Here is a 115,343-nt window from a genome sequence, read left to right as displayed (position 1 = left end):
TTCGCCGACGCGCGCGAGCCCCCGCGCGGCGCGGAGGTCCGGGTGTTCGTGGAGGGGCGGCACCTCGAGACCGTGGAGCTCGATCCCGCCGCCGTCCCCTTGCCCGTCGAGATCGCGCTCGCGTGGAAGGGGCGCGTGCGGCCGCGGTTCGCGTACGACGGGGTCGAGCGCGACGCGCGCTTCTGGCGCGCCGTCCGCCACGCGCTGAGGGTCGCGCTCGCCGCGGCCGACCGCGAGGCGAGGCGGCTCTTCGGCCCGGGCGACGCTCTGCGAGGCGCGCGCTCGACGACATCCGCGCCCGCGCCCGAGAGCGAGCTCGCGCGCGTGAGGCCCGCGCTGCGCGCCGCGATCGGGGCGGTGTTCTGCGCGCCTCCGCGCCTCGGCGCCGCGGCCGGCGGCCCCGGAGGCGGCGCGGCGCTGTCCCCGGACGACGGCCTCGCCCCCGAGCGCTTCGGAGGCCTCCTGGACGCGCGGATCTGGCCCACGCTCACGCCGGGGCGGTTCGTGAGCGTGAGCGGCCTCTCCACGCTCCCCCGGGCGGCGCGCGACCTCTGCACGGCGCCGCCCGGGGCGCGGGGGCGCGCGGCCGACCGGAGGACGGTGCTCGCCGTCTCGCAGCGCGAGCTCGACTGGCTCGCCGCCGCGCTGCCGGAGCGCGAGCTCGTCCCCTACGGCCCGGGGCTCTTCACCGAGGACGAGCTCGCGGCGCGAGGACCGGCGCGGCGGCGCGCGCTCGCGGCGTCGCTGGAGAGGGTCACGGCGCTCCCCGGCGGCGCGCCGGTCCTCGAGGTCAGCGGCCCCGGCTTCCTCGCGCTCGCCACGCCGAGCGACGCGATGGTGGAGGTGTGGCACCACGCGTCGCGGCCCCTCGCCACCCTGGAGGCCGCGCCGCTGTTCGGCCCCGCCGCCATCGCGATCGACGACGACGCGGCGGCGCCGAACAGCGGCTGGGACGGCCTCCTGTCGCCGCGCAACACGGCCGCCGTCCACGCGGTCGAGCGCGCGCTCTGCGAGGCGCTCGTGGCGGCGCTGGAGGGCGACGCCGCGGCGCGCGCGCGGCTCGGCCTGCGGGGCGATCCGCTCCGCGAGCGCGGCAGGCCGGACGCCCGCGTGAGCGCCTACCTCCTCGACAGCGCGCACGCGCTCGAGGCGCGCGCGCGGGCGCCCGGAAGCGCGCCCCGCAAGGCGGCCGAGAGCGAGCTCGCCGCCCGCATCCGGCGCCTGCCGCTGCTCGGGATGCTCGACGCGCGCGGCCAGGAGGTCGGGTGCTCGCTCGAGACCCTCGACGAGACGCACCCGGCGCCCGCGCCGATCCCGGTGCTCGACGCGGCGCCCGGCTTCGAGACGCTCTCCTGGCACCCCCTCGTCGTCCGCGGCCCGCGGGAGCGCGCGGCCCTGATGCGATGGGCCGGCGGGCGCGCCCTCCTGGCGCAGAGCGGCGTGCCGGCGCGGCGGCAGCGCGCCGCGGCCGAGCAGGAGCGCCGCGCTCTCGCCGGCAAGGCGCAGCAGGAGCAGGGCCCGCGCGGGGCCGCTTCCCGGCCGCGCGCGCCGCTCGCGCTGCCGGGCGCGCCCTCGCACCCGCTGCTGCGGGTGAGCGCCGCCGCGCTCGGGGTGCAGGGGCTCGAGGGCGAGATCGAGATCGTCGAGGGGCCGGTGTCGGACGCCCGCTTCGTCGGCCCCGACGGCGCGGAGCGGCGCGTGGAGGTGGAGCTGCCGATCCCGCTCCGCCTCCTCGTGCGCGCCGGGGCGGCGGACCCGTCGAGGGACGCCTCGCGCGCGATCCTGACGCGCCTCGCGAAGGCCGCCGGCCGGCACCTGATCGCGCTGGCGCCGCGCTTCGACGAGCTGCCGCCGTTCGCGCGGGGCCACGCGCGCCGCGCGGTCCTGAAGACGCTGGGCCAGGGCAAGCGCGTCGCCGCGGAGGCGGCGCGCGCGCGGCTCTTCCACGACATCGAGGGGAACCTCTTCTCGCTCGACGACCTCCGGCGCGACCCGCGCGCCGAGTGGCTGTGCACCTCGACGCCGCCGCCCTACCCGAAGCAGCGCTACGAGCGGCCGGTCCTCGCGCTGAGCAGGCCCGAGCGGCTGCAGCTCGCGACCGCCGTGGTCGTCAAGGACATCACCGACGCGGTCGCGCGCGATCGCGCGGCCGAGGAGCGCCTCACGGCGCCGCCGCTCGCCGCCGTCGGCCTCGACGCGGCCGCGCGCGCGGCGTGCTTCGCGATCCTGCCGTTCGAGCGGCCGGCCGGCGCGCAGGAGGGCGCGCCGCCCGCGCACGGCGAGATCGGCCTGCTCGCCCCGGAGCACGCCGGGGCGGCGGGCATCGCGGTGCACGTGGGGCGCCGCCCGCTCTGCGCGCTCGACGCCGGCGACGGGTGGCCCCTGTGCGCGGCCGTCAACGACGACGCGCTCGAGCCGAACCGCGCCTTCGACGGGCTGATGGCCCGCGGGGACGCGTCGACGCTCCGGCAGGCGGTGCGCGACGCCGCCGCGCGGTGGCTGCGCGCCCGGCTCGCGCCGCCCGCCGACGCGCTCGCGACGCGGTGGATCGACGTCGCCACCACCTGGCCCCGGCCGCTGTTCGTGACCGGCGCGCTGTGGCTGCCCGCGCGGTGGCCGCGCGCGCCCGAGGTGCTCGTCGCCGCGCCCTCCGCGGCGATCCTCGGCGAGGAGCGCGGGGGCGGCGAGGAGCGCGACGGCGGCGGCTTCACCCCGCTCGCGCTGCGCTGCGGGACGGGCGTGGGCTCCGGGACGACCGGCGTGGCCCCGCTCCCGCCGGTCGAGGGGAGGCTCCTCGTGTGGCCGCTGCGCGAGGCGCGCTGGGACGCCATCGCGGAGCTCGCCATGGAGGCCGCGGCCTCCATGGCGGCCGAGCTCTCGGATCAGGCGGCCGCGGCGCCGTACCTGTGGAACTTGCACCTGCTCGGCCGCCTCTCCGGCGGCAAGCTCGCGGCGCGGACGGCCTCCGGGGAGAGCGTCGGCCCGGCGGCGGTCCGCGCCGAGCTCGCGGCGAGCGGCTGCCTGTGGATCACCGATCGCCGGGGGAGCGCGGACGGCGATTTCCCGGACGGCGCGCCGCCGTTCGTGCTGCTCGACGACGGCTCGCCGCTGGTCGAGGTGCTGCGCCACCGCGCCGCCCCCGGCGCGCTGCGCGAGCTCGGCGCCCTCGCGGCGACGCCCGCCCCGGCCGCGGCGCTCGCGGCCGAGATCGGGCCCGCCTCCGGGACGGGCCTCCCCGCCGCGAGCGCGGCCCCTCCCGCCGCGGGCGCCCGCGGCGCGGAGGCGATCGCGGCCACGGGCGGCGCGGAGGCGCCCGCCGCGGACGCGCCGCCCGACTCGAGCGGCGCGCGGGCCTGGGCGATCGCGCTGTGGCGCAGCGTGCTCGGCCTGCTCGGCGGCGAGGCGACGCCGGCGCCCGGCGCCACGCCCGAGGGGCGGGAGGCGGCGGCCGGGAGCCCGCTCGCGGCCGCGCTCCACGAGGCCATCGTCCGGATGAACCTCGAGGGGTCCCCGGTGCGCGCCGTCGTGGAGGGCCGCTCAGGGCGGCCGATCCGTTACGACGCGAGCCGGAGCCACATCGTCGTCAACACCGAGCACGAAGCGCTCGCGTGGCTGCGCGCGCGCGGGGCGCCCGACCCGGCGGCCGTCGCGCTGCTGGCGGCGGCCGCCGTCGGCGAGGTGAACCGGGCGCTGAAGTCGGTCACCGACGCGGAGGAGCGCCGGGCGCTCGATCATCTGCTGCGCTCGATCGGGTAGCGCGCGGGCGCCCCGCTCCCGGCGTTGCCCGCGCGCCGCCGGGGCGCAAAGCTCTACCCCGTGGACACCGTCTTCACCGTCGGCCACGGCACCCGCAGCGTGGAGGAGCTCGTCGAGCTGCTCGGCGAGGGGCCGGCCGACACGCTGGTCGACGTCCGGAGGTTCCCGGGGTCGAGCCGCTCCCCTCACCTCGGCCGCGCCGCGCTCGCCGAGGCGCTGCCCCGGCTCGGGGTGACCTACGTCTTCCGCGGCGACTCGCTCGGCGGACGGCGGACCGGGCGGGCCGGCTCGCCGCACGTCGCCTGGGAGAACGCGAGCTTCCGGGCCTACGCCGATCACATGGAGACCGCCGCGTTCCAGCGCGCGCTCTCCGAGCTCGAGGCGGAAGCGCGCGCCGGACGGCGAATGGCGCTCCTGTGCGCCGAGACGCTCTGGTGGCGGTGTCACCGCCGCCTCATCGCCGACGCTCTCGTCGCGCGCGGGCTGGCGGTCGTCCACCTGCTCGGCCCCGGCGCGCGAGCCCCGCACGCGCTGAACCCCGCCGCCCGGCCCGACGGCGCCGGCCACCTGATCTACGACGTCGGCGCGCAGCGCGCGCTGCCGCTCGGCGGCGCCGGCGCGGAGCGCGCGCCTGTGCGCCCGCGCCGCGCGCGGTGATCCCGGCCGGCCAGGTGGCCGCGGGCCGCAGGCCGGTCGCACCGCCCCGCCAGGCGCACCCGGCCCGGCGCCTGTGCTCCACTGCGCGCATGACCCCGGGCGGCGCGGCCGGACCTCGAGGTGACCCTCGTCGAGCCGCTGCAGAAGCGCGTCGCATTCCTGCGGACGGCGCGTGGCGCGGGAGCCCGCCATCGACCTCCGGTATCGCTGGCCGCTCACCGGCGCCGCCCCGAGGGCCGTACGGTACGTGTCAAAAATCACGAAGTCCGCGTAGCGGTCCAGTCGGGTATCACCTGAAAAATAGACCATCAGTCGTCGCACTGACGTCCTGATCCCGGCCCACCTGAAGCGCCATCCGCGCCCACGGGGGCTCTCCGCGGAGCGCGGCATCGAGCGCGCCCCCGCCCGTCCGGTATGGCGGAGCCGCACCGATTCCGTTACCGTCCCGAGATCACATGAAGGCGCGCCCGATGTGGGCAGGGCCTCCTGGCTCGGGAGACAGTAATGAAAGTGCAACGCATTTCGGCGATCCTGCTCACCTCGGTCGCCTTCTCTGCAGGCTTCATCGGTTGCGGCGACGACGATTCGGACGGGGGCGCAGGCGGCGGCTCTTCCTCTTCGACCACGAGCTCGTCATCGGGAGGCCCCGCGAGCACGGGCGCGGGCGGGAGCAGGGCCGAGTTCCTCGGCACCCGCTGCACGGCCGACGCCGACTGCGGGCCGGGCGGCGTGTGCGCCCTGGAGTCGGACGGGGAGGCCGGTCCTGCGGGCGGGTACTGCACGATGGAGTGCGTCGACGACGGCGACTGCGAAGGCGAGGGCAGCGCCTGCGTCAATGACATCTGTTACCTGGGCTGCGTCCTCGGAGAGCCCGAGATCATGGCCCTCGACGAGGAGCTCGATCCGTTCAAGTGCCACGGCCGCGACGAGCTGCGCTGTGAGGAGGTGGATGACGGCGTGTCGGTCTGCATGCCGAACTGCGGATCCGACTCCCAGTGCTCCGACTCCGGCCGCAGCTGCGATCCCAGGCAGAACGCGTGCGTCGACACGCCACACGAGGGTCTTCCGATGGGGGCCGCGTGCGACCGCGACGCCGACGAGGATCCGTGCGCCGGACACTGCGTGGGCTTCCCCGGCGACGTCGGCGCATGCACCGAGTTCTGCGGCTTCGGCGGCGATGTGTTCGAGTCCGACTGCGGCGGGTTCGAGAACGGTCTCTGCCTCTACCAGTTCGCGGAGGTCGTCGGCGCCGGCGACTTCGGCGCCTGCACCAGGGCGTGCAAGGCGCACGACGATTGCCTGTTGCCGAACGCCCGTTGCGAGGACTTCGGCCTCCCGGACAACGGCTTCTGCATCTTCGGCAAGATGCCGTGCGAGGACGACGGCGATTGCGAGGAACCGGACGAGTGCGCCGAGACGCCTGATGGCTTCTTCTGCCTCGACCCGCTGTACCCGCTGAGCAACGAGGGCGCGGGCGGCGCGGGCGGCGCGGGCGGCAGCGGGGGCGGCGACGGCGGCGCGGGCGGCAGCGGCGGCGCGGGCGGCAGCGGCGGCGCGGGCGGCAGCGGCGGCGCGGGCGGCAGCGGTGGCGCGGGCGGCAGCGGTGGCGCGGGCGGCAGCGGTGGCGCGGGCGGCGCGGGCGGCAGCGGCGGCGCGGGCGGCAGCGGCGGCGCGGGCGGCGCGGGCGGCGCGGGCGGCAGCGGCGGCGCGGGCGGCAGCGGCGGCGCCTGATCGCTGCGTCTCACGACAGGCACTCATCTCATCTCCTCTCGACTCCAGGAGGTGAGATGAGCGCCTCGCGCTCCACTCCCCTTCCTTTCCTCGAAGCAGCCGAGACACCGCGGCGGCGGTCGCGACGACGCGTCTCCCAGGGCTCCCACGCGCCCAGGAGGCGGCGCGCGCCGCCGTCGCCATCACGGGTTCCGTCGCGAGCGCGAGGTCTGTCTATCGGCCCGCGGACGGCGCGTTCGCCCGCGGCGACAGGCCGCGGACGAGGGTCGCGAGCGTGCGCAGCACCGGGGTGTCGACCCCGGCCCGGCGCGCGCGCTCGACCACCGCGCCCTGGAGGATATCGACCTCCGTCGCGCGGCCGGCCCGCACGTCCTGCAGCATCGAGGGCTCGGTGAGCGGGAACTCGGAGCGCGTGAGGGCGAGCATCGCGTCCGCGGTCGCCTCGGAGATCTCCGCCCCTTCCGCCCGCGCGACCGCGATCACCTCGAGCATCGCCGCCCGGGTGAGGTCCTCCATCCGCTCCGCGACCACGCCGGCGCGCTGGCCGGTCAGCGCGCAGATCGCATTGAAGGGGGCGTTCCAGACCATCTTCTCCCAGAGCATGGCGCGGTGGTCCGCCCCGCGGCGGACCGGGATGCCCGCGCGCTCGAGCAGCGCGGCGGTCGCCTCGACCCGCGCCTCCTGCCCGGGCCGGTAGGGCGCGAGCCCGGCGCGCGTCGGCGCGAGCGTCTCGATCTCGCCAGGCCCGGCGACGCCCGAGGACATGTACGCGATCGCGGCGATCACGCGCGGCGCGCCGACGTCGCGCGCGACCACGTCCTCGGAGTCGAGCCCGTTCAGGAGGGGCGCGGCGAGGCCGTCCGCGGCGAGCAGCCCGGCGAGCTTCGCGCTCACCGCGGCGAGCGACGGCGATTTCACGGCGATGAGCGCGAGGTCGAACGGCCCGCGCGCCCCGTCGAGCGGGACGACACGGAGCGGGGGAGTGCGCAGCTCGCCGGACGGCGTGCGGACGATGAGCCCGCGGGACCGCATCACCTCGGCGTGCGCGCCCCGCGCGACGAAGGTGACGTCTTCCCCGGCGAGCGTGAGCCGCGCCCCGAAATAGCCGCCCACCGCGCCCGCGCCGACAACGAGGATCCGCATCGGCGGCGACCATAGCACGCTCGAGCCGGACCGCAGCGAACCGACGGGTGGCGACCCGCGAGGATTGCGGATATGCCTACGCCGAGATGCGCAGGCCGGAAGCCCCCGCCGCGGCGCACGAGAGCGGCCTCATGAGCGCAGGCGAGCCGAGCGTTACGGTGGAAGCCGAGGAGCTCCAGCGCTTGCTGGACGCCCTGCCGGCGCTCATCTCGTATATCGACAGCGACGAGCGCTACGGCGTCGTCAACCGGGCCTACGAGCGCTGGTTCGGCGAAGACAGCGGCTCGGTCGTCGGCCGGCATGTGCGCGAGGTGATCGGCGACGCCGCCTATGCCGCCGTGAAGGCGCACATCACCGCGGTGCTCGCCGGACGGCCGCAGGACTTCGAGTCGCCGCTCATCTACCGGAACGGCCGCCGGCGCCACGTGCGCATCCAGTACATCCCCCACCTCGGCGCGCGCGGCGACGTGCGCGGCTTCTTCGCGCTCGTCGCGGACGTCAGCGAGCAGAAGCGCGCCGAGGACGCGCGGCGCTTCCTGGCCGACGCGTCGGCCGCGCTCGATCCGGTGCAGGGCCGCGACGCGGGCTTCCGGCGCGTCGCGGCCCTCGCGGTCGCCTCGGTGGCCGATCTGTGCGCCGTCCACACGCTCGAACCGGACGGCTCCGCCCACGCGCGGGTCGTCGCGCACGCCGATCCGGCCAAGGCGGAGCTCGCCGCCCGTCTGGCCCGGCGCAGCTGCCCCCCGCCGGCGCCCGGGACGCCGCCATCGCCGTTGGACGAGGTGCTCCACGGCGGCCACGGCCGGCTCCTCCCCGACCTCGCCGGCCACGCGCTGGCCGGCGCGGACCACCTCGCCGCCCTGCGCGAGCTCGGCTGCCGCTCCGCGGTGATCGTGCCCATCCGCGGCGACGGGTGCGTCCTCGCGGCGCTCACGCTCGCGTCCGCAGAGGCGGATCGCACCTGCGACGCCGCCGATCTCGCCTTCGCCGAGGAGCTCTCGCGGCGCATCGAGGTGGCCTTGCAGCGCGTGCGCCTCTACGACATGGCCCGCGAGGCCGAGTCCGAGGCGCGGCGGCGCTTCCTGGCCGAGCACGAGGCGCGCCGGGCCGCCGAGCGCGCGGCGCAGCGCATGGCCGGCCTCCAGCGGATCACCGCGGCGCTCGCCGACGCGCTCACCAGCGAGGCCGTGGCGCGGGTCGTCGTCGACATCGGCGTCGCCGCCGCGGGCGCGCACGCCGGGGCCATCGTCGTGACGGCGGGCGACGAGCTCGAGTGCCTCAAGGAGGTCGGCCACGAGCGCAACGCCGTCGAGCGCTTCCGGCAGATGCCCCTCGACGCCGCCCTCCCGCTCGCCGACGCGCTGCGGACCGGCGCGCCCGTCTGGCTGCGCTCGCGCGAGGAGTGCTCCGCCCGCTACCCGCGCATCGCGAGCACCGTGCTGTCCGGCGCGACCGTGTCGCTCTGCTGTCTCCCGTTGGTCGTCCAGGAGCGGCCCATCGGCGTGCTCAGGCTGAGCTTCGCGGAGCCGCGCCCGTTCGACGAGGAAGAGCAGGAGTTCCTGGTCGCGGTGTCGCGCCAGTGCGCGCAGGCCATGGAGCGCGCCCGCCTGCACGAGGAGCGCGCCGCCTTCGTCGAGCGCGAGCGGCGCGTCGCCCTCGAGAACGCCCGCCTCTACCGCGAGGCCCACGAGGCGGACCGGCGCAAGGACGAGTTCATCGCGATGCTGTCGCACGAGCTCCGCAACCCGCTGGCGCCCCTCACCACCGGCCTCGAGCTCCTGCAGATGAGCGCCCAGATGAGCGCCGACGAGCGCGCGGATCGCCACGACCGGCAGATCCTGGCGACCCTCGAGCGGCAGGTGAGGACGATCGTCCGGCTCGTCGATGATCTCCTCGACGTCTCCAGGATCACGCGGGGCAAGATCGAGCTGAAGCGGGAGCGGCTCGACGTCGCCTCGGTCGTCGAGGCCGCGATCGAGTCGGTCCGCCCGCTGCTCGTCCAGCGCGGGCACGATCTCGTCCTGTCGGTCGATCCGGGCGTCTTCGTGCACGGCGACCGCGTCCGGCTCGAGCAGGTCATCGTGAACCTCCTCAACAACGCCATCAAGTACACGAACCCCGGCGGCCGCGTCTCGCTCGCCTGCGCCGCGATCGCCGGCGACGCGCGGATCCGGGTGACCGACACCGGCGTCGGCATCTCCGCCGAGCTGCTCCCGCACGTCTTCGAGCCGTTCATGCAGGCCCGGCGCACGCTGGACCGCTCCCAGGGCGGCCTCGGGATCGGGCTCACGCTGGTCAAGCGGCTCACCGAGCTGCACGGCGGCCGCGTCGAAGCGCTGAGCGGGGGCCCCGGCGAGGGAACGGCCATCAGCGTCTGGATCCCGCTCGCCGGCGCGCCGAGCGCGCCCGCCGAAGCCCCCGCGCCGCCGGCGCTTCCGCCAGCGCTCGAGGCCGCCCCTCCGCGCGCCACCACGCGCGCCCTCCACGTCCTCCTCGTCGACGACAACGTCGACGCCGCCGAGGGCCTCCAGCGCGTCCTCCAGCTCCACGGCCACGCCGTCTCGATGGCCCACGACGGACCGGCGGCGCTCGAGGCCGCGCGCGCGTCGAAGCCCGATCTCGTCCTGCTCGACATCGGCCTGCCCGGGATGGACGGCTACGAGGTCGTCCGGCGCCTGCGCGCCGAGCCCGAGCTCGCGCGCACCTACATCGCCGCCCTGTCCGGTTACGGGCAAGACCAGGACCGCCGCCGCTCGCGCGAAGCCGGCTTCGACGCGCACCTCACCAAGCCGGTCGCGACGGAGCAGCTCCTGTCCCTGCTCGCCGAAGCCGCCCCGCGCCACTGATCGGCCCGCGCTCCATTTCAGAAGTGCAATGCAGCCGCGCCTCCCGCCAGGCGCGCGATACATCGCCGAAACAGGCTCTTCCAGTTCTGAACGTTGCGCCCATTTCCTTTCATCGGCGCTGTCGCGTCCAGGCTCGCTCGGGGCCTTGTTGCGCCCGCTGATGACCGCGAAACATGCATGAAACAGAGGTGGTAGAGGCCATTGCCAAAGGCCTGGCGCGCCGTCGGGCCGACAATTTATTCCTGCGAAACAGTTGCGAAACAGAGCCCACAGTACACAGTTTTTGGTCCGGGACTGTGGCTGACGCCTGGTTCGGACGGCAGCGCGGCAGTGACGGTGAGAAGGACTCACCGGGTCCAAAGGTGGGTTTCATGAGCAAGAAGAAGGACCTCCTCGTCATCGGCAACGGCATGGTCGGGCACAAGCTCATCGAGAACATGGTTCTCGGCGGCTTCCTGCGCGAGTGGAACATCACGACCTTCTGCGAGGAGCCCCGGCTCGCCTACGACCGGGTGAACCTGTCCGCCTTCTTCAACGGCAAATCGGCCGAGGATCTGTCGATGGTCAAGCCCGGCCTCTACGAGGAGGCGGGCATTCAGGTCCATCTCAACGACAAGGCCGTCTCGATCGATCGGCGGAAGAAGGCGGTGACGTCGGCGAAGGGGAAGACGGTCTATTACGACAAGCTCATCCTCGCCACCGGCTCGTATCCGTTCGTCCCGCCGATCAAGGGCAAAGACGCGAAGGGCTGCTTCGTCTACCGCACGATCGACGACCTCGAGGCCATGGACGCCTACGCCAAGGTCGCGAAGGTCGGCACGGTCATCGGCGGCGGCCTGCTCGGGCTGGAGGCGGCCAACGCGCTCAAGAACATGGGCCTCGAGGTCAACGTCGTGGAGTTCGCGCCGCGCCTGATGGCCCTCCAGGTCGACGACGCCGGCGGCGCGATCCTCCGGGCGAAGATCGAGTCGCTCGGCGTGAACGTGCACACGAGCAAGTCGACGACGGAGATCGTCGCGGAGCACGGCCGCGTGGCGAGGATGATCTTCGCCGACCAGAGCGAGCTCTCGACCGACATGATCGTCTTCTCGGCCGGCATCCGCCCGAGGGACGAGCTCGCGAGGGCGTGTGATCTCGCGCTCGGGAACCGCGGCGGCGTCGCCATCAACGAGCGCTGTCAGACGTCGGATCCGGACATCTATGCCATCGGCGAGTGCGCCAGCTACAACAGCCAGCTCTACGGCCTGGTGGCGCCCGGCTACCACATGGCCAAGGTCGCGGTCGACGCCATCACCGGCGGGAAGGAGACCTTCAGCGGCTTCGACATGAGCACGAAGCTCAAGCTGATGGGCGTGGACGTCGCGAGCTTCGGCGACGCGTTCGCGACCCAGCAGGGCGCGCGCGTGCTCAGCTTCATGAACGCGACGTCGAACGTCTACAAGAAGCTCGTCGTCAGCGCGGACGGCAAGCTCCTCCTCGGCGGCATCCTGGTCGGCGACGCCGCGAACTACGGCCAGCTGCTCCAGCTCGTGCAGAACAAGATCGCCCTCCCGCCGCACCCGGAGGATCTCATCGTCACGGCGCGGGACGGCGCGAAGCCGGCGGGCCTCGGCGTCGACGCGCTGCCCGACACCGCCATGATCTGCTCGTGCCTGAACGTCACGAAGAAGGCCATCTGCTCGGCCATCTGCGACGACAAGCACGTCACGGTCGCCGGCATCAAGGGGCACACCAAGGCCGGCACGGGCTGCGGATCGTGCACGACGCTGATCTCCGACATCCTGAAGAAGGAGCTCAAGAAGGCCGGCGTCGCGGTCAACAACTACATCTGCGAGCACTTCAACCACTCGCGTCAGGAGCTCTATCACCTCGTCCGGGTCCACCAGATCAAGACGTTCGACGACCTGCTCGCCCGCCACGGCCAGGGCAAGGGCTGCGAGATCTGCAAGCCCGCGGTGGCGTCGATCCTCGCGTCGACGTGGAACGAGCACATCCTGAGCAAGAAGCACCTCCCGCTGCAGGACACGAACGATCGCTACCTGGCCAACGTCCAGCGGGACGGCACCTACTCGGTGGTCCCGCGCGTGGCGGGCGGCGAGATCACGCCGGATCAGCTCATCGCCCTCGGGGTGGTCGCGAAGAAGTACAACCTGTACTCGAAGATCACCGGCGGCCAGCGCGTGGACCTGTTCGGCGCGCGGCTGGAGCAGCTGCCCGACATCTGGCGCGAGCTCATCGCCGCCGGCTTCGAGTCGGGGCACGCGTACGGCAAGGCGCTGCGCACCGTGAAGTCGTGCGTGGGCAGCACCTGGTGCCGCTACGGCGTGCAGGACTCGGTGGGCTTCGCGGTCGCGGTCGAGAACCGCTACAAGGGGCTGCGCAGCCCCCACAAGCTGAAGTCCGCGGTGTCCGGCTGCGCGCGCGAGTGCGCCGAGGCGCAGGGCAAGGACTTCGGCATCATCGCGACGGAGAAGGGCTACAACCTCTACCTCTGCGGCAACGGCGGGATGAAGCCGCAGCACGCCCAGCTCTTCGCCTCGGATCTCGACGAGGCGACGCTCATCAAGTACCTCGACCGGTTCCTGATGTTCTACATCCGCACGGCGGACCGGCTCCAGCGCACGTCGGTGTGGTTCAACAACCTCGAGGGCGGCATGGATTACCTCCGCCAGGTCATCATCGAGGACTCGCTCGGGATCTGCGATGAGCTGGAGAAGGAGATGGCCCACCTCATCGCCACCTACGAGTGCGAGTGGAAGGCCGCGGTCAACGACCCCGAGAAGCTCAAGCAGTTCCGCCAGTTCGTGAACGCCGGCGAGCCCGACCGGAGCATCGTGTTCGTCAGCGAGCGCGCGCAGCACCGCCCCGCGGCGTGGCAGGAGAAGTCGAACCTCGTCGAGGAGATGATCTGACAGCGGGGCCGAGGGGCCTTGTCAGAGGGAAACCGTCATGAGCGAGCTGCACACTTCGGAAGCGCCTCGGAGCGATACCATGACCCAGGGTTGGATCGACGTCTGCGGGGTCGAGGACATCATCCCGAACACGGGGGTCTGCGCGCTCGTCGGGAAGCGCCAGATCGCGCTGGTCCGCGTCGGCGAGGGCGAGGAGGTCTACGCCATCAGCAACTTCGACCCGTTCAGCAAGGCGTTCGTCCTCTCCCGCGGCATCGTCGGGGACAAGGGGGGCGTCCCCAAGATCGCCTCGCCGATCTACAAGCAGAGCTTCGATCTGCGGTCGGGTCAGTGCCTGGACGACCCGGGCGTGAGCATCCCCGTGGTTCCCCTCCGGGTCCGGGACGGGCGTGTCGAGATCCAGGCCGCGGCGGAGCCGCTCGCGGCGGCGAGCTGACGGGATGACCTGGCGAGCCAGCGCCAGGCGCTCCCGCGCGGCGGACGCGCCGCCGTTCGCTGTGTCTCTCTTGGAGTTCTCGGGGCTGGGCTTCCGCGCCGGGTAGACAGGGAATTTCGATGAGCGTTGCAAAGGTCTCGGACACTCACTTTCGCTTACCCATCGTCAACTCGGCGCCGAAGATCCACGACAGCAACAAGAGCCTGCTGGACTCGCTCCTCGCCGACCAGCAGAAGCTCACGGCGGTCGAGAAGTTCTCCAGGATGCACGAGGAGCACGCGCTCCCGGCGCAGTCCAAGTACTACCGCGACCTCATCCCGCTCGAGAAGCCGAAGCCCGGCCAGCAGTACGGCTTCGAGGTCGACCTCGACGCCTGCACGGCCTGCAAGGCGTGCGTCACCGCCTGCCACAGCCTGAACGGCCTCGACGACAACGAGGTGTGGCGCTCGGTCGGGCTCCTCCACGGCGGCACGCCCCAGGCGCCGGCGCAGCAGAGCGTGACGACGGCGTGCCACCACTGCCTGGACCCGGCGTGCATGTCGGGGTGCCCGGTCAAGGCCTACGAGAAGGACCCGATCACCGGCATCGTCAAGCACCTCGATGACCAGTGCATCGGCTGCCAGTACTGCATCCTGATGTGCCCCTACGACGCTCCGAAGTTCAACGCGGAGCGGGGGATCGTGCGCAAGTGCGACATGTGCAGCGATCGGCTGGCCAACGACGAGGCCCCGGCGTGCGTGCAGTCGTGCCCGAACGGCGCCATCCGGATCACGATGGTCGACCAGCAGCAGGCCGTGCAAGAGAGCCAGACGAGCCTCTTCTTGCCGGGGGCGGCGGCGCCGGAGATCACGATCCCGACGACGACCTACAAGACGCAGCGGTCGCTCCCGCGCAACATGCTCCCCGCCGACTTCTACCAGGTGAGCCGGGAGCACTCCCACCCTCCGCTCGTCGCGATGCTGGTGCTGACGCAGCTCTCGGTGGGCGCGTTCTGCGTGAGCCTGGCCCTCAACGAGCTGCTCGGCGCGCAGGCGACGCGGGATTTCGGCGGCCACAGCGCCACGTTCGCGCTCGTCTTCGGGATCGCCGCGCTGAACGCGAGCCTCTTTCACCTTGGCCGGCCGCAGTTCGCGTTCCGGGCCTTCCTGGGGCTCAAGACGTCGTGGCTCAGCCGGGAGATCCTCGGGTTCTCGCTCTTCGCGGGGGCCGCGACGCTGTACGCGGCGTCCTTCTGGCTGCCTTCCCTGCCGGCGCTCCCGGTGCTCTCGGCGCCGCCGGTCGAGCACCTGCGGGCGCCGCTCTCGTACGCGGTCGCGCTGAGCGGGCTCCTCGGGGTCTTCTGCTCCGTGATGGTGTACGCCGCGACGCAGCGGGAGCACTGGCGCGGGGCCCTGACGGGCTTCAAGTTCGCGACAACGGCGGCCATCCTCGGGAGCTCGACGGTCCTGATGATCGGGCTGCTCCTGAGCGCCGAGCACGCGGCGCTGCTCCTGACCCGGGGCTTCCGCGCGCTGAGCGCGTTCCTGTGCATGACGACGGCGCTCAAGCTGCTCGTGGAGCTCTCGATGTTCCGGCACCTCCGGAAGCGGAGCCACTCGACGCTCAAGCGGAGCGCTATCTTGATGACAGGAGAGCTGAAGGGCGCGACGGGCTGGCGCTTCGCCTGCGGGGCGCTCGGCGGGATCGTCCTGCCGGCGCTCAGCCTCTTCTCGGCGCCGAACAGCGGCGTGAGCTCTGAAGTTCTGATGGCGATGGCGGTCGTGGCGTTCCTGTTCTGCCTCGCGGGCGAGTTCCTCGAGCGGTACCTGTTCTTCGCAGCGGCGCCCGCCTCCAAGATGCCCGGAGGGCTCTCCTGATGACGACCACCGATGCCAAGAAGACGTCTCCGGCGCCCACGCAGGCGGACAACCTCCTCTTGCGGCGCAACGGGCCGCTGACGCGCGAGCTGCTCCTCACGCCGGGCGAGTTCGGCCTCGGGAGGGTGCCTGCGCGGCTCAAGCCCGACCAGACGACGACGGTCGTGTGCGGGTTCTGCTCGACCGGGTGCGGGCTGAACGTGCACCTCAAGGACGGAGAGGCGATCAACCTCTCGCCCAACACGGACTATCCCGTGAACCTCGGGATGGCGTGCCCGAAGGGCTGGGAGGCGCTCACGCCGCTCCGCGCGACCGATCGCGCGACCGCGCCGCTCCTCAGGAACGCCCGCGGAAAGCTGGAGCGCGTGGAGTGGGACGTCGCGCTCCGCACGTTCGTCGATCGGTTCAAGGCGATCCAGGAGGCGCACGGCAAGGAGTCGGTCGCCTTCATCAGCACCGGGCAGATCGTCACCGAGGAGATGGCCTTCCTCGGGGCGCTCGCGAAGTTCGGGATGGGCATGGTGCACGGGGACGGCAACACCCGGCAATGCATGGCGACGGCGGTGGTCGCGTACAAGGAGGCGTTCGGGTTCGACGCGCCGCCCTACACGTACCGCGATTTCGAGGAGTCCGACGTCGTGGTGCTCGTCGGCTCGAACCTCTGCATCGCCCACCCGATCATGTGGGAGCGGCTCTGCAAGAACAAGAACCGCCCCGAGATCCTCGTCGTGGATCCGCGCAAGACCGAGACGGCGATGGCGGCGACGGCGCACTATGCGCTCAATCCGAAGTCGGATCTGACGCTGTTCTACGGAATCGCCCACATCCTCATCCAGCGCGGGTGGATCGACCCGGGCTACATCGAGGCGCACACGGTCGATTTCGAGGCGTTCAAGGCCCACGTCGAGGATTTCACGCCGGCGCGGGTCTCCGAGGCGACGGGGCTCAGCGAGGCGCAGCTCGCGTCGTTCGCGGAGAAGATCCATGGCGGGAAGCGGGTGTCGTTCTGGTGGACGATGGGCGTCAACCAGAGCCACGAGGGCGTTCGGGTCGCGCAGTCGCTCATCAACCTGGCGCTGATGACGGGCAACATCGGCCGCCCCGGCACCGGGGCGAACTCCATCACGGGCCAGTGCAACGCGATGGGCTCGCGGATGTTCAGCAACACGACGGGCCTGTTCGCCGGCCACGACTTCACGAAGGAGGAGCACCGGAAGAAGATCGCCGGGATCCTCGGCATTCCGGAGGAGGTCATCCCGACCCGGAACAGCCTGGCCTACGACCAGATCATCGAAGGCATCTTGAAGGGGAAGATCAAGGGCCTCTGGATCATCGCGACGAACCCGGCCCACTCCTGGATCAACCAGGAGGATCTGCACGAGCTCCTCGGCCGCCTGGAGTTCCTCGTGGTGCAGGACATGTACACCACGACGGAGACGGCGGAGCGCGCCCACCTCGTCCTCCCGGCGGCCTCGTGGGCCGAGAAGGAGGGCACGTTCATCAACTCGGAGCGGCGCATCGGCCTCGTCAAGAAGGTCGCGCGGGCCCCGGGCCAGGCGCTGGCGGACTTTCACATCTTCCAGCTGGTCGCCCAGTACTGGGGCTGCGGCGAGCTGTTCAAGGAGTGGAAGGGCCCGGAGGCGGTCTTCCAGATCATGAAGCGGCTCTCGAAGGGGCAACCGTGCGACATCACGGGCATCGACGGCTACGCGATGCTCGACGAGCGCGGCGGCATCCAGTGGCCCTACCCCGAGGGGGCTGCCTTCGAGACGAACGAGCGGCGGCTGTTCGAGGACGGCCAGTACTACCGCCCGGATCAGAAGGCGAAGTTCGCCTTCCAGGCGCCCCGCCAGCTGCCGGAGCCGACCGACGAGCAGTATCCGTTCACGCTGCTCACGGGGCGAGGGAGCTCCAGCCAGTGGCACACGCAGACGCGGACGAAGAAGTCGGCGGTGCTGCAGCGGCTCTATCCGAAGGAGATCTACGTCGAGCTGAGCCCGGTCGACGCGAAGAGGATCGGTATCGAGATGAACGAGTGGGTGGTCATCGCGTCCCGCCGCGCGGAGATCAAGGCGCGGGCGTTCGTCACGAACGCGGTGAAGCCCGGGGAGATCTTCGTGCCGATGCACTACGAGATCACGAACAAGCTGACGTTCCCTGCCTTCGACCAGTACTCCCGGCAGCCGTCGTACAAGGCCTGCGCGGTGAAGGTGCGGCGGGAAGAGGATCGCGGGTAGCGCCGCGCGGCCTCCGCGAGGCAGCCTTTGATCATCCTGCTTACGAAGTCGGTCACGTTGGCGGCGCCCGTCTGGCTGTGGCCCAGGATGGACCCGGGGCGGAAGACGGTGACGGGCACCCCGCGCGAGCGCGCGATCCACACGAGCTTCTCGGCGACCCACTTGCTCTGGGAATACCCATGTCCGTGCGGAGGTGGTCCACCCAGCGATCGAGATCGTCGCCCTCCCGCACGGTCCGGGCGCCGGTGAAATAGCCGATCTGGCCGATGACCCCGATCGTCGAGACGTGGTGCACGGGCTTCGTCCGGCGCCGGCACGCGAGCCGCAAGATCTCCTGTGTCCCCAGCACGTTCGCCGCCTTGTGGGACGCGTACGGCTTGATGTAATTGACCTCGGCGCCGGCGTGGTAGATCGCGTCGACGCGCTGCGCGAGCGCCTCGAAGCAAGCCGGGGTGAGCCCGAGCAGCGGCTCCCTCAGGTCGCCGGGCACGGCGACGACCCTCGCGCTCGCCGCGGGATCCCAGAGCGAATAGGCCGAAAGGCTCCGCCGGAGCCTCGCCCGGCCTGCGGCGGCGTCGGGAGCCCGGACCAGGCAATGGACCGTGCATCAATCTCCGCACGAGGAGCGTCACAGTCGGGACAGCAGGGCCCGCTGCTCGATACCGTCACAGCGAGGACGTTTGCTGCGTACCCGTCCAGCCAAGGACGTCTTGTTCCTCCGTTGCTGGCGGACGCATGGTGCGACCGCACCATGCGTTGCGGATCAAGAGCAAACGGCAGCGAGAGCGACGGATCGCCGACCGAATCGGCGAGCGGCGACCGGCGGCGACTGGCGCGAAGCAGCTGGAGCGAGGCCACCTGCGCTCGGCGCGGTGCGCGCGCAGCGCGGTGGGTAGGACCACCTCAGCAACCGCCCCGACGGGCAGCGCCGCGACGCGAGGCGCGCCGCAGCCCCGCGAGCGACGAGCGTCGCGAGTACCAGCTGCCGCGCGGTGAGCGCGGCCCCACAGCCGCGGGGACGGGCGCGCTCGGTGTCAGCTGCGGCTTGCCCTGCGGCCCGTTAGCTGGGCGCTGGCGTGGCTTGGGGTTGCCACTGATCAGGCAGGAGTTCGTCGATGCGACTCAGCGGGTGGTCGCCGAGCCGGTTGAGGACATCGGTCACGTACGCGACCGGGTTCTTGCCGTATGCTTCACATGTCGAGACCAGCGAGTAGAGACCAGCGATGTTCTCGCCGGCGTCCTCGTGGCCGACGAACAAGAAGTTCTTACGGCCAAGGGCGACCACCCTGAGCGCGGCCTCAGAGCGGTTGTTGTCAGGGGGAATACACGCGTCCATGAGGAAGCGCGTCAGCTCCCTATGATTGTTCAGCATGTAGTTGACGGCGCGCCCCATCTTGCTCTTCGGTGGATGTTGGCCGCGTTGCTACCTTGTCGAGCAGAGCAACTTGGCCATGAGGGCTCGGCTCCGAGTGCGGCGCAGCTCCAGGTGTCTTTCCGTTCCGACGATCCCCTGCTCCTTGGCGTCGTGCTCGACGACGTAGATTGCCCGGATGATGTCGAGCGCGACCTGCGCCTCCGGAGCTCCCGGGAGCGCCTCAAAAAACTTGCGCCTCGCATGCGCCAGGCAGCCGGCACGGGTGCGACCGTTCGCCTTGGTGACGCGGTTGTAGCCGGTGAAAGCGTCGACGACGAGCGTGCCCGTGGTGCCTCCGAGCACGTCCTTGGGAGTGTCGCCGCTCCGCCCTGTGCTGAACACGTACGCGATGTCGTTGCCCGCGATGAAGGTCCACATATAGGCCTTCTTCTTCGTGCCGAGCATTCGCATGCTCGTCTCGTCGGCGAGGACGAGCTCCGACGCGGCGATGCGCGCGAGCAGCCGTTGCGCGAGCGGCATGAGGAGCTCGGCACACCGGTGGAACAGCTCTGTCATCGTGCTTCGCGCGATCGGGATCCCGATGGTCTGATACTGCTTCTCAAGGCGGTAGATCGGAAGGGACAGCGAGCACTTGGAATAAACGATGTGGGCGAGGAAACCAGGCGCGTATCGGGTCCTGTCCGTCGTCTTGTCCGGGTTAGGCGCCGTTACGATGTACTCGCCGCACGTGCACGCGAGCGTTTCACGTACCGTCACGCGACGCCTGAAGTATCCAGGCACGTAGTCGTAGACCGTCGAGGCCTTCCCCCCGCCGACGGGGCGGAGGTCGCATCGCTTGCAGTGAGGACAGGAGCGTTCGGGCTCGGGTACGGGGACCCGCAGCTGCTCGCCGACGAGCTTCTCTTTCGCGAGCGCGTTCTCGCGCCGCTTGCGGAGGGCCACCGACGGGTCCTTCTTCTGGCCGCGGCGGACCTCACGCTCCATGGCCGGCATCTTCTCGCTCTTGCGCCCGTAAACACGGCGCTTGATCTCGGCGAGCTCGGCCTTGATCTGCTCCAGGTCGGTCTTCAGGTGGAGCGCGTAGCCGCGCCAGCCACACTCGTGGTCGCTGTCGTCCGGGGGAGCCAACGACCAGGTTTGATCAGAATTCTGATCGCTTGTCGATCCCCTTCTTTGACTTTTTCACGCGGCAGGCCGCAGTCGAGGGCGCCACGGCTCGGGGCGTCGGACACGGGCGACGTCGATCCCGTAGAGCAGCATCGCCAAGCCGGTCGAATCCATCTCGACCGCCGTACCGTCCTTGCTGACCGGCGGCATTCGAAAGCGGCCTCGCTCGAGGCGCTTGTAGTAGAGGACGAACCCTCCACGGTCCCAGAACAAGATCTTGCATCGGTCGAGGCGTCGCCCAACGAACACGAACAGGTGTCCTTCGTACAGGGCATCGCCCCATTGTCGCCGGACCAGCGCCGCGAGCCCATCGTGGCCGCGCCGTAGATCGACCGCCTCGGCCGACAGGTAGACCCGAACGCTCGACGGCAACATCAGCATGACCGCAGCGCACGCGCTACCGCCGCGACGTAGGCCGGGTCGGTGCCCTCCTCGAATTCGAGCCGAACGCCATCGACCATGAGCCCGCAGGGCCGTCGTGATGCCCCTGTGGTCACCCGCACCGGCAACAAGTGAGCGCGGGGCCCTTCCTCCTTGAGCCGCCGCCCCCACCGCGCCAAACTGGACACGCTGACCCCGTAGCGCCGCGCGATGTCGGTCTGCGTCGCGCCGCCATCCACCTCCGCCACCAACTGCTCCCAGAATTGCTGCTCTCGGTGCTGACCCATGCTCGCCTCCGGCCAGCCAGGCTCCCCGGGATCACGGCGACACTCAAGACGTCGGCAACTGGACGGTTACGACGCGACGCAGGCCGGTCCCCTGCCGGAGGCTAGCCCTCACAGCCGATCGAGCCGGCCGCCTTCGAGCAGCACCCAGGGAGCCGAAGCCGAGTACGCCTCGGTCCCGGCTATGGGCAGGCTTGGCGCATCTGTGAGTCGATTATTGGCCCTCCTTCATCCGCGGCTCGATGGGCGGATCGAGCGCATCGCCATGGACCCCGCGCAACACGATCGCGGCGTGCTGAGCTCCGTTTTCAACCGCATCGAGAGGGTCTACCCCGTATGTAGTAGATGGGCGCCCATCGATGTCAACAGTGACAGCCCAAGGCCATTTTTTTTCCGGAGGGTTTCGCGTCGGCTCGTGGATGCGAACCACGATGTCGCGCGGCTCGCCCTCTTCTGGGGTCAGCTTAAAGGTCAGCTCGAGCATCACTTACATCTCCTGTCGCAGTCTTTGAGGCATTGACTATATTCATCAGTACACCGTTTTAGGCAGGTCGTGTCGCCCCTTGGGCAGTTGTCACGGCAGAGTTCCCATATCTTGTCACACTTTTCCTTGCACGCCTCTAGGCAGTCGGGGGTGCACCCTGCCATCGCCTCCGAGGATCCGCTTCCCACCGGTGCGTTTTGCGGCCTTGCCGGCACATACCCGAAGGCCCCATCCCCTCCTGTCGGGGTGATGATGCTACCGCCGGCGCCTTCGTTCCCCTCACCGCGGACATAGCACTCTCCCATATCGTAGTTGCATGCCGTGAGACCGAAGCAGAGAAAAATATATAGCTTGTTCATTTTGACTTCGCCCTGAATCTCCAAACAGGTCCAGCGGTCACCATCACAACCAGACTTCCGGGGAGAACGCGACTACTGCCGCCAGCCCAGTCCACATGGACGCTGGAGGACACGCCCAAGGGCCCGGCGAAGTACCACTCGGACTGGGCGCGGCCACCTGGAGCAACCCCCACCACACGGTCACAAATCACGGCACCACACACCGGCATTGAGTAAATCGCAAGGGACGGCCCGAGGCTGACGGTCGTTGTCTTCGTGACATACCCAAGAGTGACGGCCGTTCGGTCGTAGAGCCCGACACCAGCGCCTGGAACGATGCTGAGCATGTTGTGGGCTTCGAGCCTGAAGTCTCCCTCGCTGCGCCAGAGCCACCCGGCGAAGGGGCTCACGGCCAGCCTGGGCTCGATCCCGATCTGGATCCCGCCCACGCTGACGCCGCCGCTGAACTCGAGTGCGTGTGCCGGCACCGGAGCACTACTGGCGAGCGCGCAGGCACAGCCGCACAGCACGAGCACGCGCGCCTTTGCCTTCAGCCCATGCCCCATGCCCTCCCCCGATCCCGGATGCTTCTCCTAACGGAAGGCGGCGTCAACAGGCGACCTGGGCCACATTACGTCCAAGCGGTCCTTGCACACGAGGGCCAGAGCGCGACCGGCAACGTGGATGGTCAAGGTGTGCGTCAGCGAGCTCGGCACCGTCCCGTTCACCCGCTCGTTCACTACGTACGAGGCGGATCGCTCGACGGCTCTCCGTCACGTTACTGGCGTCGGCTGGGCTTGTTTGTCGCCGTGTGACCTCCGTGTGCCCCGACTCCAGGGCACGGGGCTCCACGAGAGGGCACTCGGGTATACGATAGGATCGAGCCCTTGATGGCCTCTGACACCGCTCCGACGCGTCCGACGCGGCGTCTGCCGTGTCTCTCGCGCATGCGGTCCATCAGTTCATCTCCGGGTTCGATTCCCGGCGCCTCCGCCACGGAGAAACGGCGAGAGCCGTGTCCTTTTTGCTTTTGTGACCAGCGTGTGACCTGAGAAATTTTGGCGTCGCTGAACGGCTTGACGAGAGAACCACCTACTGCGGCCTGTCCGAGCTTATTTCACACTCCTCACGCGACCAGGTACCGCCCTCACCTCGCCTCAAACCCCGCGCGGGAAGTCGCCCAGCGGCGGGAAGCGCGGGTCCTCCGTCGGATCGGGCGACGGCGGCTCCGGCTGCTCCGGCCCCGGATCCCCCGGGTTCGGCGGCAGCGGGGCATCCTCGTCGTCGCCGGGAACGTCCGTCTTTGCGAGCTCATGCGTGCCGTGGTTCATGACGGCCTTCCGCTGCAATTTTCAAACCGCATCACACGCACGACCGCTCGACCCACCGCTTGACGCCCCCGCCCGGCCCCCCTGATCTGCAGCGGGCGTGCTCTCGATCCGCCACGACCCCTTCCCGCTGGAGGCCGCCCGCGACCTGCTCGGCATCGTGCGCGCGCTCTACGCCGAGGCGCGCTCCCGCGGGGCCAGCGTGGCAGATCTCCACGCCATCGCCGCGGTCGGCGACGACCTCCGGCAAGCGATCGCCCTCGCCGAGGCCCACCCGCCCGGCACGCTCGGCTTCTCGTCGGCGTGGGCCCGCGCCGAGCGCGCAGCCGGCCGCGTCGGCGAGCTCGCGGACGCCGTCGCGCCCGCTGCGCCCATCGTCCGCGCCGCCCTGGCGCGCGTCGGCGGGGGCAACCTCACCCCCGGCGGCTGAGCGCCCCCGCGATGGGATGGTCCGCCGCGACGGGCCAGGCGAGCGCACGCGACGCGGCCGCGCAGTACGCGGCGAGACGCTCGCGCGGCACCGGGGGGCGCGCGCCCAGGCGGCCGAGGTTGTCGACGAGCAGCTCGAGGCAGGTGTTGCCCGTCCGCTCCCCGACGCCGAGCGCGGTGGCGTGGACCCGCTCGACGCCGCTCGCCACCGCCCAGAGCGCGGCCGCGAGGCCGAGCCCGCGATCGTTGTGGCCGTGCCAGTCGAGCTCGATCCCGGTCGCCCCCAGCGCGCCCAGCTCGCGCCGGGCGAACGCGACCAGCGCCTCGACTCCCGGCGGCGTGACGTGGCCGGTCGTGTCGCACAGGCAGAGGCGCGCCGCGCCGGCATCGACGGCGGCGCGGAAGAGCGTGCGGAGCATGTCGGGCGGCGAGCGGGTCGCGTCCTCCGCGACGAGGCAGAAGGGCAGGCCAGCCGCCGCGGCCGCCCGCCCGGCCTCGTCGACGCTGCGGGCCAGGAAGTCAGGCCCCCACCCCTCGACGAAGTGCCGGATCGGCGAGCTGCCGATGAACGCGTAGACCATGATCGGCGCCCCGGTGCGCTCGGCCACCCGGGCGACCTCCTCGACGTCCGCGGCGAGGGTGCGCGCGGCCGCGGTCAGGCCGAGCGGCAGGCGGGACGCGACGATCTCCCGGGCGAGCAGGCACGCGTCGTCGAACTGCCGCGGCCCGGTCGCCGGCATGCCGAGGTTCACGACGTCGACGCCGACGCTCGCCATCGCGTGGAGGAGCTCGATCTTGCGCGCGCGCGGCGGGTTCACGATGGAGACGCCCTGGATGCCGTCGCGCAGCGTCTCGTCGAGCACCTCGACGGGCCGGGCTCCCCGGTCGAAGGGCAGCCACGCCTCGCCCTCGGCGCGCACGGCGCCCCACGCGTCGGCCACCAGGCCGCCAGGGGGCGGCTGCACGCCGGGAGGCGGCCGCAGGCCACCGGGGGGCGGCTGAAGGCCACCGCGGGGCAGCCGCAGGCCACCGCGGGGCAGCCGCAGGCCACCGGAGCCGGGGGGCGACAGCTGCCCGTCAGGGCGCGGCGGGCGCTCCCCGGGCGCCGGCTCGGCGCGGTTCCAGTCGAAGGGGGCCGCGGCGCCGGGATCCCGGCCGTCGGCGCTCATGCGCTGCATCTCATCTCGAAGGGGGCTCTCGGCGTGGCGCAGGCGCGGCGCACCGCGTCGATCCGCGCTGGGAGAGAGGTTACTTCATGTCGGCCGCCGGAGCAGGTCCCAGCAGCGCACGGCGAGCGCCGCGCCCCGCGCCGCGAGCGCATCGAGCCGGCGCCAGGCCTCCACGCCCGCAGGACCGGACCACCGCGCCCACCGGCGGGCGCGGCTTTCCGCGCGGAGAGCGGCAGCGTAAAAAGCTGACGGCGTGGCGCAGCTCGCCGGGGGCTACCAGCACACGTGCGCGCTGAAGGCGACCGGCGAGATCCTCTGCTGGGGCGAGAACGCCGAGGGGCAGCTCGGCGTGGGCCAGGGGGTCGGAGACCAGCCGTCGCCGGTCGCGGTCAAGTTCGAGCCCTGAGCGAGGGCGGAGCTCGTGAAACGCGCCGTCGCATCGCACTCCCTCGTCGTGCTCGCGGCGATCATCGCAGCGATTCAGCCGGGTTGTCATCGAGAACGGAAGTGCCAGGGCGACGCATCGCCGGGCGAGCTGGGCTCGTCGACCACCACCACCACGAGCGCGCCCGCGGCGTCGGCCTCGTCCGCCGGAAGCGCCTCCGCTGCCGGGGCCGGCCCGGTCGATCTCGATCTCGACGCCGCACGCCCGGGCATCACCGGGTCGTCGAGCCCGGGAGCGCCGCCGCCGTCGACCGCTGGTGCGGGGGCAGCATCGCCGGCTCCCGGGCTGAACACCAACCCGAGCGCGCCGGGTAACAAGCCGTTCGACCAGGATGCCTGGCTGGCCGCCCGCGGCGCCGTGTGGCGCCCCGATGCCTCGTGCTGGTCGACCCTCGACACCACGATACCGCCTCAGCGCCTCAACATGTGCTCGTGCCACGGGGCGCTCAGCCTGCCCGAGGTCGAGTTGATCGAGTGCTCGCGCGCACGCGAGCAGGATTCCACGGCGGTGCCTTTCGTGACGCACACGGTGCTCTACGCAGCGCGCGGCGGCGCGATCCGGGCGGTGGAAAATCAGGCAGCCTTGCCTCCACAGGGGGGCGTAGGAGCGCCGCAGAAGACAGGTCTGTATATCGCGCTACATAGGGTGCCTCCTCTCGCAGGCAATTCCGTGTGATGAACTACTATCAAGTCGATTCCAGCAGGCAGCCCTGTATACTGCATTACTCCCGGATCGGTTCTCGCAGGCAGATCTGCATGATGCCTTACATCCGAAGGCGCTCTCGCGGTCGGGCGCGACCAGCGCTGCATGAGACATCGGCCTGGGTGACATGGGGCGCCGGCTCAAGGGCGAGGGATTGGTCGCCCAGCACCTGGCCCCGTCGAGATGTCTTCGCGCAGCGCTCCTGTCCGGCAGCGCCTGCGGCGCTCATCGATACGGTGAGTCGCCTGGGCTCCGCATGCCGCCAAGGCGGAGCTTGTACTCGAGCGCGTCGATCTCGACCTCCAGCTCGAAGCGCGCGCGCTCGAGCGCGCGCCTGCGGCGGGCGGCAGCGATGAAGGGGCCGACGAGCAGCAAAGCGAGCGTCACGAGGCCGGCGTCCAGCAGCACGCTCGCCCAGCGGGTGAGGCGGTAGGGCGCAAGATCCTTGTCTTCACGATCGGTAATGTCGTTCCACGTGAGGCGGTCGATGTCGACAGCGCGGTTGTGACAGATCTCTGCCGAAACATCCGCCTATTTCATGTGCGGATGACGATGCGGTGTTGGTGAGCATCTCGCTCGTTCGACGCCACCGCTCCGGGTTCGATGGCCCCCGGAGCGAGACGCTGTCCTGGTTCCCCGTGAACGTGACAGCGCTGGGATCACGTTAACGTGGAAGGCGTGCTGGGCCAACGTCCATGGATGCCGGGACTCGTCGCGCGGACGAGGGTGCCCCACGAGCTCAGACTCGGGATCCGCGTCCATCGGCGTCGCCTCCTCGCTCGGCCAGGGTACCACCACGCGACGGTGTCGTGCGGTGACATCCACGACCTTGCACGTCGGGCGTCCTTCTGTGTAGGGTTCGCGGTCGCGACATCGTCCGCGCGCGGCCGCTGCGTTCAAGGGGGGCCTCGGGTGGACCACAACCTGGTGGGGAGCTCATGAGCGTGGACGTTCTTGCCATGCACTGCGCAGCGCTACCGGCCGCCCGTGCCGTCGGCTTCAAGGGCACCGAGGCGCTGTGCCGACCGTTCGAGTTCGACGTCCTGTTCACGGTGCCGGCGGGCACGGACGTCCGCGCCGCGATCAACGCTCCGGCGACGCTCACGCTCCAGCGCGGCGCCGACTCGCCGCCGATGTGCTGGCACGGCGTGTTCGTGCGCCTCCGGCTGCTGCGCGAGTCGGCCGACCGCGCGCTCTACCATGGGTCGCTCGTGCCCAGGCTGTGGCTCCAGCGCCACTCGGTGCGCAGCTTCGTCCATACGAAGAGCAAGATCGACGCCTTCCTGACGAAGACGCTCACGCACGGCGGCCTCACGACGAGCGACTTCCGGTTCAGCGTCGACACGGACCGCTATCCGGAAGAGGAGTTCGTCTGTCAATACCGGGAGAGCCACCTCGACTTCACCCATCGGTGGCTCGAGCGCGAGGGGCTCTACTACCACTTCGAGCACCCGGTCGACGACGGCGGCGCCGAGGTCATGGTCATCGTCGACAGCAAGGATCAGCACGAGCCGCTGAGCGGCAACGGGCGGGTTCGTTACCATCCGACCTCGAGCTACGACGTGTCGGCGGGCGAGTGCTTCCGGGAGGTGCACGTCGATCTCAGCGCGCTGCCGGCCGCGGTGCGGATCAACGATTACAACTACGCGAACCCGGCCGCCTCGGTGTCCGGAGAGCACGCCGTGTCGAAGAGCGGCCACGGTGAGGTGCGCGAGTACGGCTACCGCGTCTTCACGCAGGACGAGGCGACGCGGCTGGCCCAGGTCAAGGCGGAGTCGATCGCGTGCCGCGAGCTCACCTTGCACGCGACCGGCAACGCGACAGGGCTGCGGGCCGGCTACGTCTTCGAGCTGGAGGACGGGCCTTCGGACGTGCCGACCCGCTACCTGGCCGTCGAGGTGCGGCACGCGGCCGCGATCACGGGCGGCTCGTTCGACATCACGCGCTTCACGGGGATGGCCGTGAACGAGACGTACCGCGTCGAGGTGGTGGCGATCCCGGCCGACGTGCAGTTCAGGGCGGCCCAGGCGACGCCGTGGCCGCGCATCTACGGCTTCGAGAACGGCGTCGTCGACGGGCCAGGCGACAGCCAGTATGCCCAGATCGACGACATGGGTCGTTACCTGCTCCGCCTCAAGTTCGACGCGAGCGACCTGCCCGACGGCGCCACGTCGACGTACCTGCGCATGATGCAGCCGCACGGCGGCACGGTCGAGGGCTGGCACTTCCCGCTGCGCAAGGGGACCGAGGTCATGGTGTCGTTCCAGGGCGGCGACCCGGACCGGCCGTTCATCGCCGGCGTGGTGCCGAACGCGCACCGGCCGAGCACGGTGACGAGCCGCAACCTGACGCAGAACGTGCTGCGCACGGGCGGCAGCAACCACATGGTCGTCGAGGACCTCGAGGGCAAGCAGCACATCGACATGTTCACCCCGGTGGGCGCGACCAACGTCCATATGGGCGGCCCCACCCACCAGGCGTTCGTCGTGCCCCCGAAGACGCCGGACGCGAACCCTGACATGCAGCCCGTCGACTGCATGTTCTACGTTTCCACGGAGGGCAACGCCGGCTTCAACGTGTGCGGCGAGTGGTGGCAGAACGTCGGCGGCAAGTACTACGTCGAGGTCAGCGACGACGCGACCATCCATTACGTCGGCATCCACACGATCAACGTCGACGGCGACTCGAACGAGTTCTACAACAGCCACCAGAACATCAAGGTGCGCTCGGGCCGGACCGACAAGGTCGAGAGCGGCGGCATGACGCAGGACATCCACGGCGGGTTCACCCAGACCATCGAGGCCGGCGGCAAGCAGGATGTGCTGGGGAGCTGGTTGCAAAAGATCAGCGGCCAGAACCACGACGACTACGGATCGTGGAAGACCGACGTCAAGCAGGGGTGGACGGCGGACATCAAGGGGGCGTGGTCGCACACCGTGAAGGGCGACATCACGATCAACAGCACGAGCGGCACCATCCACGTGGAGAGCCCGACGAAGATCACACTCAAGGCGCCGGAGGTGACGCTTGACGCGCCCAACAAGGTGCACAAGCACACGAACCTCTACATTGAGACGTTCGGCTCCAAGAACTCCTTCGGCATTCAGAAGGCGGACTTCACCGGGATCAACTTTGCCCGCAATAACCTCAAGGTTGAATTCACCGCGTACGCGGCAGCGAAGGGTGGTTACAAGGGAGAATACTGGATCAACAACCAACTGAAGTTCGGAACACTCTTCGAGACATTGGGTGCCAATATGAGAAAATCCGGAACGGAAGCCTGGAACTCGGCAGCGCGGATGTTGAACGCTGCGATCACGAAGCTAGGCTAAGAGAGCCGGAAGTCACCTGAAACAGCTCGCGACGGAGGTCTTCATGAAAGCGACGGGAACATGCCCCAAATGTCTCTGCACGGCCCTCTGGTACGTGGAGTACGTCGCGAACAACGATCCGAACCCCGGTACCCAGAATAAAGCAACCCAATTTCAGCTCGCGGTCACCGGTAAGCTAGGCCTGGACGGCACCAGCGGAAGGCTCGAAGCGTACGCCTGCCAGCAATGCGGCTACGTCGAGCTCTACCTGAAGGAGCGCCTCCCCGTCGACGGCAAGCACATCCGCGAGCTGCGGCGCCCGCAGGGCCCGCCCTATCGCAGTTGATCGATGAAACCGCTGCAACGCTCGACAGGTCATCGTGGCTCTTGGCCCCACGTTCGACGAGAGGTCCTGTGAAGATCGTCAAGCCCATGAAGGTCCCCATGCTCACCCGAGTGCTGGAGTTCCGGCGCCGGTGCTACTTCCATGTGACCGCCATGCTGGGCTTCCCGCTCACGAGCCCTCGCGCGCTCGTCGACGAGCTGTCGTTCTGGCGCACCGTCACCGGCGCGCTCGGTGAGCAGGGCGCGATCGACGAAGGCTTCGCCAAGACGCGCGGCGAGCTGCTCGTCGCGGGCAGCTTCCACGCCCCCGGCGGCGTGCCCACCCGCGCCTCGTACGTGAGGGCCCAGATCGGAGGCGTCGACAAGCGCCTCGCGGTGGTGGGCGACCGGACGTGGCGAGACGGCGTGCCGACCGAGCCCGCGCCGATGATCACCCAGCGCATCGACTGGGCGCACGCGTTCGGCGGGGCCGGCTACGACAGGAACCCTCACGGCAAAGGCGCCCAGCCGCTCGACCTCGGCGGCCGCTCCGTCCACCCGCTGCCCAACGTCGAGCTCTACGGCGCGATGATCCGCACGCCGTCGGAGCGCCCGGAGCCCGCCGGCTTCCTGCCGATGGACATCACGTTCGCGCAGCGCAGGAGGCGCGCCGGCACCTACGACAAACGCTGGCTCGACGAGCACTTTCCGGGCATCCCCGCGGACACGGATCCGACCTTCTTCAACGTGGCACCCGAGGATCAGTGGCTCGATGGTCTCTTTCGCGGGGATGAAGAGATCCTCATAGAGAACATGCACCCCGAGAAGCCTCGCCTCGTGGGGCGGCTGCCCGACCTCGTGACGCGATCGTTCGTCACCCACCACACCCCGGAAGGCGATCGCTTCCTCGAGATCCCGATGCGCCCCGACACGGTCTGGGTGTTCCCCGCCGAGGAGCTCGGCGTCGTCATCTTCCACGGCGTGCTCGCGATCGCCGAGGACGACGCGGCCGACATCGTACAGCTGCTCTGCGCGTGCGAAGAGCCCGGCTCGCCGCGCCCGATCGAGCACTACCAGGCAGCGCTCGCGCGCCGCCTCGACAAGGACAAAGGCGCGGTCGCAGAGATCTCCGACGGCGACCTCATGCCGCCGCGCGCGTCGGGCGTCGCGCCCAACATCGATCTTGGCGACATGGGACGCTGGGTCAAGAGCGAGAACCTGGCCGCCCAGAACCTGCGTCGGGGTCAGGAGCGGAGCTTCGCCGAGGCGCGGGCACGCATCGAGGCCGAAGGGCTCGACCCAAAGGACCACGGCCTCGACGAGCTGCCTCCCCTTCCCGAGCCGCCGCCAGACGACCTCGACGGCCTCGCCGCGTATGTCGAGGCCGCGTCCCTGAGGACCGAGGAGCTGATGGAGCGAGCCCGAGCGTCGGAGACGCAGGCCCGCGAGGAGGCGAGACGAGCCTGGGCCGAGAGGGGCGAGGACTTCGATGCTGCCATGGAGAAGGCGGCCGAGGAGGGCGCAGGGCCGCCCAAGTTCTCGGCAAAGGCGCACCTGACAGCGCTGCGCTCGATGGCGGCGGAGGCGCGCGAGGCCGGCGTCGTGCTGGACGACGTGGAGCAGATGCTGGCCGACCCGGGGTATCACGCGACGATCGAGGAGCAGGAGCGGGGCCTGTTCGAGATGTACCGGCGGATGGGGCACCTGCAGCCCGCGGCCGCGGCGATGGAACCCGAGGCATCGGAGCGCGCGCGCGTGATCGTCAGGCTCGCCATGGAGGTCGGCGAGCCCCTGGCGAACCGCGATTTCACGGGTGCGAACCTGGCGGGAATGTCCCTGTCCGGCGTGGACCTCTCCGGCGCGTTCCTCGAGTCGGCCGATCTCTCGGGGTGCGACCTCTCCCGGGCCGTTCTCGACGGCGCGGTGCTCGCCAGGGCGAACCTGGAGGGCGCGAACCTCACCGAGGCGCGGCTCCGCGGCGCGAACCTGGGAGGAGCAACGCTGCGCAACGCCGTGCTCGAGCGTGCCCATCTGCACGACGCCGTGCTGAGCCGCGCCGAGCTCGCCGGGGCGCGCTTCTCCGGCGCGGATCTGACGGGCGCCGACTGGCTCGAGACGAGGCCCGGCGGCGCAGACTTCACGGGCGCCACGCTGGGCCAGTGCAACCTGCTGAAGGTCGACCTCTCTGATACCCGCTTCACGGGCGCCGACCTGTCGGACGCAAACCTCGTGGAGAGCACGCTCAACAACGCCGATTTCTCGGGCGCCACGCTCCGCAAAACGACGTTCGTCGCATGTCGTGGAAAACGCATCTCGTTCCGAGAGGCGCACTTCCAGCAAGGCGTCGTCGTCCACGGATCGTCCTTTCCCGAGGCCGACTTCAGCGACGCCGACATGGAAAGGGCCAACCTGCGCGGCACCGTCCTCGCAGGCGCGCGGCTCGACCGCGCCAACCTGCGCGGCGCCGACCTCTCCGGATGCGACGCCTCCGAGGCCAGCCTGGAGCGCGCCGTCCTCAAGGGCGGCCTGCTCATCCGCACCAACCTCGGAGACGCATCGCTGCAGGGGGCCAATCTGATGGACGCGCTCGCCTCCAAGGCCCGGCTGACAGGCGCAGACTTCACCGGAGCGAACCTGTTCCGCGCCGACCTGTCGCGGGTCGCCGGCGACGAGCAGACCACGTTCGCGGAGGCCGAGGTCGGCCACGTGCGCTTCCTCCCGAGCGCGGACGCCCAGCGAGGTGGCTCATGAACCGCGATGAGCTCCTCGACAAGCTCCGGCACGGCGAGCCGGTGCGCCACGTCGACCTGTCGCACCTCGCGCTCGACGGGGCGGACCTGTCAGGGGCGAGCTTCGAAGAGGTGCGCTTCCCGGCGGCGATGCGCGCCGCGCTCCTGAAGGAGTCGAGCTTCATCGCGTGCGATCTCACCCGGTGCGATCTGCGCGACGCGGACCTGCGCCACGCGAGCTTCTATCGATCGCGGCTCGAAGGGGCGCGCTTCGACGGCGGCAAGCACATCGCGGCTGCCTTCGTCGAGTGCGCCGCCGATGGCGCGTCGTTCGCGCTCGTCGAGGCGCCCATCGCGAGCTGGGTGAAGACCTCGCTCCGTGGGTCGTCGTTCGCGGGCTCGAACCTCGACCGAGCGAACCTCGTCGACATCGACGCAGACCGGGCGAGCTTCGCCCGGGCGAACCTCGAGAAGGCGACCCTCTACCGCGCCGATCTGCGCACGGCCGACCTCGCCGCCGCGAACCTCGCGCTGACCACGCTCGTCGAGGCCAAGCTCGGGCCGAAGGGTTTCGCCGATACAAGGCTGTTCCGCACGCAGTTCATGAAGAGCGATCTCGCCGGCGCGAGCTTCGCCGGGGCAGACTGCGCGCAGTGCAACTTCATGGGAGCCGACCTGCGCGAAGCCCGACTGGAAGGCGCGAGGGGGCCGCAGTGCTTCTTCGGCGAGGCGAAGCTGCACGGGGCGCGCCTCTCGAACGGCCAGTTCCCCCAGGCGGTGTTCGAGAAGGCCGAGCTGCTGAAAGCGGACCTCTCCGGCGCGTTCCTCGAGGAAGCTTACTTTGGTCGCGCGCTGGCAGCTGGAGCGCGGTTCGTCGATGCCAGGCTCCGGGAGGCGGACTTCTCGCACGCCGACGTGTCGGCCGCCGATTTCTCTGGAGCCGGCCTGTATCGAACCCGGTTCCATCTCGCAAAGCGCGACGGCGCGGTGTTGCCGCTGCTCTCGGGGTGGCTCGGCGATGACGAGGAGCTGGCCAGGGTGGAACGATGGCAGCCGAGGCATGGCGCGGCGCCCCCTGTGAAGACGTGAAGCAGGTTGCAGTCGAGGCGAGGAGCAGGTCGTTCAGGAGACGCTCCGCAAGGGACAGCACAGACGACGTGGAGAAAGGGTTGATACCGTGACAGCCGTAAAGAAGCTTGCGAGGCCGGAGGCCTATCTCGAGACGGGGAGCGTTGAGCGGGTCGGCGCGACGCTCGTGGTACGCCTCGGCGCGTCGAGCTGCGAGGCGCGACGCGCGAAGAGCTGCCTCGTCGCGCCCGACGTCGGGGACAAGGTGCTTTGCGCCATCGAGCCGGAGGGGGTCTATGTGCTGGCCGTGCTCGATGGCCGCGAGGGCGCGCCGACGAAGCTCGCGACCGACGGCGATCTGGTGGTGCAGGCACGAGGCGGGCGGATCGCGGTCTGCGCGTCGGAACGCGTCGACATCGTGGGCGCCCGCGAGGTGGCCATGACGGGCGCCGAGGTGCACGTGCGCGCCAAGAAGGGAGCCATCGCGATCGATGAGCTTGGCTTCTTCGGGCGGCTCGTGCAGGCCGAGGTGACGAAGATCGCGCTCGTGGCGCAGGAGGCCGACACAATCCTCACCCGCTTGACCCAGCGCGCCAAGCGCGTGTTCCGCTTCGTGGAGGAGATCGATCAGACACGCGCGGGGACCGTCGATCTACGCGCCCAGAACCTGATCGGCATTCGCGGAGAGAACGCGATCATCTCGGCCCGTGTCCTCGCCAAGGTCGATGGCGAGCAGATCCACCTCGGCTGACCGCTACGCAAAAGAGAGGAGATCCCGATATGTTGGCAAAGACGAGCGCTGGCGGCATGTGCCTGGCGTTTCCCGACGTGTGCCTCACCCCGGCCCCACCTGCGCCGGCTCCGGTCCCTGTGCCTTATCCGAACATCGCGATGGATCCCACCGACGTGGGGTTCGTGCCGAACGTCCTTATGACGTGCACGCCTGCGCACAACATGGCGACGATGCCCATGCTCACGAACGGTGATAACGCCGGCCTGGCGACCGGCGTCGCGTCTGGCACCGTGATGGGCCCTGCACGCACGGTGACAGGGGCGTTCACCGTGGTGGTCGGGGGGATGCCGCTCGCGCGGCTCACCAGCATGACGATCCAGAACAACACCAATGCGCCTGGCGCCAAGATCGTGCCCAGCGTGACCAACGTGATCGTCCTGGCGCCCTGAGGGCGTTGGCCAAGGGAGGTGTCGGCGCGCCTCGAGCCGTCACGCGGCCCGGCCCCGCCGCAGTCACCGGTACGGCGTGCCGGTCGCCTCCCCGATCGTACCCTGCCCCTCGATCGCTCACGAGCCTTCGGGATCTTCCGGGCTCACCGGCGCCGTCTCGTCGATCTCCTTCATGCTGGCGCCCGCGATCTTCGCCCGCCTCCGCGAGGCCCCATGCAGATTGGCACGCTCCAGGTTGGCGCCGCGGAGATCGGTCAGATCGAGCTTCGCGTGCGCCAGCACCGCGGCGACGAGGCGGGTCTTGCAGAACGAGGCTGCGCCGAGATCGGCGCGGTCGAACCGCGCCGACATGAAATCGGCGCGATCGGCCCTCGCGTCACGCAGGTTGGCGCCGGCGAACGACGCGCCCACGAAGCGCGCATCCTCCAGGTCGGCGCCTGCCAGGTTCGCCGCGGAGAGGATCGCGCCGTCGCCGCGGGCACGCGCGAGCCGCGCTCGCTCCAGGTTCGCCCCGCGCAGCGAGGCGCCTCGGAGGTCCGCCTCCTCGAGCGAAGCCTCGACGAGCTCCGCGCGGTCGGCGCGCGCGTTCGTGAGATCGGCGCGAGACAGATCCGCGCCGCGGAGGTCGGCCTCGTCGAGCGTCGCCTCGACGAGGCTGGTCCCTGCGAGACGGGCACCACGGAGCCTCGCGCCGCGGAGCGCGCACCGCGCGAGCGAACGCCCGCTGAAGTCGAGCCCCGACAGATCGCCGCCCGACAGGTCGTCTCCGTTGAAATCGCCTCCTTCAGCGAGCCTCGCCTCGGCGCGCTTTCGCGCCTCCAGCCCAACGAGCGGCTCGCTCGTCACAGGCGGCGATACGGCTTCCGGCGACACCACCTCGGGCGGCCGACTCCCCCTCGCCGGCAGCGCCACCTCGGCCAGCGCCGGCGGCGCCACCTCGAACTGCGGACTCACCCTCTCCGGCGGTGCCACCTCCACCGCCGGATAGACCGCCTCCTGCCTCGATGGCTCTCGCGCCACGAGCGTCGACCCGGATGACTCCGCCCGAGGAGCCGCCACGGGATGCGGCTCCAGCGGCGGCGCCGATTCCACGACACCGCTCTCAGGATCTCCTCGGTCGACCAGCGTGCGCCCGGCCTGCGAGCCCCCGGCGCCAGCGGGGCTGACGAGCCGAGGCGCGGCCATCGGGCTCCACGGCGCGCCCGGGATGGGGTCCTCCCCGCGCGACGCGCTCGTCCCCGGCGCTGCCACCGGGAACTGCGCCCGCTCTGCCCCGACCTCCGCGAGCCTGTCCTCGGGGATCGGCATCCTCTGGCCGAGCGGTCCTGTGATGCCTCCGCTCACGGCGAGATCGGCAGGAGCCTGCGGCGCGGCAGGCGCATCGCGGAAGGGGAGCACTGGCCTTTCCCTCTTCTCGAGGGGGCCGGTCTCCGCCAGCGCGGCCGGCGCCGCTATCGGCCTGGGGAGAGAAACGGCAGGCGCCGAGCTCCGGCGCGTCGCCGCAGGGCCCCCGGGGAGCGACGCGCCGCGCTCCGGCCACGGAATGGTCCCTTTGAGCGTCTCGACACCCGCGAACAGGCGGATGCCCTGGAGCGCCTCCTCGCTCTCCGTCGCGAAGTTGCCCCGCCACACCAGCGAGGCGATCTGTCGATCTCCGTCGATGACGAGCGTGTCGGCCACCAGCGGGATCTCCTGCGATCCGCCCGCCTGCGCGGCGTCGATGCGGAAGCGGCGCACACGAGCGCGCGCCGAGGGGAGGCGCGTACAGATAAATGCTCTCCCCGCGCTCAGGTTCTCCAGGAGGATGCGCTCATCGCCTTGCAGAAAGGGGATCTGCTGATCGAACGGCGCCGGGTTGAAGGCGCGAAAGTCGAAGTCCTCCGGAATGTGGAGCACCTCCGCGCGCCCCGCGGCGGCGGGGTCCGCGCCGGGCGAGCCGAGCTGCGCCGAACGCCGCGTGGCGCCTGGCTCGAAGCCGTTGAAGAGCCGCTTCCGCAAGGCCCAGTGAGGCGCGATGGGCGCGAAGCACGCGGGCCGGTGGGGGCTCGCAGGATTGACCAGGTTCGGGCGCGCTCGCCTTGCGCCCATCGCTGGATCCAGCGCGTCGGCTCGCGCGCCCTCGCCGGCCTCGGAGACGCCGACCGGGTTCCAAGGATGGCTGGGCCCGCCCGCCGCGCGCTCGTACACGAGCGGCATCCTCTGGAACGGCGCGGGCGCGATGCTGCCGGGCGCGGGGTCCCCGAAGACGTGGATCGTCTTGTCGAGCAGCGGCCCATCGCGGAAGAGCGCGAGCCTCACCGAGAGGCCGATCACCGGACCGGTGGCGTCCGAAGCATGCGCGTGCCCGGTGAGCACGACGCCGGCGCCGGGGAGGTACGGCGCGGTGTCGCTCGCGAAGCGCAGGCTCCGCGAGGGGTCGTCGTCGTGAAAGCGGTCCTCGCGCTCGACGGGCTCGGGCGCCACGAGCGCCGCGTCGCCGTCCGCGCCGAGCGCAAACGTCGCCTTCACGAGGATCGTGACACGCAGCACGCCGCCGATGCGCCACAGGACCGCGCCGCACGACACGGGATTCAAGGCGACGATGTCCACCGGCCAGAGCGCGCGCACGCGCGGATCCTACCCGCTCGTGGTCCGGCGCGGACAGGGAGACTTCGCGGCTATGACGCGCGTGTCCATCGCCGCCAGCCGTCGCGCCGCCGCGCCGCCTCGCGCCTCGCCCGGCCGGGCGCGAGGGGCTGGAGGCGCCGGCGGACATGGTCTATCGTCACGAGTCCGCCGATCGGACGCCGCGAGGCGCCGAGAGCCGCTCCAACGTCTCGATGGCTGCTGAAGGGGGGTCTTGCCATGCGGATCGCGCTGATATCCGACATCCACGGCAATGAAGTGGCGCTCAGGGCCGTGCTGGCCAGCATCCGGGCGACGGGCGTCGATCAGGTGATCTGCCTCGGCGACGTCGCGACGCTGGGGCCGCGGCCCTCGGCCATCCTGGACATGCTGCAGGAGCTCGGGTGCCCGTGCATCCTCGGGAACCACGACGAATTCATGCTGGATCCGGAGCTGATCCGCACCTACACCGAGGCCCCCATCGTCGTCGACGCGGTGGACTGGTGCCGCGACCAGCTGTCGGCGGACGAGCTCGGCTTCCTGCGCACGTTCCAGGCGCGCCTCGAGATCCCGCTCGACGCGCACTCGACGCTCCTCGTGTTCCACGGCTCGCCCCGGTCTCACATGGAAGATCTGCTCGCGAACACCCCGCCGGAGGAGCTCGATCGCCGCCTCGCGGGCCACGCTGCGACGGTGATGGCCGGGGGGCACACGCACCTCCAGATGCTCCGCCAGCACCGCGGCACGCTCCTCGTGAACCCGGGGAGCGTCGGGCTCCCCTTCAAGGAGTACGCGAACGGCGGGCCGCCGACGCTGCTGCACCACGCCGAGTACGCGACCGTGGAGGCGCAAGGCGGCGCGGTCAACGTCAGCCTGCACAGGGTGCCGGTCGACAGGGACGCGCTCCGCGCGGCGGTGAAGGCCTGCGACAACCCCATGCGCGGCGCGCTGCTGCAACAATACGCCTGAGCGAGCCCGGCCGGCTCCGTCAGCCGCGGCGCGCGGAGACCAGGGAGCGCGAGCACCGCGAGGCCGCCCGCAGCGCGCTGCGCGCTGCGCGCTGCGCCGAAGAGTCCCGCGACGTCGGCGAGGCCGAGGGGCCCGATCCGCGTGCGGCGAGGCGCGGCGATCTGGTAGCGTCGAGGGCGCGCCGGAGAGCGATGGAGCCCCGATGACGAAATACGAGCAGATCAAGCTGTCCTATGAGGCCTCCAAGGCGGCGATCGGCCAGGTCGCCGAGGAGCTCTTGCAATGGATAACCGAGCTCCGTGACCACATGGCCTGGCCGAGGGACAAGTGGGCGCTCAACCGGATCGCCGGAGACGCCCACGCCAACGGGCTCCTGCAGCGGTTCGTCGTCGAGAATCAGCCCGGCGTCGGCGAGGTCTTGAAATGCCAGCTGTCCCTCACCGTCGAGGACGAGCTGCCGTTCACCGTCGACTTCTTCGCGGTGGGCAGGACCGACAGGGGCCTCCTCGTCGTCCTCATCGGCGGAGAGCAGATCACCGTCAGCAAGGCCTCCCCCGAGGCCTTCTTCGAGAAGGCCGTGGAGCACATCCGGCAGCAGGCGAGGCGCGTGGCGAAGACGCGCCGCGTCGGAGCCATTGCCGGCACGCCCTACCGCCCTGCCTAGCCGCAGCGCTCGCCTGGCCAGGCGCCCTGCCGAGCGCCACCGTGCAACGCCCGGGAACGCGAAGACGGCGCCCCTGCGCTTCAGGAACGAAAGCCGCCACACCAGAAACGAAAGCCTCGCCCGTACGGTGCCTGTGTAAATTCACGGACTCGCGTCAGGAGACTCCTGGCCCAGCTCCTGCATAGCCCTACCACCGGAGCGCCTGAGGGACGGTTTCCCCCCCCACACCGTCGGACGGGCGCTCCTCTTTTTCTTTTGTCCGCGCCTCCGCCCCGGCACCCGCGCGGGTGCCGGGCGGGTCACCGCGAGGCGCAGGGCATGTCGGTCCTGGCACTGGCGTCGTACCACGATCGGCCGGCGACCGAGCCGCGGCGTGCCCGCGCTCGCGTCGCGCGAGGCCAGGGCTATCGCGCGCGGCGTGCTTCGCCGGAGAGGAGGCGCTTCGCTGCGCCAGCGATGGCGGAAGCGTCCAGCCCCGCCGCACGCAGGAGCTCGGCCGGGGTGCCCGAGCCGGGCATCTCCCGCACGGCCAGGTGGACGACGCGCGCGACGACGGGCTCTTCGCCGGCCAAGGCCTCGAGCACGGCGTCGCCCAGGCCGCCCTCGGCCCAGTGATCCTCCACGACGACGACGTTTCCAGCCGTGGCCTGCACCGCCGCGCGGATGCCGGCGGCGTCGATCGGCTTGATGCCATACGCGTCGAGGACTCGAGCGAAGAGCCCGCTCGCCTCGAGCTCTGCGTGGGCCTTCAACGCCTCGTGGACGGTGATGCCGGCGGCGATGATCGTCACGCGATCGTGGGGTGTCTCGCGCAGCACCTTGCTCCCGCCGATGGGGAACGCTTCGGTCGCATCGTACAGGATGGGCGTCTTCTCGCGCGTCGTTCGGAGATAGACGATACCCTTCTGGTCGGCCATGGCAGCCACCAGCCGAGCGGCCTGATTGGCGCAGCACGGGTAGAGCACGGTGCTCCCGTGGATGGCGCGCATCATGGCCAGATCCTCGAGCCCCATCTGCGACGGGCCGTCCTCGCCGATGGATACGCCCGCGTGCGAGCCGCACACGCGGATATTGGCCCTCGACACCGCGGCCATCCGGAGGAAATCGTGGGCGCGCGTGAGGAAAGCCGCGAACGTCGACGCGAAGGGCGACCAGCCCCGGACGCTCAGCCCCACGGCCGCGGCCACCATCTGCTGCTCGCTGATGAACATCTCGAAATAGCGATCTGGATGAGCCTTCGCGAACTCCTCGGCAAAGGTCGAGTTGTTGACCTCGGCGTCCACGGCGACGATCTCCGCGCGCGCAGCGCCGAGCGCCTCGAGCGCGTCGCCGTAGGCCCTCCGCGTCGCGACGGCCGTGGAGCGCTCGTAGGTGGGGAGCCTCAGCGGCCCGGCGGTGGGCCGCGGAGCAGGCTCACCCGGCGCAGGCGCCTCTGGCGCGACGACGATGTCGCGCATGCCGCCCAGCTCTTCGATCGCCGTCGCGCACTGCGCTTTGTCGAGCGCCTTTCCGTGCCAGCCGTCCTTGTCCTCGACGAGGGACACGCCCTTTCCCTTCACCGTGCGCGCGACGATCAGCGCGGGCGCGTCCGAGGCGCGGAGCGCTTCGGCGTAGGCGCCGGAGATGGCGGCTGGATCGTGGCCGTCGATCTCCAGGGCACGCCAGCCGAACGCGCGGGCGCGCGCCGCATAGGCCGCGGAGTCCCAGCCGAGGGGCGTCTGTCCGCGTTGCCCGAGGCGGTTCATGTCGAGGATGGCAATGAGGTTGCCGAGCTTCGTGTGGCGCGCGTGGTCGAACGCCTCCCAGATGGATCCCTCGGACATCTCGCTGTCGCCGAGCAACACCCAGACACGGTAGGGAGCCTTCTCGAGGTACTTCCCGGAGAGCGCGATCCCGACGCCCATGGGGAGACCCTGACCCAGGGAGCCGGTCGCCACGTCGACCCAGGGGAGCGTCGGCACCGGGTGCCCTTGCAGCGGGCTCCCGAAGCGCCTGTACGACAGGAGCTCCGCGTCGGAGATGACGCCCGCCGCCTTGAGCATCGCGTAGAGCAGCGGGGAGGCATGGCCCTTCGAGAAGATCAGGTGATCGCTGTTCGGGTTCTCCGGATGGCTCAGGTCCCAGCGGAGGTGGTCGCGGAGGAGCACCGCCATGAGATCGGCCGCCGACAGGCTGGAGGTCGGGTGTCCGGAGCCGGCCATCGTCGAGCAGCGGAGGCTATCGACGCGAAGCTGCTGAGCGAGCTCACGATCACCATGCGCCTGCTCGGCGCTGCTCCGGCGTTGCCGCTCGCTCCGGTCGTGCCCGCCGCGCGGTTCGTGCCCACGCGAAGGCATTCCGTGGGGCGCCTGGGTCGATCGCTCGCCAGGTGACGCGGGCGAGCGATCCTTCTCGGCCTTCGGCGCTTGCTCTCGATCCTCCTGCGCGGGCAGTCCCCTGGGGCGGCTCGGCGCGACGTCTTTCAGGGGGCTACGTACATGCTTTGGCCGTCTCTTCTCGGCCGGCTTGGGGGCTTCTTGCGCCATGGCTGCACCTGCGCCGCCGTCTTGATGCAAGCCCGGCGCCACCGCGCACGAAGCTTTGGGTCTGGCCACGACGAGGACAGCCAAGCCTGCCCGCATGGCGCGATCACCGAGCGGCCTGAGGCGCGCGCGGACCCGCCGATTTCACTCACGCGCGGATTGGCAACGACCGCTCCGCAGGGAAATCATGCGGCGGCGCGCCCTGGGACGGTCACGGCGAGACGCAGGGCACGCTCGGCGCGGCGTCCGGCGAGAGCAGCGGCGGCAGCCAGCGCCGCAGCACCAGCGGCACCATGGCGTCGTGGGGCATCGGCTCCGTCGGGACGAGCGGCTCGAGCTCGCGGAGGACGCCGGGCGCCGCAGGGTGCGCCTCGACGCCGCGCTGGAAGGCGCGGCGGAAGTCGGCGATGGGGCGCTTGGCCCAGGTCATGGTCTGCCACGACACGACGACGTGCGTGGTCGGGCGCGCGCGCGCGAGGGGGAGCGCGATGTCGGCGTCCATGCACGTGTCGATCACGAGCGCCGCGTGCACGGGGGTGGACGCGCGGAGCGCGGTCGCGATGCCGCCCGCCTTGTTGCAGCCGCCGCCGGAGTGGCCCGCGACGACGACGCGCGCTCGGTCGAGGGTCGCGACGCCGCGCAGCCGCGCGGCCGTGGCGTCGAGGAACGCGTCCAGATCGAAGGCAGGCCAGCTCGTCCGCGCGACGGCGACCGCCGCCGGGAGCACGGCGCTCGGCGCGGCGACCAGCATCGGCGGGATCCGGCCCGCCTCCATGAGCTGCGCCGCGATCCGGCGCACGTCGCCCTCCTGGCCGCCCCCCATCCAGCGGTGCTCGATCCGCGCCTCGTTGGTGCCGTGCAGGAACACGAGGATCGGCAGCGGCCGCGCGGGATCGGCGGCCGCGAGGCGGTGCACGAAGGCGCGACCCCGCCAGCGCCGCTCCGGCGGCACCGGGGGCGCGGCAGCCCCGGCCTGCGCCGCGCCCTGCTCGGCGGCGCCGGTCGCCGGCGCAGACGGGTGCTCGTAGTCGTACGTCGCGCCGTCGAGCTGCGCGGGTGCCGACGCCGCCGACGCCGACGGCGCTGGGGCCGACGGCGCTGGGGCCGCCGGCGCAGGCTTCGGCTGCGCCCCCACGGCGCCCGGGGAGGACACGGCCGCGAGCCCCGCCGCGAGCGCGAAGGCGCGCGTCGCGGGCGCTGGACCACGCGCCGCCGCGCGCGGGGCGCGGCGCCCGGCGGCCGTCACTGCGGCTCCTCGGCCGGCGCCGCGCGACCAGCGCCGGGCGGCGAGGCGCCCGCGTCCCGCGGGATCGTGCGCTTCCGCTCGAAGGCGCGGGTCGGGTCGACCACCTTGACGTCCCCGAGGCGGCTCAGCATCGGGCCGATCGCCTGGGCGTCGCCCACCACGACGATCGCGGCGTGCGCCGGTCGCACGTCGTCGTGCGCGACCTTGCCGGCGAAGGCCGGCGTGATGTCCCGGAGCTCCTTGCGGTAGCTCTCCTGGTGGTCGTCCGGCAGATCGAGCGCCTGCATGACGGCGATCTCGTCCGCGAGCCCGGCGGCCGTCCCGAGGCCGAGGCCGAGGCCGGCCGCGAGCCGCCGCGCCGCGGCGTCGACCTCCTCCTGCGAGGGCGCCGCGGCCGCGAGCTGCTCCGCGTGCTCGAGCATCGCCTGCGCGGCGAGGCCCGTGCGCGCCGCAGGGACGCGGACGTGGGCGAGGAGCGGGACGGGCCCGTGCGCGACGTCGAGCGGCGCCGCGGACACCTCGCGCGCCGGCCCGCGCGGCTCGAGCAGCTCCTGCGAGAGGCGCCCGGAGGGGCCGCCGAGGACCTCGCCCGCGACCGCGAGCGCGGGCCACTCCGAGGCGCTGCGCTCGGGGCCGAGCACGCCGAGGAAGAGCTCGCTCTCCGCGCTCTTCGGGCGATCGACGATCGTGACCTTGAGCGACGCCGGAGGCACCGGATCGGTGAACGAGAGCGCCGGTGGCTCCGCGCCGCGGCGGTCGGTGAAGGCCTTCTCCACGGCCGCGCGCGCGGCCTCGGGCGTCGTGTCGCCCGCCACCACCACCACGGTGTTCTTCGGGACGTACCACGCCGCGTGGAACGCGCGGCAGTCGGCCGCGGAGATCTGCGGGAGCTCCGCCGCTGTCGCGCCGAACGAGGCGTAGGGGTGCAGCTCGGTCGGGAGCGCGTAGAGGTCGCGGAAGAGGACCATCAGCGCTCCCCAGCGGCCGTCCGAGCGCGCGCGCTCCCGCGCCGCCTCGGCGGCCTGGGCCTTCAGCTTGGCGAGCTCCGCGGCGTCGAGGCGCGGCCGCTGCACGACGTGCCCGAGCAGCAGGGCCGCCTCCGCGAGGCGATCGCTGGGCGCGCGCAGCCCGATCACGGTCGCGTCGAGGCCGGTGTCCACCCGCAGGGAGGCGCCGAGCGACTCGACGCGCGCGAGCAGCTCGCGGCCGGGGAGGCCGCCCGCGCCCCCGCGCAGGAGGAGCTCGCCCGTGAGCGCGGCGAGCCCCGTGCGCTCGCCGTCGGCCGCGGCGCCGCCGCGGATGACCACCCGGACCTCCACGAGCGGCAGCGCGCGGCTCACCGCCGTGGCGACGCGGAGGCCGCTCGGGAGCTCGGCCCAGGTGATCGCGGGCATGCGCGCGGGCTTCGCGGGGCCGGACGGCGGCGGCTGCTCCCCGCGAGCGGCCTCGGCCGGCGGCGCCGCCGGCGCGGACGTCGCCGGCGCGGGCCTCGCCGGCGCGCCCGCCTGCGCGGGCGGCAGCGGCGCCCGCCCAGCAGCGCAGCCGCACGCCACGGCGGCCGCGAGCGCCGCGGTCCAGGAGAGCCAGGGGCGCGCGGTCCGTCGCCCGCGCAGGTCGCGTCGCTCGCTTCGCTCGTTCATCGCGTCACGCGTTCTCCGTCGCTCGCCTCTTCGCGTCACTTCTTCGTGGGCTTCGCCGGCTTCGCCGGCGCCGGATCCGGCGCGGGCCGGCTCGCCCCGCCGTGCGCCTTCGCCGGGCGCTTGCCCGGCGCTGCCTTGCCCGCGCCCTTGCCCGACGCGGCCTTGCCCGCGCCCTTGCCCGGCGCGGCCTTGTCCGTTCCCTTGCGCGGCGCGGCCTTGCCCGCGCCCTTGCCAGGCGCCGCCTTCGCTGCGCCCTTGCCCGGCGCCGCCACCTCGGCGTCCTGCTCCGGCGCCGCGGCGCGCGCCCCGCCTCCGGCCCGCCGCGCGCGGGCCGACGTGCGCGGCGGCGAGGAGGCTGCCGGCAGCCCAGGGGGATAGGTCTCGACGATCGTCCGGCGCGTCGGGCCGAGGTGGTCGCGCGCGACGCGCTGCACGTCCTCCCGGGTCACCGCGAAGCAGCGCGCGAGCTCCCCGTTCAGGTGGGCGGCGTCCCCGAAGAGGAGCTCGTGCTCGCCGAGCGCCCGCGCCCGCGCGCTCGCGTCCGCGAGGCCCGCCACGAACGCCGACTGGAGCAGCCGGCGCGCCCTCGTCAGCTCGGCCTGCGAGGGTCCCGCCGTCGCGAGCGCCCGGATCTCGCCCTCGATCAGCTTCTCGACGTCGCCGACCCGGACGTCCTCGGCGAGCCGCACGTCGATGGAGAAGAGATCGGGCCCGCGGTGGCCGTCGATCGCGACCCGCACCGACCGCGCGACCGCCTTGCTCCCGACGAGGAGAGCCTTCAGCCGCGAGCTCTCGCCGCGCCCGAGCAGGGCGGCCGCGAGCGCGAGCGCGTGGTGATCCGGGTGCTCGCGCGGCGGCACGGCCCACCCGTAGACGATGGACGGCGCGCGGGCGGCGCTGTCCCTCACGACGCCGGTGCGCTGGCTCGTCTGCTCGGGGAACGGCACGTCCTTGAAGGGCGCGGCGGCGACGGCGGGGATGCCGTCGAAGTACTCGTGCACGAGCGCCATCGCCGCGCCCGCGTCGAAGCCGCCGGAGATCGCGAGCACCGCCCTGTTCGGGCCGTAGTGGGCCTCGTGGAAGTCGCGGGCCCACGAGAGCTCCGCGCCCGCGAGATGGTCCTCCTCGCCGAGCGCCGGGTGCTCGTGGGGCCAGTACCCCTGGAAGACGAGCTCGCGGAGCCGGATCGCGCCCTGGCCGTGGGCGGCGCCGAGGACCGCGCCGCGGCGCTCGAGCGCGTCCCTGCGCTGCGCCTCGAAGCCCTCTGCGCTCGGCGCGGGGGCCCTCATGCGATCGGCCTCGAGCCACAGCGCCAGCGCGAGCTCGTTCGCGGGCAGCGCCGCCGTGAACGTGGTGCGATCGACGTCCGCCTCGGCGTGGAGCTCGCCGCCGCGCTCGGCCACGAGGCGCCGGGGCTCGCCCGCCGGCAGGCTGCGGCTGCTCCGGGCCATCCTCTCCATCACGAGGCGCGCCACGCCGCTCCTGCCGCTCGGCTCGTCGCGCGAGCCCGCGTCGTACGTCACGGCCACCGCGACCGTGGGCGAGCTCTCGTCGGGGCTCAGCACCACGCGCAGCCCGTTCTTCAGCGTGACCCGCTCGACGGGCAACGCGAGATCGAGCGGCGCTTCCGCCGGAGCCGCCGCGGCGCGCCTCGGCGCCCCCGCCGTGTGCGCCGCCTTGCCGATCGGCGCGCCCCCGCCGCGCGCCGCCTTGCCGGCGGGCGCACGCGCCGCCTTGCCGGACGGAGGCGCTGCCGCGGCGAGGTGGGGCGCGCCTGCGCAGAGCAGGCCGAGCGCCACGAGCGCGGCCGTGAGGGAGCGGCGGGGCAGGGTTCGGCTCACGGTCGTGGACACCGCAGGGCGATAGCACGTCGCCGCCCGGGTGCGCGCGTCGAGGAGCGACGCGGCGCAGCGACCGCGCTTCACCCTGCCGGCCGACTCGCGTAGGCTCACGCCCCGAACTCACGACGTCACGAGCGCGCGCCGCGCGCCGCCCCACGCCCAGAGAGAACCGCCGATGCCCGACGTTCAAAATTTGATCAAAGCCGTCATCGGAACGCTCGTCTTCGTTGCCGTCGGGCTGCTCGTCTTCCTGCTGGCGTTCATGCTGATCACGAAGCTCACCCCCTTCTCCATCCGCAAGGAGATCGAGGAGGACCAGAACACGGCGCTCGCGATCGTGATCGGCTCGGTGATCCTGGGCCTCGCCTGGATCATCTCCGCGGCCATCCACGGCTGACGCGCGGGTCTCGGCGTTGGCCTCGGCCGGGCCCGACCTCCTTGGCGCGCTGCCGGCCGGGCCCCCCGGCGCGGCCCGCGGCGGCTTCATGTGGGGCCGCGGCGTCGACCTCGCGGTGTTCGGCGGCTCCGCGGCGGTCGCCCTCGCCCTCGCCGCGCTCTCGACGGGGGGCGCGCTCCCGGCCTGGGGCTTCCTGCTCTTCGTGGTCGGCGTCGACGTGGCGCACGTGCACACGACGCTCTTCCGCACGTACCTCGATCCGGAGGAGCTCCGCCGCCACCCCGCGCTCTACGCCGGCGTCCCGCTCGCCTGTTACGCCGCCGGCGTCGCGCTCCACCTCGCCTCCGAGCTCACCTTCTGGCGCGCGCTCGCCTACGTGGCCGTGATCCACTTCGTCCGCCAGCAGGTCGGGTGGGTCGCGATCTACCGCGCGCTCGCGGGCGAGCGCTCGCGCCTCGATCGCCTCCTCGACGACGCGCTCGTCTACGCGGCGACGGGGTGGCCGCTCCTTTACTGGCACGCGCACGCTCACCAACCGCGCGCGTTCCAGTGGTTCGTGGACGGCGATTTCGTGAGCGCGCCCTGGCTCGCGGCCGCGGTGGGCCCGCTCGGCGCGGTGTACGCCGCGCTCGCCGTCGCGTACGTCGCCCGCGCGATCCAGCGGGCCTGCGTCGACCGCGCGCCGCTCAACCTCGGCAAGCACGTCGTCGTCGCGACGACCGCGGCGACGTGGTACGTCGGCATCGTCGCGACCGACAGCGACTTCCAGTTCACGGTCACCAACGTGATCGTCCACGGGGTCCCGTACATGGCGCTCGTCTTCGCGTACGCCCGGGAGCGGGCCCGCGAGGCGCCGCGCTCGCTGCTCGCGCGGGTCCTCGCCGCCGGGCTGCTCGCCTTCCTCGGGGTCGCGCTGGCGCTCGCGTTCGTCGAGGAGATGCTCTGGGACCGGCTCGTCTGGCACGACCGGCCGGAGCTCTTCGGCGGCGCGCGGACAGGGGACGAGCCGCTCCTCGGGCCGCGCGCGCGGGCGCTGCTCGTGCCGCTGCTCGCGCTGCCGCAGGCGACCCATTACATGCTCGACGCCGTGGTCTGGCGCCGCCGCCACACCCGCCCTGCCCAGGCGCGCGCGCTCGGGTTCCGGCCCGGAGCGCTGGAGGGCGAGGGGGGCGAAGGCGGCCCCGGCCTCGCGGGCGGCGCGCGCCGCCGGAGCGCGGCGGCCGCGCCGATCACGCCGCCCGCGCGGTCGGCGAGCGGAGAGGCTTGACCCGCGGCGCAACTCCCGTAACCCTCGGCGCTTCGCATGGCTTCGCTCGCGGTGCCCGTGCTCCCGCCACGCCCCTCGCCCGCTGCTCGGCGCGGAGCGGCGCCGCCCCCGCGTAGCCCGGAACCATGTCCGGAGAAGATCCGACGATGCTGAGGGCATGCAATGCGTGCGCGGTGCTCGCCTGCTATCGCTCCTGCATGCTTGCGCAGTCTGGAAGAGGTAACAGCGATGAGTGAACCCTGGCCAACCGACGGGCTCGACGGGCCGCGCGTGACGCCGATTCCCCCGAACTCGCGCGCCCCCGTCCTCCTGGTCGACGACGACGCCGAGCTCCGCGAGATGCTCCGCGAGATGCTCGAGTCGTCGGGCTACGATGTCTACTGCGCCAGCAACGGCAGGGAGGCGCTCGATCTCCTGCACCAGGCGGACCCGCCGCCCGGGCTCATCCTGCTCGATCTCATGATGCCGATCATGACCGGCGAGGAGATGCTCGCCGCGCTGAAGCAGGTGCACGCGCTCGCGGCGATCCCGGTGACCATCGTCTCCGGCCACGACGGCCCGCCCGAGGGCACGGCCTACCTGAAGAAGCCCGTCGACTTCAGCGCGCTGCTCGGCTTGGTCCAGAAGACCTGCGGCTAGCCCCTCGGGTCGGGCGCGCCCACAACGTCGACCAGAGCGTCGACCAGAGCGTCGACCGGAGCGCCGACCAGGGCGCCGACCCCGACCGGCGACGGCGACCGCGGGCTCATCGCCGCGAACGCGAGGAGGGCCACGACGGTCAGCAGGAGCGCGAGAGCGAACGCCGCGGCGAGGAACAGGATGCCGAGCGACGCGCGCTCGCTCCCGGCTTCGCCCGCGCCCTGGTCCGGGTCCTCGTCGCGCCGCTCCGGCTCATCCACGCTCCGCCCTCCGCTCGCCGGCTGTGCTTACCGCCTCGCGCCGGACGGCGCAACGGACGCAGCGAAAACCTCCGTGTCCGCCGCGCTCACCGGGCGCGGCGGCGTCCTCGGCGGACGCGCCCGTCCGGACATTGTCTGTCCGGAAGGGCCATCGCCGTCCGCCTCCAACGGCTGTAGGTTCGCCTCCTCGGAGGGCGTGAGAATGGCAGAAGGCCGCACCAGCGACGCTGCGGAGGAGAGCGGACAGGCGAGCTCCGATCGCCTGTGGATCCTTGTCAACACAAGTCTTCGTGAGCCTGCGCCAGAGCGCGTAAGTGGCCGCCCTCCCCGGGAAACCATGGTGATACGTGACGGCGAAACCGTCCTCGTCAGCGTCGATGTCGGCCAGGGCCGCGGCTCGGCGCTCACGGTGCCATTCAACAGGGTAGAGCTCGGTCGCCTGGAGGCGACGCTGGTGGTGCGGCTCGCGGCCACCTCCGCCCCGTGCGCCGCCTGCATCGACGAGAGCCTCGCCAGGGCGGCTCAGGAGCCCGGGGGGCTCGACACGGAGCGCGTCTTGCGCGCGGTGCGCGCCGCGATCGCCGGCTGCGCGCAGCGCGCGCACGGCGAGGCCGCCCGCGGCGCGGCCGGCGCCGGCGGGCCTCCGCCGGGGAGCTCGGGGCCGCGGCCGCTGGGCGCGCTCCGGCTGGCGCCTGTCAACGCGCCTCACGTGCCCGCGGGGGGCGCGCCGGGAAAGGAGAGCGAGCTCGAACTCCTGCTGATCATCTGAGTCGGGACTTCGCTCTTCCCGGGAGGCGCATGTCGGCTCTCGATCCGGCATCGCAAATCCGGCTTAGCGCCCCGGCTCACCGAGCCTCCCGTACCGCCGCATCGCCTCGCGCAGCCGGTCGAGCGGGATGGCGTGGGCGACGTGGTCGTCCTATCCGAACGTCATCGTCGCCATGGTCCGGCGGTGCCCTCGATCTCCGCCCAAAGAGCCACAGGAGAGTCCTTACGCGATATGCCCCTCCTGGAAGAGCGACACACCCTCGACCTATCATCCACGCATCGAAGACGCCGCCTTCACGCGACAGCCAGCGTGCGGGAGGATCCGGCCCGGAATCGCCGCGCATCCCGCTCGCCGATGCGCTCCATCTCCCGGAGCCACCGCGCATCGCCGCCGTGTGGAGCGCCCTCGAGGAGCATCTCCAGTTCTTGAACTCGCCGCGACGCGCGCGGGCGCGCTTGCGCTCGCGGTGAGCCGCATTGTCGGTGCAGGGGGGCCTCCCTGTCGCTGATTCGGGAGAGCATCGAGCCACGTTCTGGCACGGAATGGGTCCCGCGCGTCGCTTGCCTTCGATTCGACGAGTGTTCGCGCGTCGTCTCTGCGCACGTGGAGCTCGAGGCCCCGGGCACGGCGACGACCACCCCGATACGTCAGCGTCAGCTCCTGCCTCAGGCTCCCTCGTGCTTGCTGCGTCGGCAGCGTCTACGTCGCCATCGCCCCCTCCGCACGGGGCCGACGGCATTCTACGACGCCACCATAAGCGGCGGCTGTTCGCGCTCGCGATGGGCGCGCTCCAGCTGGCGCCGAATACGGTCATTGACACCGTCACCTGGCCGGATACGCTCTGAGGTCGATGCGACATGCGCAACGGTGAACGCGGGCGGCACCAAACGAGGAGCTGCGGTGAGAACCGAGCGCGCTCGCAGCCCAGCCGCTCGAACCTGGGCTCCCCGGGAGGCACGGCGGCGAGCAGTGGCAGGAATCGGGGCCTCGCCGACATCGCGCGCGAGGGACCATCGCAAACCCGCGCTCCGAAGCGCCGGTCCACCATCGCCCAGGTTGACTCGCCGTCGTCGCTGTCCCGCCCCCGGCGCTTCTACTCCACCCCATTCGGAGCCAAGACATGGGTGCTTGTCGCGTGTGCGACCACGACCTGAGCCCGTTCATGTCTCTGGGGCGCATGCCCATCGCAAACGGGTTCCTCGATCCTGAGCGCGTTGCTTCCGAGTATTTCTACGAGATGCTCCCGAGCATTTGCGAGCATTGCGGCATGTTCCAGCTTCACGACGTGCCGGACGCGGCCGCGCAGTTCCACGATGGATATGCGTACCACACCTCCAGCTCGGAGCCGCTGCAAGCACACTTCAGCGCCGCGGCCGCGCGGATCCGCGACCGGTGGCTGGTCGACTCGGCGGACCCTCTGGTCGTCGAGCTCGGATCGAACGATGGGACCTTCCTGCGGTACATCCGTGAGACCGGGGTCAGGCACGTCGGAATCGAGCCGTCGGCGAACGTCGTTCGGGTCGCAGCAAACGCAGGTCTCCGAGTCGAGAACGCCAGCTTCGATGCTGCGACGGCATCCCGCATCGAGGCGAGCGACGGTCTCGCCGACGTCATCTACGCAGCCAACGTGCTCGGCCACGTGGCCTCCTTCAGGAGCATCGCCGAGGGAGTCTGTCAGCTGCTGAAACCCGCTGGCGTCCTCGTCTTCGAGGCCGTGTACCTGGGTGACATCTGGAGGGACTGCACATTCGACCAGCTCTATCACGCCTTTGGTTTCAGCGTGGCCTCCGTCAGCCGCGCATTCGGCGGGTACGGACTGCAGCTCATCGACGTCGAACCGCTTCGCATCGAGGGCGGATCCATGCGCTATTTCGTGGCTCGTCGGGGCACCTACCCCGACTCCCCCGCCGTAAGGAGGCACCTGGACCAGGAGGCTGCGGCAGGGCTCGCCAGGACCTCCACGTGGAGCGCATGGGCTCGGCGGTGCTCACAGAAGCGTGCGGATCTCACCGAGCTGATCGAAAGATGCCACGCGTCGGGAGGCTCGGTCGCCGGCTATGGCGCCACGGCGAAGAGCACCACGCTCCTGAATTATTGCGGACTCGGCCCCGAGCGGGTCGCATTCATCCAGGACACGACGCCGGCAAAAATCGGCAAGAGATCTCCCGGAATGCACATCCCCGTCGTGTCACGCGCCCATTTCCTGGAGAACCCGCCAGCCTACACCATCAACTTCGCCTGGAACTACAGGGAATTCATCCAACAAAAGGAAGCCGATTATGCGCGCTCCGGCGGGAGCTGGATATACCATGTTCCGACCGTGCATCATACCTGATCCCGGCGGTGCGCCGCGCCGGCACAGCGAAGCGAGGCGCTCCCGGCGCCATCCACGTCCCATCCACGAGGATGCTGGATCCGCGCGTGGGCGACGCTCGCATCCGACCGCGAGGCGAGGCCGGGTCGAATGAAAGGCATCCTGCTGGCTGGCGGCACCGCCAAGCGCATGTGGCCGGCCACGGCCGCTGTGAACAAGCATTTGCTGACGGTCTTCGACAAGCCACTCATCTTCTATTCCCTCAGCCTGCTCATGCAGGCTGGCATTCGAGACATCCTGCTCGTGACCAATCCGCCGGACGTCCCGCTGTTCCGGCGCATCCTGGGCAACGGAGAGAGGTTCGGGGCCCGGATCGACTACGCAGCGCAGGCTCGCCCGGACGGTATCGCCGCCGCGCTGCTCCTCGGCCGCGACTTCATCGGGCAAGAGGGCTGCGCGCTCGTGCTCGGAGACAATTTGCTGCTCGGCCCGACCGTCGCCGAGACTCTCGGGGAGGCTTCTCGCGTACGCGCGCACGAGGCAGCGGTGTTCGCAGCGCATGTCCCCAATCCGACCGACTATGGGGTGCTGTGTCTCGGGCCTGACGGGCGACCGCTCGACATCGTCGAGAAGCCAGCCGTCCCGCCGAGCTCGTTCGCGGTCCCTGGCATCTACTTCTACGGCACGGGCGTTCTCGACGTCGCGGCCTCGCTGACTCCGAGCGAGCGCGGAGAGCACGAGATCAGCGACGTCAACGCGAACTATGTTCGCAGAGGGAGATGCAATGTTCACCGACTGGGCCCAGAGTTCACGTGGCTAGACGTCGGCACGCCCGAACGCTTCCTGGAGGCCGCCACGTTCGTGGCGTCGCTGTACGAGCAGGCCGGCACGGTGGTGGGGTGCCCGGAGGAGATCGGCCTGCAGAACGGCTGGATCTCATCGGCCGAAATCGCACGATCGGCGGGCCCCCATGCGTCGCTGTACGCAGCGTACCTGGAGAGGATCATCAGCGGTAGGAAGCTCGGAGCGCTCGGGGAGTTGCCATGACCACAGAGTACGATACCATCGTCGTCGGTGCCGGTATCGCCGGACTCATGACCGCGCTGCGTCTGGCCCATGCAGGTGAGCGGGTCATCGTGCTGGAGCAGCACCAGATCGCGTCTGGGTCCACGGGTAAGAACCATGGCATCATCCACTCCGGATCGGTATATGCCGACCTTCACCCCGAGCTGGTGCCATTGTGCCAACAGGCGTGTGCCCTGTTCGCTCAGCACTTTCCGCACGCCACGATCAACCGGAATCCAACCATCCATATCATGCCTGCCGGACAGGCGGATGTGAGCAGCGCCAGATTCTCGGCGATGGGCATAAAATGTGTGGACAGGCTGCCGCCTGCGGCCCTGGAGCCGCTCGATGAGGCGCTGCTTCGAGGCAAGGATTTGCTGGGCATCGACAGCTTCACCGTGAGCTCGAAGCACGTCTGCGCGTCTCTGGCACAGGCGGCGATGAACGCAGGCGCGCGACTACGCCTCCACACGGCGGTGCTTCGCCTGTTCGTGGAGCGCGACGCGGTGGTGGGCGTCGTCGCGCCCTCGGGGGAACGCATCCTTGGCGGGAGGGTGATCCTCTGCTGCGGACCTGGGACCTCCCGATTGCTGGCGGCCGCCGGCCTACCTCACGAGCGATTTCTGACGCGAGCCGACATCATGGTCACTGTGCCCGGGGTGATCCACTACCCGGTCGTGGAGTATGGCTTCGGCGGCTCGTATGTCGTCCCGGCGCTGGGTGGTCGCAGCCTTGTATCCTTCTTCGGTGGGGTCCAGCCGTTCCTCGGCGACGCGAGCGCTCGTGTGGACGTGCCCATCGCTCGAGCAGACCAGGTCATCAAATCACTTTCACGATTGTTCCGTCCATCCGTCTTCCGTCTCGACGAAGCCACGGCCTACACGTGCCTGAAGACGGAGCTGCGCGGCAGCAGATCTGACGCTTGGGGAGTCGAGCCTTACCATGCGATCATCGATCACGCGGCATCCGACGGAGTTCGTGGGCTCTGGACGTTGCTGCCTGGCAAGATGACATTCGCGTTCCACGCGACGCAGGAGCTTTGCAACCGCCTCCACCAGGCGACGCGCGGCGTGGAGCTCCCCGTCAAGGCGGTGGAGGCGACGGATGACGTCCTGCACCAAACCGCGTGGGCCCCGGCAGAAGGCATGCTCGGTGCGGCTTGGTCCGAACCTTCCACCCGATGACGACACAGCAGGCTCTGGCATCATGACGACATCCTACAGGCTTCACCTCGACGCCGCCCAGATCGATCGTATCGTCGAATCCGTGCGCGACATCCTGTCCCGCGGTCATCTCCTCCTGGGACCCTACACGTCCGAGCTCGAATCAAGGTTTGCAACCCGCACCAGCAGGCGTCACTGCGTCGCCGTTTCTTCCGGCACCACCGCGCTCGAGATCATCTTACGCCACATCGGTGTCAGCGGTCGCAAGGTGCTCGTGCCCGCCAACACGAACTACGCCACGGCGTTGTCCGCGCTCAACGCCGGCGCCCAGGTGTCTCTCTACGACGGCGGGTTGTACCCTGATCTCGACAGCTTGTACGCCGTGCTGGATCGTTCGTTCGCCGCGGTGATCGTCGTTCACATCGGCGGATATATCACCCCGCACCTCACGCGGATTCGCGAAGCCTGCTCGACGCTCGGCGTCCCGCTGGTGGAGGACGCGGCGCACGCGCACGGTTCCATGCTCGATGGGGTGCCCGCAGGTTCACAATCCTACGCCGCCGCGTTCTCGCTGTTCCCGACGAAGGTGATGACCTCGGGAGAGGGTGGGTTGATCGTGACAGACGATGACGAGCTCGCGAAGGCCGCGCGCAGCCTCCGGAATCAGGGGAAAGATGACGCCGGTGAGCACGTTCTCCTCGGGAACAGCTGGCGCATCACGGAGGTCGGCGCGGCCATCGCGTGCGCACAGCTCGACCGCCTCGATGATGCATGCCGCATGAGACGCGAGGTGATCGCTCGGTACGCTGCGGCCGCCAAGAGCTCGCGGCTGCTGGGCCCCATCGAGGTGGACAGCCGTTGCTCTCCGAACGGGTACAAAGCGATCCTCACAACTCGGGATCGACGGGCCACAGAGGCCGCGCTTCGCTCAGGCGGGATAGCGTCGAGCGGCGGCGTCTACCATGTGCCGCTGCACAGGTTGCCTGTATTCCGCGGTCTCTTCGAGGGGACCTTCTCCGTCGCCGAGCGGTTCGCCGACGGGCACGTCTGCCTTCCGTGCTGGTACGGGATGGCCCCCGAAGATACCGCCCGAGTCTGCGATTTCATCGCTTCCGTTTAACTCGTTGCCAAGACCCCGATGGAGACCATCATGCACGCCATCCTCTGCGTTTCCGGGAGCAGCGGTGAGAGCACCGTGAACCATGATGCCGCCGGCGGAATTGGCTGTGAGTCCCCCGGACGTGAAATTCGAGTATTTCCTCCTCTTACGATGCTGTACATCGCCGCCGAGCTAAGGACGGCGGGCGTCCATATCGATTTTTTGGATCTCAACACGTCCAGCGTCCGCGCGGATCGCTGGTTCGCCGAGGACGGCGCTCCGGCGCGAGCCGATGCGCTCGTGCTGCTCTCGTCCCTGACCACGCTCGAGCACGATCTGCGACGTGTAGCTGTCCTCCGGGAGCGCTGTCCCCACCTGTTCATCGTGACCGTCGGGACCTTTTACGAGCACTTCGCGCAGCAGATGCTCGACGCCGGGGCGGATTCGGTGATCTATGGTACGCCGGAGCTGGCGATAGCGGACTGTATTCTCAACCGTCGCACCGGATCGATCCAGGCAGAGATGTCCCCAGCCGCGCTGGAACGGCTCAACTACCCCATGTGGGACATCCTCGACATGGACCGTTACACTTCCCATACGGTCCTCTCCAGCCGAGGTTGTTCGTTCGGGTGTGGATACTGCCCTTACCGCGTCTACCAGTCGAGCAGCGTGATTGCGCGCAGCCCGACGAACACGCTCTCCGAGATTGCATGGCTGTTCGATCGCTGGAAGCCGGACTACTTCCTGTTCCGTGACCCGCTGTTCACGTTCAATCTGCGGCGCGCGGAGGAGATCATCGGCGGAATCCAATCTTGCGCTCCCGGGATCACATGGGGATGCGAGACGCGCTTCGAGCTGCTACCCCCGAGCCTCATCAAGCTGATGGGCGAGAGCGGCTGCCATCACGTACGGCTGGGCCTGGAAGCGGCGGATCCGAGCGTGCTCGCATCGGCGGGCCGTATCGGGACGGCGAGCTCGGCGGGCCGCCACCTCGAGCGGGCGGCCGGGGCCATCGCCGCGTTGAAACGACATGGTATCCTGTCGGTCTGCTTCTTCATGTATGGCTTCCCCGGGGACACGGAGGAGACCGCGAACGCGATGATTGAGTTCGTTGAAAAGGCCGATCCGGACGTCGCGCTGTTGAACTACGTCGTGCCCTATATGGGCACCCCGCTCCATCACGAGATGCACGAGCTCGGGCTCGTGCACGTCGAGTCGCTCACCCGCTACGGGAGCAAGACGGCGGTCGGGCGCACCTTGACGCTCGACGCCGAGCGCGTGCAAGAGATCGGGGCGCGCGTGCAGGCGCTCTTCCGGGCGCGCAATCGCCAGTTCTATCCGATTCGCTGAGGTCTGCGTCCGGTGATGTCAAGCTGCTGCGGGCTGCGCGAGGTGGCCATCAGACACGGGCTGTTCGCGGCCAGGGATGCGGAAGAACGCGAGAAGACGCTGAATCGATGATTCATCCACGCACTCGAGGTGCAGCCTTCACGCCACAGCCAGCGTGCGGGAGGATCTGGCGGGGAATTGCCGCGCATCCCGCTCGCCGATGCGCTCCATTTCCCGGAGCCAGGCCGCTCGTTGCTCGGGGGTCCGCGTCTTCTGATCGAAGAAGGTGGTCTCGCGGACGGGCCCAAAGCCAACGAAGCGCAATGTCGCGTTGATGAACGAGGTATGGACGGAGCGCCAGTGCCAGAGTCGGTACCACCAGCCCGGGCTATCCATCGTGGTCACGACGCGCGCGCTGCGGCCGGCGAGCAGCCCCTCGGGCAGCGCGCTCCGCTTTCGATAGGCGAACGACCATCCTGGCAAGAACGTGCGATCGATGAAGCCCTTGACCAGCGCGGGCGGCCCTGCCCACCAGGTGGGAAAGAACCAGGCCACGTGGCTCGCGCGCTCGATGGAGGCCTGCGCCTCGCGGAGATCGGGCTCGAGCTCCTGCTGGCCGCTGAAGCCGGCGCGCAGGTGCGGATCGAAGGCGAGCGAGCGCAAAGCCAGGAGCTCGACGCGGGCGCCGCCTCTCTCGAGGCCGCTGGCGTACGCCCGCGCCAGCGCGTCGCTCAAGCTGTCGGGGGCTGGGTGACCTTGGATGACGAGGTGCATGCGTCGATCTTGGCCATGCAGCAGCGTCTGGGTAGACGGTTCTGAGCATGCGTGCCATGTGTGGATGCATGGCACGCTCTCCCGCGTCCCCGCCCGCAGGCAGGCCCCTCGCCGATCTGGATTGGGCCGATCTGCGCCTCTTCCTGGAGGTGGCGCGCGCCGGCAGCTTCTCGGCCGCCGGCCGCAAGCTCGGCATCGAGCAATCGACGGTGAGCCGGCGCATGGCGACCTTCGAGCGGACGCTCCGCGTGGCGGTCTTCGATCGGCTGCCGGGAGGCTCGACGCTCACCCCGCTCGGCGAGCAGCTCCGCCGCCACGTCGAGTCGATGGAGGCCGGCGCCGACCAGTTCGTGCGCGAGGCCAGCGGCCACGAGAGGGAGGCCGAGGGCCTGGTCCGACTGGCGCTCACCGAGTCGATCGCCGTACACGGCGTCATCCCGCGCGTGCTCCCGGCGCTCGCCGAGAGGCACCCGCGCGTCTCGCTCCACCTGCTGACCAGCTACGAGGCGGCCGATCTGGGCCACCGTGAGGCCGAGATCGCCGTGCGCTTCTTCCGGCCGAAGAGCGGCGATCTGGTGGCCGCGCGGATCGTCACCCTGCCCACGGTGCCTGTCGCCCACCGCAAGCTCTCGAAGAAGCGCCGCGACGAGCTCGACTGGGTCGGCGTCGATCTGGGCCGCGCCCCCACCGTCGAGGACGATTACCAGAAGCGGCATGTAAGAAAGGCGCCGAAGCTCATCGTGAGCAGCTACATCGCCCAGATCGAGGCCGTGCGCGCGGGGCTCGGCGCCGCTGTCTTGCCGTGCAGCGCGCTCGATCTGGACGACGACCTGGTGGAGCTCGATCTGGGCCTGCCCGCTGGCCCAGTGCTCGAGCTCTGGCTCGTCACGCCGCGCGGCCTGCGCCAGGTGCCGCGCATCGCCGCCGTGTGGGGCGCCCTCGAAGAGCATCTCCAGTTCCTGAGCTCGCCGCGGCGCGCGCGGGCGCGCGGGCGCTCGCGGTGAGCCGCATCGCCGATGCAGGGAGGCCTCCCGATCGCTGAGGAGGAAGCGCGGAGATTGCCCGCGACTCCGGTGACCCGGCTCCCCCTCGATTGGACCCGAGACTCGCCCGCGAGGTAGCCTGTCGGGAGGCGAGCTTCCGCGCCGGAAACCCATGGGAAAAGGGGCAGGGTCATGCTGGACAGGATCTGGGATCGCCATCGCGCCGCCGGGCTCGACGCAGCGGCGGCCGCCGTCGCGGCGCCGTCCCCGGAAGGCCTTTGCTACCTCGCGATGCTGGCGTTCTCCGACGAGCGCTACGCGGACGCCGCGACCTTCGCCGCCCGCGCCGCGGCGGCCTCGCCGGGAGACACGCTGTTCCATGCGGCCGCGGCGCACCTCGCGCGGGTCGCCCGGGAGGGGAAGCGCAATGTCTACGTGTCCGCGGAGGGGTTCGCCGCCTTCATCCGCGGCGGCGGCAATGTGCCGCTCTACCGGGAGACCAGCGCCGCGCTCGCCGGCCAGTACCCGGAGGCGCCGTTCGATCTGCTCGACATCGGCGCCGGCGATGGACTGGCGCTCCTGCCCGCGCTGACGCCGGCGGTGCGGCGGGTCACCGTGGCGGAGCCGGCGGCGCCGCTGCTCGAGCGTTGCGCCGCAGCGCTCTCGGCGCGAGGGGTCGACTTCGAGGCCTTCGGCGGGCGACTCCAGGATCTCGCCGCCGACCCCGGCATGGCGCCGCGGCGCTGGGTGGTGGCGCAGGCGACCTTCTGCCTGCACGCGATCGCTCCGACCGAGAGGCCAGCCCTTCTCCGCTGGGCGCGCGCGCATTGCGATCTGCTGCTCGTCGCCGAGTTCGACGCGCCGCGCATGGACGAGCCGCTCTCGCCGGACACCGCGCGGCACGTGCTCGCGCGCTACCGTGAAGGGCTGGCCGAGTACGCCGGGGCCGATCTCGACACGGTCGCGGAGGGCTTCCTGATGCCGGTGCTCTTCGGCTATGTGGACCGCGGCGCCACCCGCACCACGTTCGAGCACCCCATCGACGACTGGGCGGCGCTGCTGCACGAGGCCGGCTTCGAGCGCGTCGACCGCCGGCTGATCCATTGCACCTGGTGGGCGCCGGCCTGGATGCTGGCGGCGCGCTGAGGCGCCTCGCGGGGTTTCCGGTGCGCGAGCCAGCTCCGGCGCTGACGGGGCCTCTTGTGCCAGAACGGGCCAGCTGTTCGCCGGATGTCAGGGTTCGGGGGCGCCCCGCGCGCGGCGGCTCGGTCGCTCCGCGCATACCGCCTCGGAAACACACGAGCCCGCGATCGGGGCCGGCGCGGCACGGCCGATGCTGGGCGGGGCGGCATGCAGCGAACCCTCCGAACCTGCGCTCCGCTCTTCGCCGTATCTCTGGCCGCGATCCTCGGTTGCGAGGCGTCCACCGATCCCAACATGCACCCGACCCCCGATACCGGGGACGAGGAGTGCAGCGACGCCGACAGGGCCATCTGCGTGATCGCCTCGGACAAGCAGCGCATCTCGAGCCCGGACGTCCCTCCGGCGGACAAGACCGCGCTCGTCTCGGGCAACTCCGCGTTCGCGCTCGACCTCTACCAGCAGCTCCGCCAGGAGGCCGGCAACGTCTTCTACTCGCCCTACAGCATCTCGACGGCGCTCGCGATGACGTGGGCCGGCGCGAAGGGCGAGACCGAGACGGCCATGGCCGAGACGCTGCGCTTCGACCTCGGGCAGGACAAGCTCCACCCGGCGTTCAACTGGATCGACCACGAGCTCGAGAGCCGCGGTCAGGGCGCCCAGGGCGCCGACGGAGAGGGCTTTCGTCTCAATGTCGTGAACGCGCTCTGGGGGCAGATCGGCTACGCGTTCGAGGCGCCCTTCCTGGACACGCTCGGGCTGCACTACGGCGCTGGAATGCGCGTCGTGGACTTCCTGGGCCACCGGCAGGAATCGGTCGATCTCATCAACGGCTGGGTCAGCGACCAGACCGAGGGCAAGATCGAAAAGCTGGTGCCCGTCGACGCGATCACCCCCGAGACAGTGCTGGTCCTCACGAACGCCATCTACTTCAACGCCGCGTGGCGCACCCCGTTCGAGCCCACCGCGACGGAGGACGGCCCGTTCGAGACGGCCGATGGGACCGAGGTGACGGTGCCTCTGATGCGCGGCAACCTGGAGATGCCCTACGCCGAGGGCGACGGCTACCAGGCGGTCGCGATGCCCTACGACGGGGACGAGCTCTCGATGCTGATCATCCTGCCGGCGAAGGGCACGCTCGACGCGTTCGAGGCGTCGCTCGACGCGGCGAAGGTCGACTCCATCGCCGGCGCGATGAGCGAGCACCTGGTCGACACCACGATGCCCAGGTTCAAGTTCGACTACGAGCTGAGCCTGAAGAAGACGCTGGAGGCGATGGGGATGGAGATCGCGTTCACGCCGGGTGTCGCGGACTTCACCGGCATCAACTCCAAGGGACAGCCCTACATCCAGGACGTCATCCACAAGGCGTTCGTCGGCGTGAACGAGGCCGGCACCGAGGCGGCGGCCGCGACCGCGGTCATCGTCGGCGACGAGTCGGCGCCCCAGCCGGCGTCGCTCGCGCTCGTGAATCCCTTCCTGTTCCTCATCCGCGACAACGCGACGGGCAGCGTCCTGTTCGTCGGCCGCGTCGCCGACCCCAGCGCGAGCTGACTCAGGCCTCGCCGCGCCGAGCACAGCGTGCCACGGCCGAGGGCTCTCGCGCCGGTCGAGGGTCCGCCTTCACGCCGAACGCGGCGAGGGTGAACACCGACATGATGGCGCCGAAGACATCGAGCCTCATGAAGACCGCGATCCCGACGTGCAATCCGACCGTGGCTGCCACCCAGAGCCGCCGGGTGCGACGTGGCCAGATGAAGAACGGGTACCCGATCTCCACGAGCAGCACGAGCCACCCCGCGGCCACGGCGATCCAGGCGTGGTGGGCGAGCCACGAGAAATCGAACCGCTGGTACTCGGGCAGCATGAGCGATCGCCATATCGCATCGCCGTCCCACCACGCTGCGCCGAGCGCCTTCTCCACGCCGCTCGAGAGGTAGACGAGACAAAGGTGCAGCTGTACCACCCGCAGCGCGAGGCGCGCCGCCGCGCTCGGCTCGGGCGGCGCTCGCCCGAGGGCACGATCGAGCGACAGCGCGGCTCCAGAAGGCATGAAGACGAGGTAAAACAGGAAGATGTTCGCGAACTGATCTGCTCCGTAGTTCGTCCTCTCCGCGGTCATCATCAACGTGAAATGCACGAGCCATGTGCACGCCGCGGAGAACCTCGTCCTCCAGCCGAGCAGGAGGCCAGCCAGCGACAGGACGTAGAGCACACCCATGCCAGCGATCACCGAGCTCTCACCGACCCCGAAGCGCGAGAGCGCGTTCACGAGGTGGCCGATCCGGGGGAAGCCGATCGCGCCGGACCCATCGAGGAGCTCTCCTTGAACGATGCCCGAGCGCGAGTACAGCTCGGGAGCGATGGGCGCGATCAGCGCCGCCTGCGCCAAGAGGACCGACGCGAGCCCTATCCGGAGCACCGCCAGGGGCCGCGCCGACGCGGGCGCGAACGCGAATCGCGCCATCGAGCCCCACAGGCGCGCAGCTGTCTCTCCAGCCTTCGGCAGGAGCAGGGTGCAGGTCCGCAGCCTCATGGCGTCGTCTCTCTGTCGTTCTCGCCGGCGGCGAGCCGCGCCTTCAGGTTGAACTTGGCCTGGTATTCGACATACCACCGCGGCTGTTTGCCCGCGCGATACTCGGCCATCGAGGGCAGGTCGTAGCTTTCGAGGCGGACGACAACGCTGTCCGCCTCTGGGTGCTTGGCGAACACCTTCGCTGCCCAGGACGCAACCAGGGAGCGCCTCACGGCCTGGTCCTGCTCATCCCAGAACATGCCGACGATATTCTTGACGCGGAGGTCCGCTTCGCGGCTCGCTCCTGTCTCCAGCACCTCGGTCGTCAGCGCTCCCGCGCGATCCCTGACCTCGAAGGTGGCCCAGAGCAGGGGCCCGACGGTCGGAGCAAAGAAGGAATACGCGCTGCTGGCCCCGGAGAGCGCGCCATAATAGCCCACCGCACGTTCCGCCCAGCCCCCGTACGGCAAGCGCACATGCAGCACACCGAGCAGGATCACCAGCCCGATGTGGATCACGGCGGCCGGAAGCACGAAGAGGACGTGCTTTTCTATGTTTCCTGTTTCCTCCATGGAGCTCACCCCCATGGATCCTTAGTGCGCGCGGCGTGCCACCCGCTTTCGCCACCCCCGTTTCCAATGCGTTGCCATCGGACCGCGGAGCAGGCCGCGGTCGGGCGGCGACGCTTGACGTGCGATGTCTCAGCGCAATCTCCCGTGATGGTCGACTCCGCGCTCGGCAACGCGAACCCGGCATTCCGTGATGACCGCGCCCAGCTCCGCGCCCATCACGGTGGAGCCCACACCTGTCCTAGCGCCGATAGGGCCAATAGGGTCGATAGGGCCGATAGGGCCGATAGGGCCGATAGTAGCCAGTAGCCGGCCGGTAGTAGCCCGCTGCCGGCCGGTAGTAGCCCGCCGCCGGCCGGTAGTAGCCAACTGCCGGCCGGTAGTGGCCAACAGCCGGCCGGAAGGCGTAGCGCTCGCTGTCGAGCGACGGTGGCGTTGAGGTCTCCTCGACGAGGTTCAGGTTGTCGATCGGCACCGTATTCGCCGCAGAAGCAAGCGCAGAGATCCCGCACACTCCTGCGATGACGGCGATGAGGCCAAGAATTTTCACATGCTTCATTTGTCGGCTCCTTCCCTCGTCGGTCGCGCGCGGGGGCGCGTCGTTTCGTGACATTGCGCCCACGGGCACGAGGGTGCGCCCACGACGATGCAGGGGACGGGCCGGGTTCGACCGGCGCGGCAGGTGGCAGGCCGCTGGTCACAAACCACAGATCATCCCTGAAATGTGGGCTGGCCAGGTCCAGGCGCGCGACGCGTGAGCAGCGCGCTGCAGCGCTGAAGCATCGGCGGCATGACAGCCATTCATGGCCGTCAAGAACCTGCGCCAGCAGGGAGCATCCAGGATCCCGGGAGACCCTGTTCAGGAACCTGCGGAGGTCCTGGCGGGACGCCATGAACTTGGCGTGTGAACGGGCGCCGAGCCACCTCGCTCACCAGGGCAGCGGTCCCCCCTCGTTCGTGAAGCTGCCCGTCGGCCCGTTCGCGTCGAGCCGCGCCAGCCGCACCGGCTCGCCCCCCGCCGAGGTACCCACCTGTCCGGCATCATGGAGTGTCTGCGCCCCATGCGAAGCGCCGGCACGTCAGGGGGCGGTTCGCAGGAAAGGAGCTGGAGCTGTGCCGCCATGGGCCATTGCTGCGGCGGCAATCCCGCGTGCACCGTGGCACATGATGCGCTCACATCACCGAAATCACGCGGAAGTATCGCGAATGCGTCTGGCCCGCCGCTTGCTGATTGTGCCAGCGCGACGAGATCGCTGCGCTTTGCACAGGCCCTGCGTCCCGCGTCTTGCTGTCAAGGAGAGGTGACCATGTCCATCCCGTTCAGCGCCTGCGCCCGCTGGATCGTTTTCGCTGCGACCGCGGCATCGATCGGACTCGCCGGTTGCGAGCGTGGTGCTGGCAACTCCAACCAGATCGGCTTCATCTCCGGCAATCCGACGGGTCCCCGCGGCGGCGATCCGGCGGGGGGTGGCTCGGGCGACGCCAGCTCGGGCACGGGAGGAGGCGGCGGCCCGGACGCGGAGCCGGTGCCGCCGCGCGGCGGCGCCGTCGCGGAGCGCGCTCTCCGCGACGCCGACATCGTCCAGGAGAAGGACGGCAGGCTCTACGCGATATCGCGGTACTCGGGGCTCAGCGTGATCGACGTCTCACGACGCGACGGGCTGCGCGTCCTCGGGACCCGCCGGATGTACGGTACACCCGTCGCGATGTACCTGCGCGACGGGGTCCTCTACGCCCTGTTCTCCGGGTGGACGCACCTCGTGCCCGACGCGCAGGGGGGCGCGTCCCACCGCGAGTCCACGAGCCGCGTCGAGGCGCTGGATGTCTCCGATCCAGCGGAGATCCAGCCCGTCGGCTCGTTCGATCTGCCGGGCAAGCTCACCGAGGCGCGCCTCGCCGGCGACGTGCTCCACGCCGTGACCTACGAGCACGGCTCCTGCTTCGGGTGCGCCGCCGCGCCGAACACCACCGTCACCTCCCTCGCCGTCGGCGACCCGGCGGACATCGCGGTCATCGATCAGCGGAGGTTCATCGAGAGCGCCCCTTCGGGCTACTGGGGATGGCCCAGCGTGAGCGTCAGCGACGATCGCGTGGTTGTCGCCAGCGCCACGTGGAACGGCGGCGAGGAGGAAGGGCGCGCCACCCTCCAGGTCGTCGACATCTCCGACCCCGGCGGCGCCCTCGTCGAGGGCGCGCGCGTCGACGTGACCGGCCAGATCGAGAGCCCCTGGCAGGTGGATGAGCACGACGGCGTGCTCCGCTTCGTCAGCCTGCCCGGCCCCTGGCAGCCCGACGCGAAGCCTGGCATCCAGACCTTCTCCATCGTGTCCTCCCAGGAAATCGTGCCCCTCGGCGCGACCGAGCTCGACGTGCCCCCGGCCGCAGCGCTGCGCTCGGTCCGCTTCGACGGCGACCGCGCCTATGCGATCACGATGTCGAGCATGGCCCCCTTGCTCACCGTCGACCTCAGCGATCCGGCGAACCCCGCCCAGGTCGGCGGGCTCGAGGAGCCCGGCTCGATCTTTCACGTCGAGCCGCGCGGAGATCGCCTGTTCGCCCTCGGGTTCGCCAACGACAGCGGCGAAGGATCTCTGTCCGTCTCGCTCTTCGACGTCTCCGATCTCGCGAACCCCACGAGGCTGGAGCGCGTTGCCTTCGGCGGCAAATGGGCGCGTGTCGCCGAGGAACGCGACCGCATCGATGAAGCGTTCGCGCTCTTCGACGGCCTCGACACCCTCGCCGTGCCCTACAGCGAACGGAGCTTCGACACGTCGTCTCCCGGCTGTGATCCCGTCACGATCGGCGTCCAGCTCATCGATTTCACGCGCGACACCCTCTCGAAGCGCGGCTTCGCCGCCACGCGCGGACGGGCGCGACGCGTCCTCGCCGGCGGGGAGCGGCTCATCGCCGTCTCCGACCTGGGCGTCGAGGCCTTCGGCATCGACGATCGCGGCGCCCCGGCCAAGGTCGCCGGTATCGCGCTCGCGCCGCTCGCCAACAGCGCTGTCGCGGTCGGCGACCTCGTGGTCCGCATCGGCGCAGACGTGAATACGGGGGGCGGCGCCTGGCTCGAGACCGCGTCGGCCGCGAGCCCGGGCCTCGCCGAGCCGATCGCCAGGCTCGACGGCGCGGCGCTGTACACGGAGGCCCCCGCCTGCCGGCGCCACCTCGGCAATGCCCGCCTCTTCGCGCACGGACAGCACGTCTACGTGCTCGCGCAGACAGGGAACGCCTCGTTCACGCGCCTCGCGATCGTCGATGTCGGGGACCCGGCCTCGCCGCGTGTGGTCGCCCAGCGCGATCTGCCCTTCAGCCCCGGCGCGCTGTACGCGAATCCTTCCGGCGCTCTCGTGTCCGCGGGCGACTCCGTGGTTCAGGCCGGCAGCACCCTCGTGATCCGTGGCGTCAGCGATGACGGCTACTACACTTTCGAGGAGGACCGGCCGCCTCACGAGGCGTGGCTCGATCTGCTCGACCTCTCCGACCCGCTGAACCCGCGGCACAGCTCGGTGGCGCTCCCGGACGGCGCTGGCCACACGGGCCTTCAGATCGACGGCACCACGGTGCTCGTCTCGCGCTGGACGCCGCTGCCCGACGATCCCTCCAGGGCGCGCTTCTATCTCGATCGCATCGACGTCGCGGACCCGTCCGCGCCGGTGGTGCGGGCGCCGGTCAACGTGCCCGGCTCGCTGCTCGCGTTCGACGGCGCGTCGAGCAGGCTGCTCACGACGGATTACGAGGCCGTCGAGACCCCGGTGGCGGGGAGGGAGGCGTGTGCTCACGCCTTCGCGTCGAACGCGGCGTTCACGCCGGCGGCCGCCGGCGATGACGCCGGTCCCGGCGTGTGCAGGGGCACGCGGAGGACGCTCAAGCTCCTCGATCTCGGCGACACGAGCGCGCGACTCCTGGACGAGAGTCCCGTGGACGACACGATGGCGGTCATGAAGGCGCTCGCCGGCGAGGGCCGCGCCTTCCTGTCGGTGGAGGACGCCGCCCACGACGGAAGGTCCTCGATCCTCGTGGCCGGCGGGCTGCAGGAGGGCAGCTTGAACACCGCGACGCAAGAGGTCGCGGGCTTCGACCCTGGCGATGGCCCGCTGCTCCTCGCGGACGGAGCGCGCCTCCTCGTCGTCGACAACTACCTGTCCACGCTGTCCGTCCTCGACGCGACCGACCTCACCGCGCTTTCGTTCGAAAAGAAGAGCGAGCTCCCGGGGCACGTGTACCACGTGACGCTCTCCGGCGACCGCGCGCTCTGTTCCTGGGGCTACGGCCTCGAGGCCGTGGACGTCGGCCCTTGATCCACGTCGCGCGGCCCGCGGCCGAACCGCGCCCGCGCCCGCCACACGAGAATCCGCGTCCTCCCACCAAGCCGCGTCGACCAGCGCTGGTTTGCTTGAATGACCGTCCCAGTGGCATGTCTGGTGGGAAGCTGAAGTGCATCGCGAGGAGGCGAACGATCATGCGCAGGGAATTGGAGTGTCTCAGGCCCATGAATGGACTTGCACAGATGCGAACGTTGGCGATGGGTTGCATCGCAGCGAGCGTCCTCGGCCTCGCCGCGTGCGGCGACGAGGGGCAAACGAGCAGCAACGCTGGAGGCGCGGGCGGCCAAGGCGGTGTCGACAGCGCGGGCGGGCAAGGCGGTGTCGGAGGCGCGGGCGGCCAAGGCGGTGTCGGAGGCGCGGGCGGCCAAGGCGGTGTCGGAGGCGCGGGCAGCCAAGGCGGTGCCGGAGGCGCGGGCGGAGGGGGATCGAGCGCGTGTGAGTCCGGCGTTTCGGGGACGGCCACGCCCGTGACGATCCGCTTCCGAAACGCAGGAGCGACCGAGCTCCTGGTCGGCGACACCCAGTGCATCTCGACGTGGGTCGTGACCTCGGCGAGCGGCGCCGAGGCCCCGAGGAACCTGGCGAGGCCGCTGTGCGACGACGGGACCCCGATCTGCCCCGCAGATTGCCTCGACGCTGGCTATAAGCCGCTCCCGCCTCGAGGCGAGCTGACGTTCACCTGGAACGGCGTCATCTTCGAGAGCGTCGACGCAATGGAGGCGGGGTGCCCCGCGGCTCAGGCGGGCGAGCTGTGCCCCGCGATGTGCGCGCGGCCCGTAGACGCCGCGCCGGGCAGCTACACGCTCAAGGCATACGCGTACGACGGATCGACGCCGATTGAAGCGACGGTCACGTTCACGTACCCCGAGTTGGCCGAGGTCGAGGCGGTGTTCCCATAGATCGAACGGCTCGCCGGCGGGTAGTGGTCAAACCCGTTTGTCGCTCTAGTGGGGCATGGCGACGCCAGCCGGCAACTCGTCTTCCTCGGGCACGTCGCCAGATTCGGCGCGACGAATCTCGTCCTCGAAGGCGAGCATCAGCAGAGGCCTCAGCCGCTCGAGGTCCTTCAGGCCACTAACATATACGCGGCTCTTACCGACGTTTTCGCTCGGCGCGTCGACCTCAAATCCGGGCGCGAGCAGCGTTGCTCTGTCGGCGGGGACTTTGGTAACCACGGACTTGCGCTTGCCGTCGAAGAACAGGCGAACGAACCACTTTTTCGTGTTCCCGATGTTGATGCCGAAATAGTTAACCGCGTCTCGGTAGTGAACCTGGGCCTTGCTGGCCGCTGGAGAGTCGGCGCATATGCGACGAACGACCTCGTAGGCGTCCAACTCCTCTTGAGTCGTGACGACGCCTTTCCCCTGCTCCGGAGCTGAGTCTCTTGAAAGCGGCGCAGCCTGCGGGGGTGGTTGTGGTATGGGCGGGGGCGGGGGCGGCGCGGCCACTGCGATGTCCTGCGTCTCTTGCCTGATCGATCTGGTGGCCATGTCGAGCAGGGTTGTCTGGATAGCCTTGCGTACGATCGGTATGAATTTTTCGACGCGCTTGGCCGTGAGCTTGCCCGTCGTGATGTTCAACTCGCCGAGAATGAAGCGCGTGAACTCTTCTGTCGGGTTGCGGAGCACGTCGTTGATGTAGGCCGTCATTCGCCCGGTGAAGATGATGTCCTCCGCGCGCGTTCGCACGGTACCGGCATCGAAGTTGTCCTTGGAGAACGCATCGAGCGTCTCGACGTCTCTCTCCGCGAATTCGAGCACATTGAACTCGAAGAACGGTCGCTCGCCCATGATGTTGGGTTCTTCAAGATCGGTGAAGAACATGTATCGAACGCCATTCGTGACAACCGCCACCTTGACGGACGGAGTCGAGTTGAAATACCGTGACAGCTGGCCGCTGTGCGTGTTCGGCTCCGCATCGGCCGGCTTGCACTCGATGAACATCACCGGCACGCCATTGATGTAGATCGCGTAGTCGACCTTCTCGAACTGACCGTTGCTCTTCTTCTTGGCGAAGTCGGCCACATACTCGGGGCGAACCTCCGTCGGGTCGAACACGTCGTAGCCAAGTGCTCCAAGAAATGGCATCACGAGAGCGTTCTTGGTCGCCTCTTCGCCGATCGTGTTTGGGAGCCTCTTCCGAACTTGCTCCGCAAGACGCCGCATGTTGTCAATAAGCGCCATCGTTGCCTCCTGCTCCAGCCGAGCCATACTTGGCTAGGAAGCCTGTAAGGCTACGCGCTCGACGAGATGCCAGTCAACTGCGCGGTCTCGGGACAACAGTAGCCGTCGCGGTAGTGAAAGGTATTACCTGGGTTCCGTTTTCCGCTTGCGCTCGGGCCGAACGAGCGGTTCCACTCGGGCGTCGTCCCGCTGGACCTCGCGCTCGCCGGCGGCTGCGCCGTATGGCTCCATGGGTTCGGCCGCGTGGAGGATGGACGCCTCGGCGGTGGTGGCAGAGGGGCGGGAGCTGTGGGGCGGGCGGGTGCGGCTCAGCGCCGAACGCTGGCCAGCGTGTCTCGTCGACGAAGATGGCCGACACAATCGGATGACAATGCAGATTCAAATTGAGGCTGCCACCGAAGTTCCAGCAGAAGCAGCAGAGGCGACGCCTGGAGCCGGCATGGCCCCACGACCCAGCGCCGTGCCAGCATGCACCAGCCCCGTCGCCGCTCTTTCCTCGCGTGGACTCGAGGCGGCTGGTGGCCGCCGGCTCACGAAGGGCTTCCCTCCACGCCCTCCGGGGAGGGCGTCTCCACCGCCTCTTCCCCGCCTGCCACGCGCCCGCTCCCGCCGCCGTCGCTCTCCCGACGCCTGCCCGACTCACTCTCCTTCCTCGGTTTCCTCGGTCGGCCCGAGTTCGGCCGGCCCGCGGCGAACAGCGAGGGGAACCGCTCCTGCACGCGCGCGCTCCTCCGCCACAGCCACAGCGCCGCCGCCCGCACCTCGTCGTAGCGCCGGCAGAGCAGCGTCCAGACCCGCACGTACCGGCCGTAGGCCTCCCGCGCCTTGGGCGTCATCGCCGTCGAGCGCCGCTGGACCATCACCCCGGCCAGCTCCCGCGCGCGCGCCGCGTCGCCGGCCCGGTAGAGCTTCCGGTCGTCCTTCACTACGCCGGCGCGAAGCTCGTAGATCCGGGCGTATCCGAGCAGGTCGTTCGCGAGGTCGCGGTGCCCGGTGCCGGGCCGCAGGCGATCGAGCTCCGGCCTGATCGCCGGGTCGTCCGAGAGGTGGTACTCGCATAGCGCCTGCATGCGCCCCTCGATCTCCGTCGCCTCGCGGACGATCTCGACGGGGAGCCGCGCGTCCGTCGTCGTGAGCGCGCCGGCGGCGCGGGCCTCGGCCAGCGCATGGAGCGCGGCGAAGCACACGAGCTCCAGCTCGTCGAGGAACGTCATGTCGAACTCCTCCCGGGGCAACAGCGCGAAGCGCGCGCGAACGTCGGGCGAGGACACGAATCCGGCGACGCCGAGGGCCGCATACGTGGCCGCCTCGACGTCCAGCCTCACGGTCACGAGGTCGGCCTCGGCGAGGCGGTCGAGCGCCGGGGCGAGCGCCTCGAGCGCCTTCTTGCCGATCGCAGGAGAGTAGATGGGCGAGGGATACGTCGGCTCTCCAGCTGGCATGGCGGCCGCGGAGCGCTTCTTCGACTTGATCACGGCAGGCATATCTCTCCTCCTGAAATCTCCTCGAAAAGGGAGTCTGTCGGATGTGTTCGACCCGGGCCTTCGCCTCGCCACGCAAGCAGCGCGAGCGAACGATGGACCAGGGCCGCCGGGACCGAGCGCGCCGCGCGAAGGGGCTCCGTCGCCCGGCGTCCTTCCGTCCCGTCGAGGAGATCAATCGGGAGCTCGACCCCGATCGGGTCACGAAAATCGACCCGAGCCCGTCGTTTTCCTCGTCTCTCCGTCCGGCAGGCGGCCCTGGACGTCCGGAGATCCGCCGACATGAGAAGGAGACGCCGGCGACGCTCTCGGCAGCCGCCGGGCCGAGTTTCAGCGCCCCGACGGCCCCGGTAGGCACTGGGTGCCAGAGCTCGGCCTCCCCCCGATGCCTCTCGACAGCCTCGGGGCAGAGTTTCAACTCTCCCCGGCGGCTCCCGCCAACCTCCGGCCAGACCTCGACCTCTCCCCGGAGCCTCTCGACAGCCTCGGGGCAGAGTTTCAACTCTCCCCGGCGGCTCCCGCCAACCTCCGGCCAGACCTCGACCTCTCCCCGGAGCCTCTCGACAGCTTCCAAGCACCGTGTCCACTCACACGGCAACTCCCGGCAGGCTCCGCTCTGAAGCTCACCTCCTGCCGGTCGGCCACGACATGCCGCGCTCGCGAGCTCGTGCTGGGCCCTCTGCTCGCTCTGCTCATTCACAGCGCGACCGCGCGCGGCGGAGCGACCGGTGTACGGGGTGAAGCGGCCCTGCGCCCCGGACGCCGCCCGGCCGGGGGGCCAGAGCGCCCCTCCCGCTTCCGAAGAACGGGTGATGGCGACGACGAGGTGCGGCCACACAGCCTCGACCAGCACCTCGGAGGTACCGGATGCAATGTAGGACATGGCAGGCGCTCTTCGCTCTCCCCGCGCTCGCGGCGTGCGCGGCGGTTCCAGACGAGCTGCCCCGCGCGCTCTCGGTGGAGGAGCCGCCCGTGGCCTCCGGCGCCGACGAGGCAGCCGCCTGCAGCGCCCTCGCGCCCGCGGGGCCCTCCATGAGCCTCGCGCTGCCGGGCACCGACCTGCTCGATCCTCAGTGGGTCCTCGGGGCCAAGGACGCGCCGGTCTATCTCTATGCCTCGTCCGCGATACCGGCGGGGGGCCGGGTCGTCCAGCGCGTCACCCTGGATCCCTGGTCAGCGCAGCCGCCCGCCTTCAGCGAGCCGGCGCTGGCGCTGGACGCAAAACACCAGACCATCCCGGGCGAGGCCTTCGCGGTGGCACAGCTCTATCCGCTCGACGACGATGACAACTTCGAGTCCGTGGTCGTTTACCGAGAGCGCTACACGACCCCCTTCCCGGATCCCCTGCCGCCAGGCGGCTTTTTCAGGACCGCGCGCGCCTGGAGCGAGGGCAGCGAGCCCTTCTCTTCCTGGTCGCAGCACATCGGCACGCACTACGGCGAACGCATGGTGTCGTTTCGTTCCTCAGGGGCGGAACAGCTCGCGATCACCGAGGTCCACGAGCCCGGCCCGCGGTACTCGATGGTGGCCGGCACCGTGTCGGAAGGGGTGGGCCACGCGATGTTCGGGATGTACCTCGGGTGCGCAACAACGCCCATCGCCGTCGATGCGGCACGGTGGACGCTCGTGGATGAAGAGGATACGGGATGGGTGCTGCACTACTGGCTCATCGGCGCCGCGCTGGGCGCGCCCACTGATTGGAAGCTCGGGTGGCATCCGTGCGACGTGAAGTACCCGGGCGTCGGACCGGCGACGACCATTTACCTGGGGCGGTACTCCGCAGACAGCATCAGCATCGGCTACAACGGCCAGGCGATGGCCTCGAATGAGGCGATCCACGAGGCCGCGCCGGTCGCGCGCCTCCGCATGGCCTCCCGCCCGGACGGCGCGTGGCTCGCCTGGACCCTCGCGCCGCTCGAGGACGCGCCGAGCGCGCTGCGCGTCGCGCGCATGACCCCTTCAGGGGAGGTCGCGCTGCCGCCCATCACCGTCCCCTCGTGCTCCACGCCCGTCGCGGAATCGCTGGCCGCCGAGCAGGTGGACGGAGACCTGGTGGTCGCGGTCGTCGAGACGAACACGCGCGGCAAGGACCGGATCGTGCTCCGCCGCCTCGACGCGGACGGCACGTTGACCTGGATGACCACCCTTTTCCCGGGAGGGAAGGTGGAAGGCAGCCTGTCGATGCTCGCGCAGCGCGGTCGCGGGCTCTTGATCGCGTGGGCGGAGCGGCCGTCGCGCTCGTCCGCCTCGCAGCTGCGCGCGGTGCGCCTCGGTTGCGCCGAGGGGTTCGCCGCCGCCACGCCCGTCTGCGAGACCGAGGACGTGATCCCTCAGTAACGCGGCACGCGGCCGCCGGCCTCCGAAACTTGGCCCGCCTTCGCCCCGCGTGCGAACCCCGAGCCCGGAGACCTCTGCAAGGATGACCAGCCCTCGCTCCCACGCCGAGCTCGTCACGCTGCGCAAGCTCGCGCAGGACCTCGCCGCCCAGCGCAAGGAGCGCCTGTCGAGCGTGCACCTCCTCGCGGCCATCGCCCTCAGCGGAGGCCCCGCCGCGGATCTGCTCCGCGATCGGCGGCTCGACGACGAGGCCCTGCTCAAGGCGACCCGCTCGGTCGACGACGAGGGGCCCGACCCGATCGGCCGGGCGATGGGGGGCGCGCGCGACGTCGCGAAGCGAGCGACCGCGAAGGAGCCCGCGGCGCTCCACCTGCTGCTCGCGCTCCTGTCCGACCGCAGCTCGGCCGCGCACCGCGCGCTCACCCAGTCGGGGGTCGACCTCGGGCGGCTGCGGACCGCGGCGCTCCAGATCGCGCTCGGCGTGGTGCAGGCGCGGCGGACGCCCGCGCGGCTGCTCCAGGACGGCGGCGCGCCGGAGACGCCGCCCGCGCCGGGCGCGACGCCCACCGCGCGCCGCGCCCGCGGCGAGGCCGCCGATCCGGGGCGCCCGCGCGCGCCGCGCACGTCCCAGGAGCTGCGGCCCGCCAGGGGCGCCGGCGTCGCCGTCCCGGAGCTGCGGCCCGCCAGGGGCGCCGGCGTCGCCGTCCCGGAGCTGCGGCCCGCCAGGGGCGCCGGCGCGCCGGAGTCACGGCCCGCCAAGAACGCCGGCCCGGGCGTCACGGTGCCGCTCTTCCCGCCGACGCCGCTGTTCCCGCCGGGGCGCCTCCGCCCCGCCGCGGCCCCGGCCGACGCGCTGGCCTCCGCCGAGCCGATCGCCGTCACGCCCACCCCCTCCCCGGCGTCCTCGGCCTCCCCTGCCCCCGCTTCCGCCGCCTACCCCGCCTCGCCCGCGCCGGGGCGGCCGCTCCCGCCGCTCGCGCCGCCGACCGCCACGAGCGCCGCCGCGAGCGCCGCCCTCGCGGCGCGCTTCACCCTCGACCGCACGCGCTTCCCGGCCCTCGCCTCGCTCGGGCACAACCTCTCGCTCGCGGCGGTGCAGGGGGAGCTCGAGCCGATCGTCGGCCGCGAGCACGAGATCGAGCAGGCGCTCGACGTCCTGGCCAAGCGCCACGCGAACAACCCCTGCCTCCTCGGCCCGGCGGGCGTCGGCAAGACCTCCGTCGCGCGCGGCGTGGCGCACCGGCTCGCGTTCGACGAGCGGGAGCCGCGCGTCGTGGTCGAGCTCGTGCCCTCGGAGCTCCTCGCCGGCACCGGCGCGCGCGGCGCGCTGAGCGAGCGCCTGTCCGCGCTCCGGTCCGAGGTCCGCGAGGCGGGCGGGCGGGTGATCCTGTTCATCGACGGCCTGTCGGAGCTCTTCGGCAGCGGCGCGCTCGACGAGGCGATGGCCGAGATCAAGCTCGCGCTCGCCCGCGGCGAGCTCACGCTGATCGGCACCGCCACGCCCGAGGAGTACAGGAAGAGCATCGAGGCCGACCCGGCGCTCGCGCGGCGCTTCACGATCGTCGAGATCGACGAGCCCGAGGAGGACGAGGCGTTCCTGCTGCTCCAGAGCGTCGCGGTCGGGCTCGGCGCGCACCACGGGCTCGCGTTCACCGACGAGGCGCTGGCCTCGGCCGTCGCCTGGTCCGTGCGCTACCTCCCCGGGCGCGCGCTGCCCGACAAGGCGCTCTCGATCCTCGACCTCGCGGGCGCGCGCACGCGGCGGCGCGCGTCGTCGGCGTCGTCGGCGTCGTCGGCGTCACGCGCGTCGCGCGCGGCGCCCCGTGAGCCCGCGCAGCCCGCGCGGCAGGTGGGCCCCGCCGAGGTCGCCGAGGTGGTCTCCGAGCTCGCCGACCTGCCGGTCGAGCGGCTGCTCGAGACCGATCGCGAGCGGATGCTCTCGCTGGAGACGCTGCTCGCCGAGAAGGTCGTCGGCCACGGCGAGGCGCTGGCGCGCATCGCGCGGGTGCTCCGCCGGAACGCGGCCGGCCTGCGCGCGCGCCGCCCGATCGGGTCGTTCCTGCTGCTGGGGCCGACCGGCGTGGGCAAGACGGAGACGGCGAAGGCCATCGCCGAGGCGCTGTTCCACTCGCCCGACGCGATGACGCGGCTGGACTTCTCCGAGTACGCGGAGTCGCACGCGGTCGCGCGCCTCGTCGGCGCGCCGCCCGGCTACGTCGGCCACGAGGCGGGCGGCCAGCTCACCGAGGCGGTGCGGCGGAGGCCGTACCAGGTGGTGCTGCTCGACGAGATCGAGAAGGCGCACCGCGACGTGCTCGAGGCGTTCCTCCAGGTCTTCGACGAGGGCCGCCTGACCGACGGCCGAGGCCGGCGGGTGGACTTCACGAACACGGTCCTCGTGATGACGTCGAACCTCGGCGCGGCGGAGGCCGGCGCGCTCCGGTCCGAGCGCTCCGTGGGCTTCGCCCGCACCTCCGCGACGGTGTCGCCCGAGCGCCTCGGGGAGGCGATGCTCGCCGCGACCCGCGCCGCGCTCCCGCCCGAGCTCTACAACCGCATCGACGAGGTCCTCTGCTTCGCGCCGCTCACCCGGGCGGACGTCGCCGAGATCACGCGGCGGCTGCTCGGCGGCCTGGAGAGCGAGCTCGAGGCGCGCGGCGTGGAGCTCGAGGTCGAGCCCGAGGCGATCGACGCGCTGCTCGACGCCGGGGGGTTCGACCCGGAGCTCGGCGCTCGGCCGATGAAGCGCACGATCGCGCGCCTCGTCGAGGCGCCGCTCGCGGAGCTCATCCTGCGCGGCCAGCTCGAGGAAGGGTCGGCGGCGCTCGTGGGCGTCGAGCAGGGCGAGGTCGTCGTGGACGCGATCGCGCGGGCCGGCGAGCGGCGCTACGCCGCGTGCTCCAGCTGAAGCCCGAGGGCCCTCGGATCGAAGTACGCCTTGAACCTCCTGATGGTGCCGGCCGGGTGCTCGATGACGCTCACGCCGTCGTACGAGAACTCCCCTCCATTGACCAGCTTTCCACGGCTCGTCCACTCGAGGATCGCGGCCTCGCCCGACTCGACGATGCACCGGAACTCCGACCGCACCTCGACGAAGGTCTGCCGGTAGCTGCGCCAGAAGTTGCGGGCGCCGTCGGGGCCGTGGAGCGGCCTCGAGATCGTCGAGTTGCTGAGCTCGGCGTCGGGCGCGAACAGCCGCGCCATGGGCTCGACGTCGCCGCTCTCCTCGATCCGACGCAGGGCTTCGATGAACTCGCTCGCAAGGGACATGGTGCCTCCTGCGGTGCGGGCGCGTGCAAGGGGCGGACCTCTCTCAGCGCGCGACGGAGCGCTCGTGCCGCCGCGTGACGACCGCGAGGGCGACGGCGAGCAGCGCGGCGAACAGGAACCCCCCGCCGAACGCGAGGCCGATGATCCAGGGCTGGATCGCCCTCCCCAGGCCGTCCGCGAAGCCCGTGGCGGCGGCGCGGCTCGCGCGCTCGATCGCGGCGCTCGAGCAGCCCGGGTCGCCGGCGGGGCACCCGGCGAGCTGCTCCATGAGCTCTGCCGTCCCCTCGCGCGCCGCGGCCCTCGCCGCGGCGCCCGTGCCCTGCTCGACGAGGGTGACGAGCGCCCGGTCGTGCTGGAGGGCGCCCTCGACTACGGCGCTGCTGACCGCCTCGCTCGTCTGCGCGATGACCGGCTCCAGGCCCTCGGCCTGCCGCCCGATCTCCGCCGCGCCGGCCCGGACCGCGTCGTGGACGATGGCCCCCACGAGCGGCCGCTCGCGCTCGCGCGCGCCCTCGGCCGGTCCTCCGGCGGGCCCGGCCCGGTCCTGCGCGCTGGGCTCGAGCGCCTCGAGCGTGCCGTGGGTCGCCTCCTTCGCCGCCTCGCGGACGCACCCCGGGGCGAGCACGAGGGCGGCGATCAGCGCCGCCGCGGCCGATCGACCGGAGCGCGCCGGCTCGCCCGTGCGCAGCGCGAGCAGCGCCGTCGCTCCGGGTCCGGGAGAGAGCGGGCATTGCACAGCCGCGCCGGCCTTCATCAACCGTGCCCGCCGCGCGTCCTGCGGAGCGCGCGGCGCCGCCCTCCCCGCGCCCGCGGCCGCTACGGCGGCCCCGCCTCGATCGCCCGCCGGTACCGCTCGCGCCGGTGCGGCTCGCGCAGGATCTCGTAGGCCTCGTCGAGCACCTCGATGACGAGCCGCACGTCGTCGAGCAGGTCCACGGTCGCGGCGGTGAGCAGGGTGGACGGCTCGAAGGCCTTCCGCAGCGCGAGGTACGCGCGGCGGATCTCGTAGTTCGTCGCGTCCCGCGGGATGCCGAGGATCGAGAAATAGTCCCCGTCCTCCACCAGCGCGAGCCGCGCCCGGACGCGCTGCCGGATCGCCTCCTCGTCGAGCGGATCCTCCACCGGCGGGGGCGGCGCCTCGGTGATCGACGGCGGGATGAGGACGTCGAGCACCTCCAGGCAGACGAGCGCGTAGAGCACGCTCGCGTTCTCGGGCTCCGCCGCGCTCACGAGCTCGCCGACGCTGCGGCCGCGCGCGGTGCGCACGAGCTCCTCCTCCTCGCGCCGCAGCGCGCACTCGCCGAGCAGGTTGCGCCGGACGCCGTCGTCGAGGCGCGCCCCCGGGCCGCCGAGGCGGCGCAGGGCGACCTCGGGGGCGATCACGCGGCGGATCGTCTCGACGAAGACCTCGGCGCCGGTGGCGCCGCCGAAGACGTTCGGCTCCGCCTTGAGGCGGCCCGGCGGCTCGGGCTCGAGGTCGCACGTGCCGGCCTCGACGAGCACGACGTGGCCGATGACCCACTCGGCGTGCGCGCGCAGCACCGGCCAGAGGTCGTCCTGGCCGAGGTGGCCGTGCGCGATGAGCGCCGCGCCGGCGTGCCGGCCCGAGGCGGGGAGCTTGCCCGCGAGCCGCGCGGCGACCTCGCGCTCGAGGTCGCCGCGCCCGACCAGGAAGGCGAGCAGCGTCTCCTCGGGGATGCTCGAGCCGGCGGTGACGAGATCGCCCTCGTGCAGGACGATGCGCCGCGCGCCCTCCTCGGTCGTGATCGCGAGGGCGCCGGAGGAGCGGCTGCCCACCGCGCGGGCCAGCGCGCGCGGCGCGTCGCCCGGGCCGAGCACCGTGGCCGAGGACACCCCGTCGGAGCTCGGCGCCTCGTCGACCGGCTCGAGCGCCATGGCGCGGCCGAGCCCGGCCGCGGTGACCGTGGCGGGCGCGGGAGGCACGAGCGGCAGCGCAGGCGGCGCGGGCCCACGCAGGGCCGCGCCGGAGATGGCCATGGACGGCGGAGCTGGCAGGGGCCCGCGGCCGAACGAGGACGTGCTCGGCGCGGCAGGCGGGCTCGGCGCGAGGAGGCCGCGCCCGAGCGAGCCGGCGCCCGCGCTCGCCGGGACGGGCCCGCCAGGAGGCGCCGGGGCGCGCCCCGCCGGGGCGGAGCGGGCCGGGGACGGCACGGGCGGCGGCTCGGGCTCGGCCCTCCCGACCGGCGACAGCAGCGCGGTCCTCACCTCGACCGAGGGAGGCGACACGAACGCGACGCCCGGAGACGGCGGCGGCGGAAAGCCAGGCGCGCGGGCGTCGCGGGCCTCGCGCGACCGGGGCGGCGGCTCGGTGACGCGCTGGCGCAGGCTCGGCTCGACGCGGCCCGACGGAGCGCGCGCCCAGTCGACGTCCTCGCCGCCGCGCGCAGGGCCGGCGCGGTCCCACGCGAGCTCCTCTCGCGGCGCGGGCGATGGCGAGGGCGACCGATCCCACGCGGGCTCGGGGCGCGGCGGCGGCGACGCGAAGGCGTGGGGTCGGCCCGCGTCGCGCGGGGTCGGCGGCGCGGCGTCGCGGCCGCCGCTCCGGCGCGCGGGACCGCCGAGATCGCGCTCCTCCCTGCCGTGCGGGTGCGCCTCCCTGTCGAGCGAGAGCGCCGCGAGCTCGGGGCCGGCGCGCTTCGTCGCGTGCGCCCCGTCGAACGCGGGCTCGGAGGCGCGGTCGTCCTCGTGCTCGTCGCCCGGCTCGGCGAGCTCGACGAGGGAGTCGCCGGGCCCTGTGTGCTCGGCGCGGGTGGCCGCCGGCTGCGGAGCGAGCGCGACGCCGTACGGGCCTTCGCTCGACCTCGGCTGCGAGGGCGACCCGGCGAGCGCCTGGGCGACGGCCGCGCTCGCGCCGGTCCGCGGCTCGTCCTCGTCCGGATCCAGGGGCTCGTCGAGGGCGGAGAGCAGCTCCGGCGACAGCATCAGGTCGACCTCCTCCTCGGCCGCCGGGATGCTCGACGGGTGCGCCTTCGCCGTGACCCGCTGCTCGGCGGCGACGAGGATCTCCTCGAGCTCCGGGCTGATCCGCGCCGGCAGGAGGCGCGGACCGACCTCGTCGCCGTCCTCCTCCGGGGGCGGCAGCACCGAGCCGACGTCGAGCGGGTCGAGATCGCTCGAGAAGTCGGGGTTCGACGGGACGTCGTGGTCGAGCGGCCCCGGCAGGCCGGCCTCGAGGCGCGCCTCGACGGCGTGCTCCCCGCGGAACCGCCCGGGCTCGGCGACCGCGCTCACGTGCGCGGCGAGCTCGGCGGTGTCGACCGGGCGCTCGAACACCTGCCCGAACAGCTGGGGATCGAGCTCCGCCGAGCGGACCGGATCCCCCACGAGGAGCACGGACGCGGCGACGCCGCCCGGCCGCAGGTAGAGGCGCTCGAGCGCCTCGATCGCGCCGGGCTCGTCGATGTCGACGATCACGACGCGCGGCGCGTCGCTCTCGAGGCGCGCGTCGAGCTCGGCGATCGGCGCCGCGATCACCTCGAAGCCCCGGCCCCGCAGCGCCGCGCCGATCGCCTCGCCGTCCGCCGACGCGTCGGCCAGCAGGATGGCGCCTTCGCGCGGGCGCGCCTGCACTGCTTCGTAGTCGTCGCGGGGCTCGGACACGGCGGTCATCTCGTGGCGGCGGCCCGGCGGAGCAGCGCCCAGGGGCCCGCATCGCCTGGACTCTCGACGGTCGTCGGCGGGCTGTCAAACGCGATCGCGGCCCGCTCGCGTTCCCGCTCGTGTTCCCGCCGCGCAACGCAGCTCCCGCCACGACCGCCCCGCCGGCGCGGCGAGGTCTTTACCCCTGCCGCGCTGGGGGCGCCCGGCCGACGTCACCTCCGCGACGCGAGCGCGGGCGCGCGATCCACGCCGCCGCGCGTCGCCGCACGCGGGCGCGGCGGCGCCCCCGCTGCGGGCGCCGCGTGGTAGACGTCGACGCATGGTGCTCGGCGCTTCCCACAACGAGATCGCCCTGACGGCCTTCCTGCTCATCGTCGTGCTGCTCGCCGCGAAGATCGGCCGCATCGGCGAGGCGATCGGCGGGCTGTTCGAGCGGGACGCGCCCGCGACGGACGGCGGCGCGCCCGGGGACGGCGCGGAACGGGCGGAACGGGCGGAACGGGCGGAACGGGCGGAACGGGCGGAACAGAGGGACGAACGCCAGGAAAGCTGAGCGCGCCCCCTCGCCGGCGGCCTCGCCCGCGCTTGCGTTCTGTTTTTTTGGAATTCATAGTTTCCGATGGTCGTGAACGAGCCGGCCTCGCCGCGATCGCGGCGGCGCGCGGAGATCGCGGCGCGGATCCCGCGCGGGTACCGCCCGGCGCTCCACCTCGCGGCGCCCACGCTGCTCGGCGCGCTCGTGCTCGCGGCGGCGGTGCGCCTCCTCGACGCCGTCGATGCCGTCGAGCTCGTCGCGGTGCCGGCGACGCTGCTGCTCGGCCTCGCCTTCGAGTGGTGGGCGCACAGGTCGGTGCTGCACCGGCGGGCGCCGCTGCTCGGCGCGCTGTGCGAGCGGCACGAGCGCGAGCACCACCTCGCCTTCACCGCCGACGACATGGCGCTGCGGAGCGCCCGCGAGCTCTGGCTGGTGCTGACGCCGCCCGCCTCGGCGCTCCTGGTCCTCGCCCTGCTGCTGCCGCCCGCCGCGGCGGCGGGCGCCCTGTTCTCGCCGGACGCGGCGCTGCTCGGCCTCGCGACGGCGATGGCGTTCTTCGTCGGCTACGAGTGGCTGCACCTCGCCTATCACCTGCCGGCGGACAGCCCGGTGTACCGGATCCCGGGGCTCGCGCGGCTCCGCGAGCACCACCGCAGGCACCATGATCCCCGGCTCATGAAGCGCTGGAACTTCAACGTGACCGTGCCCGTGTTCGATCTCGTCCGCGGGACGCGCTGGTCGCCGCCGCGCAAGGGCGCGTAGCCGCCGCGCGGGGCGCGCCCGCCGGGGCGTCCGCCGCGGCCGTGTGCTAACGGGTCGCGCGTGCAGCCGCGGACCAGAGACGGCCTCGTCCTCCTGCTCGTCGGGGTCCTGCTCGGCGGCGGCGTCGCCTGGCTCCTCGGCCGCCGGCGGGAGAGCCCCCCCGCGGCGCCGCGCGCGCTCGACGCCGTGCCCGCCGGCGCGATGCTCGTCGCGACGCTCGATCTCCCGGCCCTGCGCGCCTCGCCCGCGTTCGCCTCGTTCCTGCGCGAGGAGCGCGAGATCCCGGGGCTCGGCAAGGTGCGCGACGTGTGCGGCTTCGACCCGGTGGCCGCGTTGACCGAGGTCGCGATCGCCATCCCGGCGGCGGGCGAGGGCGGCGAGTTCGGGCTGGTCGCGGCAGGCGCCGTGCAGGACGAGGCGCTGCTCGCGTGCGCCTCCAAGGTCATCGAGGCCCGCGGCGGGCGGCCGGTCGTCTCCGGGATCGGCAGCTTCCGCGCGGTGCAGGACTCGAGCGCCGAGGGCCACGGCGAGATCGCGGTGCGCCCCGGGGGGCCGATCCTGCTCGGCGGGGGCGCGTACCTGCGCGCCATGATCGACGCCGCCGAAGGCCGCGCCGGCAGCGTCGGCGCGAGCGGCGCGCACGACGACATCGCCCGCGCCGTGGGCGAGGGGGCGGCGCGCGTCACGGTGGTGCTCACGCCCGAGCAGCGCGCCGAGATCGGGCGCGAGCTCGCGCTGAGCGGCTCCAGCCGATCGCCCGCGGCGTCCCTGCTCTCCGGCGGCGCCAGCGTCGCGCTCGGCCCGGAGATCGCCGTCCACGCCGCCGTCCTCTGCGACGCGGAGGCCCCCTGCGCCGCGCTCGGCGCGGAGCTGCGCGCGGCGCGAGACGCGCGCGCGGCGGACCTCGCGACGCGGCTCGTCGGCTTCGGCGCCCTGCTCGAGCGCATCGCGATCACGGCCGAAGGCAAGGCGCTCCACGCGCGCGTCAAGCTGTCGCCCGAGGAGGCCGGCGTCCTCGTCGATCGGCTCGCCTCGCTGCGCGGCCTCCGCCAGCCTGCGCTCGCGCCCAGGCGGCCGCCGGCGCAGGGAGACAGCGACGCGCCGCCGCGCGGAGACGCCGCCCCGCCGCCGCGCGGAGACGCCGCCCCGCCGCCGCGCGGAGACGCCGCCCCGCCGCCGACCGATGAGGTTGTCACACCTCCGCGGCGAGCGAAGCCGGACGGCGGCGCGCCGTAGCGCGTGGACCCGCGCTGGCGAGCAGCGCGTGAACGCGCCGGGGAGAACCGACCGCCGCGTCGCGCTGCCGCGGCGCGGCTCCGTCGATTCCGTGGTCTGCCTGACGAGCGCGCCGCTCCGCCGCCCAAAGCCGCGCGGCGCGCCCGATCGGGCCCCCACGGGCTGCCCCGAACTCCTGTAACCTGAGCGGTGCCTTCCGACGGGATCGGCGCTCCGGTCTTTCCCGCCGCGCAGGAGGCGGGTGGGGCACATCGCATGCAGGTCGTCCGGATCTCCGCCTTCGTGGTCGTCGGGACCCTCTTTCTGGTCGCCCTCTGGGCGCTCCGCCGGCGGCTCCACGCCCGCGAGCTCGAGCTCGCGCGGAAGGCGCAGGAGCTCGCGGCGAGCCGCGCCGCGGAGCAGCGGCTCTGCGAGGAGCTCGCCGAGGCGCGGCGGGCCGAGGAGGAGGCGCGCAAGGCGAGGGAGGAGGCCGTGACCGCGAGCCGGTCGAAGAGCGCGTTCCTCGCCAACATGAGCCACGAGCTCAGGACCCCGCTCAACTCGATCCTCGGCTTCGCGCAGCTCGTGGAGCGCGACCCCTCGCTCGCCGACCGGCACCGCGAGAACCTCGCGGTCATCTGCAAGAGCGGCGAGCACCTGCTCGGCCTCGTCAACGACATCCTCGAGATGGCGAAGATCGAGGCCGGCCGCATGACGCTCGTCGACGCCGAGTTCGACCTCCACGACACGCTCTCGGGGCTGTCGGAGATGTTCGCTGTCGAGGCCCAGAAGCGGGGCCTCACGCTCACGGTCGAGCGGGAGCAGGACGTGCCGCGGCACGTCCACGGCGACGAGGGGAAGCTGCGGCAGGTGCTGATCAACCTGCTCGGCAACGCGCTGAAGTTCACGCCGCGCGGGTCGGTCACGCTGCGCGCCTCGGCGCGGCGCGCGACAGGCGCGCACGACGGCGCGGCGGCGGGGCGGGTGCGGGTGTCGTTCGAGGTGACGGACACCGGCCGGGGCATGGCCAAGGCGGAGCTCGCGGAGCTCTTCGAGGCGTTCGCGCAGACCACGACCGGGCGGCAGTCGCGCGAGGGCACGGGCCTCGGCCTGCACATCAGCCGGCGCATCGTGCGGATGATGGGGGGCGACATCCGGGTGGAGAGCCAGGTCGGCCGCGGGACGACGCTCCGCTTCGACGTGCGCCTGTCGCTGGCCGACGCGCCCGACGCCCGCGCCGGCGGCGCGGCGCGCGCTCCGGCGGCGCTCCGGGCCGTGGGGCTCTCGCCGGGCCAGCCGAGGTACCGCGTGCTCGTGGTCGACGACCGGTGGGACGTGCGCCACTGCCTGCTCAAGCTGCTCGACTCGGTGGGCGTCGAGGCGCGCAGCGCGACGAACGGGCTCGGCGCGGTGGCGCAGTGGGAGACGTGGGCGCCGCACCTCGTCCTGCTCGATCTCCGCATGCCGCTGCTCGACGGCTACGAGGCGGCGAGCCGCATCAAGGCGAGCGCGCGCGGGCACGAGACGGTCGTCGTGGCGATGACCGCGAGCGCGTTCGAGCAGAACCGGGCGCTCGCGGCGGAGGCGGGGTGCGACGACTTCGTGAGCAAGCCGTTCCGCGACGCGGACATCCTCGGCCTCCTGACGAAGCACCTCGGGGCCCGCTTCGACTACGAGGAGCGCCCCGCCGAGCCCGGCGCGGCCCAGGGGGCGCCGGCCGTCGACCTCGCCCGGGCGGCGGCCGGGCTGCCCGCCGCGCTCCGCAAGGACCTCCGGCGGGCGGCGACGCGGCTCGACGCGAAGGCCGTCCAGGCGACGCTCGATCGGTTCCGGCCGGAGGACGCGGACCTCGCGGGGGCCGTGGCCGAGCTCGCGCGGGGGTATCGCTTCGACAGCATCTTGGCGCTATCGAGCGCCGACGAGGAGGAGCCGTCATGACGGACACCGACGCAAAGCCAGCCCCCCGCGGGGCGGCCCCGGGCGCGCGGCCGGAGCGCCCCGGAGAAGAGCCCGCGAGCATCCTGATCGTGGACGACATGCCGGCGAACCTGTCGCTCCTGACCTCGATGCTGACGGCGCAGGGCTACGAGGTGCGGGCGGCGATCAGCGGCGCGATGGCGCTGATGTCGGCGGCGGCGGCGCCTCCGGACCTCATCCTGCTCGACGTGAGCATGCCCCACATGGACGGCTACGAGGTGTGCCGCCGGCTCAAGGGGGATCCCGGGACGGCGGACATCCCGGTCATCTTCCTGAGCGCGATGACCGGCATCGGCGACAAGGTGATGGCGTTCGACGCGGGCGGCGTCGATTACGTCACGAAGCCGTTCGAGCTGCGCGAGGTGCTCGCCAGGGTGGGGACGCAGCTGCTCTTGCACCGGCAGCGCCGGGAGCTCGAGCGGCAGCGGAGGGAGCTCGAGGAGCGCTACGCGCAGGTGCGCCAGATGCAGGCGGCGCTGCGCGGCTACCTGTCCGATCGGGCGTGGGAGAGCATCGAGGAGAGCGTGTCGTCGAACCGGCCGAGCCCGCCGGCGCGCGAGGTGCTGACGGTGCTGGTCAGCGACATCGAGGAGTTCGTGCGGCTCTCGGAGAGCGAGGAGCCCGGGCCGCTGATCGCGGATCTCAGCCTCTACATGGCCACGGTGGCGCAGATCGTCTACGACCACGCGGGCGAGGTCGACAAGTACGTCGGCGACGGCATGCTCGCGTTCTTCCGGGGCGCGAGCGACGCGCTCGCGGCGGCGCAGCGGATCCAGCGGAGCATCGCGGCCTTCAACGAACATCAGCGCTCGCAGGGCCGGCCCGCCTTCCCGACGCGGCTCGGGCTCTCGACAGGGCCCGTCCTCCTGGCGATCATCGGGTCGAGCGGCAGGCGGGAGTTCACCATCATCGGCGATCGTGTGAACACCGCGTTTCGGATTCAGGCGCAGGCGAGGGCCGGCGGCCTGCTGATGGATGAGGCGACGTTCACCGCGGCCGGGAGCCCTGGAGAAGCGATGCCCGCGCTGGCGCGGATCCGGGGAAAGCAGGGAGAGGAGAGGCTCTATGCGATCTCGCCGGAGGCGATGTTGGCAGGAGCAGAGGGCAGCGGGGCGGACGGCGGTTGAGCGCTCACGCTCGCTCCCGGCCCGATAGGCTGGCTATTCAAGGCTGCTCCCCCGCCTGATCGTGCTGCCCCGCACCGCCGGGGCCATTCGAGTTCCAGCGCCTGGATCGTGCTATCTGCCGAAAACGTTCGTTCTTGAACCACGCGATGACCTCGTGCAATAGTCGCCGCGGAGGATGGAAACGAACATGAATCTTCGAATTAGCGTTACTTTGCTTGGCCTGCTCGCGACCTTTGCGGCGGGCGCGGTTGCGTGCTCGGATGACGATGGTGGCACGACGTCGTCGTCGTCCTCGACCACCGGCGAGGGCGGCGGCGCCACCAGCGGCGGCGGCGCCGGCGAGGGCGGCGGCGCCACCAGCGGCGGCGGCGCCGGCGAGGGCGGCGGCGCCACCAGCGGCGGCGGCGCCGGCGAGGGCGGCGCCGGCGAGGGCGGCGGCCCGGCCTGTGCGGCGCTGCTCTGCGACGACTTCGAGTCGTACGAGGGCCAGGGCGCGAACGGCGAGAAGCTGGGCGCGTGGACGGTCTACACGGCCATGGCGGGCTCCACCGTGTCGGTCGACACGGAGAAGCATTACAGCGGCACCAAGTCCATCAAGGTGACCACGCCCGCGAGCTCGGGAGACAACAACTACAAGTCGGCCATGATCAAGTTCGCGGACGCCGACGCCCTGCCCACCGAGGCGAACGTCATCCATGGTCGCATGATGTTCTTCCTCGAGGCCGCGCCGACGGGGGATGTGCACTGGACCATCATCGACGGTTCAGGGACCATTCCTGGCAGCGATTTCGAGGGAATGCCCTACGCGGCACAGTATCGCTACGGCGGGCAGCACCCGACCGCGGCCGGCAGCCAGCTCATGGCGAACTACGATACGCCCGGGTACTGGAGCGACCCGAAGACGGGCCCGCAGTCGGACTGCTGGCACCACGCGGAGGAGACGACGGTGGTCCCGACCGGCGCGTGGACCTGCGTCGAGTTCAGCTTCGACGGGCCGAAGAACGAGATGCGCTTCTGGCTCAATGGCGCCGAGCTGGCCGATCTCAAGGTGTCCGGGACGGGCCAGGGCTGCGCCAACAACGAGGCGAACTACACGTGGAAGGCGCCGGCGTTCGACAGCATCGGCCTCGGCTGGGAGTCCTATCAGGCGGATTCCGCCCGCTCGATGTGGATCGATGACGTCGTGATCGGCACCGCGCCCATCGGCTGCCCGCCCGCGCAGTGAGCGCGCGCCGCTGAGCTCGGCGACGTGCGGAACGGACTCCGCGCCTCGCCGGTCCCTTTCCGGGGGTCGGGCGCGCGCTGCCCGCGGCGCCGGCCGGCGCGAGCGGCGCAGGCCGCGCGCCGGCGCACCTGACGAATGTCGGGTTCGCCGATTGATCGCTCGCCAGGACCGCTCTACGAGACGGCGGAGGTCCAACGCTTCACGAACCTGGAGGTCTCCGCTGTGATGAAACCGGCCTATCGTCTCTCGCTGCTTGCCTCGTTCGTCCTGGGCGCCACCGCTTGTGGCGGCGCGCCCGAGCCGGCCCCTGCGGTCCCCGACGTCCCCGCCCAGCCCGCGCAGCCTGCGCCGGAGGCGCCCGCGGCGCCCGAAGCCGCGGCGCCCGAGGCCAGCCCGCCGGCGGGCGCCGCGGCGCCGGAGGCTGCGCCGCCTGCGCCGCCGGTGAGCGTCTCCGTGCCCATCGAGGCGCGAACCAAGTCGAAGCTCAAGGGCACCGCGACCCTCACCGAGGTCGAGGGCGGCGTGAAGGTCGCCGTCCAGGTCTCGGGCGCTCCCAAGGGCAAGGTCGCCGTCCACGTGCACGAGACCGGCGATTGCAGCGCGCCGGACGCCAAGAGCGCGGGCGCGCACTACAACCCCGAGAACCACCCGCACGGCATCCCCGACGGCGCGCCTCACCACCTCGGCGATCTCGGCAACATCGAGGTCAAGGCCGATGGGACCGGCACCCACGAGATCATCGCCAAGGGCGCGAATCTCAAGGAGGGCGCTCCGAACACCTTCCTCGGCCGCGCCATCATCGTCCACGAGAAGGCGGATGACGGCAGCCAGCCCGCCGGCAACGCCGGCGGTCGCATCGGCTGCGGCGTCATCTCGCAGGGCAAGTGACGCCCACGCGACGCGGCCCGCCGCTCCGCGCTCACGCCACGTCGACTCCACCTCACCGCCTGTCCTGAGAGGGCCTCTCTCCGAACGCCCGCAGCGCCCGCAGGGCGGGAGTCTCCGTCTCCGGTGTCACCGGGGCGGAGCGCTGACCGGAACGCCCTTTCTGCCCAGGGCCGGGCCCGGGCTCGGGAGGCCCCCGCTCGCGGGCCGCTCCTCGGGCCGCGTTCCGCTGGCCAGCAGCACGACGACGATCGCCGCCGCCACCGCCGCCAGGACGAAGCCCGCCCTGAAGGGCGAGCGCAGCCGCCGGAGCGTGTCCGCGAGCGTCGCCTCGTCGGCGTCCTCCCCGACGCGCGCCCTCTCCGGAGCTGGGCCGGACGCGCCGAGCCCGACATGGCCGGCCTCCGCCCGGGGCTGCGGCCGCGCCGAGCCGGCCGCCACCTCGCCCCGCTCCGCAGGGCTGGCCTCCGCCCGGACGCGCGCGTGGTCCGGGACCGTGACGGCCTCGCTCCGCTCCGCCGGATCCGCCTCGGCAGGGGCGCGCGGGCGGCCCGAGACCGTCGCCGCCTCGCTCCGCTCCACAGGGCTCGTCTCCGACCGGACGCGCGAGCGGTCCGACACCGTGACGGCCTCGCTCCGCTCCGCCGGATCCGCCTCGGCAGGGGCGCGCGGGCGGTCCGAGACCGTCGCCGCCTCGCTCCGCTCCACCAGGTCGGTCTCCGCCCGGACGCGCGAGCGGTCCGACACCGTGACGGCCTCGCTTCGCTCCACCGGATCCGCCTCCTCGGGAGCCGCGGGGAACACGGGAGGTGGAGGCTCCGGGCGAAGCTCGATCGCCATGCCGCCGGTGGATGGGCCGGAGCCCATGGTGGTGGGGATCGAGCCGCGCTCCCCCGCGTCGACGCCGTCCACGCCGGGGCGCACCCCGGACAGCGAGTCGCGCACGCCCCCGCGCAGGATGCGCTGGATGCGGTCGACGAGCGGCTGCGCCGCGGGCGGCGCGAACGGGCGGAGCGCCAGCGTGAGCTCCGCCAGGTCGGGCCAGCGCCTGTCGCGATCCCGCTCGAGGCACCGCATGATGATCGGATCGATGTCCGGCGAGAGCCCGCGGCAGACCTTCGACGGCAGCTGCGGCACGAACTTGCCCCCGAGCACGAGCGACACCGTCTGGACGGAGCGCGCATGCATGGGATACCGGCCGGTGAGCAGCACGTAGAGGAGCGACCCGACCGCCCAGATGTCCGCGCGCGCGTCGACGTCGCGCTGCCCGCGCATCTGCTCGGGGGGCATGTAGTGGGGCGTCCCCAGCATCTGGCCCGTGCTGGTCCGCATCTCGGCGATGCCGAGGAGCGCCGCCTGCGACACCTTGGAGACGCCGAAGTCGAGCACCTTGATGCACGGCGTCCCCTCGCGCGTGTGCGTCAGGAAGAGGTTGGCCGGCTTCACGTCGCGGTGCACCAGCCCGAGCGCGTGCGCCTCCGCGAGCGCGTCGCACGCCTGGATGACGTAGAGCGTCGCCTCCTCCGCCGGCAGCGGGCCCCGCTGCTTGCGGACGACCCGGAGATCGCGGCCGTCGAGGAACTCCATCACCATGTACGGCAGCCCGTTCTCGAGCCGCCCGACGTCGTGCACCTTGACCGCGTGCTCGCTCCTGAGCCGCGACGCGATCCGCGCCTCCTGCAGGAAGCGCCCGCACATCTCCGGATCGGCCGCGGTGGCCGGCAGCAGCACCTTGATCGCCCGCAGCTCGTCGAGATCGACGTGGGTCGCGGCGACGACGGCGCCCATCGCGCCCTTGTCGAGCAGCCGGTCCACGCGGTACTTGCCGGCGATCAGGGTTCCGACCTCCAGCCCTTCGATCTCTTCCAGGCCGCGCATGTTCGAAACCTCCGACCGAGAGCGCCGCGCCGCGGCAGCCAGCATAGCGCAGCCGATCGTCGGCCGGACAGCCGTTGCCGAGGAAGCGACGCTCCTCTGCCCCTTTGCGCCCTTTGCGCCCTCCGCTGGCCGGCGCGACGCTCGCGTGCCCGCGCGGCGTGATGTCGCGGACGCCCTCACCGCGCGCCGCGCCGCTCGCGGGAGCGCACCACGGCGGCGCCGCCCGCCCTGGCTCAGCCCCCTTCCCGCGCCCCGCTCGGCCTCTTGATCGCGATCGTCCGCCGCGCGCCGCCCGACTCGAGCGTGAGCTCGAGGGTAGCGCCCTCCTGCGCGCTCGGCAGCGCATGACGCATCGCATCAAAGCTGACGAGGGGCCGGCCGTTGATCGCGACCACCGCGTCGCCGACGCGGACGCCCGCGGCCGCGGCGGGGCCGCGCTCTTCCACGGCGACCACGACGGCGTCTCCGCTCGTCTTCAGCGCGCCTTCGAGCAGCGGGAAGAGGGGCGCCGCGGTCAGCCCGAGCGCGCTGACCGTCCTCCGGTAGCTCTGCACGGCCGCGTCGAAGCTCTCCTTGCGCATGCGGTAGCGCGCGACGGCCGCCACCGCGCCGCCGCGCTCCTGGAAGCGCGCGTCGACGCGCTCGGGGGTGGCGAACGCGCCGACCTGCTTCAGGTAGCGGCTCGCCTCGGCCTCCGCCATGCCGGCGCGGCGCGCGCCGCCGCCGTGCGCCTGGATGAAGTCGTACGCCTGCGACCCCGCGAGCGCCGGCACGACGTTGCTCGCGAGCCGGGAGATCGCGTCGGCGCGCGCGACCGCGAGCGCCGCCTCTCGGCTGGCGCCCGAGCCCTCGCCGACCACGAAGATCGCGTCGCCCTCGGCGATGAACGGCCGGTCCATCCACGGAGGGCTCTCCTCGGCCGGCGGCGCCGCGCGCCACCCCGAGCTCGGCGCGGGCGCCGGGCCCGCCCCGGCGGCGGTGCGCGGGCGTCCCCGGCTCTGGTAGGCGAAGGCCACGGCGAGCACGAGCAGCGCTCCCGCCGCGAACGCCGCGAGCACCCCGCGCGAGCTGGAGCCACGGGCCGCCGAGATGGCCGCGGCCGGCGGAGACGCCCCCGCCGGCGCCGCTGCCCCCGCGGGCGCCCCCGCCGGCGCCGCTGCGCCCGCGGGCGCCCCCACCGGCGCCGCTGCGCCTGCGGGCGCCCCTGCCCCCGCCGCCGTCACGTGCCCCCCCGCGGCAGAGCGCTTCGTCGCCGGCTCGGACGTCCCGGCGAGCGTGGGCGCCGGCTCCGGCGCGGCGCCGAGGCGCTTCAGCGCCGGCCGGAGCCACGGGAGCGCGAGCGGCGCGTTGCACCGCTTGCACGGCACGTACGGCTCCCGCTCCTCGCGGGCGGCCTGCGCGGCCTCCTTCACGTCGAGCAGCGTCTGCCGGGGCGCGTTGCACCGCTCGCAGGCGCCCTCGACGATCGCCGAGACCACCTCCGCTCGCAGCGGGGGGCTCTCGGAGGCGAGGTGCTCGAGCAGCACCACGGGACAGCCCTCGATCTGGATCGACGTCACCTCGCCGCCCAGCGCGCGGAGCGACAGCGCGAGCGCCCTCGCGCCCTCGGACGTCACCCCCGCCGCGCCCGCGAGATCGAGCACCAGCGGCCCCTCGATCCCGTCGAGCGCGCGCTTCCACCGCACGTGCGCGTCGAGCTTGCAGCGCACGCGGATGCGCGTCCCGCGCTCGTCGACCGTCTTCTCGATCGCCTCGTGGGTCCCCGCGTCGAGCCGCGCGAGCTCGTCGAGCGCGGCCCGCACGTCCTCCGGCAGATCGATCCCCGCGTGGATCGCCGCGAACGCGAAGTAGCTCTCGGCGTCGTCGTCGAACACCGCCGCCGCGCCGCAGCGCGGGCAGGGGCTCGCGGGCGGCTCGTGCGTCCTGACGAGGTGCGCGTCCCTGTCGCAGTCGAACAGCCGATCGAACGCGGCGCCGCAGCGCTCGCACCGGTACGGGCCGTAGAACGACGCGACGCGCCCGTCCCCGAAGAAGCGGCGGATCATGCTGATCTGGTTCACGAGCGGCTCGGTGCAGCGGCCGATGTAGATCTCGGACGCGCTCCGCGACACCTCGGCCAGCATCGCCATCCACTCGCGCACGCCGAACGACGTGACCCGCTGCACCCCGCCCAGATCGAAGAGCACGCGGCCGGAGATGCCGCGCGCGACAGCGAGGCCCTGGAGCTCCTCGGTCATCCGCCCCGACAGCGAGACGATGAGCAGGCTGCCCAGCCTCCGCTTGGTCACCGTGAGGGCCCGCGGCCCGTGCCCGTGCGCCCCCTCGGGCTCCGCGCCCTCCACGCCGGCGCCGGCGTCCGCGAGCGACAGCGCGGGCAGCCTCCTGGAGCGCGGCAGCGTGTCCAGATCCCCCGCGGCGTCGGGCCGCGACGCCGCGAAGAGCGGCGCGGAGAGCTTCGTGGCGATCCCGCCGGGGCGGCCGGTCTCGGCGGCCTGCAGCGCCCCGCCCGCGGCGTCGAGCGCGCCCGCGAAGGAGTCCTCGTTCTGGTTCGCCTCCTGCTTCTCGACGATGTGCGATTCGAGGTCCGCCCCCGAGGCGAGCGCGCCCCGCCACACCTCCACGCGCTGGCCGAACAGCTCCGACATGAACGACGACAGGGCGAGGGCCGAGGAGGCGAGCCGCTCCTCCCGGGCGAACGCCTCGAGGTCGATCTGGAGATCCCTCGCGGTCGCGTACCGCTTCTCCCGATCCCGCTCCAGGCACTTGAGCAGGATGCGCTCCAGCCCCGGCGGGTAGTCGGCGCAGACCTCGCTCGGCGGCAGCACGGGGTCCTCCACGATCGCCCGCATCAGCTCGAACTCGGTGGCGCCGCGCCGGAACATCCGGCTCCCCGTCGACATCTCGTAGAGCAGGAGGCCGACCGAGTAGATGTCGCTCCGGCGATCGAGGTGCTCGCTCGTGCACTGCTCGGGCGACATGTACGGGACCTTGCCCTTGAGCGCGCCGTCGCGCGTCTCGTTGACGCGGTTCGCCGCCTTCGCGATCCCGAAGTCGAGGATCTTCACGGCCCCGTCGTAGGTGACGATCACGTTGTGCGGGGACACGTCGCGGTGGACGATGTCGAGCGGCTTGCCGTCGAAGCCGACCTTCTCGTGCGCGTAGTGGAGCCCCGCCGCGACGCCCGCCGCGATGGTGATCGCGTGCTCGATCGGCATCCGCCGGTTCGCCGACCGGAGCGACTTCCGGACGGTCCTGAGATCCTCGCCGTGGAGGTACTCCATCGCGATGACCGGCACGCCGTCGACGTCCTCGATGTCGTACATCTGGACGAGGTTGGGGTGGTCGAGGGTGGCGGCGATGCGCGCCTCGTCGAGGAACATCCGCACGAACTCGGGGCTGTCGACGAGGTGCGGGAGGATGCGCTTGACCACGCAGATCTTCCTCACGCCCGAGATGCCCGCGACGGAGGCCACCCAGATCTCGGCCATGCCGCCCATGCCGATCTTCTTGATCAGGCTGTACCTGCCGAGCGTGGTGGGGTGGCGCGAGCCGACGCTCATGGGGCCGGCGGCGTGGCGCTCGGTCATTCGACCGCCTCCATCGCTCGGGCCGGCGGCGTCACTTCTCCAGGAGCGCGGCGGGCGGTCATGGTGCTCATCGAGGGCCTTCGGCCTGGGATTTCGCGAAGCTCACGCTGCGGCGCTCACCGCGCGACTCGATCTGGAGGGTCATCGTACCACCGGCCGGCGCGCGAGCCCACGCGTCCGCCGGGGCCTTCCCGAAGATCTCGACCGAATGGACGGGGCGATCGTTGACCGAGAGTACGACGTCCCCTGGCTCCGCGCCGCGCTGCGAGCGCTCCGCCGCGACGACGACGAGCTCGCCGGCGGTGCGTACCCGCGCCTCGAGCTGCGGGAAGAAGCGCGCCACGGTGAGCCCCTGGAAGGTGGCCGTCTGGCGGTAGAGCGCCGCGGCCGCGTCGAAGCTCTGCCGGGACAGCCTGTACCGCGCGAAGGCGAGCACGCCGCCGCCTTCCCGCCGCACGACGGCGTCCACGCGCTCGGGCGTCGCGAACGCGCCGACCTGCGCGAGGAAGCGCCCGGCGATGCGCTCGACGACCTCCGCGCGCTGCGCCGCCCCGGCCTCGGCCGGCGGCTGCGCGACGAGGAGCTCGGCCGCGGGAGAGCCCGCGAGCTCCGCGGCGAGGCCGGACGTGAGGCGCTCGATCGCGCCGTTGCGCGCCGCCGCGAGCGCGCCCGACTCGCTGGCCGCGGGGCCGCCGCGGCCGACGACGAGCACGCTCTCGCCCTCGATGACGAACGGCCGCTCCACCCACGCGGGCGGGAGGTCGTCCATGACCGACCAGCCCGCCGCGCCGGGGCCGCTCGCGGGCGGCGCCGGCGCGCGCGCCTCGCCCGCGCGTGCTGCCAAGGCCGCAGGCGCTGACAAGGCCGCAGGCGCTGCCGAGGCCGCAGGCGCTGCCGAGGCCGCGGGCGCCGCCGAGGCAGCGGGCCCTGCCGAGGCCGCTGGCGCCGCGGCGGGGCCGACGCCGCCGCGCCACGCCGCGAAGCCGGCGGCCACGAGCGCCACCCCGCCGAGCAGCCCGAGGAACGCCGCGTTGCCGCCCGCGCCGCGCTGCTGCGCCAGGGGCGCCACGGCCGGCTGCTGCGGGCTCGCCGCAGGCAAGGCGGGCGGCGGCGGGGCCGCGGGGGCGCGCGTCGCGTGGGCGCCGAGGACGTAGAGCAGCGAGCGGGAGCCGTCGAAGGCGAGCGGCGTGTTGCAGCGCTTGCAGGTGACGCTCGGGTCCTGGCCGCCGCGGAGCAGGGGGGCGTGCCGATCGACCTCGACGAGCACCGCCCGGGTCGCGCTGCAGGACGCGCAGCGGCCCTCGACGACCGCGGACTCGATCCGCGCGAGCTCGGGCCACGAGGGGCCCGCCGTGCGCTCGGCGAGCAGCCGGGGACAGCCCTCGATGCGGATCGCCTCGACGGCGCCGTCGAGCTTGCGGATCGCCGACTCGAAGCGCGCCGCGCCGTCGGCGGTGACCGCGGGGACGCTGCTCAGGTCGAAGACGACCTGGCCCTCGAGGCCGTCGATGATGCGGCTCCAGCGGATCGTCGCGGTCAGCTTGCTGCCCACCTTGACGCGCGTGACGCGCCCCTCGACGGACTTCTCCACCACGTCGCCCACGGCGGGCTCGTCGGCCCGCTCGAGCTCGAGGAGGATCTCCCGCACCTCCGGCGGGATCGCGCCGGCGCCGTGCTGGGCGACGAACCCGAAATAGGTCTCCGCGTCGTCGTCGAAGGCGCCGGCGCCTTCGCAGCGGGGGCACACCGCGTCGGGCGGCTTGCCCTCGGCGAGCGAGGCCGCGTCGTGGGCGCAGTCGACGAGGCGCTCGAACTGGGCGCCGCACGCCTCGCAGCAGTACGGCGCATAGAACGAGACGACCCGCCCGTTGCCGGCGAACCGCCGGATCATGCTGAGCTGGTTGATGACCGGCTCGGAGCAGCGCGCGAGGTAGAGGGCGCGGAGGCGCGGCTGGGCCGCGTGGATCATCTGGAGCCACTCGCGGACGCCGAACGACGTGATCCGCTCGACGCCGGCGAGGTCGAGCAGGACCTTGCCCTCGAGCTCCCGCGCGAGCGCCGCCCCCTTGAACGCCTCGGTCATGCGCCCGGCGAGCCGGACGACGAGCACGTCGCCGATCGTGCGCCGATCGAACGCGAGGCTGTCGAGGCGACCGGCGGCGCCGGCGGGCGGCACGCTCCGCGTCGGCGCGGCGCGGTGCGCCCAGGCGGCGGGCGGCGGCCGGTCCACGGTGGTGGGGCTGCGCCCCGACGAGACCGGCCCCGAGGCAGGCTCGGCGCTGTGCGGGCGCGACGCCCTGCGGCCGTTCGGCGGCACCCGGATGGTCGGCCGCGGCTCCTCGCCCTCGCGCCCCGGCGACAGCGGCGCCGGCCCCGGCGTCGCGCTCGACGCCGACGCCGGCGCGTCGAAGGCGGCCTCGGACGTGAAGGTCGAGTCCGACGCGATCTCGAGCTCCTCGAACTCCGCCATCCCGCCGGCCGGCTGCGCGACGACCCGCGCCGCCACGGCCGGCGCCCGCTTCGCGGCGCGCGGCCTTCGCTCCCGCGGGCCCTCGCTCCTGGCGAGCGGCGTGGGCGCCTCGGAGAGGACGGTGAGGGTCATGGTCTGGTTGTGCAGGTCGCAGTGGCCGGTCGCGTACGGCGAGATCTCCCCGTACGAGTAGAACCCCGTCACCTGCGTGCCCTTCGGCAGCACGTCCGCCACCGCCTCGACCTCTTCCTCGGTCCGGTCGCCCAGCACGATCCGGCGCCCAACGCAGCTGATCGCGATCGCCAGCGCGCTGTCCCCGCCCGCCCTCCCCGCCTCGCTCGCCGCCCTCGCCGCCTGCTCCGCGCCCCCGATCAGCCGCTCGAAGTCCGCCTTCATCAGCTGCACCAGGTGCCCTCTCGGCACGTCCCCCGCGAACGTCAGCGACTGCGCGTCGTGGTCCACCGCCAGCACCGTCCGCACCAGCGCCTTCTCGTCCTGCGCCGTCGCGCGCAACGCCAGCGGGAACAGGAGCGCCGACGCCGGCAGCTCCGCCGCCTTGTCCCCGAGGTACTCCTTGTACAGCGAGAGCGCCGGGCGGCCGTCGACCTCGTAGAGCACGTTGCCCTCCGAGCGCGTCACCACGCGCTCCGGCCCGAACTTGTCCCAGCCCCCCTTCGACCCGTGCTGGATGACCACGTGCTCGCCGTACAGCCCCACGGCCGCCACGAGCCCGCTGCGCACCACGTCCCCCGCGCACACCCACGTCCGCTTGAACTGCGTCCCGTCCCCGGACAGGCCCCCGGTCACCACCACCGACTCCGGCAGCACCGCGTTCAGCCCGCGCACCAGCTGGCTGCCGTTCACCCCGAGCCCCTCCGACAGCACGAGCACCCCGCGCAGCCCCGGCCGCTCCAGCTTGCGCGCCAGCGCCTGCCCCGCGGCGAACGACCCCGACGCGCTCGCCACCTCCACCTGCGCCGTCGCCAGCGTCGTCCGCTCGAACCGCGCCACCGCCACCGTCAGCGTCCCGTCGCGCACCGACGTGCCCGCGATCTCCCCCGCGCTCGAGCACCCCACCACGTGCGACCGCGGGTACGCCCGCCGCAGCTCGCGGATCGCCCCGGGGTCGTCGAGGAGCTCCGGCGCCCCGAACGCCAGCACCAGCGTCCGCTCGCTGTCGAGCACCGGCAGCACCCGCACGGACCACTTCTTGGTGTCCCGATCGTAGTGGAAGGTCTCGAGGATCATGGATCTCCTCGCTCTCAGGCTACAGCACGCGGGGGACGGCGGGCGTCGCGACGTGACGGGGCGGGCGCCATGACGCGGCGGTCGAGCTCGCTCGTACGCCCCTGGCCCTCTAAGAAGCCCTCACGACACGCGGGCCACGACGAGCGTCACGTCGTCGTCGAGGGCGCGCTCGCCGCGGAACCTCGACACCGCCTCGACGATCGCGTCCCTCGCCTCCTCGGGCGGGCAGGCGGCCACGCTCTGGAAGAGCGATCGCAGCCGCTTCTCGCTGAACTGCTCGCTCGACTCGTTCTCGCACTCGGTCACGCCGTCGGTGAACCAGAGGAGCGCGTCGCCGCCCTCCAGGGCGACGGTGCTCGACGTGTACTCGGCCGAGCTCGCCGCCCCGAGCGGCTCGCCCTGCGCGGCGAGCTGCCGGATCGCGTTGTTCCTGACCAGGTAGGGGAACGGGTGCCCGGCGTTCGCGAGGGTCAGCGAGCCGGCGCCGGGGTCGAAGACGCACGCCGCGCAGGTCATCAGGAACTTCTGCTGCCCCGCCTCGAAGATCGAGCAGTTCATGACCCGGAGCAGCTGCGCCGGGCTGATCGCCTCGCGCGCGAACGTGCGCACGATGTCGCAGGCGGCCTTCGCCGCCCCCGTGATGATCGCGGACGAGATGCCGTGCCCGGTCACGTCGCCGACGACGGTGAGCAGCCTGCCGTCCGGCAGATCGTGGAACGTCCACCAGTCGCCGCCGCACTCCGCCGCGGGCTGGAAGTGGCTGGCGAGCCGCAGCGAGGGCCGCTCGATGACGTCCTCGCTCGGCACGAGCATCTGCTGGACGGCGCGCGCGACCTCGAGCTGCTTCTTCAGCGACGCCTTCTCCGCCGTGTCGTAGAGCAGCTGCACCAGCCGGTCCCCGAGCGCGACGAGCTGGACGCGGACCTCGTTGATGGCCTCGTCCGAGCCGCTCGCGCCGGCGGCGGCCTGGGTCGCGCTGCCGGGCGCGGCCTGCGCGGCGCCGCTCAGGGAGAAGAGCTCGCCGAGCTTCGACGCGAAGCGCCGCTTGGCCGTGGAGATCGTCGAGCCGACCTCGATCGGCCGCGACGGCTCGACCTGCGAGTTCGCGGCGTCGTGGAAGACGGTCAGCGCGTCCCCGATGGCCACGACGACGCTGCGCAGGCGGTCCCGCTCGGCCAGGAGCTGCCGGTGCAGCGCGCCCATCTCGTTCGTGGAGAGGTCGAGCGAGCGGGTGAGCAGGCTCCGATCGTCGGCGACGTGGCGGTAGTGCTCGCTGATGCGCGCGACCACCTTGTGCCAGGTCTCCTTGTCGGGCGGCTCGCCGAGGTCCTCGAGCCCGAGGCGCCTGAGCTGCCGCGCGAGGAGCGGATCGATCTCAGCCATGGCGCCCGCCTCGGCCGGCTCGCCGTCCTCTTGCGCCGCGCGCGGCGCGCGCGGGCGTCACCACCCGGTCCGCTCCAGCGTCTCGATCGCCGGCGTGGAGCGCTCGAAGAAGTGGAGGGACGCCGGGAGCGAGCGGAACTCGCGCGGGTTGACGTCGAGGTCCCAGAAGGAGGTGACCATGGTCGAGGCCATGGGCGAGACGTCGACGACCAGCACGGCGCCGGCCGCGTAGATCTTGAGCATGCCGAGCCCTGCGCCGCCGCGCGACGTGTCGAGCACGGGGGCGCTCGTCGAGTCGGCGCCGCGGGCGCTCAGGCCTCGGGTGATGCCCTCGAAGACGTGGTGTCGCCGGAGGCCGCCGAACGGATCGTGCGCCTGGAGGGCGAGGTACGCGCCGTCGGTGCCGAGGCGCAGGGTGGGGATCTCGTTCTCCTCGAGCACGAGGTCGCCCCGCCTGTCGTGCGCGTAGCGGGGGCGGCCGCGGCCGTCGACGGGCGCGTCGTACATGGCGTTCATGAGCAGCTCGTGCGCGAGGGCGGCGAGCCGCTCGGCGACCCGCGCGGGGGCGCCGGAGCGCTCGGCCCAGTGCGCGACCTCGGCGACGGTGCGGTCGCGGTCGTCGCTCGTGCGGGGGCGCCATTTCACGATGGTGGCGCCCCAGGAGAGCAGGTCGGAGAGCCGAGGCGGCAGGGCGAGCGGCTTGAGGATGCGGCGGACGGCGAGGGCGATCTCCCAGGGCCGCGGCATGGAGGCGAAGCTCGGCCAGCCGACGATGCTGGAGAGGCGGGGCTCCTTCAGGGCGGCGTGGAGGATCGCGTCGGTGCTGCCCGAGGTCCACACGAGCAGGTGCATGCTGGGGTATCGCTCGGCCGCCCACTCGAGCGCGAGGTCGAGATCGGCAGCGTCGCAGCCGAGCAGCAGGGGTCGCTCGGACAGCCGGGTGCGCAGCTCGGCGGGATCGCCGGCGACGGGGACGTCCTGCAGGCCGGAGGCCGCGGACATCACGCGGGCGATGCGCTGGCCGACGACGCGGTTCCGCTCGAGGACGGCGATCGTCGCTTTGGGAGGAGAGGCGCTCAAGGGCTCACCGCGGGTTATCCCCTGGCAGCGGCTGCGCCCAGGGGGTGGACACGGCCCATTACATCACAGCGCGCGTCCGAGAGGCGACGTGAAGACGCCGGGCCGCCGCGGGGGCGCGGGGGACGCTCGCCCCCGCAGACGACCGCACATGCAGGGGCGTCGCCGCCGCCGAGCGCCGGATCCGGGCCCTGTACGGCATTCCTCCGTCAAGCCGCCGTGCCGGTTACCGGACGCACTGCGACCACGCCGTCTTGTTGTTGACGGTGTGCTGCTCCCAGTCGAGCGTCGTTGGATTGTACTCGAGCCAGACGCCATCGGTCCAGTTGTTCGACGTGAAGGGCCCGCCCAGCCCTGTCATGCCGCACGCCACCCCGCCGACCGAATTGCTCGCCAGAGGATCGATGCGATGGTTGTTGCCGGCGAGCCACTGCCATGCACCGTAGTTCTGCGGCACGTCCACGCAGATGGCCTTCACCGTGGCCGTCACAGGGGTGTCCACGCCCGTGGTGCTGACGCCCTCGAGGAACCATTCGCCCGAGGCGTCCTTTCGCACCCTCGCGTAGTCCGTGATCCAGTTGTTGAACCTGAACGCGCCGTTGCTGATCACCTGCGTGAGGAAGCACCGCCGTGACGACGTGCCGAACCCCATGCTCGTCGGCAGGCCGTCCCCCGGTCCCCAGGTCCAGGTGAACTGACTCGTCCTGTTCTCCGCCGTGTTGACGCACACGGCGTTGGCGCCCAGGTTCTGGCCGCTGGCGGCGTCGACGTCGAGGATCCAGTCCCCGCCGGACCGCTCCACGCGCACCGAGGCCTGAGAGCTGGCCCCGAGCTTGCCCCAGACGCCTGCGAGGAAACACGTCCGGTCGACGTCCGTCCCCAGGTTGAGGTCGCAGCTCCCGCCGCATCCCCAGCTGTACCCCGACCAGCCGATCGCCGCCTGGGCCTCCCCGACGGGCTCGTCCAGGGTCCCCGCGCCCTCCTCGCCCATCTCGCTCACACAGCCCAGCGCCAGGGGAGCGGCGATCAGCGCCAACACCGAGCCGAGATGAGCGCTCCAGGGCCTGTTCATCAGCGGATTCGATCTCATGGAAGGAGCTCCTTGGCAGAGGGGAAGTGAATCGATTTCAAGCTCAGGACGACACTACGACCTCTATCGCTTTCAACGATGGTTTGTCAACATGGTTAACTTTCAGACAGCGCCTCTTCTCCGACATGGAGCATGAAGGAGGAGGTCCGGAATCATGAAGAAGCCCCCCCCCGCGCTCGACCTCTCGGGGGTGCGGAGCAGAAGCGCATCCTCGACGAGGTGCAGGTGCTCTACGCGCAGAACGCGCCGGTGATCCCGCTCTTCAAGAACCCGTCGTGGGGCGAGTACAGCACGAAGCGCTTCACCGGCTTCCCACCAAGGAGAACCCGTACGCCAAGCTGTCGCCGAACAACCCGCCGGAGTACCTGCTCGTCCTCACGGAGCTCAGGCCGAAGTGACGCGCCGCGGGCCTCCGCGGGGAGCACCGCGAAGGCCGCGCCGGCGGTGATCCCCTTCACTCGGGAAAGCGATAGGTCTCGTACCTCTTGCCGCGCTCCCCCCACGTCGATGGATCGTTGGGATTGCCCATACCGCCCTCGCTGGGCTCGCCGAGATCGAACGTGACGTTCTCCAGCACGAGCTGGTCCTCGTCGAGGTAGGCGATGCCGATGGAGTCCCCGCCGCGCCCTCCGCCGCCGTAGCCTCCCCAGCCCCCGTAGCCGCCGTCGCCGCCGTCGCACGCGCGGCCGGAGCCGTCGGGCCAGTAGGCGCCGGCCGCCCCGAAGCCCGGGTTGCCGCCGACCTGCGGCGCGCCGCCCCTCCCGGCGCCCAGCGGATACACCGTGGCGACCTCGCTGTCGCGCACCGTCACCTTGGCGTGCAGCGCGAGGATCCCGATGCTCGGCGTGGCGTTGTCGCCCCCCTCCCCGCCCTTGCCGCCGCAACCGCCGCTGCCGCCCCCGCCGCCGGGCGGCCCTGCCAGGTTGGCCGCTCCGCAGATGGCGAGGCTCCCTCGGCGACCGCCGCCCCCGCCGCCCCCATGGCCTGGCTCCCCGGTGGCGCCGTCGCCCGCCTTTCCTCCGATCCAGCCGGCCTCGGTGATGCGACCCATGCCCTGACCCGGCGCTCCGTCGGCGCCTCGCGCGCCCGATTGCCCGTCCTGGCCGTCCTCGCAGCTGCCACTCCCGTGATCGCCCCTGCCCCGGAGCCCCGAGTCACGGGGATTGTCGGGGTTCGGCATGGGCAAACCGTCGGCGCCGTCGCCGCCATCGGCGACACCTCCATCACCCCCCTTGCCGCCCATCGACACGGGGCCCTCGTCACAGGCGCTCACCACGGCAACCCCGCCGGCCACGATCTCCCCGGTGCAGCCGAACGCGCCGCCCTTGCCGTTCACGCCTCTCTGCGCCACGGGCGGGCCCGACCAATCCTTTCCGTGCTCCGTCTTGTAGCTGGACGACCCGAGGATCAGGCTCCCGAGGATCTCCACCTCGGTGCCCGACCGGACGAAGACGGCGACCTCCGACCCGGCCGATACCCTCATGCCGACGATGGTCGTCACCCCGTCTTCTGCCCCCGTGTCGCCGGGCCGCGCCGGCTCGATCGTGATCGGCACCGTGTCGTCGAGCGTCTGGATGACAGGATAACTCCCCTCGGCCAGGCGCTCCCACGTCCCGTCGAGGCAATTGAAGCTCCCGATGAGATCCACGCCGGAAGGCACCGTGACCGAGCCGACCATGTGCGTGCAGAAGAACACACGCCCCCGCCCGGTGCGCGCCATCTCGATGGCGCGCTGGAGCGTCAGCACCGGCTTGTCCTGTGAGCCGGGGTTCGCGTCGTCGCCGAACATCGAGTGGACGAACACGCCGCAGCCGTCCACCGCGCGATCCGCGGTGAGGTACTCGCGACAGAGCGACTCCGGCGGCTCGGGCGCGCACGACCCGCCGAAGCACGGCGCAGGGCCTTCCTCGTAGGGACCAAGGTCGATCCCGCACCCCACCGCCAGGAGCGGCAGCAGGAGGGACAAGCGCTTCATGTCTGCAATCCTCATCGTTCTCTCTCTCGACGTGACGCCCTCGCGCGGGAGTCATTCACCATCTCTGCAATCCTCATCGGTCGCTCCCTGCGTGGAGCCCCCGCGCGGGGGTCCTTCATCGCGGTGGCCCCGGATCGACGGCAGGGAACACGACCCACGCGCCAGCGGTGCCCGGATCGCGGCGGCTCGGATCGCTCCCTGAGCCGCCGAAGCCGGCGTGTCCATTCCTGACGACCGCGCCTGCCTCGAAGCTCACCTTCGTGACGCCCACGGTGGCGACGCCGACCGAGGGCCCGCCGAGCCCGCCGCCGCCGTCACCGCCGCGCCCGCCGTTGCCGCCCTTGCCGCCGTTGCACGCGCGCCAGTCGTCCCATGGCGTGTAAAGCCCGCCAAGACCCCCGTTATGGCCCATGCCGCCCGCCTGGCCTCTTCCGCCGCCGCCGCCGTCGCCGCCATCGCCAGCCACGACCATCGAGCCGAGGACCGTGAGTTCGGCCCCCTCCAACGCGACGATCCCGAGGCTCGCTCCCCCAGGGCCTCCGCCTTTGCCCCCGCGTCCACCGCAGCCGCCGCTTCCTCCGGAGCCGCCGGCGGCGCCGCTCTGGGGGTCATCGACATGGCACACCACCATCGCGAACCTCGATTTACTTCCGCCGCCACCACCGCCGCCCCAGCCGAGGCCTCCGTGGCCTCCGTCTGTCCCTCGAACACCTACCCACCCACTAGGGTCGAGGACACCGGCACCCGCGGCGTCTGCACCATGCTCCCCGTTCGCACCATGCGCGCCCGGTTGGCCGTCCGTACAGCGCCCGCTGTCCGCACCTCGCCCCCCTCGGCCCGACTGCGAGGGGTCCTCGATCGAGTAGGGCTCGCCCTGCTGGCCGTCTCCCCCCCCAAAGATCCCCCCATTGCCCCCTTTCCCGCCGATCGACTCGGTGCCGTCATCGCAGGCCCTGACCACCGCGCGAGCACCCACCGCGCCTTCTGCCGTGCATGCCGCCGCGCCGGAAATGCCGGGGATTCCGTCCGACCCTACGATGATCGGCCCGTCTTCCCCCGGCTCCCCGTCCATCCCCCCGGCCGCGTGGACCTCGCTCGCCACCAGCCGGACCTTCGCCCCCTGGCTCAGGATCATCCCGATCGACGACCGCCCGTCGCTCGCCGAGCCCTCGCCTGCAACGACCCGGACCCCGTAGATCGTCGACGTCCGCCCCTCGGCGGCGAAGACCCGGACCGGGATCCCCTCCGGCCCCGGAGCGATGGTGGTCAGCTGATCGGGCCCCCCGAACGACCACCCGAACGACCCGTCCCCGTCCGCGCAGCGACGGCCGCCCCAGAGGTCCACGCCCGAGGGCAGCGCGACCGTCTCCTCGAACGTCTCGCCGCACGCGTACACGCGCCGGGTCGGCTCGTCCCCGTCGCGCCGTCCGCTCGCGGCGAGCACGATCGCGCGCTCCAGCGTCCTCACCGGCTGCTGCCGCGTGCCCGGGTGGCGGTCGTCGCCCTGCGCGCGCACGAACACCCCGCAGCCGTCCAGCACCGGCCCCGTCACCGGGTCGCCTTCGCACGGCGAGGCCGGGGGCGGCGGCGCGGGCGGCAGCGCCGAGGCGCCTTCATCGCACGTCTGCTCTTCCCAGCAATGGCTCCCGAGGTACATGCACCCCGAGACGGCGCTCGCGCCGCACGCGCATAGCGCGGCCACCGCAAGCGAAGCCGCTCCCCGCCATGCCGTCCGAGACCGCGTCATGTTCGCCTCCATGCCCTCACCACGCCCCGAGCGCCATCACGCCGATCTGGTGCGCCGTCGTCACCGGCACGACGCGGAGCGCGGTCGTCGCCGGCTTCGATCGCGGGAACGAGGAGTCGATGAAGAACGACGCCGCGGTCGCCGCGCCGACGACGGCCCCCGTCGCGACAAGGGCGGTCCCGAGGACGCCGGACCTGTCGCGCTGCTCGCGCAGGCGGTGGAGCTCGGGGCACGCGGAGGGCTGCGGCGATTCGCGGCACGCGTCCGAGGTCCACGCGGGATCGCGGTTGAGGCCGTCGATCCGCTCGCTGATGTCCCCGTCGAGCACGCTCGCCCGGAGCATGAAGACGGCCCCCGACGAGACGGCGGCCGTCGTGACGGCGATCCCCGCGATCCGCAGCGCCCCCGGCCACGACGCCCAGGGCCCCGGCGCCGGGGCCGCGGCCGGCGCGACCGGTCGGATGTCCTTCGCGCTCGGCTCGGGGGCGCGCGGGGGCGCCTCGACCACGGGCAAGAGCGTCAGCGCTGCGCCGACCGTCGCCCCCGCGGCGAGCTCGACCCGCTGCGAGAGCTCCCCGTGGCCCGACAGCCGGGCTCGGAGCGTGTACGTCCCCGGATCGACGAAGAGCTCGAGGACCGTGGCCCCCGTGCCGATCGGCTCCCCGTCCAGGAGGACCTCGGCGTCGGGCGGGGCGGCAGCCACGTAGATCCTTCCGACGTGCTCCAGCGCCTTGTTGAACCCGCTCGTGAACCGGCGGACGAGCGCCTCCTTCAGGACGGCGTCGTGATCGAGGCTCTCCCCCAGGTGCTCGGCGGCCTCCCGGTGCTTGCCCTGCTCCAGCTCGGAGAGCCCGAGATACCCGAGCACCTCGGCCAGCTGCACCTCGGTCATCCCGGCGGCGTCGGGCGCCGCCAGGGCGGCTTCGAAGCGCGCCTCGGCGTCCGCCCACCGCCGCCCGCCGAAGGCGATCCGCGCCTGCTGGCGCAGGGCCGCGGCCGCCGGCGGCGAGCCCCCGGGCGGCGGCGCCGCGCGCGAGGGCGCCGTGGCGCTGATCAACGCGCCGAGAAGGCAACTCCTCAACAGGACCGACAGCAAGCGCAAGCGCGTCATCCAGGCGACCTTATCAACGACGTCGCCAGTCCGGCAACGGTGCACGCCCGCGTGGCGCCGCGCTTTTGCACGACAATTTTGGCGTCGTCTCTGGAATGCAACCAACCGACGCGTCGACGTGTCGTCCCCTGGGGACACACCCCGGCGCACCGTTCTTCGTCGCGCCGGTCGATTCTGTCACCTGTTTTCGCGCCTGGATCATCTGGACGGGCATGGATGTGACCGCCTGGGCGAGCGCGGACGGCGCGGCGCCCTGTCAGCTTGGTTCCGATCGCTTCCGCCGTCTTGCGCGCGCCATGCGTGCCGGAGCGCCGGAGCGCGCGGCGTTGGGGCTCGCGTCGGCAGCGTTCGAGATCACGGCGGCGCCTGCGGGCCAGGACGGCGCTGTATCGGCGAGACCGGCGGGCGCGATCGGGCGACTGGAGGCCACGGCCGCGCTCGGATCGGCGGATCAGGGCAGCACCCCCACGGCACGCGCGATGTCCGCCGCGGGCGAGATACCGTTTCGGGCGCGCACCGGTGTGGAGCGATCGAGGATGGATCCGAGGCTCGAGCGGGCGCGCGCGATGCTCGATCTCGGGACCGCCGAAGGAAGGCTATCGGCGTGCCGTCTCCTGCACGAGCACCGCGAGCGCCGTGGTCGTGGAGAGCACGCGGCGCGGCGCGACGCGCTCCTCCGGGAAGCGCGCTGTGAGCGGCGCGGGCCGGTCGAGGCCGAGGCGCACGACTGATCGCATCGCAGGAGACAGAGCGGTAATCCCTCGCTGCCCTGGTGCGCGGCGCGGCTCCACGGGCGCGCTCGTTCGATCGCCCGGCGCGGCCGCGCTCCGTCTCGTGGAGACCCCATCGGTGGAGACGATCCTCACTACGACGCTGTCCGGTAGGGACAGCGAACGACCGCCCGCGCGTGCGCATCGCGCCCTCGTCACGCTGGACATCGGCGCCATCACTCGGCACAAAGCGATCATCGACGGCGTGCTGCGGCGCTGGAGCGTGCCGCGCAAGGATCGCGAGGACGTCGCCCAGGAGGTCCTGCTCGGGGCGTGGCAGAGCATGCGTGCCGGGCGGTTCCAGCCGCGGCCGGAGGTGCCGATCGCCGTGGCCTTGAAGCGATGGCTCATCGGCATCACCTGGCGGCACGCTTCACACTACGTGACGCGCGCATGGCGGAGGTACGAGGTCCTGGTGCCGGACGCGGGAAGCCTCTTTCAAGACCACACCCCCTCGCCGCTCGGGCAGATGGAGGCTCGGGAAGCGCTGCGCGAGCTCAGGCGCGTGCGTCCCAGGTTCCGAGCCGTCCTTGCCCTCAAGGCGCAGGGATATACGTGCAGAGAGATCGGCGCGGCGCTGGGGCACAACCCCAACACGGTTTGGAATCGAGTGCGCCTCGGGCGGCTGTGGCTCCGGCGGGCCGAGGCTCGCGAAGACGGCGCCAGCCTGCGCACATCCCCCGAGCACGACCTGCACCGAGACAAGTGCGGTCATTTCTGATCGAAGCGGCTCGAAGGGCCCGTCGACCGCGCGCACCTGAACGTCTGCTCCTCGCGCGATACCGCCCGGCACGGCGGGTCGTTCCGCTTCCATCCGCACCCCGGGCTGGTGTTCCATGGAACGGTCCCCCCACCGACGCGCGAGCTCGATCCCATGCCTCCTGCCCCGTCGCCCAACTTCGCGTTTCTCGACCACGGGGGGTGTAGACCTCCTGTTGACGTCGCCTTCCAGTGGGAGAACGGTGCGCGCATCCGGAAGGGGAGGAAAGCATGGGAGGCGGCTTGAAGAAGGCGAGCGCGCTCGTGTCGTGCGGCGGGCTCGCAGCGATGCTCGTGTCGGCATGCGACTTGTCCTAGACTTGCGACACAGTGGAACCGCTTCTCGATGCGACACATGTCGCCTTTGATCCTCCAACAGCAGACCGCCTGGTTCGGCTCGGTGCTACCAACGTCGTGCGTGCGTCAGACTGTCTCGTCATCGGACCGAGCCGTCGGGATGCCGCAGAACACAACCGGCTCCGCGAGACGTGGTTGTCCCTCTCTGAAGACCGCTCCGACAGGGATGATTCTGGCGAAAAGTGGGATCGGCTCTACTCTCCGGATGTTCGCTGGGAGCTGCCCGTTGTCTTGTGGGCATCAGTGAGCCTCCACGAACGAGTGAACCTATGGAGGGCCTGTAGCTGGTTGAGGCACATCGGGATCGCATGCAGTGACGTCATTATCGCCGAGCTCGAGTTCGTGTACGGCACAAGAACGAGGCCTCCAGCGCCGCCGATCGTTCCGCGGTTCAACTGCTCCGCATCGGTAGCCGACCATTTGGACGAGGTTCTTCTGGATCGTCTCGACGAGTCGCGCCCTTGGCCGGTGGAACGCTACGACCGTGCCGTTCGCCTCTGGGAAAGCTACACCGATGAGGATCCCTTGGCCTTCGTCGAGAGCTGCATGGCTGGTGTCGAAGGGTTCCCGGAGCTTGCCCCCTTGTGGGAGCTTCTGTCATGCTTCTTTCCGAGAACGACCACGGAAGGCGCCCTGCGCCTCAGCCGATTCGACGAGCTCATCCTGACCATCCTCTCGGCAGAGGATTACAACACTGACGTGTCCGTGTTCTGCGACAAGTCGCAATCTGGACTGGACTTGCGAGGAATTCTCTCCTGTACAGGCGACCTGTTCCTGGAAGATCGTCTGTCCCAATGGGCGAGGCACGCTTCGAGCGCATTCGTGGAGCGCGCGCCTCGCCCGAATCCTGGCGAGGTGATGAAGTCGTTCGTCTACCGCCTCACCGAACGTGGCATCCGACTCCGCGACGAGGGGCTCGAACAGCTCACGGATGCGCCAGGCCTGCCCGTCGCCGGGACCGAGGCGTATGCACCTTCATCCCCCTGGAGTTTGCTCGAAGACGGACGGCTCGCTCGGCTGTGAGGGGTAGCAGCGGCTCCGGCCAGCGCGGCCCGGATCGGCGCAGGCGCCAGCGGTGAACGGTGAACGCCGGCGAGCACGTGGCCGCGATCTTCACCGGGCCGACGCGGGACGCGATGATCATCGACATCTTCTGAGGGAGACGCCGGGAATCGGCCCCTGATCTGAATCTGGGGGCCGGCTGAACGAGAGACACAGCGGACGCCGTGTCCGATTCCTCGAAACGGTGTCGGCGACCATCGAGGGCCTGATTCCGTTCGTTACCCGAGGGCCCTCACACGCAGCCCCGTGCCCGGACCGCCGGGAGGCACACGCGGGTCACACGCCGTGACGAATCCGAGGAGCCGCCCGGAATTCATGAGTGGGAGGACGCCCCTCGGCCCCTGCGGGACCACCGCATGCGCCTGGCGCGCCACGCAAATCCAGCATGATTGCAACCACTCATGAGACGACCCGATGCCCTCAGTGATCCATGAAGCTCTGGTGGAGCTGTTCAAGAACCGGCCGACGCTCGCCGCCGAGATGCTGCACGACGCGCTCGGCCATCCGGTCCCGACCTTCACGGAGGCGCGCGTCGAGTCCTCCGATTTCACCGAGATCGTGCCCTCCGATCGCCGGGCGGATGTCGTCGTGCTGCTGGTCGGCGAGCAGCAGCGGCCCGCGATGGCCGTCGTGGTCGAGGTCCAGCTCGGCGTCGACCCGGACAAGCCCTACGTCTGGCCCGTGTACGTCACCCAGACGCGCGCCCGGCACCGCTGCCCGACCGGGCTGCTGGTCGTGACGATCGACGCGGCGATGGCGCGGTGGAGCGCGCGGCCGATCGACACCGGCCACCCTGGCTGGACGCTGACGCCGCTGGTGCTCGGGCCCCAGGGCGTCCCGGTCGTCACCGACGCTGAGCAGGCGAAAGCGGCGCCCGAGGTCGCCGTGCTCTCGGCCATGGCGCACGGACAGAGCGAGGCGGCGGAGGCGATCGGCTTGGCTTTCTTGGCGGCGGCACCCGGGCTCGATGAGGAGCGCCGGGCCGTCTACGGGGATCTGGTGCTATCCTCGCTGAACGCAGCGGCGAGGCGGAGATTGGAGGCGATGATGAAGAGCGGTTACCAGTTTCAGAGCGAATTCGCGCGCAGCTACGTGGCGAAGGGCCGGCAGGAAGGGATCCTTGAAGCCAAGGCGCACGACGTGCTCGCCGTCCTCGAGGCCCGCGGGCTCGAGGTCCCCGTCGAGGTGCGGGAACGCGTCCTCGCGAGCACCGACCTCGACGAACTCGACCGCTGGATCCGTCGTGCCGTGATCATCAGCGACGCCCAAGACCTCCTCGCCACGACCGGCTCCTGAGGGCGCCCGGGCTCCAGGAGCGGGCAAGCGCGCTGCTCCTGTCGCCGGAAGGCGATGGCAGGTGGCCCGTGCGCCAGGCTGCTTCTACGCGTTCGCCTCCTTCAGCGCCGCCGGCAACGCCGGCAGCCTCGACCTGGGCCGATACCCGGCTTCCCGTACGATCGGCTCGGAATCGCCTCAATTCTCCGAACGAAAATACAGCGCTGTCGCCATGGCTTCTGAGTAGAGGCGCCGGAAGTCGAACCCGGAGCTGAATCGGAGGGCCAGCTACGCAAGAGCCAGACCGGACGCCATCTCCGAAGCATCGGTAGGGCGTTGGCGACCGTCGAGGGCTTGATTCCGCTCGTGCGCCCGAGCGCCCTCTCGTTCAAGCCCGTGCCGTGACCGTCGGCGCACACGCGGGTCACACGGCGTGATGACCTCACGGAGCCGCCCGGAATTCATGAGTGGGAGGGCGCTGCTCGGCCCCTGCGGGACCACCGCATGAGCCTGGCGCGCCACGCAAATCCAGCATGATTGCAACCACTCATGAGACGACCCGATGCCCTCAGTGATCCATGAAGCTCTGGTGGAGCTGTTCAAGAACCGGCCGACGCTCGCCGCCGAGATGCTGCACGACGCGCTCGGCCATCCGGTCCCGACCTTCACGGAGGCGCGCGTCGAGTCCTCCGATTTCACCGAGATCGTGCCCTCCGACCGCCGCGCGGACGTCGTCGTCGTGCTGCTGGTCGGCGAGCAGCAGCAGCCCGCGATGGCCATCGTGGTCGAGGTCCAGCTCGGCGTGGACCCGGACAAGCCCTACGTCTGGCCGGTGTACGTCACCCAGACGCGCGCCCGCCACCGCTGCCCGACCGGGCTGCTGGTCGTGACGATCGACGCGGCGATGGCGCGGTGGAGCGCGCGGCCGATCGACACCGGCCACCCTGGCTGGACGCTGACGCCGCTGGTGCTCGGGCCCCAGGGCGTCCCGGTCGTCACCGACGCTGAGCAGGCGAAGGCGGCGCCCGAGGTCGCCGTGCTCTCGGCCATGGCGCACGGACAGACCGAGGCGGCCGAAGCCATCGGCGAGGCATTCTTCGCGGCGGCGGCCGGGCTCGATGAGGAGCGCCGGGCCGTCTACGGGGACCTGGTGCTATCCTCGCTGAACGCAGCGGCGAGGCGGAGGTTGGAGGCGATGATGAAGAGCGGTTACCAGTTTCAGAGCGAATTCGCGCGCAGCTACGTGGCGAAGGGCCGGCAGGAGGGAATCCTCGAAGCCAAGGCGCAGGCGGTGCTCGCCTTCCTCGAGGCCCGCGGGCTCGAGGTCCCCTCCGACGTGAGGGAACACGTCCTCGCGAGCACCGACCTCGACGAGCTGGACCGCTGGGTCCGCCGCGCCGCCGTGATCAGCGACGCCCGCGAGCTCCTCGCCACGACCGGCTCCTGAACCGACGCCCCGGGCCCCAGGAGCAGCCGAGCGCGCTGCCCCTGTCGCCAGGCGGCGATGCAGGGTGCCCCCTGCCCTCCCTACTTCTCCGCCCTCGCCTCCCTGAGCACCGGCGGCAACGCCGGCAGCCTCGACCTCGGCCGATACCCGGCTTCCCGTGCGATATGCCCGGAATTCCCTCAATTTTCCGAACGAAAATACAACGCTCTCGCCATGTCTCCTGAGTAGAGGCGCCGGAAGTCGAACCCGAAGCTGAATCGGACGTCCAGCTGCGCAAACGCCGCAGCGGACGCCATGTCCGAAGCATCGGTGCGGTGTTGGCGACCGTCAAGGGCTTGATTCCGGTCGTGCGCCCGAGCGCCCTCTCGTTCAGCCCCGTGCCATGAGCGTCGGCGCGCACGCGGTTCACATGGCGTGATGACCTCACGGAGCTGCCCGGAATTCATGAGTGGAAGGACGCTGCTCGGCTCCTGCGGGTCCCACCGCATGAGCCTGGCGCGCCACGCAAATTCAGCATGATTGCAACCACTCGTGAGACCACTCCATGCCCTCAGTGACCCATGAAGCCCTGGTGGAGCTGTTCAAGAACCGCCCGACGCTCGCCGCCGAGATGCTGCACGACGCGCTCGGTCATCCGGTCCCGACCTTCACGGAGGCGCGCGTCGAGTCCTCCGATTTCACCGAGATCGTGCCCTCCGACCGCCGCGCGGACGTCGTCGTCGTGCTGCTGGTCGGCGAGCAGCAGCAGCCCGCGATGGCCATCGTGGTCGAGGTCCAGCTCGGGGTAGACCCGGACAAGCCCTACGTCTGGCCCGTGTACGTCACCCAGACGCGCGCCCGGCACCGCTGCCCGACCGGGCTGCTGGTCGTGACGATCGACGCGGCGATGGCGCGGTGGAGCGCGCGGCCGATCGACACCGGCCACCCTGGCTGGACGCTGACGCCGCTGGTGCTCGGGCCCCAGGGCGTCCCGGTCGTCACCGACGCTGAGCAGGCAAAGGCGGCGCCCGAGGTCGCCGTGCTCTCGGCCATGGCGCACGGACAGAGCGACGCGGCGGAGGCGATCGGCGAGGCATTCTTCGCGGCGGCGGCCGGGCTCGATGAGGAGCGCCGGGCCGTCTACGGGGACCTGGTGCTATCCTCGCTGAACGCAGCGGCGAGGCGGAGGTTGGAGGCGATGATGAAGAGCGGTTACCAGTTTCAGAGCGAGTTCGCGCGCAGTTACGTGGCGAAGGGCCGGCAGGAAGGCCGGAAGGAGGGAATCCTCGAAGCCAAGGCACACGACGTGCTCGCCATCCTCGAGGCCCGCAGGCTGGAGGTCCCCGCCGAGGTGCGGGAACGCGTCCTCGCGAGCACCGACATCGACGAGCTGGACCGCTGGATCCGCCGCGCCGCCGTGATCAGCGACGCCCGGGAGCTCCTCGCCACGACCGACTCCTGAGAGCGCCTCGCGCCCCAGGAGCGGACAAGCGCGCTGCTTCTGTCCTGGCGGGCGATGGCAGGCCGGCCGGACACCATCCTACGTCTCCGCCCTCGCCTCCTTCAGCGCCGGTGGCAGTAGCGGTAGCCACGGACGCGAGCGTGGCCCAGATCGGCGTGGGTGCCGGGCGGTGAACGGCGAACGCTGGCGATCATGGGGCCGCGGTCTTCACCGCTCGGACGCGGGACGCGATGATCACCGACAGGTGAGCGAGGATCCGTGAACCCCGAGCTCAGGGCGACTCCCCGTCATCGCCCGCCTCGCCGTCTCCCGACGCGCCCTCGTCCGACTCGCCGCCTTCCGGCTCGGCCTCCTCCGACTCGCCGCCCTCCTCCCCCTCCTCTTCTCCTCCGCCGTAGGCGCCGCGGGAGGCGGGGAACGGCGCATAGTCCTTCATCTTGTCGGTGCCCGCGTACCAGTACTCCGCGGCGGCGCGCAGCCTCCGCTCCGCGTTCACGACGAGGGTGTACGCGGCGTCGCGGAGCTTGCGCGAGCGCACCGCCTCGAGAGAGAGCTTCTTGTCGGCGAGCATGCGCGCGAGCACCGGCGAGAGCTCGCGGAGGCGGTCCGCCGCGGCGCCCTCGCCGCGAGGCGCCTTCTGAACGGCCTCCGCGTGCTCGGCGCAGAGCAAGAGGAGATCGGAGGCGTCCTGGACCAGATCCGCGTCGCCGCTGCCCGCCCGGATCGCCATGAGCCGCTTTTGCCCTTCGGGGCTCTTCTTGAAGCGGAGATCGAAGAAGCGGAGCAGCGATTGCTTGATCTGGACGGCCTCGGCGGCCGGCTTCACGAAGGCCGCGGCGGCCCGCTCCTGGCGCTGCTGCGCCGCTTGCCAGCGCGATTGCACGACGCGCAGGAGCTCGATCTTCTCACGAAGCCCGCCGATCTCCTCGCGCGTGAGCGGGGGCTCGCCCTCGGCGAACGGCGTGCGCACGAGATCCGCCGCGTCGCGCTCGGCGGCGAGCTGAATGCGGCTCGACCAGATGACGCGTCGAGCGAGCTTGCCTGGAAAGAAGGAGGCGTTATCGCCGAGCGACTCGGCCTCCCGGAGCAGCTCGGCCTCTCGCTCGGCGCTCAGCGTGAACTCGGGCGCGCCGCCCGACGATCGGCGCGCGCCTCCGGCGTCGCTCGAAGCGCGCGAGCTCCGGGCGTTCTTGGTCCTGGATGAAGCGGCAGTGGGTGCGTTCGGTGCCATGGCGATGAGATGTCTCCTTGTCGAGGTCAGCGCCCCTCCGAGCAGAGGCGCGGTCGCTCAATGAGGAAATCGGCGGCGCCCAGGATTCGGGTCACAGGAGAGCACGATACCGACGCATTCGTCGCACGATCGCAAGGAGACAGAGGCGCCGCGCAAGCGGACACCGAGGCTGCGCAGCAGCGGTGCAGCAGCGGCAACGGCCATGCGCAGGCGTCGAGCCATGGTAACCCAGGGCAGCAACTGGGCGTGCAGAGGGGCGCTGGGGCTGCACTGGGGCTGCACAGGAACCACGCGATCGTACGATAGGACACCTCAATGGGTGCGCAGGAGGGTCGCGAGGGCCGCGCAGGAGCCACAAAATCGTAAGATAGGACACCTCAATGGGTGCGCAGGAGGGTCGCGGGGGCTGCGCAGCAGGGCGCCGACGCCGCGCAGGAAGGTCGCCGGGCCTGCGCAGCAGGGCCGCCGGGGCTGCGCAGGAGAGCGCCGACGCCGCGCGGGAGGGTCGCCGGGCCTGCGCAACAGGGCCGCCGGGGCTGCGCAGCAGGGCGCCGAGGCTGCGCAGCAGGACTGCCGGTGCCGCGCGGGAGGGCGTCGAGGCGGCGCAGCAGAACCGCTAGGGCTGCACAGGAGGGCGCCGGCGCCGCGCAGCAGGCCTGCCGGAGCCGCACAGCCCCTCGATGCCCCGCGGATCACGAGGCGTGATGATCCCGAGGAGCTGCCCGGAATTCATGAGTGGGAGAACGCGGCTCGGCTCCTGCGGGCCCCACCGCATGAGCCTGGCGCGCCACGCAAATCCAGCATGATTGCAACCACTCGTGAGACCACTCCATGCCCTCAGTGACCCATGAAGCCCTGGTGGAGCTGTTCAAGAACCGCCCGACGCTCGCCGCCGAGATGCTGCACGACGCGCTCGGCCATCCGGTCCCGACCTTCACGGAGGCGCGCGTCGAGTCCTCCGATTTCACCGAGATCGTGCCCTCCGACCGCCGCGCGGACGTCGTCGTCGTGCTGCTGGTCGGCGAGCAGCAGCAGCCCGCGATGGCCATCGTGGTCGAGGTCCAGCTGGGTGTGGACCCGGACAAGCCCTACGTCTGGCCGGTGTACGTCACCCAGACACGCGCCCGGCACCGCTGCCCAACCGGGCTGCTGGTCGTGACCATCAACGCAGAGATGGCGCGGTGGTGCTCGCGGCCGATCGACACCGGCCACCCTGGCTGGACGCTGACGCCGCTGGTGCTCGGGCCCCAGGGCGTCCCGGTCGTCACCGACGCCGAGCAAGCGAAGGCAGCGCCCGAGGTAGCCGTGCTCTCGGCGATGGCGCACGGGCAGGGCGAGGCGGCGGAGGCGATCGGCGTGGCCTTTTTTTCGGGGGCGGCGGAGGGGCTCGATGAGGAGCGCCGGGCCGTTTACGGGGACCTGGTGCTATCCTCGATGAACGCAGCGGCGAGGCGGAAGTTGGAGGCGATGATGAAGAGCGGTTACCAGTTTCAGAGCGAATTCGCGCGCAGCTACGTGGCGAAGGGGCGAGAGGAAGGGATGCGCGAGGGCACCCTGAAGACCAAGGCGCGCGACGTGCTCGTCTTCCTCGAGGCCCGCGGGCTCGAGGTCCCCGCCGAGGTGCGGGAACGCGTCCTCGCGAGCACCGACCTCGACGAGCTGGACCGCTGGATCCGCCGCGCCGCCGTGATCAGCGACGCCCGGGAGCTCCTCGCCACGACCGGCTCCTGAACCAACGCTTCGGGCCCCAGGAGCAGCCGAGCGCGCTGCCCCTGTCGCCAGACGGCGATGCAGGGTGTCCCCTGCACGCCCCTACTTCTCCGTGCTCGCTTCCTTGAGCGGCGGCGGCAGCGCCGGCAGCCCCGGACGCGGCCGATACCCCGGCTTGCGGTACGACAGGATCGGGATCGCCTCGTTCTTGTACGGCGCGCTCTCCCCCGGCTTCGGGCACTGATCTCGCACCCAGTACACGTCGTACGCCACGATCTCGTCCTCCGGCCGCCCGGTCCGCTCGTGGTACCTGAGCAGGTAGTCCTGGAGGCCCGGCTTGCGAAATGCCTTGTTCCGATCGAGCCGGATCCGGTTGAAATAGTCCTGGCGGATCTGGCCGAGCCCCAGCCCCCGCGCGTCGGAGAGGTTCAGATCCGGCGGGAGCCCGGTGAACGGGTCCACATGCCGGCCGTCGACCGTGATCGCGTCGACGCTGAGCGACCCGTCCTCCGTGATCGGGTTCGGCGCGAACATCCCCCAGCCCTGCAGGATGCGCGGATACACGATCGTCGCCTGCACGAACTTCGGTTGAGTGTGCTTGAGGAACGCCGGCACACTCTTGTTCTCGTTGATGGCCTGGCTCACCGCGCAGAGCCCGAGGTACGCGATCAGCGCCTCCCGCGCGATCGTCCTCCCGCGGGCGAAGCGCTCCGCGAGCGG

The 115,343-nt window shown here is 71.7% G+C and carries 86 protein-coding genes and 2 pseudogenes (2 of these 88 cut by a window edge); 50 read left to right on the top strand and 38 right to left on the bottom strand.

What is annotated here, in order from left to right; genetic code table 11:
• The 3 genes from WMF27_RS43065 to WMF27_RS43055 all read left to right on the top strand — a co-directional run.
• On the top strand, positions 1-3,756 hold the 3' portion of the coding sequence (locus WMF27_RS43065; RefSeq protein WP_437763061.1) for a hypothetical protein. 1,566 nt of this gene lie to the left of the window's left edge; 3,756 of the gene's 5,322 nt are visible here — the last part of the coding sequence; the start codon falls outside the window, past its left edge; it ends in the stop codon at positions 3,754-3,756.
• A gap of 60 nt (positions 3,757-3,816) precedes the next feature.
• On the top strand, positions 3,817-4,413 hold the full coding sequence (locus WMF27_RS43060; RefSeq protein WP_437763062.1) for a DUF488 domain-containing protein: 597 nt from the start codon (positions 3,817-3,819) through the stop codon (positions 4,411-4,413).
• A 510-nt stretch (positions 4,414-4,923) separates the two neighbouring features.
• Positions 4,924-6,144, top strand: a complete 1,221-nt coding sequence (locus WMF27_RS43055; RefSeq protein WP_437763063.1) for a hypothetical protein — start codon at positions 4,924-4,926, stop codon at positions 6,142-6,144.
• A gap of 213 nt (positions 6,145-6,357) precedes the next feature.
• Here WMF27_RS43055 and WMF27_RS43050 read toward each other — a convergent pair whose 3' ends face one another.
• The gene (locus tag WMF27_RS43050; protein WP_437763064.1) at positions 6,358-7,287 is read right to left on the bottom strand and encodes a ketopantoate reductase family protein; all 930 of its coding nucleotides are present in this window, start codon (positions 7,285-7,287) and stop codon (positions 6,358-6,360) included.
• A 47-nt stretch (positions 7,288-7,334) separates the two neighbouring features.
• On the opposite strand from WMF27_RS43050, the gene WMF27_RS43045 reads away from it, so the two are divergent.
• The 5 genes from WMF27_RS43045 to WMF27_RS43025 all read left to right on the top strand — a co-directional run bounded on the left by WMF27_RS43045 (position 7,335) and on the right by WMF27_RS43025 (position 17,574).
• Positions 7,335-10,133, top strand: coding sequence for an ATP-binding protein (locus WMF27_RS43045; protein WP_437763065.1), 2,799 nt, complete (start codon positions 7,335-7,337; stop codon positions 10,131-10,133).
• A 371-nt stretch (positions 10,134-10,504) separates the two neighbouring features.
• The gene (gene nirB, locus WMF27_RS43040; RefSeq protein WP_437763066.1) at positions 10,505-13,045 is read left to right on the top strand and encodes a nitrite reductase large subunit NirB; all 2,541 of its coding nucleotides are present in this window, start codon (positions 10,505-10,507) and stop codon (positions 13,043-13,045) included.
• A gap of 37 nt (positions 13,046-13,082) precedes the next feature.
• The gene (gene nirD, locus WMF27_RS43035) at positions 13,083-13,481 is read left to right on the top strand and encodes a nitrite reductase small subunit NirD (protein ID WP_437763067.1); all 399 of its coding nucleotides are present in this window, start codon (positions 13,083-13,085) and stop codon (positions 13,479-13,481) included.
• A 119-nt stretch (positions 13,482-13,600) separates the two neighbouring features.
• On the top strand, positions 13,601-15,337 hold the full coding sequence (locus WMF27_RS43030) for a DmsC/YnfH family molybdoenzyme membrane anchor subunit (RefSeq protein WP_437763068.1): 1,737 nt from the start codon (positions 13,601-13,603) through the stop codon (positions 15,335-15,337).
• Positions 15,337-17,574, top strand: a complete 2,238-nt coding sequence (locus WMF27_RS43025) for a molybdopterin oxidoreductase family protein (protein ID WP_437763069.1) — start codon at positions 15,337-15,339, stop codon at positions 17,572-17,574. The genes WMF27_RS43030 and WMF27_RS43025 overlap by 1 nt, the downstream gene beginning before the upstream one ends.
• On the opposite strand, the gene WMF27_RS43020 is transcribed toward WMF27_RS43025, so the two are convergent.
• The 9 genes and pseudogenes from WMF27_RS43020 to WMF27_RS42980 all read right to left on the bottom strand — a co-directional run bounded on the left by WMF27_RS43020 (position 17,466) and on the right by WMF27_RS42980 (position 22,934).
• Positions 17,466-17,717, bottom strand: a complete 252-nt coding sequence (locus WMF27_RS43020) for an SDR family oxidoreductase (RefSeq protein WP_437763070.1) — start codon at positions 17,715-17,717, stop codon at positions 17,466-17,468. The genes WMF27_RS43025 and WMF27_RS43020 overlap by 109 nt on opposite strands.
• Positions 17,627-18,166, bottom strand: coding sequence for an SDR family oxidoreductase (locus WMF27_RS43015; RefSeq protein WP_437769937.1), 540 nt, complete (start codon positions 18,164-18,166; stop codon positions 17,627-17,629). Before WMF27_RS43015 ends, WMF27_RS43020 begins: the two co-directional genes overlap by 91 nt.
• A 468-nt stretch (positions 18,167-18,634) precedes the next feature.
• Positions 18,635-18,832, bottom strand: a complete 198-nt coding sequence (locus tag WMF27_RS43010; protein WP_437769938.1) for a transposase domain-containing protein — start codon at positions 18,830-18,832, stop codon at positions 18,635-18,637.
• Positions 18,815-19,933: pseudogene (gene tnpC / locus WMF27_RS43005) on the bottom strand (IS66 family transposase); the annotation flags it as partial. The gene WMF27_RS43010 and the pseudogene tnpC, both read right to left, overlap by 18 nt.
• Positions 19,934-20,131: 198 nt before the next feature.
• On the bottom strand, positions 20,132-20,497 hold the full coding sequence (gene tnpB, locus WMF27_RS43000) for an IS66 family insertion sequence element accessory protein TnpB (RefSeq protein WP_437943556.1): 366 nt from the start codon (positions 20,495-20,497) through the stop codon (positions 20,132-20,134).
• A complete protein-coding gene (locus tag WMF27_RS42995) occupies positions 20,491-20,784 on the bottom strand; it encodes a helix-turn-helix domain-containing protein (RefSeq protein ID WP_437763072.1) in 294 nt (97 codons plus the stop codon). The genes tnpB and WMF27_RS42995 overlap by 7 nt, the downstream gene beginning before the upstream one ends.
• Positions 20,785-20,995: 211 nt before the next feature.
• The gene (locus WMF27_RS42990) at positions 20,996-21,265 is read right to left on the bottom strand and encodes a hypothetical protein (RefSeq protein WP_437684157.1); all 270 of its coding nucleotides are present in this window, start codon (positions 21,263-21,265) and stop codon (positions 20,996-20,998) included.
• Positions 21,266-21,620: 355 nt separating this feature from the next.
• Complete coding sequence (locus tag WMF27_RS42985; protein WP_437763073.1) at positions 21,621-22,091, bottom strand: hypothetical protein; 471 nt, start codon at positions 22,089-22,091, stop codon at positions 21,621-21,623.
• 669 nt (positions 22,092-22,760) lie between these two features.
• The gene (locus WMF27_RS42980) at positions 22,761-22,934 is read right to left on the bottom strand and encodes a hypothetical protein (protein ID WP_437763074.1); all 174 of its coding nucleotides are present in this window, start codon (positions 22,932-22,934) and stop codon (positions 22,761-22,763) included.
• A gap of 97 nt (positions 22,935-23,031) precedes the next feature.
• Here WMF27_RS42980 and WMF27_RS42975 point away from each other — a divergent pair, with 97 nt between their 5' ends.
• Positions 23,032-23,361, top strand: coding sequence for a hypothetical protein (locus WMF27_RS42975; RefSeq protein WP_437763075.1), 330 nt, complete (start codon positions 23,032-23,034; stop codon positions 23,359-23,361).
• On the opposite strand, the gene WMF27_RS42970 is transcribed toward WMF27_RS42975, so the two are convergent.
• Positions 23,345-24,529, bottom strand: coding sequence for a 2-isopropylmalate synthase (locus tag WMF27_RS42970; protein WP_437763076.1), 1,185 nt, complete (start codon positions 24,527-24,529; stop codon positions 23,345-23,347). The two genes, WMF27_RS42975 and WMF27_RS42970, sit on opposite strands and share 17 nt — an antisense overlap.
• A 253-nt stretch (positions 24,530-24,782) precedes the next feature.
• On the opposite strand from WMF27_RS42970, the gene WMF27_RS42965 reads away from it, so the two are divergent.
• Complete coding sequence (locus WMF27_RS42965) at positions 24,783-24,935, top strand: RCC1-like domain-containing protein (RefSeq protein WP_437763077.1); 153 nt, start codon at positions 24,783-24,785, stop codon at positions 24,933-24,935.
• Between the two features lie 15 nt (positions 24,936-24,950).
• Positions 24,951-25,649, top strand: coding sequence for a hypothetical protein (locus WMF27_RS42960; RefSeq protein ID WP_437763078.1), 699 nt, complete (start codon positions 24,951-24,953; stop codon positions 25,647-25,649).
• A 252-nt stretch (positions 25,650-25,901) separates the two neighbouring features.
• Here WMF27_RS42960 and WMF27_RS42955 read toward each other — a convergent pair whose 3' ends face one another.
• Positions 25,902-26,084, bottom strand: coding sequence for a hypothetical protein (locus tag WMF27_RS42955; protein WP_437943555.1), 183 nt, complete (start codon positions 26,082-26,084; stop codon positions 25,902-25,904).
• A gap of 551 nt (positions 26,085-26,635) precedes the next feature.
• Between WMF27_RS42955 and WMF27_RS42950 the strand changes: the two genes are divergently transcribed.
• The 6 genes from WMF27_RS42950 to WMF27_RS42925 all read left to right on the top strand — a co-directional run bounded on the left by WMF27_RS42950 (position 26,636) and on the right by WMF27_RS42925 (position 34,290).
• A complete protein-coding gene (locus WMF27_RS42950; protein WP_437943554.1) occupies positions 26,636-29,008 on the top strand; it encodes a type VI secretion system Vgr family protein in 2,373 nt (790 codons plus the stop codon).
• Between the two features lie 43 nt (positions 29,009-29,051).
• Positions 29,052-29,333: a hypothetical protein gene (locus WMF27_RS42945; RefSeq protein WP_437763082.1), complete on the top strand. Its 282-nt coding sequence runs from the start codon at positions 29,052-29,054 to the stop codon at positions 29,331-29,333.
• 68 nt (positions 29,334-29,401) lie between these two features.
• On the top strand, positions 29,402-32,062 hold the full coding sequence (locus WMF27_RS42940; protein WP_437763083.1) for a DUF2169 family type VI secretion system accessory protein: 2,661 nt from the start codon (positions 29,402-29,404) through the stop codon (positions 32,060-32,062).
• Positions 32,059-33,129 carry a pentapeptide repeat-containing protein gene (locus WMF27_RS42935; protein WP_437763084.1) on the top strand — a complete coding sequence of 357 codons (1,071 nt, stop codon included), beginning with the start codon at positions 32,059-32,061 and terminating at the stop codon, positions 33,127-33,129. The genes WMF27_RS42940 and WMF27_RS42935 overlap by 4 nt, the downstream gene beginning before the upstream one ends.
• A gap of 88 nt (positions 33,130-33,217) precedes the next feature.
• Positions 33,218-33,859 (top strand): DUF3540 domain-containing protein, encoded by a 642-nt coding sequence (locus WMF27_RS42930; protein WP_437763085.1) that lies wholly within the window; start codon positions 33,218-33,220, stop codon positions 33,857-33,859.
• A gap of 29 nt (positions 33,860-33,888) precedes the next feature.
• Positions 33,889-34,290, top strand: a complete 402-nt coding sequence (locus WMF27_RS42925) for a DUF4150 domain-containing protein (RefSeq protein ID WP_437763086.1) — start codon at positions 33,889-33,891, stop codon at positions 34,288-34,290.
• A gap of 117 nt (positions 34,291-34,407) precedes the next feature.
• Here the strand turns inward: WMF27_RS42925 and WMF27_RS42920 are convergent, their stop codons facing one another.
• On the bottom strand, positions 34,408-36,897 hold the full coding sequence (locus tag WMF27_RS42920; protein ID WP_437763087.1) for a DUF2169 domain-containing protein: 2,490 nt from the start codon (positions 36,895-36,897) through the stop codon (positions 34,408-34,410).
• 237 nt (positions 36,898-37,134) lie between these two features.
• Here WMF27_RS42920 and WMF27_RS42915 point away from each other — a divergent pair, with 237 nt between their 5' ends.
• Positions 37,135-37,863, top strand: a complete 729-nt coding sequence (locus WMF27_RS42915; RefSeq protein ID WP_437763088.1) for a metallophosphoesterase family protein — start codon at positions 37,135-37,137, stop codon at positions 37,861-37,863.
• Between the two features lie 202 nt (positions 37,864-38,065).
• Positions 38,066-38,527 (top strand): hypothetical protein, encoded by a 462-nt coding sequence (locus tag WMF27_RS42910; RefSeq protein ID WP_437763089.1) that lies wholly within the window; start codon positions 38,066-38,068, stop codon positions 38,525-38,527.
• A gap of 404 nt (positions 38,528-38,931) precedes the next feature.
• Here WMF27_RS42910 and WMF27_RS42905 read toward each other — a convergent pair whose 3' ends face one another.
• From WMF27_RS42905 to WMF27_RS42890, 4 genes are all read right to left on the bottom strand, one after another.
• Positions 38,932-40,863: a transketolase gene (locus WMF27_RS42905; RefSeq protein WP_437769939.1), complete on the bottom strand. Its 1,932-nt coding sequence runs from the start codon at positions 40,861-40,863 to the stop codon at positions 38,932-38,934.
• A 397-nt stretch (positions 40,864-41,260) separates the two neighbouring features.
• Entirely contained in the window at positions 41,261-42,295 is a 1,035-nt protein-coding gene (locus WMF27_RS42900) for a hypothetical protein (RefSeq protein ID WP_437763090.1), read from the bottom strand.
• Positions 42,292-43,935, bottom strand: a complete 1,644-nt coding sequence (locus WMF27_RS42895; protein WP_437763091.1) for a M16 family metallopeptidase — start codon at positions 43,933-43,935, stop codon at positions 42,292-42,294. The genes WMF27_RS42900 and WMF27_RS42895 overlap by 4 nt, the downstream gene beginning before the upstream one ends.
• Before the next feature lie 35 nt (positions 43,936-43,970).
• Entirely contained in the window at positions 43,971-45,887 is a 1,917-nt protein-coding gene (locus WMF27_RS42890; protein ID WP_437763092.1) for a M16 family metallopeptidase, read from the bottom strand.
• Between the two features lie 64 nt (positions 45,888-45,951).
• Here WMF27_RS42890 and WMF27_RS42885 point away from each other — a divergent pair, with 64 nt between their 5' ends.
• From WMF27_RS42885 to WMF27_RS42875, 3 genes are all read left to right on the top strand, one after another.
• Positions 45,952-46,173 (top strand): DUF350 domain-containing protein, encoded by a 222-nt coding sequence (locus WMF27_RS42885; RefSeq protein ID WP_437763093.1) that lies wholly within the window; start codon positions 45,952-45,954, stop codon positions 46,171-46,173.
• A gap of 16 nt (positions 46,174-46,189) precedes the next feature.
• Positions 46,190-47,440: a hypothetical protein gene (locus WMF27_RS42880; RefSeq protein ID WP_437763094.1), complete on the top strand. Its 1,251-nt coding sequence runs from the start codon at positions 46,190-46,192 to the stop codon at positions 47,438-47,440.
• Positions 47,441-47,668: 228 nt separating this feature from the next.
• Positions 47,669-48,079: a response regulator gene (locus tag WMF27_RS42875; protein WP_437763095.1), complete on the top strand. Its 411-nt coding sequence runs from the start codon at positions 47,669-47,671 to the stop codon at positions 48,077-48,079.
• Here WMF27_RS42875 and WMF27_RS42870 read toward each other — a convergent pair.
• A complete protein-coding gene (locus WMF27_RS42870; RefSeq protein ID WP_437763096.1) occupies positions 48,076-48,339 on the bottom strand; it encodes a hypothetical protein in 264 nt (87 codons plus the stop codon). The genes WMF27_RS42875 and WMF27_RS42870 overlap by 4 nt on opposite strands.
• Before the next feature lie 337 nt (positions 48,340-48,676).
• Between WMF27_RS42870 and WMF27_RS42865 the strand changes: the two genes are divergently transcribed.
• The 6 genes from WMF27_RS42865 (at position 48,677) to WMF27_RS42840 (ending at position 56,099) form a co-directional block, all read left to right on the top strand.
• Complete coding sequence (locus WMF27_RS42865; protein ID WP_437763097.1) at positions 48,677-49,108, top strand: hypothetical protein; 432 nt, start codon at positions 48,677-48,679, stop codon at positions 49,106-49,108.
• Positions 49,109-50,228: 1,120 nt separating this feature from the next.
• Positions 50,229-51,443: a methyltransferase domain-containing protein gene (locus WMF27_RS42860; protein WP_437763098.1), complete on the top strand. Its 1,215-nt coding sequence runs from the start codon at positions 50,229-50,231 to the stop codon at positions 51,441-51,443.
• 129 nt (positions 51,444-51,572) lie between these two features.
• Positions 51,573-52,469 (top strand): sugar nucleotidyltransferase, encoded by an 897-nt coding sequence (locus WMF27_RS42855; protein WP_437763099.1) that lies wholly within the window; start codon positions 51,573-51,575, stop codon positions 52,467-52,469.
• Positions 52,466-53,671, top strand: coding sequence for an NAD(P)/FAD-dependent oxidoreductase (locus WMF27_RS42850; protein ID WP_437763100.1), 1,206 nt, complete (start codon positions 52,466-52,468; stop codon positions 53,669-53,671). The genes WMF27_RS42855 and WMF27_RS42850 overlap by 4 nt, the downstream gene beginning before the upstream one ends.
• 22 nt (positions 53,672-53,693) lie before the next feature.
• The gene (locus tag WMF27_RS42845; protein ID WP_437763101.1) at positions 53,694-54,770 is read left to right on the top strand and encodes a DegT/DnrJ/EryC1/StrS family aminotransferase; all 1,077 of its coding nucleotides are present in this window, start codon (positions 53,694-53,696) and stop codon (positions 54,768-54,770) included.
• A gap of 30 nt (positions 54,771-54,800) precedes the next feature.
• Positions 54,801-56,099: a B12-binding domain-containing radical SAM protein gene (locus tag WMF27_RS42840; protein WP_437763102.1), complete on the top strand. Its 1,299-nt coding sequence runs from the start codon at positions 54,801-54,803 to the stop codon at positions 56,097-56,099.
• Positions 56,100-56,237: 138 nt separating this feature from the next.
• Here WMF27_RS42840 and WMF27_RS42835 read toward each other — a convergent pair whose 3' ends face one another.
• On the bottom strand, positions 56,238-56,852 hold the full coding sequence (locus tag WMF27_RS42835) for an NAD(P)H-dependent oxidoreductase (RefSeq protein WP_437763103.1): 615 nt from the start codon (positions 56,850-56,852) through the stop codon (positions 56,238-56,240).
• Positions 56,853-56,920: 68 nt separating this feature from the next.
• Here WMF27_RS42835 and WMF27_RS42830 point away from each other — a divergent pair, with 68 nt between their 5' ends.
• From WMF27_RS42830 to WMF27_RS42820, 3 genes are all read left to right on the top strand, one after another.
• Positions 56,921-57,856, top strand: a complete 936-nt coding sequence (locus WMF27_RS42830) for a LysR family transcriptional regulator (protein ID WP_437763104.1) — start codon at positions 56,921-56,923, stop codon at positions 57,854-57,856.
• A 171-nt stretch (positions 57,857-58,027) separates the two neighbouring features.
• Positions 58,028-58,981, top strand: a complete 954-nt coding sequence (locus WMF27_RS42825; RefSeq protein ID WP_437763105.1) for a class I SAM-dependent methyltransferase — start codon at positions 58,028-58,030, stop codon at positions 58,979-58,981.
• A gap of 204 nt (positions 58,982-59,185) precedes the next feature.
• Positions 59,186-60,529, top strand: a complete 1,344-nt coding sequence (locus tag WMF27_RS42820; protein ID WP_437943553.1) for a serpin family protein — start codon at positions 59,186-59,188, stop codon at positions 60,527-60,529.
• A 1-nt stretch (position 60,530) separates the two neighbouring features.
• On the opposite strand, the gene WMF27_RS42815 is transcribed toward WMF27_RS42820, so the two are convergent.
• The 3 genes from WMF27_RS42815 to WMF27_RS42805 form a co-directional block, all read right to left on the bottom strand.
• Positions 60,531-61,511, bottom strand: a complete 981-nt coding sequence (locus WMF27_RS42815; RefSeq protein WP_437943552.1) for an HTTM domain-containing protein — start codon at positions 61,509-61,511, stop codon at positions 60,531-60,533.
• Entirely contained in the window at positions 61,508-62,062 is a 555-nt protein-coding gene (locus tag WMF27_RS42810; RefSeq protein ID WP_437944560.1) for a hypothetical protein, read from the bottom strand. The genes WMF27_RS42815 and WMF27_RS42810 overlap by 4 nt, the downstream gene beginning before the upstream one ends.
• A gap of 238 nt (positions 62,063-62,300) precedes the next feature.
• Positions 62,301-62,618 carry a hypothetical protein gene (locus WMF27_RS42805; RefSeq protein ID WP_437943551.1) on the bottom strand — a complete coding sequence of 106 codons (318 nt, stop codon included), beginning with the start codon at positions 62,616-62,618 and terminating at the stop codon, positions 62,301-62,303.
• Between the two features lie 748 nt (positions 62,619-63,366).
• Between WMF27_RS42805 and WMF27_RS42800 the strand changes: the two genes are divergently transcribed.
• Together WMF27_RS42800 and WMF27_RS42795 are read left to right on the top strand one after the other, a co-directional pair.
• Positions 63,367-66,360, top strand: a complete 2,994-nt coding sequence (locus WMF27_RS42800; RefSeq protein ID WP_437943550.1) for a beta-propeller domain-containing protein — start codon at positions 63,367-63,369, stop codon at positions 66,358-66,360.
• A 209-nt stretch (positions 66,361-66,569) separates the two neighbouring features.
• Positions 66,570-67,286 carry a hypothetical protein gene (locus WMF27_RS42795; protein ID WP_437763110.1) on the top strand — a complete coding sequence of 239 codons (717 nt, stop codon included), beginning with the start codon at positions 66,570-66,572 and terminating at the stop codon, positions 67,284-67,286.
• Between the two features lie 45 nt (positions 67,287-67,331).
• On the opposite strand, the gene WMF27_RS42790 is transcribed toward WMF27_RS42795, so the two are convergent.
• Entirely contained in the window at positions 67,332-68,570 is a 1,239-nt protein-coding gene (locus tag WMF27_RS42790) for a type I restriction endonuclease (RefSeq protein ID WP_437943549.1), read from the bottom strand.
• Positions 68,571-69,100: 530 nt separating this feature from the next.
• The gene (locus WMF27_RS42785; RefSeq protein WP_437943548.1) at positions 69,101-70,054 is read right to left on the bottom strand and encodes a hypothetical protein; all 954 of its coding nucleotides are present in this window, start codon (positions 70,052-70,054) and stop codon (positions 69,101-69,103) included.
• Between the two features lie 864 nt (positions 70,055-70,918).
• Here WMF27_RS42785 and WMF27_RS42780 point away from each other — a divergent pair.
• Positions 70,919-72,388: a hypothetical protein gene (locus WMF27_RS42780; protein ID WP_437943547.1), complete on the top strand. Its 1,470-nt coding sequence runs from the start codon at positions 70,919-70,921 to the stop codon at positions 72,386-72,388.
• Positions 72,389-72,470: 82 nt separating this feature from the next.
• On the top strand, positions 72,471-75,296 hold the full coding sequence (locus WMF27_RS42775) for an AAA family ATPase (protein WP_437943546.1): 2,826 nt from the start codon (positions 72,471-72,473) through the stop codon (positions 75,294-75,296).
• Here the strand turns inward: WMF27_RS42775 and WMF27_RS42770 are convergent.
• The 3 genes from WMF27_RS42770 to WMF27_RS42760 all read right to left on the bottom strand — a co-directional run bounded on the left by WMF27_RS42770 (position 75,275) and on the right by WMF27_RS42760 (position 79,279).
• The gene (locus tag WMF27_RS42770; RefSeq protein WP_437763126.1) at positions 75,275-75,658 is read right to left on the bottom strand and encodes a nuclear transport factor 2 family protein; all 384 of its coding nucleotides are present in this window, start codon (positions 75,656-75,658) and stop codon (positions 75,275-75,277) included. The genes WMF27_RS42775 and WMF27_RS42770 overlap by 22 nt on opposite strands.
• Before the next feature lie 43 nt (positions 75,659-75,701).
• Positions 75,702-76,412, bottom strand: coding sequence for a hypothetical protein (locus WMF27_RS42765; RefSeq protein ID WP_437943545.1), 711 nt, complete (start codon positions 76,410-76,412; stop codon positions 75,702-75,704).
• Positions 76,413-76,474: 62 nt separating this feature from the next.
• Entirely contained in the window at positions 76,475-79,279 is a 2,805-nt protein-coding gene (locus WMF27_RS42760) for a DUF4388 domain-containing protein (protein ID WP_437943544.1), read from the bottom strand.
• 319 nt (positions 79,280-79,598) lie between these two features.
• Between WMF27_RS42760 and WMF27_RS42755 the strand changes: the two genes are divergently transcribed.
• The 7 genes from WMF27_RS42755 (at position 79,599) to WMF27_RS42725 (ending at position 87,008) form a co-directional block, all read left to right on the top strand.
• On the top strand, positions 79,599-79,832 hold the full coding sequence (locus WMF27_RS42755) for a hypothetical protein (RefSeq protein WP_437763129.1): 234 nt from the start codon (positions 79,599-79,601) through the stop codon (positions 79,830-79,832).
• Between the two features lie 66 nt (positions 79,833-79,898).
• The gene (locus WMF27_RS42750; RefSeq protein ID WP_437763130.1) at positions 79,899-80,576 is read left to right on the top strand and encodes a sterol desaturase family protein; all 678 of its coding nucleotides are present in this window, start codon (positions 79,899-79,901) and stop codon (positions 80,574-80,576) included.
• 60 nt (positions 80,577-80,636) lie between these two features.
• Positions 80,637-81,812, top strand: a complete 1,176-nt coding sequence (locus WMF27_RS42745; RefSeq protein WP_437943543.1) for a hypothetical protein — start codon at positions 80,637-80,639, stop codon at positions 81,810-81,812.
• Positions 81,813-82,067: 255 nt separating this feature from the next.
• Positions 82,068-83,729, top strand: coding sequence for an ATP-binding protein (locus WMF27_RS42740; protein WP_437943542.1), 1,662 nt, complete (start codon positions 82,068-82,070; stop codon positions 83,727-83,729).
• A complete protein-coding gene (locus WMF27_RS42735) occupies positions 83,726-84,895 on the top strand; it encodes a response regulator (protein WP_437763133.1) in 1,170 nt (389 codons plus the stop codon). The genes WMF27_RS42740 and WMF27_RS42735 overlap by 4 nt, the downstream gene beginning before the upstream one ends.
• 187 nt (positions 84,896-85,082) lie before the next feature.
• Positions 85,083-86,120, top strand: coding sequence for a hypothetical protein (locus WMF27_RS42730; RefSeq protein WP_437943541.1), 1,038 nt, complete (start codon positions 85,083-85,085; stop codon positions 86,118-86,120).
• 225 nt (positions 86,121-86,345) lie between these two features.
• A complete protein-coding gene (locus WMF27_RS42725; RefSeq protein WP_437763135.1) occupies positions 86,346-87,008 on the top strand; it encodes a superoxide dismutase family protein in 663 nt (220 codons plus the stop codon).
• A 126-nt stretch (positions 87,009-87,134) separates the two neighbouring features.
• Here WMF27_RS42725 and WMF27_RS42720 read toward each other — a convergent pair whose 3' ends face one another.
• The 6 genes from WMF27_RS42720 to WMF27_RS42695 form a co-directional block, all read right to left on the bottom strand.
• Complete coding sequence (locus WMF27_RS42720; RefSeq protein ID WP_437943540.1) at positions 87,135-88,883, bottom strand: protein kinase domain-containing protein; 1,749 nt, start codon at positions 88,881-88,883, stop codon at positions 87,135-87,137.
• Between the two features lie 233 nt (positions 88,884-89,116).
• Positions 89,117-92,470 (bottom strand): protein kinase domain-containing protein, encoded by a 3,354-nt coding sequence (locus tag WMF27_RS42715; RefSeq protein WP_437943539.1) that lies wholly within the window; start codon positions 92,468-92,470, stop codon positions 89,117-89,119.
• 67 nt (positions 92,471-92,537) lie between these two features.
• Complete coding sequence (locus WMF27_RS42710; RefSeq protein WP_437943538.1) at positions 92,538-96,188, bottom strand: FIST N-terminal domain-containing protein; 3,651 nt, start codon at positions 96,186-96,188, stop codon at positions 92,538-92,540.
• Positions 96,189-96,308: 120 nt separating this feature from the next.
• Positions 96,309-97,571, bottom strand: coding sequence for a PP2C family protein-serine/threonine phosphatase (locus WMF27_RS42705; RefSeq protein ID WP_437943537.1), 1,263 nt, complete (start codon positions 97,569-97,571; stop codon positions 96,309-96,311).
• A 57-nt stretch (positions 97,572-97,628) separates the two neighbouring features.
• Positions 97,629-98,651 carry a hypothetical protein gene (locus WMF27_RS42700; protein ID WP_437943536.1) on the bottom strand — a complete coding sequence of 341 codons (1,023 nt, stop codon included), beginning with the start codon at positions 98,649-98,651 and terminating at the stop codon, positions 97,629-97,631.
• A gap of 223 nt (positions 98,652-98,874) precedes the next feature.
• Positions 98,875-99,738: a hypothetical protein gene (locus WMF27_RS42695; protein ID WP_437943535.1), complete on the bottom strand. Its 864-nt coding sequence runs from the start codon at positions 99,736-99,738 to the stop codon at positions 98,875-98,877.
• A gap of 192 nt (positions 99,739-99,930) precedes the next feature.
• On the opposite strand from WMF27_RS42695, the pseudogene WMF27_RS42690 reads away from it, so the two are divergent.
• Positions 99,931-100,136 (top strand): annotated as a pseudogene (locus WMF27_RS42690) (ABC transporter substrate-binding protein); the annotation flags it as partial.
• A 56-nt stretch (positions 100,137-100,192) separates the two neighbouring features.
• Here the strand turns inward: WMF27_RS42690 and WMF27_RS42685 are convergent.
• The 3 genes from WMF27_RS42685 to WMF27_RS42675 form a co-directional block, all read right to left on the bottom strand.
• Positions 100,193-101,713 carry a hypothetical protein gene (locus tag WMF27_RS42685; protein ID WP_437943534.1) on the bottom strand — a complete coding sequence of 507 codons (1,521 nt, stop codon included), beginning with the start codon at positions 101,711-101,713 and terminating at the stop codon, positions 100,193-100,195.
• Positions 101,714-101,828: 115 nt separating this feature from the next.
• Complete coding sequence (locus tag WMF27_RS42680; protein ID WP_437943533.1) at positions 101,829-103,370, bottom strand: hypothetical protein; 1,542 nt, start codon at positions 103,368-103,370, stop codon at positions 101,829-101,831.
• A 106-nt stretch (positions 103,371-103,476) separates the two neighbouring features.
• Complete coding sequence (locus WMF27_RS42675; RefSeq protein ID WP_437763157.1) at positions 103,477-104,571, bottom strand: PEGA domain-containing protein; 1,095 nt, start codon at positions 104,569-104,571, stop codon at positions 103,477-103,479.
• Between the two features lie 536 nt (positions 104,572-105,107).
• On the opposite strand from WMF27_RS42675, the gene WMF27_RS42670 reads away from it, so the two are divergent.
• The 6 genes from WMF27_RS42670 (at position 105,108) to WMF27_RS42645 (ending at position 111,682) form a co-directional block, all read left to right on the top strand.
• Complete coding sequence (locus WMF27_RS42670; protein ID WP_437763158.1) at positions 105,108-105,302, top strand: hypothetical protein; 195 nt, start codon at positions 105,108-105,110, stop codon at positions 105,300-105,302.
• A 118-nt stretch (positions 105,303-105,420) separates the two neighbouring features.
• Complete coding sequence (locus tag WMF27_RS42665; RefSeq protein ID WP_437763159.1) at positions 105,421-106,062, top strand: RNA polymerase sigma factor; 642 nt, start codon at positions 105,421-105,423, stop codon at positions 106,060-106,062.
• Between the two features lie 815 nt (positions 106,063-106,877).
• Positions 106,878-107,480: a hypothetical protein gene (locus WMF27_RS42660; protein WP_437943532.1), complete on the top strand. Its 603-nt coding sequence runs from the start codon at positions 106,878-106,880 to the stop codon at positions 107,478-107,480.
• Between the two features lie 453 nt (positions 107,481-107,933).
• Positions 107,934-108,815 (top strand): hypothetical protein, encoded by an 882-nt coding sequence (locus WMF27_RS42655; RefSeq protein ID WP_437763161.1) that lies wholly within the window; start codon positions 107,934-107,936, stop codon positions 108,813-108,815.
• Positions 108,816-109,356: 541 nt separating this feature from the next.
• The gene (locus WMF27_RS42650; RefSeq protein WP_437763162.1) at positions 109,357-110,241 is read left to right on the top strand and encodes a hypothetical protein; all 885 of its coding nucleotides are present in this window, start codon (positions 109,357-109,359) and stop codon (positions 110,239-110,241) included.
• Positions 110,242-110,785: 544 nt separating this feature from the next.
• A complete protein-coding gene (locus WMF27_RS42645) occupies positions 110,786-111,682 on the top strand; it encodes a hypothetical protein (RefSeq protein WP_437763163.1) in 897 nt (298 codons plus the stop codon).
• A 271-nt stretch (positions 111,683-111,953) separates the two neighbouring features.
• Here WMF27_RS42645 and WMF27_RS42640 read toward each other — a convergent pair whose 3' ends face one another.
• The gene (locus tag WMF27_RS42640) at positions 111,954-112,913 is read right to left on the bottom strand and encodes an ATPase (RefSeq protein ID WP_437763164.1); all 960 of its coding nucleotides are present in this window, start codon (positions 112,911-112,913) and stop codon (positions 111,954-111,956) included.
• Between the two features lie 831 nt (positions 112,914-113,744).
• Between WMF27_RS42640 and WMF27_RS42635 the strand changes: the two genes are divergently transcribed.
• Positions 113,745-114,644 carry a hypothetical protein gene (locus WMF27_RS42635; RefSeq protein WP_437763165.1) on the top strand — a complete coding sequence of 300 codons (900 nt, stop codon included), beginning with the start codon at positions 113,745-113,747 and terminating at the stop codon, positions 114,642-114,644.
• Between the two features lie 81 nt (positions 114,645-114,725).
• Here the strand turns inward: WMF27_RS42635 and WMF27_RS42630 are convergent, their stop codons facing one another.
• Positions 114,726-115,343, bottom strand: the 3' portion of a protein-coding gene (locus tag WMF27_RS42630) for a hypothetical protein (protein ID WP_437763166.1). The gene runs 1,560 nt beyond the window's last position; only the last 618 of its 2,178 coding nucleotides appear in the window; its start codon lies off the right edge, out of view; its stop codon occupies positions 114,726-114,728.

The organism is Sorangium sp. So ce281 (genome assembly GCF_051527395.1).
GTDB lineage: Bacteria > Myxococcota_A > Polyangia > Polyangiales > Polyangiaceae > Sorangium > Sorangium cellulosum_B.
The sequence above is the reverse complement of the archived record's forward strand: the minus strand, read 5'-3'. Positions and strand labels throughout refer to the sequence as shown.

Excerpts from the sequence above, each read along its gene's own strand:
- WMF27_RS43050 (WP_437763064.1), bottom strand. The coding sequence starts at position 7,287 with ATGCGGATCCTCGTTGTCGGCGCGGGCGCGGTGGGCGGCTATTTCGGG.
- nirB (WP_437763066.1), top strand. The coding sequence starts at position 10,505 with ATGAGCAAGAAGAAGGACCTCCTCGTCATCGGCAACGGCATGGTCGGG.
- nirD (WP_437763067.1), top strand. The coding sequence starts at position 13,083 with ATGAGCGAGCTGCACACTTCGGAAGCGCCTCGGAGCGATACCATGACC.
- WMF27_RS43030 (WP_437763068.1), top strand. The coding sequence starts at position 13,601 with ATGAGCGTTGCAAAGGTCTCGGACACTCACTTTCGCTTACCCATCGTC.
- WMF27_RS43025 (WP_437763069.1), top strand. The coding sequence starts at position 15,337 with ATGACGACCACCGATGCCAAGAAGACGTCTCCGGCGCCCACGCAGGCG.
- tnpB (WP_437943556.1), bottom strand. The coding sequence starts at position 20,497 with ATGCTGATGTTGCCGTCGAGCGTTCGGGTCTACCTGTCGGCCGAGGCG.
- WMF27_RS42995 (WP_437763072.1), bottom strand. The coding sequence starts at position 20,784 with ATGGGTCAGCACCGAGAGCAGCAATTCTGGGAGCAGTTGGTGGCGGAG.
- WMF27_RS42990 (WP_437684157.1), bottom strand. The coding sequence starts at position 21,265 with ATGCTCGAGCTGACCTTTAAGCTGACCCCAGAAGAGGGCGAGCCGCGC.
- WMF27_RS42980 (WP_437763074.1), bottom strand. The coding sequence starts at position 22,934 with ATGAACCACGGCACGCATGAGCTCGCAAAGACGGACGTTCCCGGCGAC.
- WMF27_RS42970 (WP_437763076.1), bottom strand. The coding sequence starts at position 24,529 with ATGAGCGCCGACGGCCGGGATCCCGGCGCCGCGGCCCCCTTCGACTGG.
- WMF27_RS42950 (WP_437943554.1), top strand. The coding sequence starts at position 26,636 with ATGCACTGCGCAGCGCTACCGGCCGCCCGTGCCGTCGGCTTCAAGGGC.
- WMF27_RS42945 (WP_437763082.1), top strand. The coding sequence starts at position 29,052 with ATGAAAGCGACGGGAACATGCCCCAAATGTCTCTGCACGGCCCTCTGG.
- WMF27_RS42935 (WP_437763084.1), top strand. The coding sequence starts at position 32,059 with ATGAACCGCGATGAGCTCCTCGACAAGCTCCGGCACGGCGAGCCGGTG.
- WMF27_RS42925 (WP_437763086.1), top strand. The coding sequence starts at position 33,889 with ATGTTGGCAAAGACGAGCGCTGGCGGCATGTGCCTGGCGTTTCCCGAC.
- WMF27_RS42915 (WP_437763088.1), top strand. The coding sequence starts at position 37,135 with ATGCGGATCGCGCTGATATCCGACATCCACGGCAATGAAGTGGCGCTC.
- WMF27_RS42910 (WP_437763089.1), top strand. The coding sequence starts at position 38,066 with ATGACGAAATACGAGCAGATCAAGCTGTCCTATGAGGCCTCCAAGGCG.
- WMF27_RS42905 (WP_437769939.1), bottom strand. The coding sequence starts at position 40,863 with ATGCCTTCGCGTGGGCACGAACCGCGCGGCGGGCACGACCGGAGCGAG.
- WMF27_RS42895 (WP_437763091.1), bottom strand. The coding sequence starts at position 43,935 with ATGAACGAGCGAAGCGAGCGACGCGACCTGCGCGGGCGACGGACCGCG.
- WMF27_RS42885 (WP_437763093.1), top strand. The coding sequence starts at position 45,952 with ATGCCCGACGTTCAAAATTTGATCAAAGCCGTCATCGGAACGCTCGTC.
- WMF27_RS42875 (WP_437763095.1), top strand. The coding sequence starts at position 47,669 with ATGAGTGAACCCTGGCCAACCGACGGGCTCGACGGGCCGCGCGTGACG.
- WMF27_RS42865 (WP_437763097.1), top strand. The coding sequence starts at position 48,677 with ATGGTGATACGTGACGGCGAAACCGTCCTCGTCAGCGTCGATGTCGGC.
- WMF27_RS42860 (WP_437763098.1), top strand. The coding sequence starts at position 50,229 with ATGGGTGCTTGTCGCGTGTGCGACCACGACCTGAGCCCGTTCATGTCT.
- WMF27_RS42855 (WP_437763099.1), top strand. The coding sequence starts at position 51,573 with ATGAAAGGCATCCTGCTGGCTGGCGGCACCGCCAAGCGCATGTGGCCG.
- WMF27_RS42850 (WP_437763100.1), top strand. The coding sequence starts at position 52,466 with ATGACCACAGAGTACGATACCATCGTCGTCGGTGCCGGTATCGCCGGA.
- WMF27_RS42845 (WP_437763101.1), top strand. The coding sequence starts at position 53,694 with ATGACGACATCCTACAGGCTTCACCTCGACGCCGCCCAGATCGATCGT.
- WMF27_RS42840 (WP_437763102.1), top strand. The coding sequence starts at position 54,801 with ATGCACGCCATCCTCTGCGTTTCCGGGAGCAGCGGTGAGAGCACCGTG.
- WMF27_RS42835 (WP_437763103.1), bottom strand. The coding sequence starts at position 56,852 with ATGCACCTCGTCATCCAAGGTCACCCAGCCCCCGACAGCTTGAGCGAC.
- WMF27_RS42830 (WP_437763104.1), top strand. The coding sequence starts at position 56,921 with ATGGCACGCTCTCCCGCGTCCCCGCCCGCAGGCAGGCCCCTCGCCGAT.
- WMF27_RS42825 (WP_437763105.1), top strand. The coding sequence starts at position 58,028 with ATGCTGGACAGGATCTGGGATCGCCATCGCGCCGCCGGGCTCGACGCA.
- WMF27_RS42820 (WP_437943553.1), top strand. The coding sequence starts at position 59,186 with ATGCAGCGAACCCTCCGAACCTGCGCTCCGCTCTTCGCCGTATCTCTG.
- WMF27_RS42815 (WP_437943552.1), bottom strand. The coding sequence starts at position 61,511 with ATGAGGCTGCGGACCTGCACCCTGCTCCTGCCGAAGGCTGGAGAGACA.
- WMF27_RS42810 (WP_437944560.1), bottom strand. The coding sequence starts at position 62,062 with ATGGAGGAAACAGGAAACATAGAAAAGCACGTCCTCTTCGTGCTTCCG.
- WMF27_RS42805 (WP_437943551.1), bottom strand. The coding sequence starts at position 62,618 with ATGAAGCATGTGAAAATTCTTGGCCTCATCGCCGTCATCGCAGGAGTG.
- WMF27_RS42800 (WP_437943550.1), top strand. The coding sequence starts at position 63,367 with ATGTCCATCCCGTTCAGCGCCTGCGCCCGCTGGATCGTTTTCGCTGCG.
- WMF27_RS42795 (WP_437763110.1), top strand. The coding sequence starts at position 66,570 with ATGCGAACGTTGGCGATGGGTTGCATCGCAGCGAGCGTCCTCGGCCTC.
- WMF27_RS42790 (WP_437943549.1), bottom strand. The coding sequence starts at position 68,570 with ATGGCGCTTATTGACAACATGCGGCGTCTTGCGGAGCAAGTTCGGAAG.
- WMF27_RS42785 (WP_437943548.1), bottom strand. The coding sequence starts at position 70,054 with ATGCCTGCCGTGATCAAGTCGAAGAAGCGCTCCGCGGCCGCCATGCCA.
- WMF27_RS42780 (WP_437943547.1), top strand. The coding sequence starts at position 70,919 with ATGCAATGTAGGACATGGCAGGCGCTCTTCGCTCTCCCCGCGCTCGCG.
- WMF27_RS42775 (WP_437943546.1), top strand. The coding sequence starts at position 72,471 with ATGACCAGCCCTCGCTCCCACGCCGAGCTCGTCACGCTGCGCAAGCTC.
- WMF27_RS42770 (WP_437763126.1), bottom strand. The coding sequence starts at position 75,658 with ATGTCCCTTGCGAGCGAGTTCATCGAAGCCCTGCGTCGGATCGAGGAG.
- WMF27_RS42765 (WP_437943545.1), bottom strand. The coding sequence starts at position 76,412 with ATGAAGGCCGGCGCGGCTGTGCAATGCCCGCTCTCTCCCGGACCCGGA.
- WMF27_RS42755 (WP_437763129.1), top strand. The coding sequence starts at position 79,599 with ATGGTGCTCGGCGCTTCCCACAACGAGATCGCCCTGACGGCCTTCCTG.
- WMF27_RS42750 (WP_437763130.1), top strand. The coding sequence starts at position 79,899 with ATGGTCGTGAACGAGCCGGCCTCGCCGCGATCGCGGCGGCGCGCGGAG.
- WMF27_RS42740 (WP_437943542.1), top strand. The coding sequence starts at position 82,068 with ATGCAGGTCGTCCGGATCTCCGCCTTCGTGGTCGTCGGGACCCTCTTT.
- WMF27_RS42735 (WP_437763133.1), top strand. The coding sequence starts at position 83,726 with ATGACGGACACCGACGCAAAGCCAGCCCCCCGCGGGGCGGCCCCGGGC.
- WMF27_RS42730 (WP_437943541.1), top strand. The coding sequence starts at position 85,083 with ATGAATCTTCGAATTAGCGTTACTTTGCTTGGCCTGCTCGCGACCTTT.
- WMF27_RS42725 (WP_437763135.1), top strand. The coding sequence starts at position 86,346 with ATGAAACCGGCCTATCGTCTCTCGCTGCTTGCCTCGTTCGTCCTGGGC.
- WMF27_RS42720 (WP_437943540.1), bottom strand. The coding sequence starts at position 88,883 with ATGCGCGGCCTGGAAGAGATCGAAGGGCTGGAGGTCGGAACCCTGATC.
- WMF27_RS42715 (WP_437943539.1), bottom strand. The coding sequence starts at position 92,470 with ATGACCGAGCGCCACGCCGCCGGCCCCATGAGCGTCGGCTCGCGCCAC.
- WMF27_RS42710 (WP_437943538.1), bottom strand. The coding sequence starts at position 96,188 with ATGATCCTCGAGACCTTCCACTACGATCGGGACACCAAGAAGTGGTCC.
- WMF27_RS42705 (WP_437943537.1), bottom strand. The coding sequence starts at position 97,571 with ATGGCTGAGATCGATCCGCTCCTCGCGCGGCAGCTCAGGCGCCTCGGG.
- WMF27_RS42695 (WP_437943535.1), bottom strand. The coding sequence starts at position 99,738 with ATGAGATCGAATCCGCTGATGAACAGGCCCTGGAGCGCTCATCTCGGC.
- WMF27_RS42685 (WP_437943534.1), bottom strand. The coding sequence starts at position 101,713 with ATGAAGCGCTTGTCCCTCCTGCTGCCGCTCCTGGCGGTGGGGTGCGGG.
- WMF27_RS42680 (WP_437943533.1), bottom strand. The coding sequence starts at position 103,370 with ATGTACCTCGGGAGCCATTGCTGGGAAGAGCAGACGTGCGATGAAGGC.
- WMF27_RS42675 (WP_437763157.1), bottom strand. The coding sequence starts at position 104,571 with ATGACGCGCTTGCGCTTGCTGTCGGTCCTGTTGAGGAGTTGCCTTCTC.
- WMF27_RS42670 (WP_437763158.1), top strand. The coding sequence starts at position 105,108 with ATGGATCCGAGGCTCGAGCGGGCGCGCGCGATGCTCGATCTCGGGACC.
- WMF27_RS42655 (WP_437763161.1), top strand. The coding sequence starts at position 107,934 with ATGCCCTCAGTGATCCATGAAGCTCTGGTGGAGCTGTTCAAGAACCGG.
- WMF27_RS42650 (WP_437763162.1), top strand. The coding sequence starts at position 109,357 with ATGCCCTCAGTGATCCATGAAGCTCTGGTGGAGCTGTTCAAGAACCGG.
- WMF27_RS42645 (WP_437763163.1), top strand. The coding sequence starts at position 110,786 with ATGCCCTCAGTGACCCATGAAGCCCTGGTGGAGCTGTTCAAGAACCGC.
- WMF27_RS42640 (WP_437763164.1), bottom strand. The coding sequence starts at position 112,913 with ATGGCACCGAACGCACCCACTGCCGCTTCATCCAGGACCAAGAACGCC.
- WMF27_RS42635 (WP_437763165.1), top strand. The coding sequence starts at position 113,745 with ATGCCCTCAGTGACCCATGAAGCCCTGGTGGAGCTGTTCAAGAACCGC.